This window comes from Vibrio sp. NH-UV-68 (genome assembly GCF_042940635.1).
GTDB classification, from domain to species: Bacteria; Pseudomonadota; Gammaproteobacteria; order Enterobacterales; family Vibrionaceae; genus Vibrio; species Vibrio pacinii.
In genome coordinates this window covers 57,672-173,014 of sequence record NZ_CP134975.1, presented here as the reverse complement: position 1 = coordinate 173,014, position 115,343 = coordinate 57,672, and the positions used below count along the sequence as shown (strand labels likewise).

The following is a 115,343-nucleotide window of genomic DNA, read 5'->3' as shown; positions in this document are numbered from 1 at the left end:
CGATTTCTTCGTTCCAAACTAAATCACTAATACCATCCGTAGGTTGAAAGCCTGTTGGGGCCTCTAGCAATATCTTCCTAATCTCTTCGTGTTGGATATTATTACAAGCAATGTCAAGGCGATCTAATAGTTCATCATACTCCACAATAGGTAAGAAGTTCTCTTGTGCTGTCATAATCCGACTATGAACCGTTGTATCTACTCGCTCACCGATTAATAACTCTTCATACAACTTTTCACCTGGGCGTAAACCAGAAAATTGAATCTCTATATCTCCATATGGATGCTCATCATTCTTAACTTCAAGGCCAGACAACTTAATCAGATTTTCAGCCAAGTCAGTTATACGTACTGGCTCTCCCATATCGAGAACAAATACATCACCACCCTTGCTCATAGCTCCAGCTTGAATAACTAACTGCGCGGCTTCCGGAATTGTCATAAAGTAGCGAATAATATCTTTATGAGTCACAGTAACCGGTCCCCCGTGTGCAATCTGCTTTTTAAACAAGGGAATAACAGATCCCGAAGAGCCCAAGACATTGCCGAAACGAACCATAGAAAATCTTGTACCATTATCCCTGCTATTTTCTTCTTCAGATAACGCCTGTAGGGCTAGTTCAGCCATTCTCTTAGTCGCTCCCATAACATTTGTCGGTCGCACAGCTTTATCAGTAGAAATTAGTACAAACGATTCAACACCAACGTCAATAGCAGCCTTTGCTGTATAATAAGTACCGAACACATTGTTCCGGATACCTTCGACAACATTGTATTCCACAAGAGGGACGTGCTTGAAAGCTGCCGCATGATAAACAGTGTCAACACTGAAAGTTCTCATAGCTGTTACCAGTCGATTTCTATTCTGTACAGAACCGAGTAGTGGTATGACTTTTACTAAGAGGTTTTTACCACGAGCGATCATTGACAGCTCGTGATCCACCTGATAAAGGCCAAATTCAGAAAGCTCAAATAAAACCAAAACTTCAGGCTCTTGTAAGATAATTTGTCTACAAAGTTCAGAGCCAATTGAACCACCAGCTCCAGTAACCATAACAACTTTGTTTTTGATATTTGACTCCATCAAAGACTGTTGAGACAAAACAGGATCACGTCCTAAAAGATCTTCAATCGCTACATCTTTCAATTCATCAATATTAGCTTTGCCTTCGACTATATCCTGCATATCTGGAACAGTTAACACCTCTGTGGAAAGTGGTACTAGTAATTCAAGAATTTCTTTTCGGCGAGCTCTAGAAGCACTCGGAACAGCAAGAAGAATTTGGCTAACATTATGTTTATCAATCAACTTACCAGCTTTATTAATGTCACAGACGTTCAGACCTAGAATCATTGTATTTTCAAGAGTCTTGTCTTGATCAATAAAACCAACAACTTTATGAGTTTCAGAGTTTCTCATGGCCAACGCAAGTTGACGCCCTGCAGCCCCTGCACCGTAGATTAATACACGTTTGCTTCCTTTACTGTTAGCCTGCGCCACTAGAACCCTCACAACTAGTCGAGAGCCACCACACAATAGACATAAAAACGCACCATAAATTATTGGGACTGAACGGGGAACCGGGGCATCAAAATAGAAAGCTAACACTGCAACAGATACCGCAGATATTGTAGTCCCAACACTCACGACTGCTAGTGCATGAAATGTAAGATATCTAAGAACTGCGCGATATAGACCGAGCTTTGTAAACGCAGCAATAGTTATAACTAGAGTTCCAAGAATTATATACTTTACAGCGATGCTATCAATAGCAGTAAAGGATCCTATGCGTGTCCAATAAGCAATGTAGAAAGATCCAACAATAAATACTGAGTCGACTAGTACACTAATTAGCCGTTTATAAAATCTTGACAAGTTCCATATATAGTTAAGTCTAGCCATTTTGTTCTCTAATAAAAACTAAACGCCTGAATCACACTGGCGTTGAGAAATTTGTTGTATTTACTATGCTTGAGCTTCTAAAAGAACACTTCTAATTACTTCAGCCATAACGCTTACTTCTATCTGAGTCAATGTAGGATGAACGAGGAACATAATGCTCGTATCACCTAAAATCACTGCATTCTTTAACGGTTTTCGAGGTCGAAACTCAGTACCATCAAAAGCCTTTTCATTGTAAACCTCAGAACAACTACCTTGGTAAGCAGGAACACCTTGTTCAATAATAGCTTCTATTATTCTATCTCGTGTCCATTCTGATTTCAGATGATCTGGTCGAACAAATATATAATGTTTGTACTTAGCATGTTCGATGTAGTCAGGCACTTTCACACAACGAGCGATTGGTAGATCTACTATTGCAGCCTCTATAATGGAAGCATTTTTTTGGCGTTTTGCTGTCCACTCCGACATTCGTTGTAACTGAATACGGCCAAGCGTCGCTTGCATTTCTGTCATCCGCCAGTTTGTACCAAAACATTCATGAAGCCAACGGAAACCAGGTGGGTGCTCTCGGTTGTAGATAGCATCAAAACTCTTACCATGATCTTTGTATGACCACATAAAAGACCAAAGATTTTTGTGGTTTGTAGTTACCATGCCTCCTTCACCACCAGTCGTCATGATTTTGTCTTGACAGAACGACCAAGCCCCAATATGACCAATAGTACCGACACTACGACCTTTGTATTTTGCACCATGAGCCTGCGCACAGTCTTCTACCACTTTAAAACCATGCTTATCAGATAGAGCCATAATTTCATCCATCTCAGCAGGCATTCCGGCAAGGTGCACAACAATGACCGCTTTAGTTTTCTCCGTTAACACTGCTTTAATTGTTTCGGCAGTTATATTTTGGCTATTAAGGTCAACGTCTGCAAAAATTGGTTTAGCTCCTGCGGTCACTATAGAGGATGCTGATGCTAAAAACGTCCTTGGGGTAGTAATTACTTCATCGCCTTGCCCTATTCCCAGAGCTTTTAAAGCAACGTCTAATGCCAGGGTTCCATTTCCCAAAGCTACGGCATAATCGCAACCAACCCAAGCCGCAAACTCTTTTTCAAACTGACGCCCTTCTTGGCCTGTCCAATAGTTGACTTTATTTGAAAGTAACACCTGACTAACTGCATCCGCTTCTTCTTGGGTAAAAGAAGGCCACGGTGAAAAGGGGGTATTTAACACTTTTTCAATCCTTAATTATTAAGCTGCTGAGCAGGAACTCCTGCTACGACTTGCTCATCGAGAACATCTTGTACTACAACGGCACCTGCAGCAATAACTGCATGATTACCAATTTTTATTAGTTGCTTTACGCTTGCACCGATGCCAACCCAACTCCCTACGCCTACCTGAACTCCTCCGGCTATATTAGCTCCAGGACTAATATGAACTCCCTCTTCCAATACGCAATCATGATCAATTGTGGCTGACGTGTTGATTATACAGTTGGGCCCGATAGTAGAAAATGGATTAATAACAGCCCCCGCCATGACTACGGTTCCCTCGCCAACTTGAGAATATTGGCTTACAGTCGCGGTTGGGTGAATAAATGTAGGAAAGTGAGCGCCTTTTTGAGAAAGGAGGGTCTGCTTTTCAATTCGAGTCTGATTATGACCAATAGCGACAATGACAGCATCGAAATATGAACAGCTTTCCAGTAATTGCCCTGTCGTTCCTATAACTTGCCAATGCTCTACATGAGACAGTTTAGGCCAACGGTCATCAAAGAAACAAATATCGTTATAGCCATTGAGTTCTGCAATTTCTGCAATCACTTTACCATGACCACTAGCACCCAAGATTGCACATTTACTCACTTGAATTACCTTTAAATGGTTCAATGGTCACATGGTCATCGGCTGAAATACCTTCTTTTACAAATACTTTTTTGATCGTTAAGAAAATAATTTTAATATCTAGCCAGAATGTACGATTGTCGACATACCAAACGTCTAACTTGAATTTATCGTCCCAACTGATCGCGTTGCGTCCGTTAATTTGAGCCCAGCCAGTTACACCTGGTTTCGCTTCATGGCGACGTGCTTGTATTTCATTGTAAAGGGGAAGGTATTGCATAAGAAGGGGGCGAGGCCCTACTAGGCTCATATCGCCCTTAAGAACATTCCAAAGCTCAGGCAGTTCATCTAGGCTTGAAGTACGCAGTTTTACACCAAATGATGTCATTCGTTCTGAGTCAGGAAGAGGGAGTCCATCTTTATCTACAGCATCTTTCATCGTTCTAAACTTCACCATTTCAAATGGCTTACCATTAAGCCCAGGACGTGTTTGTCGAAATAACACCGGAGAACCTAAGTTGTTCCGGATTTTCCACGCAACTAAAGCAATAGCAGGTGCCAAAACTATCAAGCCGCATAAAGATGCAAAAAAATCAAATAACCTTTTCACGTTTCACTCCACTGTCTGTCTCTGAGTCTACAACCCATGAAACCCATCTATCAGCAAGCAACTTACGGTCAAACTCTCTTTCTGCTAACAGGCGGGCGTTAACTCCCATTTCAACCAACCTCTCCCTATTATCCGCAGCATGCTCAAGTGCTTGAGCAAACTCCAACGAATTCCCTGGCTCAACCGTGTAGCCACAATTCATTTCTTGAATCATGCTCGCTAACCAACCTGGGTAGTTGTTTAGCACCGGCAAGCCCGCTGAGATATAATCAAAAAATTTATTTGGTGATGTACCAAAATAAAAAGCGGGAACATTTGCAAGTAGTTGCATACCAATGTCAGCACTTTCCATCAACCCCGCCAGCTTCTCTTTATTAACTGGCGGATGGAAAATAACATTATGTAAGTTTAATTTTTTTGCCCGTAATTCTAGCTCAGATTTTAATTTCCCTTGCCCAACTAAGACTAGCTTGATATCACTTCGCCCTCTAGTTTTGAGTTCTTGAGCAACATCAATAACCGCATCAAGACCATTCGCAACACCATGCGTACCAGTAAAAACTGCCACTAGATCACTATCAGATATGCCTTGGGGCCGCCAAGGATTCACCGCTTGACCAAAAATAGATAAATCACATCCGTTAGGCACTAGCACAATTTTAGAGGGATTTACACCACGTTTTTTTATTCCCTCAACAATACCGGGAGATAAGCCAACACAACGATGTGCACTTCGGTAAGATGCCCACTCTAAAAACGACATTAAACCAAGAATGATTGGGTTTTTAATCACCCCCATTTCTCTAGGCAGTTCAGGCCACAAGTCTCGAACTTCAAAAACAAACCGTTTCCCTCTTAACCAACGAGCGAAAATTCCAGGGATACCTGCCGTAAGCGGTGTTGTTGTGGCAAATAAAACGTCATACTTCTCTGTAAAAGTTAATCCGATGCTCTTTAATGCAAACTTAGCAAACGTCATAGTTCGTGTAATGAAACTGTCTGCATTTGAGTAAGCAAGATCAAACTCAATTATCCTAATGCCGTCGACGTAACCTTCCCGCTTACCTTTTGTAAATGAGTTAACTAAACCTGTTTCACCTCCACCATATGTACCACAAACCATAGTAACCGAATGGCCATGGTGGATCAGACGTTTGGCCATCTCATATGATCGGATTCCCGTTGAGCCCTTGGGGGTCGAAAAATGTTGATGGAAGTATAAAATATTCATTGTATGAAAATGTACTCTGTTATTATTTTGCAGTCGGAAGTAACTTCAACTTCTATGACTGGTGTATCTTCTTCTCGATAATAATGACGAGACTCTTTACCTTGAACTAGCTTAATTGATTTTGGCTCATGACTACATGTAATGCTGATTGTATGTTCTCCATTGGCAACTTGGTTTCCTACCAATTGCCAGCGACTAGGCACTAATCGCCAACGCAGTGTAGCCTTTGTATCAAAGCCAGATATTTGATCTTCAACCAGTAAGCTTGTCTCAGATAGCGTAACGGTCCGTGTATGCTGATTGGCTAAATAGTCCCTATACCCCGCTTGGCAACACATTATCTCTGGTGTCCATTGAACTGAATTTGGCTTTAACCATTCACCAAGTAAAAACCGACCAACTCGAGGCATTTGATCTCGACCATCAAACTCAATGGTATTATGGCTCCGAGCCCCACTGTAGTAATCTATATATTCCTGGCCAGCATTATAACTAAAGGTACCACCGTCTCTTAGCAAATTGACACCATTGAGCCATAAATCGATATGTAGAGCATCACATTGTGCGGGGCGAAATCTGTATTTAGGGTAAGTTACAAACGCAAAGGCCCCACTTCTATTTCGTAAACCAAAGTAGCCACCATCAGAGAAATGGAATGAGCCTTGTTTTTCTAATGATTCTGTCGGTTTCGATAAACCAAGAAACTGAAGAGCTTTATCATAACCTCCACTTCTTTGCCAAGCTGCTCTATTACAAAAAACTCTCGCAGCAAGTTGAACAGATGGACGAAAGTCACGATAACTTGAATCGGTTAATGGGAGTAACCTCGCTCCATCATTGTGGCCCAGATTTGGAGCACCACCAGAGATTTCATCCGTTAGCTGATATAGCCAATTGGTAGCGCTCTTAAGGCGACTATGTAGTAGCGAAGAAAAAGCAGGCACACTCATTTCTCGACGCCACAGCTCCGACATAGTGTAAGTATCTAACATAACCCTATGATAGTTAACAGAGTATTGGCTAAAAGAACCATCTTCTTCAATTAAGTGACGAGCGCGATTTTCTAACCATTTTCGTCCCAGCCTAACCCATTTTTCAGCTTTCTTATCACCTGAATGAACTAACCAAGTCCCTCCAATAAAGAGCGCTGCTGCTTCTGAAGTTCCATGATTATTATCTTGTGCGACTGCATAAGACATCGTAGGTGCTATTCGCTTTAGATGAGCTTTAACAAACATCAAAATTGATTCTGTAGGCTTTTCAACTTGACCAAGCAGCTTCGCCGCAAAAGCTATGTGCATTACACGAATTGAGGCTTCCTGACCACATTTCCAATTAGGGCCCATATATGGCGGATTCTTGTCAAGCCAATCACTACATGTTTGATTTAGCAATTGAACTGCACCATTTTTGCCTTTTTGATGCTCAATAGCTAAACCAATAGCCCAATCAAATCGAGATGCTTCCCAGATACCTTTGATATCCCCGACAGTAGAACCAAAATCAGATAACTGGAACCAAGGGCGAGAAAAAAACTCGTATTTCTCCTCCGTTAAAACACTTTTATCCCATTGAATTTCACCTACTTTAACAGCATTTTTCCACCCAAATGGCTGAAACAAATAATCAGTTTTACCACTTGAACTCAGCTGGTCCTCACTTTGGTTAAATAAAGGCCCCACAATTGGGGCCGCTTTAATACGTTTTACAGGATTTAAACCTGTGCGTAAGCCCACTTGGTAATATACCACGCGCGCCAAATTCAGCACACCGAGCTTAAGCACGGTCTTAACCTTGTCTTTACTTATCATTTCTGACTACGGAGCTGTTCTACAATTTCAATTGTCACTTTGGCGACTTCAAACAATTCTCCAGCTGGAATAGGGGCTTCTATACCTTTCTCTATCGATTGAAGAAATGCGGTAGAACAGTCAGCTTGTCCTTTATCTTGTTTCCACAGGTTCATTTTTGAAAAACCAGGCCAGCCAAAGGCTTTTAATTTTCGGAAGTTATCTAATTGAAGAACTCGACCAGCGGTAAAAACCTCAACTCGCTCTTTAGGAAAGCTAGCTGCACCATTTGCCAAGTAATGGATAGTACCAAAAGAGCCATCAGCAAAGCCTAGAATAATAGCCGCTTTATCCTCTGTAATCTCTACACTGTCTGTATCACCCATCCTTCTGCATTGTACTGAAGTGATTTCCGAACCCGCAAGGAAGCGCATCAAGTCAACAAAATGACATGCCTCTCCGATAATACGACCACCGCCCACACTACTATCTTGAGTCCAATGTTCGGCAGGTATTGCACCTGCGTTCATTGTCATCATAAAAGTTTTAGGCTCATTAATTGAAGAAAGAAGCTCCTTCATCTTTTGAACTTGCGGCGAAAAGCGACGATTAAAGCCAACCATTAATTTTGGAGCAGCATCAGTCGAGGTTTTCGAATAGTATGCAGCCTCGACATGAGCGAGCTCCGATAGTGAAATCGCTAGTGGCTTTTCTACAAAAACATGTTTTCCTGCATTTAAAGCTTCTGCAACAAACTTGGCGTGACTATTATGACGAGTAACGATAGCAACAGTATTGATCTCTGGATCCAAGAGCATTGACTGCGTATCTGTTGTTGTCTTTGAAAAGCCAGCTTTTTCACCATGAGTCACACCATTGATACCACCAGATGTAGCAATTGTGTGAAGCTGTGCTCCTCCTGCTTTAAATGCTGGAATAAGCATTCGTGAAGCGTAGTTTCCGGCACCAACAAACCCAACAATTGGTTTAGCAGCTTGGAAAGTTACACTAGAATCTAATTCAACAACCTTTTTATGACGAGGTTCTATTTCACTACCATAATTGAGCAAAATACCAAGCGCAGATCTATCCGAAGTTAGAAGCTCGTATGCCTTTGGTGCTTCCTCAAAATTGAAGCGATGTGAGATAAGAGGCTTAACATCTACCTGTCCTGAAGCCATCATATCCAAAATGGCTTCAAAGTTTCTTTGCTCTGTCCAACGCACAAATGCATATGGGTAATCGTTACCCTTATCTTCATAGTCTGGATCATATCGTCCAGGTCCGTAAGAGCATGATACTTGAAACATCAGCTCTTTCTCATAGAAGTCCGCTCGGTTTAACTCTAAGCCAGTAACACCAACCAGTACGATACGTCCCCGCTTCCGGCTCATTCGTGCTGCCTGTGTAACCGGGTCATTCGATTTAGTTGATGCTGTTATAATAACACCATCGACTCCTTTGCCACGGCTAAACGCCATACCAGCAGCAACAGGATCTTCGCCACGTCCAGGATTACATATTTCTGCACCAAACTGTTTTGCCAATTCTAGTTTTGAGTCATCAAAGTCTATTGCTAAAACCCGACAGCCCTGAGCTCGAAGAAGCTGCACAGTAAGCAAACCAATAAGTCCAACACCAGTTACAACAAAAGCCTCACCAAGGGTTGGCTCTGCCAACCGAATACCTTGTAAGCCAATGCTTGCAACAACAGTAAATGAAGCTTCTTCATCTGAGACATTATCTGGAATCAGTGCGCATAGATTTTTAGAAACCCTAACAACATCAGCATGAGGTCCGTTAGAAACGACTCGATCGCCCGCTTTAAAACCCACGACATTTTTTCCAACCGAGTTAACTGTGCCTACGTTGCAATAGCCTAGAGGTAAAGGCTGAGCAAGCTTCGATTGCACTGCATCAATTGTGGTCATCAAACCGTCAGTTTGGACCTTTTCTAGAACCATCTTTACCTTGTCGGGCTGCTGACATGCTTTATCTAAAAGGCTAGCCTTGCCAAAATCAACAAGCATACGCTCCGTACCTGCAGAAATTAAAGAAACTGTTGAATCGATCAACACATTCCCATTCGTAGCTATTGGAGTTGGGGCTTCCACTACATTAGAGCCTCCGTTTGCCATATCCTGTAAAATTTGTTTCACCAAATCACCTCTAAAAATTAAAATCTTGACAAAAAACTATTCGCCCATACTTGTATAAATGAGAAAGTATAATGGACTAGATTGCCCAAAAAATACGAAAATATAATGCTAGAAATTAATCTAAAAACCGCTGACACCAAATTTCAAAACATAAAAGTGCAAAGATTGGATAAGAATAATCAGCAACTCCTTTTCTATCCTTTTCGATTAAGTTCTTTACAGCTTCATACCTAAATATACCTCTCTTCTGTATGTTATTTTTGCTTAATAAATCATCGACCATATCAGACAAGTCTTTCTTTAACCAACTTCTTAGTGGTGCGCCAAATCCTGACTTTGGTCTATATATAACATTGAAAGGCAGAATACTCTCAGAAGCTTTCTTCAGAATATATTTCCCAACTTTACCTTTTTGTTTAAGGTTACTTGGAATTGTTGAAGCTACATCAATAACTCTCTGGTCAAGAAAGGGAACACGTACCTCTACGCCTGTAGCCATGCTCATTTTATCTGTATAGTTAAAGTTATGATCTACTAAAAAGTAATTTCGCTCAAGGAACAACATTTTTTCCAGAGGGTCGGAATAATCTAGCATTTTGAGTTCATCAATAATGAAGTCAAATGGCTTATCAGCCAATTCGTCGGGATTAACAAATAAATCTTTGGCGATCGATGGATCTAACCAAAAGAAATATGATAGCAAACGTTCATCACCTTCTAAATCAGCATACTGAAATGCTTTTGATACACGACGCAAGATTGGGTATTGTTTAGGTAAATTGCTAGTTACACCCTTTATTACTTTCCGAGCAACTCTTGGTAGACCTGACCAATATTTCTCTTTGGTAATAGCATAGTGTCGGCGATAACCTGAGAATATGTCATCTCCTCCAGCCCCAGAAAGAAGTACTTTTATATTTTGTTTTCTAGCTTCCTCGCAAATAAGTAACACATTGAGAGGGGCCGGGTCTGCCTGTAGTTCATCGAGATGATATACCATTTGGGGTAATAGCTTTGTAATATCGGGAGATGTTTTCAATATATTCAGCTCTGACCTTAAAAAACTAGCCACAGATTTCGCATAAGGTAGATCATCACTAAACCCGTCATTACCTCTCACTCCTTCACTTGAGTCAATTGTAAATGACTTGATCCCAGGTAGTTTCTTTGATGCTAAAGCAGTTAACAAACTAGAGTCTAACCCACCCGATAGGAATGTCCCGACCTCTACATCAGATACTAGTTGCTCGTCGACAGCTTTTTTTATCGCCTCGATAGTATTAGCTGCAAGCTGTTCTTCCGACAAAGCAACATTAGGCTTGTAAGTAGGCCAATGCCAAAAACGTTTATACTTTTCAATGATACCATTTCTAACTGTTATGTAATGAGCTGGCTTGAGCTTTTTAATACCAGAGATGATAGTTTCTTCACCTGGACTCCAAAGACAAACTAAAGTTCTAAGTAAAGCATTCTTATTAATTTCTGCCTGTCCATCTATTGCGTAGAGTAACGATTTCATCTCACTGGAGAAATAAAATTTATTATTCGTCTCTAAATAATAAAGCGGCTTTACACCATATGGGTCTCGAGCTAAAAAAAGTTGATCTTTTTCAGGCATCCAAATAGCGAAAGAGAAAATACCTGAAACAGATTTCAACCCTTCTGGACCGTGCTTTAGATATATATTTAATAAAACCTCTGCATCACCTTTAGTGTTAAATATAACCCCTTCGTCTAACAGGTTATTTCTAAGATCCTTATAATTGTATATTTCACCATTAAAAACGATACATGCAGTTTTGGATGAATTCCATAAAGGCTGATTACTCAATTCAGACAAGTCTATGATACTTAACCTAGCATGACCTAACCCGATCCCTTTAGAAAGATAAGTTCCAGTATTATCTGGGCCTCGATGTTGAATTTCATTTAGCATATTATCAAGTATATCGCCCGTTATATTACCAACGCCACCAACTATACCACACATAAATCACACCTATTTTTTAAGTTGCTTCATTCCGTTTTCTAGTGCAGTGAATAGAGAAATAATGAACAACACCAACACAAATAACACCAAAAATGTCACTAATAATATTTAAAGAGAAAAATCCCGAAAAGAGGAAGAATATCAAACTTATACAAAAGAATTGAGCTACCTTTCTTTCATCAAACAATAATCCACTCATACCTTTTCTAACAACAGATAGAATGAAAACAAAATAGCACATCCATATAAGTAAACCAATTGAACCTGTAAGGGCGAATATTAGTAAATGAGTATTATGTACATAACCTTTAGTTTCGATAAAATCAGGCCTGTAACTAAGCTCCCAGTCATAGCTGAATCCGAATCCTCGTCCAAATATATATTCTAGGTCATATGAACTAAAGCCTCGAAACATTGAAATAATTTCGTCAAACCGACCACTAGAGCCCAAGTAAATATCGTACCTATCAGAAAAAGGGTTAATGTATACTAATCTTTCTAGTCCACCAATAGTATATAGTCCTAGATAATCAATTCCAAAAAGCAACATTGCAACAAGAATAATTATTGACAATAATGTAAAGAAAAAACCCATTTTAACCTTAAAATATGCATAGTAGAAAACTAGCGATGCAATAAAAGATAATAGTATACTTCTTTTCCCTTGAGCAATAATTATAAGAAGACTGATAATAAAATAAAACCTTCTTCCTATAGTAAGAAAATAAATCGCGACATAACCAATAAAACTACCTCCATAACCCGGGTATATCACATGAAATAAACTAATCATCTTATAAAAAATGACTACTAAAACATTGGAAAATAGCCCCACAGTGAATAAGTTAATTAAGCGAGAGAATGAAACATAACTAAGTAGATTTCTTCCAAACTCAAAAAAAACATACACCGCTATAAAGTAGTATATATGCTGGAATAAAAAAACGTTAACGCCGTTAACAAAAAAACCATAATAGGAATAAAGTACTAGCAAGCACAGTAATATAAAAAAACTTACAGGGACCTGACCTTTGTCTAACCAAATAATTGCAATTGAAAACCCAGAGATTACTAGTATGACAAGATTGAATAGTATCATTAACTGGGAAAAAAAGTATTGATCAATGCCAAAGGCAGGAGTTACCAACCTAAAAAAAACTAGGACTGATGATAGAATTAAGGATAGCCCTAGAATTCTACTAACCAAGCGAAACAAATTGGTAGACATTAAATGCACTTTAGATGGGTCTAACACTTTCTTCCCCATTATTTATTCTTATTTTTTTCTATATAGTAACTGCGTAAAGATTTAGCCATCAACTTAGATTCATTAACATGCGCAATATTATTCAAGTCCCAGCTACCATCGTTCCTGAAACTGCCTTCTAATAGTTGTTGAGACAATTTTATCATTATTTCTTCATTTTCATTTTCATTTTTCATAACGGGATAATCGTTGATGTATGAAATAATGTCATCATTGCTAAAGCTAGTCGCGATATTATAGAAAGATGAACCAGTTTGATAATATGAGTTGGAGAAACAAATGGTAGGTATGCCTCGTAAATTACTCTCAAGCCCTATAGTCCCAGTAAGTACAGCAGCTGCATCCATCTTCGATAATATATAGTTGCTATGAACAGTTGTTGGGATGATAAACACAGATTTCATCGAATATAGTTTTTTATAAAACCCATTAGGCCTTTGTCCTGAAACAGAAGGGTGCTCTTTAACAAAAACGTTAAAATCACTTGATAGGTTCTTGATGATTTGGAATAGAAAGTCATTATAGTTCAATGCGTCATTATTCGTAGACCAATAATCAATCGTACATTCTGGATACATTTGTAGTGGAATAAATATATTTTTTCTGTCATCTAACCCAATTTTACTCTCCCAATCTCTGGTTCCTAGCGATAATGGCATCTCAAAAGATAGATTTTTCCTAGATACTATTTCGCTTGACCAATAGTGATAATTATATTTGTCACTTTTAATTTTCCGCAAGGTTGAAAAATAAACATACCTCGCTATGTTTGAAAAAAAACGCTTAATCAGATTAAATTTTGGGCTTTGAACACTTTTCCTGTTGAAGTAAGGTACATAGTTATCAACTAGGACGGTCGACTTAATTTTATAAACTATTTCTTTATTTGGGTCACAAACAAAATTGGCTTCTCCTAATGTGGTCAGTCTAAAGTATCCATTGACAAATGAAGGCACTATAAACAACTTCGCAACTGAAAACTTATCACAAAGTCTCGAACATATATCTAATATATAGGAATCAACTGTAACACTTAAAAACGCTTTAGGCTTATGTTTAATAAACGAGTTAGTTAGTGCAATAGTCATAGCCAATACATGCTTTCTCGCATCAAAAAAACTCAACTCTCTTAATAAGCGGCATCTTTTTATAATTTCAGTAATTTCGTCTTCACTAAAAAAATCATTCAAGTTATCCCGACAAGCATCCAGTTTAGAATAATACTCAGAACTTAAATCCATGGTATCTAAAGAGTGATGCTCACTTAAATATTTTATATCAAAGTCATCTTCGTAGAATAAATTTTCTGCGATGGTCTTAAATTGTTCATAATTCCAAGGTCGCACATAACAAAAGACACTGCTCATAATTCACCTAGCACTCTTATAAATCACAATAAAAATAGAAACTATAGAATAGCAAAGAAGTAGAAAATAACTTTTCAATAACAGTTGAAGAGGAGTTCCCTCTCCCTCTAAAAAAACAAACTGGTTTAACAAACATGAGCACAATATAAAAAAAGTCAATCCAATTAAATTATACCGCTGAGTTTTCAAGTATGTATGAAGAGAACTTACCGATATAAGGACATTAACCAACCCGCCAACTGCAATGATAACTAGACTAAACTTAAATAAGTCGCTGAATCCATAAAAATCCTCTACAAAAAGACCAATAACAATAAGTGATGCAAGAGAAATCAGAGCGTAAAATAAAAAGCATGATTTTAGTTTGTCAGCTAGCAATTTATGTAACCGTTCTGGATGAAATTTTAAGCATTTCCCAAAATCTACTATATTCACATAAGAAAACATATTTATCGCAACAAAAACTATTTGGCTAATTGAAAAAGCTAGTGAATAAGATGCGGCAGATGACTCATAGTTTTCTATTATAAATGTCCTGTCTAAATAGAATTGAAGATATAATAGTAGCGCTGATAAGTTTATTGGAATGCCTCGAGAAAAACAATCTAAGAAAGCCCTGAACTCTAAATTTAATCTACGTAATCCAGTAAAAAACTTTTCTTTAATAGAAAATATAACAGAATAAGTCAATATACTGAGAGTTATAGAAAATAAAAATACACTTCTAACATCCCAACTGCTTAGACTAACGATTACAACCATTGATATTATTGAGAATATTGGCTTAAACGCCATAGCGAGAAAATATTTCTCTTTAGACTTAAACAGTGTCTCGATAACTAGAGCACTCATTGCAATGATAGCTAATAGCGACCAATAATATTCATAGAATATAAATAAAAGCATCGCCACTAGAATTATATATATCGTGGAAAGCACTAAGAAGTTCGTGCTTTTTATTGAATTATCTCCTTCAGATACACTTATTGTTAGGTAACCACTACAGCTACCTAACAATAAAAATTGAAACAAAAATGTTGTGGACTTAATAAATTCAAATTGTACATAACTCTGCTCACTTAGTATATATGGTAAAGCTAGCGCTTCTGCGCCAACAACAGCGAAAAGCATGTACCTAAGAATGACTATTTTTAACAACTTAAGGCCATTAACTAATTATTCGTTCGACATAAAAGGCCTCAGCCTTATCTATTCCGTGACATTCTCCTCTGAGAACGGCAAGAGCCTCTACAGACTTAATACTCCTACTATGTGGAGATGCTCTAATTTCTTGGTTGTATTCACCAAGTGCTTTAATTTTCTTTTCCCAGGAATTAGATATATCAATCACTTTCTGAGGCAAAAAGACCTCCCGAGCTTTTGTCGCCCACTCAGTCGAAGATAATACTTCAAAACAATAAATTTCTTTTACACTACAACAAGCCTGCGGCCTACAAGCAGTTAAAACTGCCTGGTTAGTAACTCGATGATCTACGTTCAAGTCACCAGAGAAATGAGTGTAGACAATTGTTGGGCAAATTATATTTACTATATTCTCTATTTTCTTGCTAACTGAGAGTAAGGGAATCGTATCCATTTGATTATCTGGAAAATCAAATCTGAAAGTCATTTTAACGCCCAAGACTTCTAGTGCTCTTTCGGAGCACTTATGTCGTTCAATTGACTCTTCATTATCAGATACTCTAGAACTAACACCATCCGTCATAAAGGCTACAAATACTTCATCGCCATTATCAGCATGTTTAGCGATAGTCCCACCACATCCTAAAGCTTCATCGTCAGAGTGTGCAGCAACAACAAGAACCGTGTTTTTACTCGCCACGTTCAATGCTCTCCCATGTCGTCGCATCGCCAAATTCAACATCGACTGTGACCGATTTACCGATAAGCTCGCTAAAGTACTTTGGCGGTAAGCCGTACCCAGGGCGTACTCTACGAATGTGGTCCTGCGTAATTTTCTCACCTGCTTTCAACGATTTGACAAAATAAATCGAACGTCGAAACTTCATACTTGCTTCTTCAACTGGTTTACGCTCGTACCCTGCTTTACCAATAGCCTTCCATGCAGACTCCGTATCTAGGCACAACGTTTCTAGCTCTTCGGGCTCAAGAGAAAAGTCAGAGTCGGGACCTTTATCTTCACGACTAAGAGTTACATGTTTTTCAATAAGACTTGCCCCCATCACAATCGATGCGACAGAAACTGCTGTACCCAAAGTATGGTCAGATAACCCAACAACACAGTCAAACTCTTTAGCAATATCAGGAATGGTCGCAAGATTGGCTTGATCAACTGGTGATGGATATCCACTGATACAGTGCAGAACAACAAGTTCCTGACAGCCATTATCTCGCGCGGTGCTCACCGCCTCTGCGATCTCCTCGTAGTTTGCCATTCCGGTAGACATAATCATGGGCTTGCCAGTTTGAGCAACGCGCTTGATTAACGGCAGGTCGGTAAGCTCAAATGACGCAATCTTATAAGCAGGCGCATCGAGCGCTTCAAGTAAATCCACTGCAGTTTCATCAAATGGCGTGGAGAAAACAGTGATCCCCACTTCTCTCGCTTTATCAAACATAGCTTTATGCCACTCAAAGGGAGTATGCGCCCATTGATACAAATCGTAGAGTTTATATCCATCCCAAAGACCACCCTCTACCTGAAAGTCTGGTTTATCACAGTCGATGGTCATCGTATCAGGGGTATAAGTCTGGAGCTTAATGGCGTCTGCACCGGCACGTTTCGCCATCTCTATCGTTTCGAACGCTCTATCAATCGAACCGTTGTGGTTTGCAGATAACTCAGCAATGATATAAGGCTTATTATTTGGGCCAATAATACGCCCTTCAATTCTAATTTCTTTCATACTACTTACTCAAATCACTTTTCACGATCGTTACGCAAGCGCTCAATTGGCCGTCCTCACCAATCTCAGCTTGACTAAATTCTAAACGAAACTCACCATACTCCAAAAATGCCGTCGGATAGGTTTCTGCATCTAACATACGGATATGGTCGTACAGGTTGGCAATCTCTCCATTACTTGGTAACACACTTTGCTCCGGCGTTCGTCTTTTAAACACAGTGACTTCGCCTTCTTGCTCTTTAGGCTCCGGCTCATCAGTAGCAATTTCTCTTGCTAGATCGAGCATTAATGGTGCCATTCGGTGGAAAATATCTTGGGCGGAGCCCTCCAACGAAAGAGGAAATTTACGGTAAACAGGACCGGCATCTAACTCGCTTACCATCCTAAGTGCACTAAGCTTGGTTTCATTATATCCTCTTACAATCAAATTTTGTAGCGGACTGCCACCACGTCCATAAGGGACGTCGGCCATGTGAAAACATACACACTCCCATCGTTCAAGAATTACACTTGGTACAATCCAACTCCAATGAGGGAAGAAAATATAACGTGGGTCCAACCTCTCGAGCAGCTCTACTGTCAGCTCAGTATGATCCGAAACTAAATGCCAATTACCAGGAAGCGTATCTTTAACTTTATGGAACTGTTCAATATTCCAAGGTTTTATTGTGGCAACTAAGTAATTATTCAACGTCATATTCTGAAATCTCGAGTTTGTATTTTTTTCCACGATAGCGAAAGAATGCTGGAAAGTTGTCATTGTCAACAGTACGAAGTAGATCAAACTGTTGCTCAAGCGTTTTATCTATTGACAGTTCGCTATCGCGAGGTGTACGGCGGGCATAAAAGGATTCCACACCATGCTGTTTGATAGGAGTAATACTTTGAAAATCTTTGAGAAACTTAGTGCACAGCACTAGCGTCGCTTGTCCTTGCTTAGCTCTCCACTCTTGGTATAACTCATTCCCACTAAGTGAAAAACTGTCTTTAAGCCAGATAACTCCGCTGTCCGCAGATTCTGACGCCTCTATCAGGCAGATTGGAATATCATGCTTCCCTTCCAAGATTTGCCATGCTACTGGTGCAAAACCTTTGCCTTCTGGAAGAGCACTTTCGTGCACGACGAGGTTTAGCGCGCTTTTCTTCAGATTTTCCGGCCCCACTAATTGTGTACAACCAATAAAAAAGCTGACATCACTTTGAACCAATTGATGCTGATTGCGTGCAAAAGTAACGTCTAGTCCCATCTCTTCGCAAAACATCACCAAATGTTCTGCATAAGGAAGTATCCACGAATCATTATCGACCAGTACATTGACTGTCTTTAGGTTATCCATTGCGTTAAAACTCCTACCACGCGTTGAGTTCCAAGCCCATCACTCACTTTAAAGCAGCTTTCTACCATTTTACTGTATGTGTTCGTATCAAAAGTCTGATTTAATTGTTCTCTGATTATGTTCGATTGGGCATCAAGTTCAAAAACAGAAACAGCACCAAATTGATTGAGCTTAGATAGGATCGTTTTTTGATTGCTTGCAAAAGCGACCAATATGCTTGGAAGCCCCATTGCACAACGCTCCCAAGAAGCTGCCCCTGCGCCTCCAATACATACGTCGTGCTCTAGCATAAGCTCTGCCACGTTAGACACACCAGAAAGAAGCTCAATACGATTGTCAGACCCAATTGTCTGCTCTATCGTCTTACGGTGAGGCGCAGTAGGTCCCAACACCACAGTGATCTTCGCGATTGAAGCCTCCTCTCGGATTGCATTTAAAACATTCGCTGTAACATTGAGGTGATCTGTTCCCCCCATCATCACGAGGACTCGCCTTGCTGATTTGTCACATTCTGAATCACGCACTTCTCTAGCGAGTGCGTTGTGTAAAGCAAACTCTGGCCTTAGGAGAGCAAATTGAGTTCCCAGCATCAATTGACAATGCTTAGGAACACATGAAAGATAATCCGAATCTAAACGCATAAACGTCTGATCTAATAAATAGTCACACTCATGATTTCTATCGGCTAGATCATCAATAACAAAAATCTTTGTTGCGCTAGAGTAGGATTTAAAAACAATATGCCAGTCACGATCTATACCGTAGTGATCAACAACCACCAAGTCGGGAGCTTTCTCAAAGTATTGAGTGCTCATTGCGATGGTTTGTTCTGCATCGGTTTGTTGAGAGCCACCTAACCACTTTGAGTGCTCTAAAGCGTCTTCTTTCCCTTTATCTACTGGGAGCAAAAATACGGTAAACCCTTCACTCTCAAGATGGCTAACAATGTTTCTATCATGATCTTTACATACGAACGTAATTGTATGTCCTTTTTCTCGAAGCGCTTTTGCCAGCGTCAGACAACGCATTACATGGCCTGTGCCAATTTCTACCCCTGAATCTGCTCGAATGACAATATTCACTCAAACGCTCCCTGTGAATGCAGTACCTGATACATAGCTTCTGCTCGAATCCAATCTTCCGATGTATCTATGTCCTGTACGAAATTTATTGTTATCATTACCACGCAGTCCAACCTCCATCAACGGATAGGTTAGTGCCATTGATAAAGGAACTGGCAGAGCTTGCCAGAAAAACAACAGGGCCTTTGATTTCGGCACTTTGACCTACTCGTCCAAGCGGGACTTTTTGAGCAAGGATGTTCATAAACTGCTCACTATTTGGTCCTGGGTTGGGAAACGGCCCTGGAGAGATTGAGTTAAATCGGATACCTTCACCACCAAACTCACATGCTGCGTATTTAGTCCACTGAATAAGGGCCGCTTTGGCCGCACCATAAAAAGGAGGATTAGACACTTCCGCCGTTGGGTAAACCCTTAAATCTGGACCTACCACACCATACATGGAAGCGATGTTTATAACGGAAGCATAACCGATCTGACTCACTGAAGCTCTGAGTTTAGGCAGGGCTTTATTGATAATATGATGAGCCGCCCCGACGACGACCTGATATGCATCTATGTAAGCTTCACCTTTCGCACTTTCGATAGTGCCACCTGTGCCAAAATAGGCGTTATTAACAATAACGTTGAGGTTTCCATCAAAGCCGTCAAAGTAGCGTTCTATATCTGTTTTCGAAGCGACATCAAACACCGCCTTCTCCGATCTAAACCCAAGTGCTATAAGCTCTTGCACTAACGCTAGCGCACGCTCATCAGATCGCGAGTTCACCAAAACATGAGCGCCAGCTTCTCCCAACCCGATACACATTTCTCGCCCTAGGTAACCCGTCGCTCCAGTAACCAGTACGGTCAGATTGTTTAATGAGAAGATATCTTTGTGCATATTAATTTTTCCATAAGGCTGGATTTAAAGTCTGCTCTTCAAATCTAAAAGGGCTCTTGAGTTGATTTAGGGGAACCTCTCTCTTCGGGACAGGTAGGTTAACTGCGCGCGTATTGTCGTGTACCTGCATCTCTGTTTCGCAGCCAATGACTACACCATCAACCCAATCGAGAGAATTTACGTAGGCGATACATAGCTCACTAACAGAATCAAACTCATAATAAGCGGCTTGCTCATCTAACCACTGCACCACACTTTTGCTGTCTATTACGTGAGCTTTACTCCAAAGCTCTGGCGATTTAGATGTTAACAACCCTTGCAGTAAAGCACTCCGGACATGAACCACAAGTTCTCTTTCCGATTTCACCTTGATGATCTCTTTAATAACCGTCTCCCAGCGCCAGTCTAAAATATTGTTGGGAAGCTGTACAAAGGTTACCGCTTCATGGGTGAGTGCCATTTTAAACTCATCTGGACTTTGTACCGAGACACCAAGACCATGGACAATCCCCTGCTGTTTCAGAGAAAGTAACTTTTGGTATATCGCTCCATTGTTGGCGTTAAGGTGTGCTGCTCGATGCAGCATAAGAACATCCAGATAACTGACACCTAGAGATAAGCAGGATTTATAGACTGAGTTTTCGACCAGGTTTTCAACAAGCTCTGTACTAGCGGCAGGATCTAAGTTAGTCAGTGGGTCCAGCTTAGTGATAACTTTACAGCGCCCAGCCCAACCTTGGCTAAGCCAAGAACCGATGACTTTCTCACTGTCACCATAGACTCTTGCTGTATCGAGAAACTGAACGCCTGAACGAACAGCAGAAGCCAGCAAATTGTGCGCGACATTTCGATCAGGTTTGCCTGTGACATTGTTAATGCCATATTCCAAACCCAATTGTGCGCATCCAAGTACCATTGATTTGGTATTACTACCTACGCGCTGCTGATTACACAATACATTGCACAGGGTAACAATAGATACCTCAATAGGATTGTCGCATTGTTCAAAAACCGCAGTGACTTGCAAGTAATCGTCGAGGTTATCAACGGTGCATCGAAGCCGTGCAATTTCTTCCGACAAATAAGTCGCTTTGTAGTGCTTCTCGCCATACTTACGACGAATATATGGAGTAACATGTTCCAAATCGAACTGATCGTTGCTAGCGGCCAGAGCTTCTCTCAGATATTCCGCGCGAGTCACTTCAGCCGATAGTCCGTATGGTAAACCAGAACCCTCGCCATTGGCGCAGATGTACTCTAGTTTTCTGGACTCAAAATCAGCCACGACTTGTTGAATAAAATCAGAGTCTGGAAACACATTGTCCGCAGTTAAACGAACCACAATGGTTGAATCGGGCATATCGGCCAAAGCATCAACAAACCGTTTAAGTACGTTATCTAGCGAACCGCGGTAGCACGCAACGTCATATTGACCTAGCGTGCTCGCCAGATAGTCGTCACTATGCTCTTCAGATGTAAGCACTCGAACATCAAAAGAACAATCCCTCGCCGCTCTTTTTGCCGCTAACACTGACAGCGGAATACCCGAAATCGGCAGTAGCACTTTTCCCGGCAATCTTGAAGAATTAGTTCTAGCTTGAATGCACACCATTACATTAGAGGTCATCATTTCAATACCTTACTTAACACCTCAATCACATTATCTTGCTGCTCTTCTGTCATTCCATGGAACATAGGCAATGAGATAGCTTCGCAGTAATAGCGCTCCGACTCAGGAAAATCACCTTCTGCAAACCCCATATCTTGGTAGTAAGGTTGAGTGTGCACAGGGATGTAGTGCAGGTTAACGCCAATGCCCTGCTCACGTAGCGCATCAAACACTTGTTGACGACTCAAAGAGACCTCATCTAAGCGCAGACGAATTACGAACAGATGCAGTCCCGAGTAGGTATTAGGCAACTGGTATGGCAGCACAACAGGCAAAGCCGCTAACTTTTGGTTGTAGCGCTTAGCTAACTGATGGCGCGCTGACACAAACGCATCAAGACGCTGCATTTGGCTCACACCAAGAGCAGCTTGTAGCTCTGTCATGCGATAGTTGAAACCCAGCTCGACCTGTTGATAATACCAACCGCCGTGAGACTCACCACGCATTAAGGCAGGATCACGAGTCACACCATGACTGCGCAGCAACGCCATTTTGTCGGCCAATGCTTGTTGATTGGTCAGCGCTGCGCCACCTTCTGCTGTGGTAACAATTTTTACAGGGTGGAAGCTAAACACAGTAATATCTGAGTGTTCACCATTCCCTATCGGCTTATCTTGATATCGACCACCAATCGCATGTGATGCATCTTCAATAACTTTAAACCCGTATTCTTTGGCCAATTTGCCAATCGCCGCCATATCACATGGCTGGCCGCACAAATGCACTGGCACCACCACTTTCGGCAGCTTGCCTTCAGCTTTTGCGGCAATAAGCTTCTGTTCAAGACGATTTGGACACATATTGTAGGTGTCGGGATCAATATCGACAAAGTCGACCCTAGCCCCGCAATACAATCCGCAGTTTGCTGAAGCGACAAAAGTAATTGGCGAGGTCCACAGCCAATCATCTTGACCTAGCCCCAAAGCGAGGCAAGCGATATGCAGTGCTGATGTCGCGCTGTTGACCGCTAAGGCGTATTTTGCCCCCGTATGGTCAATGAGCGCTTGCTCAAACGCCGGGACTTGTGGCCCTTGGGTTAGAAAGTCTGAGTTCAAAACGTCAACAACACTATCAATGTCTTGTTGATTAATATCTTGCTTACCGTAAGGAATCACTACTGTTCTCACACTGTAAAGTTTGGATCAACATGCTCTTTAATTAGCTCGCGTAGACCTTCAATACTTTCCCACTCTGTGTTCGTACCTGAGTTGTATTTGAAACCAAACGGTACTTTTTCAGCTTTGTGATGATCTAGATATTCTTGATCTGTGTAAGTGAACGATACAGAAGGCAGAATTGCGTAGTACTTGCCAAGATCGATCGTGTTTAGAGAGTCTGTATCTGTGATCATTTCTTCATGTAGTTTCTCACCTGGACGAATACCAACCACTTTGGTTTCACATTCAGGAGCAATCGCCTCAGCGATATCTAAGATCTTGTATGATGGGATTTTCGGTACAAATATCTCACCACCAAGATGGTTTTCGAGAGCGTACATCACCATATTTACCCCATCTTGCAAGGAAATATTAAAACGAGTCATCTCTGCATGAGTAATCGGCAATACCCCTTCTGTACGCTTATTCAAAAAGAATGGGATCACTGAACCACGAGAACCCATTACATTACCGTAGCGTACAACACTAAAGCGGATATCTTTTGAACCCTTGATATTATTTGCTGCTGTAAATAGCTTATCTGATGCAAGTTTAGTTGCACCATAAAGGTTAATTGGCGCACAAGCTTTGTCTGTTGATAGCGCTATAACATCTTTCACACCACAAGTTAGTGCCGCGTTAATTACGTTTTCAGCGCCATCTACGTTTGTTCGGATACACTCTGTTGGGTTGTATTCTGCTGTATCAACTTGTTTAATTGCAGCGGCATGAATGATCACGTCAACGCCTTCACAAGCTTGAATCATACGGTTACGGTCACGAACATCACCAATAAAAAAACGAAGCTGTGGGTAGTCTTTTTGAGGATATTGTTGTTTTATTTCAAATTGTTTAAGTTCATCGCGAGAAAAAATAATTATTTTTTTTACTTCAGTATAGCGATTCAGTATCGTTTTGATGAATTGCTTACCGAATGAACCTGTGCCACCCGTAATTAACACGACTTGATTATTTAACATTTAAATTTCTCTAATAAGATTATCTAGTTACCAGATACCTTTTGAATCGACTAGGTACTTCAAACTAGGTTTTAGCATAACAAACTGTTTATGGTCGACAAGTAATACATGTATATCTGCTATTGCGAATGCTTCATCTACCTCTATCAAATCTACACTTGCTAGGGCTAACGAAGCTATATTTGGTTCGACAGCGACCACCCTTCCAGAATGTACTTGCGATAATTTTTTTGTAATATCTAAAGCAGGACTTTCTCGCAAGTCATCGATATCAGGCTTAAAGGCTAAACCGTAGCACGCAATTATAATATCTTTTGCAGTTTTATCAGTATTCTCTTGCAAGAAATCAGCAATAGCCATTTTAGTTTTATCTACAACCCAATCAGGCTTGCTATCATTCACTATTCGTGCAGCGTGAATAATCCGAGCATCGGTTGGCGACTTAGAAACGATGAACCATGGATCTACCGCAATGCAGTGTCCTCCTACGCCTGGCCCAGGCTGAAGAATGTTTACTCGTGGATGGCGGTTTGCAAGTGCAATCAATTCCCACACATTAATGTCTAACTTATCACAAATAACAGAAAGTTCATTGGCGAATGCAATCTGAACATCACGAGAGCTATTTTCAGTCAACTTAGCCATTTCTGCAGTTCGAGCATTCGTAACAACACATTCACCTTGAACGAACGTTTGATAGAGCTCTACTGAACGTTTTGAACACTTTGGTGTTAGACCACCTACAACACGATCATTTTCAACTAACTCACGAACAACATGGCCTGGCAACACTCGTTCTGGACAATGAGAAATATTGATATCAGCACTCTCTCCATGAGTTTTAGGGAAGGTAAGGTCTGAGCGAGCTTCAGCTAACCAATCAGCCATTTGCTCTGTTGCACCAACAGGTGAAGTCGATTCTAAAATCACTAGGTCACCCTTCTTTAAAACTGGAGCAATTGCTTTGCTCGCAGCTTTGATATAAGAAAGATCGGGTGCAGGTACTTCACCCTCTTGGCAAGGTAAAAAAGGAGTTGGAACAGCGATGAGAAACGCATCAGCCGCTTCTGGAGCTGTCACCGCTTTTAAGTAACCTTCTTTGACTGCAACATTTACGATCATATCAAGCTCTGGCTCAATGATATGAATTTTACCTTGATTGATTGTGTCTACAGCATGTTGGTTAACATCAACACCTACAACCTTTTTCTTGCGTGATGCGAACATTGCTGCTGTTGGCAGACCAATGTAGCCTAAACCTACAACTGATACTGTTTCAAAAGACATATATACTTCTCGTTAAATTAAATTACTTTGCTAGAACACCTAGAATACGTTGGCATGCTTTTCCATCCCCATAAGGGTTGTGGGCAAAACTCATCTTTTCATATTCATTATTATCTGTGAGTAAAACATGTAAGCTTGAGACGATTCTATGAATCTCAGTCCCTACAAGCTTAACTGTACCCGCCGCAACTGCCTCTGGGCGCTCTGTCGTATCACGCATGACAAGTACTGGCTTGCCTAATGACGGCGCCTCTTCTTGAATACCACCAGAATCCGTCAAAATGATGTTTGCTTTTGTCATCAGGTAGACAAAAGGTAAGTACTGCTGTGGCTCAATAAGGTGGACATTCTTTACATTCGATAAAATTCTGTTAACTGGCTCGCGTACATTCGGGTTCAAATGCATCGGGTAGACTATTTGTGCTTCTGGATGTTGTTTAGCCGTAATCGCTAAGGCCTCACAAATGCGTTCAAAGCCACCTCCAAAACTTTCGCGGCGATGACCTGTCACTAATATGATCTTTTTCGATTCATCCAAAAATGGAAAACCTGCTGCAATCTCGTTTCTAAGCGACTCATCGTGAGTGATCTTATTTTGAATTAACAGTAAGGCATCGATAACTGTATTCCCTGTTATCGAAATATCAGCTTCTGTAAAATTTTCTCTCAAAAGATTATCTTTGGACACTTGGGTGGGAGCAAAATGATACTTTGTTAATGCACCAGTTAAACGACGATTCGCTTCTTCTGGCCAAGGTGAATGGAGGTTACCAGTCCGTAACCCCGCCTCTACATGACCAACAGCAATCTGTTCATAATAAGCAGCCAAGCTTGCTGCGAATGTAGTCGCTGTGTCACCATGAACAAGTACAACATCAGGTTTGAATTCTTGTAACACGGGTTTTAGCTCGATTAGAATTCGGGCGGTCACATCATTTAAGGTTTGCCCTGGTTTCATTAGATTAAGGTCATAATCAGGGGTAATGTCGAAAAGATATAATACCTGATCAAGCATTTCACGGTGCTGAGCAGTAACACAACACTTCGCTTCAAATCGCTCATCCTCTGCTAATGCATGAACTAATGGCGCCATTTTTATCGCTTCAGGGCGCGTACCAAAAACTGTTAACACCTTCTTTTTTGACATTTCCTAGCCTCAAAACTTAATAATTTTGTAAAGTTAATGTAATTTTGTGTATTTTCATCTCAGATCATTCATCCATCTGATGACACTTCTTATTCATTTGAGACTGCCCATTTTAACTATCCCGTTGTAATTAATTATTTTTGATATTTTCCTTCAACCCGCCCCAATATACTCTATCTTGCTATTCTTGATACAACCAACACCTGCAGCATTGAACGCGCATAAGCCTATATGAAGGTCTACTCAGAGTCAGTTCGGAAAGTACGTTTAAAAGATAAAGGTTCAAACTGACAGATACTCTTGCCACTGCAGAAATCGCTATCTGACTTGTGGATAGTGGCAACTCACACCTTTATCGAGGTAAACGCTGTTCATAGCGCGATTGTTTACTGCGCTTGAAAAAACCAGCTTAAATTGCTTATAACACATAACTAAGCAATTGATTTGGCAAACATTAAATAGCAATTAAAAAATGACTTCACTGCCTAAAAATCGAACCAATAATACATTATTTTGATGCTCAAACCAATGCAATCATTAACTGCATGTACTGTACCCACTTTACCGCTGCATCATCTAAGTAATAAATTACTTTATTCTTTTTGGGGTCGTAGTGCTTTTCCACCTCTAAAGTATGTTGCTGTTGCCCAGGGCTGATGATAACGCAAAGCCATAATTCATCAAAAGCTCTTGCTTAAGGTCTGTATCCGTTATGAGATCTGGATAGTATTCAATTAACACGTTTAACAATTGCCAAACCTTCCTTCAGCTGTAGAGACATTCATTATCAACATCATCTTTTGCTCCGCAGAGACAGTTCATTATTAATACCTACTCTCCTTCTGGTTGTGTGTTTGAATCAAGCATTAACTTGTCGGCATCGCGAATAGAGCACGTTTTCTCACTAGTGACCCTCTTTATTTTATCTGAGATATTATCGGTGCAACCGTTCAGCGAGATTGTCAATAAAATCATTAGTCACCCGACTGCTACCATCTCATTGTATTTTTACCAATGAAAAGGTTGAGCTCAAATAGCTCGTAGCTCGTAGCCCGCCACTAGGATTGTGATATACTCACAGCAATAAACAGAACATGAGTAAGGTATAGGTATGATCATCGTAACTGGCGGCGCTGGCATGATTGGCAGCAACATCGTTAAAGCACTGAATGAAAAAGGCATTAACGACATTTTGGTAGTCGATAACCTTAAGAATGGCAAAAAGTTCCAAAACTTAGTTGATCTAGACATCGCAGATTACATGGACCGAGATGATTTCCTCGCCCAGGTGATGGCTGGTGACGACTTTGGCCCTATTGACGCTGTATTCCATGAAGGTGCTTGTTCTGCCACTACCGAGTGGGATGGCAAATACATGATGCTCAATAACTACGAGTATTCAAAAGAGCTGCTTCACTACTGTTTAGAACGTGAGATCCCTTTCCTATACGCATCTTCGGCGGCAACTTATGGCGAAACCGATACATTTATTGAAGAGAAAGAGTACGAAGGTGCGCTTAACGTCTATGGTTACTCGAAACAGCAGTTTGATAACTATGTGCGTCGCATTTGGCAAGATGCTGAAGATCACGGCGAGAAACTCTCTCAAGTGACTGGTTTCCGTTATTTCAATGTTTACGGCCCACGTGAACAGCACAAAGGCTCCATGGCATCAGTAGCATTCCACCTCAACAACCAGATGAACGCGGGTGAGAATCCAAAGTTGTTCGCAGGCAGCGAAACCTTTAGGCGTGACTTCGTCTACGTGGGCGATGTAGCTGCTGTTAACCTTTGGTTTATGCAAAGCGGTCAATCTGGCATTTTTAACCTTGGCACTGGTAACGCCGAGTCATTTGATGAAGTGGCTAAAGCAGTGATTCAGTTCCATGGTAAAGGACAAGTGGAAACCATTCCGTTCCCAGAGCATCTGAAAGGTGCTTACCAAGAATTTACTCAAGCCGATCTAACCAAACTGCGCGCTGCCGGCTGCGACCATAAGTTCAAAACGGTAGCAGAAGGTGTTGCAGAATATATGGCTCTAGTGAACAGATAGCGCCTATACAACCTAACCGAAAGCAATAAGGTGGTTTAATTACCGCCTTATTTTGCTCATTCTCTTCTTTAGATTTAGTAAGGTGATTCGTGACAAAGCCTGCCATTGTCCATATTTGTCTCTCCCGTGGTTGGGGGGGATTAGAAATGTACCCTATCCGTACAGGAAAAGCGTTTATTCAGCGGGGCTACAAAGTCTACGGCTTATGTACTGCTGAAACACAAGTGGCTAAAGGTATGCAAGAAGCTGGAATTGAAACCTTTGAGGTAGCGAATAAAGGGCAACTTATTTCATCCCAACTATTCAAACTCAACAAATGGTTAAAACAGCGAAATGTTGAAGTTGTTCATTGTCATAAATCTGGTGATATTCTTGTTTCTGCCTTATTAGATCTAATAACCAAAAGAAACGCCTTCTTTACCGAGCATATGGGGGTCACCCGCCCCAAAAGAGACCTTTATCACCGATGGGCGTACTCCCATATCAATCAGGTGCTGTCGATCAGTGATGAAACCTACCAACGCAACCTTAAAGCGCTTCCTGTTGCTGAAAAAAAAATCAGTCGTCTATGGCTAGGTACGGATATTCCGCCAAATCCAATAGACCATCCTGAAGATATTGCAGCGATTAAGGCTGAACTTGGCCTGCCTTCTGACAGTACCATTATCGGTAATGTTGGGCGCATCTGTTCTGGCAAGGGACAAATGGAACTGTTAGAAGCGTTCATTCTACTAAAAGACAACCACTCGAAGCTACATCTAATGCTAGTTGGAGGGTTAGATGTTTCCGAAGGTTCTGATAATGCTTTTGTTGAGCAACTGAAAAAACGCATTCACGGCTTAAACTTAAGCCAACGCGTTCACCTAGTAGGGTTTAGAAAAGACACTAACAGAATGCTAGCGGTTATGGATATCGTCTGCATGCCAAACCATAACGAGGCATTTGGCTTAACTGCGATTGAAGCCATGGCAGCAAAAAAAACTATTGTAGGCGCGAATACTGGAGCGTTACCAGAGATTCTCGCTCCCGTCGCTCTGTTGTGCGACCCGTTATCACCTGCACAAATCGCAGCAAACATAGAGCAATATTTACTGTCGCCTCCATTAGCTCAACAACATGCTGAGCTCGCCTTCCAACGAGCACTGCAAGATTTTTCAACCGATAGCCATATTGAAAAATTAGAGCGCTACTACCAAAAGACAACAAATATTATGCTTTCATCCAAAGTCTCACTAGGTATCAAGCTGAGAAACAAAGTTCGACTGTCAGGAAGCGGACATCAAATCAAAATTTCCTCTAACTCGAAAGTCCGTGGATGTCAGATATCAATTAAAGGTAATAATAACCAGCTTATTATTGAAGAGGGCGTTAACCTCCGAGATAGCCAAATAGAAATTGATGGGACTGATTGCATTCTCAATATAGGAATGGGGAGTGTGATAGGCCACAACTGCTATTTATCTGCAAGAGAAAACGGTACGCAGTTGGTAATTGGTAAAGATTGTATGCTTTCTCGCAATGTGAAAATCATGACCAGTGATGGGCACAATATCCTTTCAAATAACATCCGAGTTAACAACGCGAAAAGTATCAAGATCGGCGATCATGTTTGGCTAGCCGATAACGTCACTATTTTAAAAGGCTGCCACGTGGGAGATAAAAGCATTGTAGGAATAAACGCGACCTTAGCCAAAGATCTCGCCCCTAGCTGTATCGCAGTAGGCAATCCTGCCAAATGTGTTCAAGAGAACATCACTTGGCAAGATGAACTCACATACTAGTGATTTGCGTTGTCTGCTTGGTGGGGGCGAGTCATAATTAAGCTGCCGACAATAAGGCTAAATAAATACACCATATGGGTATGATGAAAAGGAATATCGGTCAAACTCGCCAGTAACATTAGACCTATCAGCGTTTGCATTAAAACAGCTGGAGCATGGCTTCGCTTTGGTGAAGAGCTATCCCGATTCAACGTAGTATAAACAGCACTTGCTAACCAGCTAAACCACAAGATAGCACCAATCAAGCCATACCTCGCCAAGGTATCAATATACTGATTATGTAAGTGAGGTTGTCGCGCTGCACGCTTATTTGGCAGAGCTCGAATACCGACTTCTAAACTATCGTCACCTAGCCCAAATAGCGGCGCACTCTGCCAAGCTTGAATACCATATTGCCATAAATCCAAACGAACCCCTATCGAATTGCCGTAGTTACCTTGAGCAATAATTTGAAACTCGGCAGCAGTTCGCTCAAACCGAGTATCCAGAGTGGGTTTGAAGGCCAGATAGACCCCACCAACCACTACAATGATTACCCCCATAAGTCTAACTTTAGAAAGTCGCGGAAATAGGTTAATCAATACAAAGCTAAGCATTACTGGGTAGACAATCAATACCCCTCTAACATCAGTTAAAACAAGAGCATACAATGCCAGCAGACAACCTGCTATCGACGTGGCTTTTTGCCAGCATCTTGAATAGAAGTTGACTAAATACAAAGAGGATAAAGACAAAAAAGCACAATACAGTGCATATGGAATCGGGTTTGTCGCAATCCCCACTCGGCCTACATTCATAACCAAATGTTCATATAACGCATTAAAACCACAAATATAAGCCGCAATCACAACTGTGTTAATGATCCAACGTTGTGAGAATTGTCGCCAAGGAATGACCGCGATATAGACTAAACAGGTCAGCAGAGTTCTTGGAAAACCAAAATTATCACCTCGCCATAAGTGCATGACGGTAAAGTAAAAAAAAATCAGACTGCTGACATAAAAAAACGACTGATACTCTTTGTTGTCCCAGTTAGTTTTAATGGCCTCACGATGACGTACAAGACAATAAAGAATAACAACCAATGACAGTCTAGAAATCAACGATTTGGTATCTGAAAAATTAAATATAGAGACCAATACCAAAAAAAACGGAGAGAACAACAAGGCGTTCTCCAAATGAACTAACCACTTTTTCATAAGTATTTCTTGTTCCCTTGTCGCATCTTAATTCTGCGATACAAAGAGTAAAGCTCTCGGCTAGGTTTTCGGTACCACTTGGCCTTTTTTTCTTCACCCAGTTGAATAGTGCTATCAAACTCTTGAGGATTTTCAACCACAGCAGGCGACAATATATATGAGGGCATCTCGTGTAAATAAATCGAACCCACGTAATTATCGACAGGCATGCTCCATCGTTTAGAGTGATCAACTAACTTTTTCGCTGCATCTGGAGATATGGCATAACACCTTAGCCCACCAAAGTTATCAGTCATAAAAGAGATGCGAAAGTTTTCACCTTCTTCTTTAAAACACAAAACGCCTTTATTATTTTTGGGTTCTAAACGCAAAAAACCATAATGAATGATCTTACTTTTGATAATATCTAAATAACTTGGGAAAGAGGGAAGAATCGCCGCATCGTCTTCAAAAACGATAATAGGTTCTTCAATTTCAATAGACTTCTTCCACAATAAATAATGGCTACCATAAACACCGAGTTCACCTTTTGACGGCATTCGGCCGCTAGTCAACCACAATCGTTTTGCGTAATCATAACTTTCAAATAGCGGGTGAGGCGGCTCAGCTCGACCATCAACTGCATCAAAAAACTCAAACTCAACGCCTAAGTCATCAAGCTGCTTCTTGATGTACTTTCTGCGCTCAGGACTGCGCTTTAAACTGATGACAAAAACTTTCACAACCAAAACCATTACTCACAAAACGGGCGGCTATTAGAGCATATTTTGACTTTAAAATGAAAAAAAAATGGCGCTATAGGCATCTAACTCTTCGATTAACTTAGCAGTCAACCGCCCATCTGATACATTATTATTTATCCCCCAAATGTGTTACCTTTTACTATCTAAAACATTTTTTATTTTTGGCATGAAAATCCTTATTATCGGCCCATCATGGGTAGGCGACATGGTAATGTCGCAGAGTTTATATACGACATTAAAAGCGCAGCATCCTCAAAGTGAGATTGACGTACTCGCCCCATCTTGGTGTAAACCAATTTTAGAACGCATGCCAGAAGTCAACCAAGCGATTGAGATGCCAGTAGGTCATGGTGAGTTTAACCTTTTAGGTCGCAGAGCGCTGGGTAGGGCGCTGAAAAAAAATGGTTATACACATGCCTTTGTTCTGCCTAACTCAGCAAAATCAGCGTTAATTCCTTGGTTTGCACGAATTCCTGTACGAACAGGGTGGAAAGGGGAATTTCGCTACGGGTTACTGACTGACCTTCGTCCAGACAAACGCGTTTTTCAATATATGGTTGAGCGATATGTCGCCCTAGCTTCTACCAAAGAAAATATGCGCTCAGAAGTACGCTTAGACAACTGTCCTTCCCCAAAACTGACCATTGACCATGTAGCTCTACATCGCACATGTGGGCAATTAAACCTTTCTCTCGATAAACCTGCCGTGGGATTATGCCCTGGCGCAGAATTTGGCCCAGCCAAGCGCTGGCCTGATAAATACTATGCGGATCTCGCGAAGTACCTTATCGGAAAAGGACAACAAGTTTGGCTATTTGGCTCTGACAAAGATAAAACAGTGACAAACAAAATCACAACGGCGCTCAACAAAACAGAACAGAAAAACTGCTATGACCTCGCAGGAAAAACGTCTTTAATTGAGGCAGTAGACCTACTTTCAGCTTGCCATACTGTGGTCGCAAACGATTCAGGCTTGATGCATGTATCAGCAGCAGTAGGTTGTAATATAGTGGCAATATATGGTTCTAGTTCACCAAAATATACCCCTCCTCTAACTGACAAGTTAGAAATGGTGCATACTGACATTGAATGTCGTCCATGTTTCAAGCGCGAATGCCCACTGGGCCATCAAGACTGTCTGAATAAGCTAATGCCTTCTCAAGTAATCTCTGCCGTTGATAAATTTCTAGAGTAATAATTAATGAAACACTTATGGTTTGAGCGTGGTGCTTACGCTTCTAAAAAAGCACGCCAATATATTCAACATGACTTTAAACCAGAGAACATTCAGAAAATTGCAGTGATCAGACATGCTGCTTTGGGTGACCAAGTTGTGGTTCGTCCATTCTTAGTTGAAGCTAGAAAGTTTTTTCCTAACGCAGAGATCACCTTAGTTGCTGTCTCAAACTACATGTATGGGATACCGAATGATTTAGTTGATCACGTTCATGTTATGCCTGGAAAAGAGCCAGGAAAAACAACATCTTTTAAAGAAAAAATCAGTAACATCAAACAACTTGGCGAGCAAGATATCATTTTCGACTTAGCGAGTACCAACCGCTCTCACTGGATGACAGCACTGAGTAAAGCCAAGCTAAAAATTGGTTTTCCATATAAATGGTATTTATGCGGGACTTTGTTCAACGTCGCAGTTCATCGTTCAGATTTTCAGCCTGAAGTCGAATGCATGTTAGATATGCTAAAGCTGCTTGGGCACAACCCTTCTCATCCATTGGATTTCTCTTATCCTGATCACCGAGAACTCGTTGATACAGATAAGCCTTATGTACTTTATTTCAATGGTGCATCACAGTTACGTAAAATTTTGACCAAAGAGCAGATGTTTGAAGTTCTAGAGAGAGCCATCCAAGAAAACCCTAACCAAACACATGTCTACTTAGAGGGCAAAAACGACTTTGAAAAAGGCGATTTTTGCCAAGAGCTTCTCAAGTACTCTAATTTTAGAATTCAATCATGTTTGCCTCTTGAAGAACTCGTTGAACTCACCGCAAAAGCAACATTGATGGTCGCCCCTGATACTGGTGTTAGAAATATTGCAATATCCACCCACACACCGACCGTAGGCATTTTCTATACAACAGTACCGTTTAGATACACACCTTTGTATGAGCACCACGACATTGTAATGAACGCCGATGGTTCGATACCAACAACGTCACAAATTACAGATGCCATATTTCATGCGCTAACGAGCAATTAATCTCAGCTTTGGACATTGATAAAGAGCAATGAAGAATTTATCTATTTTGGTCGCCAATCGACTAATTCGACTTATCGGCAATATTTTTAAGATGTTGTCCTATCCTTTTCATGCTGTGTTTCCAAGTAAACGCTTTATGATTCCATCGAAATCTAACGCGAAAGTAGTATCGAGTGAACAAACCAAGATTCCTAAAATAATTTGGCAAACAAACTTCTCGGCTCATAGTGCTCTGCCTGTGTATTTAAACTACTTGTTCAATCGTTTAATGTCATTAGATTACGAGTACCATTATGTCAGCACAGAAGAACGCGAAGAGTTTATTAAGGCCAATGCTTCGGAACGTGTATATAACGCATACATGCAGCTAAATGATGGGGCAGCTCAAGCTGACTTATGGAGACTGATAACCATAAATACTCATGGCGGCATTTATATGGACATTGATGCAACACTCGTTTGGCCACTGAAACGCATTCTGCCCAAGACTGAAAATGCAATGTATGTGAAGCTAAACAAAAACCAGCATTACACAAACTTCTTCTTAGCATCCGCTCCGAATAATCCTGACTACGAGCTCGCTATCAACAAAATTGTTGAAAACATTGAAAACCGAAACATAGAGAAAGGCGTTTACTTTTTAACTGGACCAATGGTCATCACAGACATTCTCGAGAACAAACAGGTTGCTTATAAAGAGAGGAAATATGTTTGTATCCAAGGAACCTTCACAAATGAGTATTTCCAGTACTTAGATAAACCGAGAAGTAAGTGGACTCACAAGAAACCAGAAGATCTACTCAAGTGATACGCGTTTTATACAACTGCATTTTGATGTTAGCCTTACCGTTTCTTTTGCCTAGCCTGTATAAGCGTAAGCCTGGTAAACCATCGGTAGATGCTCGGTGGAAGGAACACTTCGGCATCACTCCCAAGCTAAATAATCGAGATAACAAGGCTATTATTTGGATTCATGCAGTCTCAGTTGGAGAGGTTATTGCCATAACTCCTTTGATAAAGAAGCTGAGTTCACAGCAACCAGATAAGAAGCTGCTGATAACGACGACAACAGCCACCGGCGCTCAACAGGCTGCAGCCCTAAGTGATATTGCAGAGCATAGATACATGCCGCTTGATCTCTCTTTCGCTGTAAAACGTTTTTTGAAAACAATTCAGCCACAGCAGTTAATCATAGTAGAAACCGAGCTTTGGCCTAACACCCTCGTCTGCGTATCCAACGCTAATATACCGATCTCGGTTGTAAACGCTCGATTGTCAGATAAGTCGTTTCGTGGTTATAAAAAAGTGCAACCCTTATTTAACTTAATCGCCCCTTGCTTAAGTAAAGTGATCTGCCAACACGAAGACGACGCACAAAGATTTCATAAACTCGGCATCACTCTGGACCAACTCTCTGTATCTGGCTCAATTAAATACGACATTTCGATATCACCAGAGCTATGGCGTAAAGGACATGAGTTAAGACAAGAGCTTGGCACTTCTCGACCAATTTGGATTGCTGCCAGTACTCATCAAGGTGAAGATGAAAAAATACTGACTGCTCACGCTCAAGTGCTCGAATCCTTTCCTTCAGCTCTACTCATATTAGTTCCTAGACACCCAGAGCGTTTTAATGACGTAATGGCGCTATCTGGTAAAAAATTCGAGACGACTAGAAGAACAAATCACGATAGAGTGAGCGATAAAACTCAAGTTTACTTAGCCGATACAATGGGCGAAATGATGGTGTTATTAGGTAGCGCTGACGTCTGTTTTATGGGCGGAAGCTTACTTGGCGATAAGGTCGGTGGCCACAATCTATTGGAGCCGGCAGCATTAGCAAAACCCACGCTAATCGGCCCTAGTTACTTTAACTTCGCCGATATTACCAGGCAACTTAGCGAAAATAATGCCTGTCAAATAGTTGAATCTGAAGCGGTGCTTGCTCAAGCAATAATAGATTTATTCAATGATCCACAGAACATACAGACCAAAGGCAAAGCAGCTTTAGAAGTAGTAGAGCGAAACCAAGGGGCACTTGATTTTATCTTGAATGAAATAGTGCAGAGGAAGCCATGAATTTAAAGAAACTATCCAAGCTATATCACTATTTGAGATGTGTTCCGAAAACGATTTTTTTTAATTTGTACTACCTACCGATTGGACAAGCGATCAAGTTTCCGATCTTAGTAAACCATCGCACTAAATTCATTGCTCTCGGTGGTAACGTCAAGATTTCACAAACAGCCAAAACAGGAAAGATAAAGCTAGGTTTTGGACGAGTGCAAATTGCAGACAGTAAATATTCAAGGTTTATTTGGAACGTAGAAAAAAATGGGCTCGTTGAGTTTGGCAACCACATTAAGATTGGTACTGGTTCGAAGCTCCACGTTCAAGGTCATCTTTATATTGGACAAGGCAGTAACTTTACAGGGGAAACCACTATCATCTGTAATAAAGAGATTAAGTTTGGCTGTAAAGCTCTAGTATCTTGGCAAACTCTATTTATGGATTCAGACTTGCACATAATTACAGATGAACGAGATGTACAACTCAATGAAAACCAGACAATCAACTTTGGTGATAATATTTGGGTAGGCGCAAGAGCAACCGTTCTTAAGGGAGCGATGATAGGAAATAACTGTGTTGTATCAAGTGCAGCTGTTGTTACCCGTACATTCCCAGCAAACTGTGTTATAGGTGGTAACCCCGCAAAAGTCATTGCTGACTTTACTGGTAAAACATTTAAGCACTAGCAAAGACTCCTCCCTTTCGAAGGAGCCTTTCTAAATTATTTTTCAGCCAACCAGAGTTTAGCTAGCTCCCTAGCACCTTCATAGTTCAGATGATTATTATCCAGATACAATGGCGTACTACCTAACTGACTTTTACAGCCAAGATCATCACAAAGCATTGATACTATAGGAATAACTTGTACTTGCGGGTATTTTTTCGCAATGTCATCAATAATCCTATTGGATATCGATTGGCGCTTCTCCATTTCATTAAGAGGTAAGTCACAAGATTCATCTTTCATCCATTGATAAGTCTTTTTCTTAACCAAACAATTACTTGGTTTGAAAGTGTATGACGGTGCTTGTTCGAACAGTACAGGAGTAATACCGTTAGCAATTAAATGCTCCAATGTCCTCTCCAAACCTTCCGTCAACGCTCTACGACTATTTTGTATGGACTCAGTGTAATCAGACGTATCACCCAAGAATACTCGACTACCTTTTTCCCCTACAGCTCGAGTCGTTTCCGAATACATTGCCCATCTACCAGCAATAAAGACCATGTCTGGTTTTAGATCTGCCAATTTGATAGCAATCTCATTATTTCTTTTTGAACATGGCACTTCAGGAGAACCATGTTTAATAAGATCAGAGCCTAACAATGGAGGACACCCCCCCAAACCACCGTATAAAGCTGAAAAGCCCTTTTCTTTACCCAATGTATCCACAAAACTTCTAAAGTGGCCTGCGTGAGAGTCGCCCCAAATATACGCAGTAACAGGTTGAGTAGCATTACCGATTAGATATGGCTCAAAAGGATAGGCATCTTCAGCTTGTGAGCGTTGATGTTTATCTTGATCAAATGTATATGACGATATATCAAACATGGCTTGAACAGGCTCGCTGAATCGCTCTGGGTACCCTTCTTTTGAAGAAATATTTTTTGCTAGCGTCACCAAAAGAGCAATAGGTAGAATCAAATAGCACCCATACACCCAACGTTTTTTAATTTTTAAGTGTCTTAATGGATTTTCTACCAACAACCAAGACAAGAATGAAAGTACAATCGTAATCAGACCACAGATTAGAGCATCGATTGCTGTAAAGCCTGTGAAATAATAACGATAAAATGCTAATACTGGCCAATGCCATAAATATAATGAATACGATAGTCTGCCCAATAGTACAACTGGACGTATACTTAATGCGCTTGAAGTAAGAGTTGCTTTCGACTCTCCGGATAAAACGATCAACGCTGAAAAAATAACAACAAACAGAGCATTAATACCAGGAAATACATTACTTTCATCTAAAAAGAAAGATAACCAAACAATGCCAGCAATACCGACGATGCCAGAAAACTGATACAGATGTTTTGACCAAGCAAGTTGGTGTAGCCGTTTTTGATATATCACTATCGCTAACAACGCACCAACAAGAAGTTCAAATGCTCGACTTTGAATCAAGTAATAACCAGCGCTACCATTTACACGAGATAAATACTCTGAATAAGCAATTAATCCCGTTACTGCAACAGACATTACAATGCCAAATAAGCGAGGTGTTAAGTAGCGAGTGGTCAAAATAAGAACAAATGGCCATATGAAATAAAACTGCTCTTCTATCGCTAATGACCATGTATGAAGTAATGGAAGTGTTTCAGATGTAGGTGCAAAATACCCTGAGTTTTTCTCGAAATAGATGTTGGCAATAAATGAACTTGCGTATCGTAAGCTATCTGCAAAGCCGACAAGATCATTTGGAGTATATAACCAATAAGCTAAGACAAGACTTGATAGCGCGACGAGATAAAATAGAGGCAAAATCCTCTTAATTCGTTTTACATAAAACTGATTAAAAGAAAACTCTTTGGCCAATACTTGCGGATAAATCGCCGATGTAATGATATAGCCAGAGATAACAAAAAACACATCAACGCCTATGAATCCTCCAGGGACCCAACTTGCATTCATGTGAAATAAGATAACTATTAAGACGGCAACAGCCCTGAGACCATCAATATCTGCTCTATATTTAATGTTACTCATTAATTTCTACTTATTTTTCCAACCAACAGTTGTTCCCACTGTTCTTTTCCCCATTTGATATCTCGTTTGAACACTTCCTTCTCAAACGACCTTTTTAATCTATCTAAATTACTTTGCTTCCAGTCATGACCAGGTTGCTGAAAACATTTATCGAAGTCGATGACCCAGACCTTATCTTGGTTATCAATTAAAATATTATGAATGTTCAGATCAGTATGATTAATCTGAGCATCGTGCATTTTCTTAATCTCTTGACCGATTTTTTTGTATATCTCAGCAGAAAGTCGCTTTTCAACCAATATAGACACTAAATCTCGTGCATTGGGGATCTTTTCACTCAATAAATCGGCTTTATAGGTAAGGCCATTTTTTACAGCTCGAGCCGCAATCGGCCTTGGCACATTCACCCCAGCATCAATAAGTGTGTTTAAAAGCTGAAACTCTTGATAACTACGGGTATTTTCCCATTTAGAAAATTTATAGCTATCTTTCACTAGTTTGCCGAATAAACCACCTCGACGATAATGGCGTAACGCAGCTTCTATAGTGTCTGTTTGCACAAACCAAGTAATGCCACGACCTTGCGCACTGCCAATGACTTTATCATTTTTCTGCCAGAATTCAGGGTTGAATACTTGCTTTGGGTCTTCCTTAAGCAAGATTTCATCGTACCAAATGGTCTGGTTATCAAATTGCAAAGTCTTCATACTTGGCTTTCTCGTAATAAATACTGGCTGGTATTTTACATTTATTGAGCCTCTCTGCATAATCTTCGCTATTGCTTGTTAAAAGAAATCCTTATGAAACTTTTTACCTCTGCTCCAAAGTCTCTTTGTATTCTTCGCCTTTCTGCAATTGGTGACGTGTGTAACACCGTAGCGGCTGTACAAGCTATTCAGCGCCAGTGGCCGATAACAGAGATCGTATGGATTACTGGCAAACTAGAAGCTAAGCTCATCGAAGATTTGACAGGAATCAAGGTTGTCGTGTTCGACAAGAAAGACGGCTGGCAGGGTTATAAAAAGTTATGGGCAGAGCTGAAACCATTTCAATTCGATGCCCTGCTTCATATGCAGTATGCGTTTCGCGCCAGTATCGCGACCTTGGGTATCAAGGCTAAATATAAACTTGGTTTTGACGCGATTCGTAGTCAAGACTTCCAAAACTTGTTCACCAACATAAAGGTTCCATCGCCTAGTTCTATGCACGTTCTCGATGGTCTACTCGCATTTGGTCAAGTACTTGGTGTTGAAGAGATGACGCCTTTGTGGAATATCAACTACTCAGAGCAAAATGCAACGTGGGCCACGAATCAACTAGATAAAAACAAGCGTAATCTAGTTATAGTCCCCGCAGCGAGCAAAACTTATAAAAACTGGACAACCGAAGGCTATGCGCAAATCATTGATCATGCCAACAAGCTTGGCTGGAATGTCATCTTGACCGGTAGTCCTGCGCAAGTAGAGACTGACTTAGCGGGCCGTATTGAGCAACAAATAGATACACCTGTATCCAACTTAGTCGGAAAAAGCTCACTGAAAGAAATGCTAGCGCTACTGGATAAAGCCGATTTGGTCATTGCGCCAGATACTGGTCCTACTCACATGGCTAATGCCGTTAACACACCTGTGATTGGTTTATACGCACACCACAATCCAGAACGTACTGGCCCTTATCAATATCGACAATATGTTGTATCAGCTTATGAAGAAGCGATTCAGGCAGAAACTGGCAAACCATCTAGCGAGCTAAACTGGCGTGCAAGAGTAAAAGATAAGAACGCAATGCAGCGCATTCAACCAAAGCAAGTGATTGCTATGTTTGATAAAGTAGTCGCTCAACTCCAATTACACTAATTTCATCTCTCCGAGACATTTCAGAGGAACTCACGTGACGAAACCAACAATCGCCGTTGCACTCATCGTAAAAAACGAAGCCCAACACTTAAAAGCGTGCTTGGAAACTGTTCATGATTGGGTAGATGAAATCGTCGTGCTCGATTCAGGCAGCACCGACAATACCAAAGAGATTGCGAGCCAATTTACTGATAAATTCTTTGTCAATGAGACTTGGCCAGGGTTTGGACCTCAGCGTCGCTTGGCTCAAAGCTATGTTGAGTCTGATTATGTGTTATGGCTTGATGCTGATGAGCGTGTAACACCTGAGCTAAAGCAAAGTATTCTTGCAGCGGTCGCTGAAAACAAACCTAAAACTATTTATCAGACTGCGCGTTTAAGTTGGGTTTTTGGTCGCTACATTCATCACTGTGGTTGGTATCCAGATCGCGTTCTACGTCTATATCCAACGAAGCTTACTCAATACAATGATGATCTTGTCCATGAGAAGGTCGAAGTCTCAAAGCAAATGAAGGTTGAGAACTTACAAGGTGATCTGATCCACTTTACCTACAATGATATGAACCATTACTTGGTAAAATCCGCAGGTTATGCCAAAGCGTGGGCCGATCAACGCCAAGCACGTGGTAAAAAAGCCTCACTTTCACAAGGCATGGTTCATGCTCTAGGCTGTTTTTTGAAAATGTACTTACTTAAACGCGGCTTTTTGGATGGCAAACAAGGCTTTTTACTTTCCCTGCTTTCTGCTCATTCTACGTTCGTGAAGTACGCTGACCTGTGGATACGAACTGAAACCCAGTCCATGCCGGATAAGTTCTAGGAAATAAGAGTGGGACGATGGTTATCGCCCCACTCTTATTTTTATCCTAGCTTGTAGCTTGCCCATGGTTGGAGTTGCTTTAAAACAACACCAATATCGATTCGCGACATATCCTCTTGGCGAGCTTTATCATCAGCTTGAGGCGGACAAAAAGCGATATGGTTGCCTTGCGAGTTAATCGGTTGCCAACGTAGCGGTGTCGCCGAACGCTTACTTGGAAAGAAACCAACCGTAGGAACATCAATCGCCGCCGCGATATGCAGGGGCCCCGTGGATCCAGCGATAAACAGATCGGCGCAAGCGATCGAGCAAGAGGCGTCAACCAGACCATCGTTCTTATCGTAAACAGCGGCATGGCGACCTTGCTCTAACATTAACGCTTGTAGATCCGCCGTTTTTTGCTCTTCGCCAGGCCCTGCGGTTAACACCACTTCAAACTCCCCTTCTAAGCCGCACACCAACTGAGTGTATTGCTGATGAGAAAGATTGTTCGCCGATCCGCCACTGCCGGCATGGACATAGACCCAAGGCTTATCGACATCTAAGTCTAGTTGCTCTGCAAGTTTACTTTTTTGTTGTTCAAGCTCTTGAGCGCTAAACGATAAATAAGGAGCACTAGGCTCAACAATAGTGCTGCCAATATCCGTTAAAAATGCACGAATAAGATCGAGATTGTACTCAAACTCGGGCTTAGCAGACTGCGAGCGCTTTTGTTTGATGCGTTTGTTGTAAAAAATTTGCGCCAGTTTAGTCGCAGGAGCCAGTCGATAAGGAATGCGGCTTTTCCACACCACTTTGGCGTTATAAGTGGTCGAAAATAAGTTAATCGAGGCGTCAAACTGCTCGGCTTTGATCTGCGTAATCAGCTCGGCTTGTGCTTGCTTCGATCCTTTGTCTGTTGGGTCAATCAGAACACTATCAATCCAAGGACAAAGCTGTGCCAGCGCAGCCGTATAACTTGGCACCAAGGCACTAATATGACAGTCAGGCAATGACGCTTTCAACATGGCAAAGCTCGGCCACGCCAACATAAAATCGCCAATTTTATCGTTTCTGACCACCAATATCTTTTTCATCATTCCACCTAAGTCTCTCTTTTGCGTCAATGATAACGGCTTAATTGGGTAATTGTGAGCCTTTTTGTTACCATTGAAAAAGATAGAATAATTTGAGTGGTTCAACGTGAGCAAAAAACACCTTTCCCGAGTGATTTATCCGGGCACTTTTGATCCGATTACCAACGGTCACCTCGATCTTATCGAACGTGCCGCTGATATGTTTGATGAGGTGATCATCGCGGTCGCAGCCAGCCCAAGTAAAAACACCATGTTTACCCTCGACGAACGCGTTAAGTTCGCCCAGCACGTCACTCATCATCTGGATAATGTCACTTCGAAAGGCTTTTCAGGCCTGATGGTGGATTTTGCGAAGCAAGAGCAAGCCAATGTGTTGATCCGCGGTTTACGTACCACGGGCGACTTTGAGTACGAATTTGGCTTAACCAATATGTACCGCCGCTTAATGCCAGGGCTCGAGAGTGTTTTTCTCACGCCCGCGGAAGAGCACGCTTTTATCTCTTCAACTATCGTTCGTGAAGTCGCCATTCATGGTGGTGATGTGACTAATTTTGTTCCACAGGTTGTCGCCGAGGCGTTGAAAGAGAAAAAGAAAGTCTGAGTGGCGAGTGGCTATAGAAAGCCAGATTCTGAACAGCGAGGGACGAGCGAGATTCAGAATCCAACTGCCGCATCTAACTCGCGATTCTAAGTTTGGCACTGATGACAAAAAAACGTGTTCCTTTGACCAATTTTTTGCTCTTCAATCGGCTCACCGCAACATGGGCAAGGCTGTCCAGCTTTGCCGTACATTTGTAGTTCTTGCGCAAAATAGCCCGGCTTACCATCGGCTTGAGAAAAGTCTTTGAGGGTGGTTCCACCTTGTTTTATTGCGGTGGCGAGTACTTGCTTGATCTCATCTACCAATAATACCCACTCTTGACGTTTGATGCTTCCTGCCGCTCTAGTTGGGTGAATACGGGCGCTAAATAGCGATTCGTTGGCGTAGATATTACCAACCCCGACCACCACTTTATTATCCATAATAAATTGCTTCACCGCCACACGCTTACCCTGCGCCTTGGCTGCAATGTAATCAGCACTGAACGCCTCGGTCAGCGGCTCTGGGCCCATTGCACCCAGAGCGGCGTGATGGCCATCTTCAGTCCATAGCCAGGCACCGAAACGTCTTGGATCGTTATAACGCAAGACTTTGCCATTGGTCAGTTTCAAATCGACATGATCGTGCTTGGCAGGCGCAATCTCTGCATCGAGTACGCGCAGTGAACCCGACATCCCCAAATGAACAATCGCACTACCTACATCAGTTTCAATCAGTAGGTACTTAGCTCGACGACTGATATTGCGAATCACCTGCCCTTCCATTTTCTTTAAATCTTGGGGAATATCCCAACGTAACTTGGGAGTACGAAAGGTCAGCTTAGCAACGGTTTGACCGACTAAGTGAGGCGAGATCCCCATTTTGCTCACTTCCACTTCAGGTAATTCTGGCATGCTTGTTCCTAGGTGCGGCTTACAAATATTACTCTGGCATAAGATAGCGAGGTTCAACCGAAATGGCTATCCACTTATCTTGCCAATTTTTTAGTAGCCAAAACTGTGGGGTTTGATAATAAGTGACTCTTTGCGGCTCTTCCTGATCGACATACCAAACCTCGATCGTTTGCGGCTCTGTTAATTGCGCTTTTAAATTGGCAAAGTCATCCGCCGGGACTTCTGTTCCAACCAAATCTTGCCAACGCTGTGCGAGCTCTTGTTCTGGGATCGCACTAGTCACAGAGCTACGCCAGCCATCCTCGAGTTTTTCCAAGGACCAATCGCTAAAGTGCAACGCTTGTAATTCCGCCGATGGATTAAGCAGAAAGGGGTAAGTGCTTGTAACGACAGGCGTATCGTCAAGTAGATAGGTTTTGATCAGTGTCGGCAGGTTGAGAACCGCGATAAATGCAATCACGCCCAAGATAAGAATGTTGTTCCAGCGCCGACGACGTTTTGGTGAGACTCGCATACCACTTCCCTATAGCTTTGATATAACGAGTATAAATTGCAGATAATAAAAAACCCAACTATATCGCTATAGTTGGGTTTTCAATTCATGCTTCCCGGAGGAAGTTCAAAGAAGAATCAATTACTTGATTTTAGCTTCTTTGTACATAACGTGCTGGCGAACTACAGGATCAAATTTCTTGATCTCAAATTTGCCTGGCATGTTACGTTTGTTCTTATCAGTCGTGTAGAAGTGACCAGTACCTGCAGAAGATACTAGACGAATTTTCTCACGTACGCCTTTCTTTGCCATTGTCTATTTCCTCTTAAACGTTTACGCCGTTTGCACGGATATCAACAAGAACAGCATCGATGCCTTTCTTGTCGATGATACGCATACCTTTTGCAGATAGACGTAGTTTAACAAAACGTTTTTCGCTCTCTACCCAGAAACGATGAGTTTGTAGGTTCGGCAGAAAACGACGCTTAGTAGCATTGCGTGCGTGTGAACGGTTGTTACCCGTTACTGGACGCTTACCAGTTACTTGGCATACTCGTGACATGAATGTCTTCTCCAAAATCGTTTCAGCTCGATATCAACCTTGGTGGCCGAACCTCTCAGTTTCTAAATTAGAAGTTTGAGGTCTTATACCGCTATGGAAACCCATACAAGGCTATCAAAGGTCGCGCATTATACTAACTTGATTAGCATTGCTCAAGACCCGAACAGATCCTTTTTACAGGTTTTCGTGATCTTTTTTAGGCAGAGCTGATTTATGTGCTAAAAAATGTCGGGCGATTGTAGCAGAAATCAGCGAACTCACAACTAAAAATGTGATTTAAATCCAACCAAGCTCAGCGAAAGAGACAATCTCCCCATCACCAACCACAAAGTGGTCCAAGACCCGAATGTCAACCAATGCCAGTGCATCCGTTATACGACGGGTGATGCGGCGATCACTTTGACTCGGTTCTGCCACTCCTGACGGGTGATTGTGCGCCAAAATTAACGCCGCAGAATTGTGCTCTAATGCACGTTTTACCACTTCACGAGGATAGACAGAAGCGGCATCAATGGTGCCTTGGAATAAGACCTCGCCACTGATCACTCGGTGTTGGTTGTCTAAAAACAGTACATAAAACTCTTCTCTGTGTTTTTCACGCAGTAAACCCGATAGATAAAGCTTGGTCTGTTCAGGGCTCGTTAATGCGTCGCCTCGCTTAAGGGTTTCGCTCAAATAACGCTGGGTCATCTCTAACACCGCTTGCAACTGAACGTACTTGGCGACACCAAGCCCTTTGTAGGCGCAGAACTGCTCCAACTCAGAAGAGAAGAGTGCCCGCAGGGAGCCAAATTCATCGATCAGAAAGTCAGACAACGCAATCACATTCATTCCTTGTGTTCCGGTGCGCAGGAAAATAGCCAGTAATTCTGCGTCTGTGAGTGCCTGAGGCCCATGAGAAAGCAATTTCTCACGCGGCATCGAGGCTTTCGGTAATTCCATCTGTCGTCACTAACCCTGTGTGGTGAAGGTGGCTAGAGCCTAATCAAAAAAGGCGTCTAGGTGACGGTTGGTTTATTAGCTTGCGAACCACGGCGCTTGATTATGTAATCTTATAGTTACTCAATAGCGAACGATGGATAACCAGAGACGGGTAACTCGCCACTCTAAACGCAGCATGGTATCTTACGGGCAGAAATTGTAAGGAAGATCATCATGCAAACACTCGCAGGCAAAAAGATCCTTTTAGGTATTAGTGGTGGTATCGCAGCTTATAAATGTGCTGAACTTACCCGCCGTCTAATAGAGCGCGGCGCTCATGTACAAGTGGTGATGACCACCGCCGCCAAAGAATTTATCACACCACTTACTATGCAGGCCGTGTCTGGTAGACCAGTGTCTGACAGCTTACTTGATCCTGCCGCCGAAGCGTCAATGGGACACATCGAGTTGGCCAAATGGGCTGATTTGGTCCTGCTCGCCCCGGCAACGGCGGATCTTATCGCACGAGTATCGGCAGGAATGGGCAACGACCTACTCACCACCTTAGTGCTGGCTACCGACTCACCCATCGCTGTTTCTCCGGCCATGAATCAGCAAATGTATCGCAATACGGCCACGCAAGAAAATATCGCCACGCTTGAACGCCGCGGTATGCAGATCTGGGGCCCGGCAGCGGGTGAGCAAGCTTGTGGCGATGTTGGCCCTGGGCGAATGTTAGAGCCAATGCAGTTAGTTGATCTCTGCGAGCAGTTTTTCTCAGACAAACCACTGAAAGGGAAGTCTGTGGTGATCACCGCAGGCCCAACGCGAGAAGCGATTGATCCGGTGCGTTATATTTCCAATCACAGCTCTGGAAAAATGGGCTTTGCCCTTGCCAGCGCAGCCGAGCAACTCGGCGCCAAGGTTACCCTGCTCTCAGGCCCTGTTGCCCTACCAACACCAGCAGGCGTCACCCGCATTGATGTGGATAGCGCACAAAGCATGTTTGACGCGGCGATGAAAACGGCTCCTGAACACGATGTTTTTATCGGCTGCGCTGCTATCGCCGACTATCGACCAGCCAAGGTTGCCACCCAGAAAATCAAAAAAACCGATGATAACGATGAGATGACCATCACCATGGTTAAAAACCCTGACATTGTCGCGTCGGTCGCCGCTCTGGTGCAATCTCGACCTTTTACCGTTGGTTTTGCCGCTGAAACGCAAGATGTAGAGCACTACGCTCGCACTAAGCTTATCAAAAAGAATCTGGATATGATTTGTGCTAACGATGTCTCTGTCGCAGGTCAAGGCTTCAATAGCAACGACAACGCAATCACCTTATACTGGAAAGAGGGTGAGCAATCACTTACCCTTGCATCAAAACAACAAATTGCAACGCAAATCATGATGGCCATCGCGCAGCAAATAGAAGCGTAAAGCTCATTGTTGCTATTTAAAGCAACACTTCGCGATAAATAGGACAGGTCATCGGTTGTCTGGTGTTGAATTGCTTAGACTCAACACCTTTTTATTCAGAAATGGTAACAAAAGGAAAAGGTTCATGGCCGGAACAAGAAAAACCAACCGCCGAGATGAAATTTTGCAAGCTTTAGCAGAGATGCTTGAGTCTAATGAAGGCGCTTCGCGTATCACGACAGCAAAACTGGCGAAACAAGTTGGCGTATCTGAAGCCGCGCTCTATCGTCATTTCCCGAGTAAAGCACGCATGTTTGAGGGGCTTATCGAATTTATCGAAGAGTCACTCATGTCGCGCATTAATCGCATTCAAGATGAAGAAAAAGACACCCTGACCCGCATTCGCTTGGTGCTACAATTGATTTTAGCGTTTGCTGAACGCAATCCTGGTTTGAGCCGAATTTTGTCGGGCCACGCGCTGATGTTTGAAAATGAGCGTCTGCGCGAGCGCATCAACCAACTGTTCGAGCGCATTGAAACCTCACTGCGCCAGATCTTGCGCGAACGAATGCTCCGTGAAGGAAAATCTTTTCCGGTCAATGAAACGATATTAGCCGCTCAACTGCTTGGTCAAGTCGAGGGCAGCCTCAATCGTTTCGTCCGTAGCGACTTTAAATATCAACCCACTGCAAATTTTGAAGAGTATTGGGCGCTGCTCAGCGCACAAATTAAGTAATAGTTATGAGTAAAGAACAGTACAACCAAGCCCCGCCATTTTCGTTCGCGTTATTACACCCTAAATATTGGGGGGTATGGTTTGGTTTTGGTCTGCTTGCACTGATAGTGAATCTACTTCCCTATTCCGTGCTGCTGCGCCTCGGCCACACCATCGGACGGCTTGGTATGCGCTTTGGTCAATCTCGTGTCCATATTGCGCGCCGCAACCTTGAGTTGGCTTTTCCTGACATGCCACAGCAAGAAGTAGAACGTATCGTTACCGAGAATTTCAAAAATACCGGCATGGCTCTGATCGAAACTGGGATCACTTGGTTTTGGCCAACCTGGCGTTTTAAGCGCATTTTACTGGTGAAAGACGTTGAGATCTTAAAACGCCTGCGTCAAGAGGGAAAAGGGGCTTTACTGTGCTGCGTACACGCGTTAAACCTCGAGATCACCGCACGCGCCTTTGGTGTGATCGGCTTGCAAGGTTACGGCGCTTATCGCCCTCACAGTAACCCAGCGTATGAGTTTATTCAGTATCGTGGCCGAACTCGCAATGGCAATAAACTGATTTATCGTACCGACCTTAAGCAGATGATTCGTGTCTTGCGTCAGGGAGATCGCTTGTTTTACTTACCCGATCAAGACTACGGCCACAATAAATCGGTATTTGTACCTTTCTTTGCGGTCAAAGAGGCCTGCACCACGACGGGGACGAGTATTCTGGCGACAACCAGCCATTGTGCCATCGTACCGGGCTCTGGATTTAGAAACGCGGCCGGTCAGTATGAAATCATCGCCGATAAGGATATCGAGCCCGATTACCCGAAACAAGACCAAGTTGCTGCCGCAGCCTACATGAATAAATTTGTCGAAGAGATTATTATGCGAGCGCCTGAACAATGGATGTGGCTACATAAACGCTTTAAGTCACTTCCCGACCAAGCACTGACTAACTCTCGTTACCAATAATTATAGGCGTCGCTGAATGAGCAATAATCAAATAAACAGCACCGACAAACATTTACACAACCCAACGTTTGAATGGTCGTTTCTCCATCCAAAGCACTGGGGGACATGGTTAGGCATTTTCATTGCCGCGCTATTTGCCTTTATGCCATTTCGTTGGCGCGATAGCTTGGCTAGTAAACTGTCGGTGTTTGCTGTCAAAAAAAATGGTCGAGTGGTACGTCGAGCGCGCGTGAACTTGGCCTATTGTTTTCCTGAAAAATCCGCACAAGAGCGCCAGGTGATACTTGAAGAGACCTTTGCTAAGGCGGCTCAATACCTGCTCGGTTATTCAGAGTTTTTAGTTCGCTCTACCAAACATAACCAAAATCGTGGAGTCATGATCGGTGAAGAGAATATCTTGCCACTACTCGATGCTGGCGAAAACGTGATTATTCTCGCGCCACATGCCTGGGCAGTCGACTACCCCGCAGTGATGCTGGCAGCGAAGGGCTACAAAGTCACGACCATTATGAAGCCACAGCGCAACCCTATTGGCGACTGGCTGATGCACGTGCAACGTATGCAATATGGCGGGCGCATTTTCGCTCGTGAAGCGGGCGTCAAACCCTTTGTCCGTTCTATCAAAGATGGCTATCTTGGCTACTGGTTGCCAGATGAAGATTTTGGCGCTGCCAATTCGGTTTTTGTGCCTTTCTTTGGCACCGAAAAGGCGACCTTAAAAGGCTTTGGTAAAATGGCGCGTCTCTCAAAAGCGAAAGTGGTGCCGATACTACCCGCTTATAACGATAAAAGCGGTAAGTACGAAGTGCACATCTTACCGGCGCTCGAGAACTTTCCCACTGGCGACGAAGAATCAGATGCGCGTGCAATGAATCAAGCCATCGAAGATTTAGTTCGCCCTCGCCCAGAGCAATATATGTGGAATTTGCCGCTGCTTAAAACTCGTCGAGATGGTGTGAGTATTTACGATAACTCACACAAAGGTGATGGTAGCGAAGGATAGTTGCGAGTTAAAACGTTTAAGGGTTGACGCATATACGTCAACCCTTTTTTAATAGCTATCAAGAACCGCTTGAGAGACGCAGTCCGAACTTGATTCTCGGATCGTCTAGATCCCGTACTCTGCGCGGTACGCTTTAACTGCATCTAGATGCTCAGGGGCGGTGCCCTTTTCTTCAAGGAAAGTGACGAGGTCAGTCAGGCTAACGATAGAGATAATCGCACAGCCAAAATCACGTTCAACTTCTTGGATCGCCGAAAGCTCTCCTTTGCCCTTCTCTTGGCGGTCAATCGCGACTAAAACGCCAGCGAGATCGGCACCATTCGCCTTGATGATTTCCATCGATTCACGAATCGCTGTGCCGGCAGTGATCACATCATCGACAAGCATAATACGACCTTCGAGTGCACTACCAACCAAGTTGCCACCTTCACCGTGATCCTTCGCTTCTTTGCGATTAAAACAGTAAGGCGTATCAATGTCGTGGTGATCCGCTAACGCAACCGCTGTAGTAGTCGCAATCGGAATGCCCTTATACGCAGGACCAAATAACACATCAAAATCGATCGCAGAGTCGGCCAGAGCGGCGGCATAAAAACGACCTAAACGCGCTAGGTCACGGCCTGTATTGAAAAGACCAGCGTTAAAGAAATAAGGGCTTTTACGGCCAGACTTCAAAGTAAACTCACCAAACTTCAAAACTTCTTTTTCTAAGGCAAACTCAATAAATTCACGCTGGTATGCTTTCATTACTTTCTCTCTTGATAATAGTTACTAGAGGCTAGTACCTAGCTCTTAGAATTTGACCTCTAGGCGATCGAAACCAGATCCTTGCATCATTACAAGAGATTCTGAATCACGCTCGTACCTCGCTGTTCAGAATGACGATATGTTGTTCGTCATTCCAGAAGTGAGAAACGAACTATCTGGAATCTGGTTTACAACCGCTCCTAGAGATCAGCTCCCAAGGGCCGTGGTCTAGTTTCTAGAAAATGACTTCTAGGAACTTAAAAAAATAGCCTCCAATTGGAAGCTATTAGATAACACTTAATTTGCTAACGCCGCCTTCTGCGCGGAAACAATATCGGTAATGCCTTTCTTCGCCACCGCAAGAAGGTCCATTAGCTCATCATGAGTAAACGGTTCACCCTCGGCAGTGCCTTGAATTTCAATCATGCGACCATCTTCGGTCATTACCACATTCATGTCTGTGTCAGCGGCTGAATCTTCGACGTACTCAAGATCACATAAAATATCTTGGCCTAAGATACCCACAGAAACCGCCGCAACGTGGCCCTTCATAGGGTTCGCTTTAAGCTTGCCTTTCTCGACTAAGTGTTGGAAGGCATCAGCCATGGCAACGCTCGCACCAGAAATAGACGCGGTACGCGTACCGCCATCGGCTTGAATAACATCACAGTCTACCGTGACCATAATCTCACCGAGCGCCTCTAAATCAACGACAGCACGAAGGCTACGCGCGATAAGACGTTGGATTTCCATAGTGCGGCCACCCTGCTTACCGTTTGCTGCTTCACGACGCATACGCGAATGAGTAGAGCGCGGGAGCATGCCGTATTCTGCGGTCACCCAGCCTTTGCCTTGGCCTTTCAACCAACGTGGTACGTTTTCTTCGACGGTCGCATTGCAAAGCACTTTGGTATTGCCGAACTCCACCAGTACAGAGCCTTCTGCATATGCAGTGTAGTTACGAGTAATTTTAATTGGGCGAATCTGATCCGCCTCGCGGTCATTTGGACGCATGGGCATCTACCTTATTTGCAGGGGGAGACGTTTTGATTGGGGCGAGATTATAGCGAAGTTTAGTCGGCAAAGCTATCGATTGGCGATTTGTGCTACTATTGGCAGGCGTTATTTTCAAAGATAATTAAACAGGAAAATTCGATGATCTACAGTATGACAGCCTATGCACGTAAAGAAGTCAAAGGCGACTGGGGCAGCGCCGTATGGGAAATTCGTAGTGTTAACCAACGCTACCTTGAAACCTACTTTCGCCTGCCAGAACAATTTCGCGGCCTAGAGCCAATGCTGCGTGAGCGCTTTCGTAAACGCCTCGCCCGTGGCAAAGTCGAATGTGCACTGCGTTTTGAAGCCAACCCTGCCGCTAAAGGCGAACTAACCATCAACGAAACGCTCGCCAACCAAGTGATTAAAGCCGCTGAACAAGTGATGCACATGACGGGTGAGCTGAGCCGCATCAATCCATTCCAAGTAATGAACTGGCCTGGCGTGATGGAAGCGCAAGAGCAAGATATGGATAGCGTCAATCAAGATCTGCTTGCGGCGTTTGATGAGGCAATTGGTGAGTTCATTGAAGCGCGTGGCCGCGAAGGTGACAACATGAAGGCATTGATTGAGCAACGTTTAGATGCCATTGATGCTGAAGTGACAAAAGTACGCGCACGCATGCCAGAAATCATTGAATGGCAGCGAGAGCGTCTATTCTCGAAATTTGAAGACGCCAAAATTGAACTCGACTCGTCTCGTGTCGAGCAAGAGCTGATCCTACTGGCGCAAAAATCAGATGTCGCCGAAGAGCTTGATCGCCTCGACTCTCACGTTAAAGAAGCGCACAACATCTTGAAAAAAGGTGGAGCATGTGGCCGTCGTCTCGACTTTATGATGCAAGAGTTTAACCGTGAATCAAATACTCTAGCCTCAAAATCGATCAGCACTGACATCACCGCATCCGGTGTAGAGCTCAAAGTACTTATCGAGCAGATGCGCGAGCAGATCCAAAATATTGAATAACAGTTATAACTGTAGCTAGCCGCATTGAAATAACTTAAATACAATGACTTAGAAAGACAACCTTTCCATCATCGTATTCTTTAATGCGCTATTAACCACCACCAAGTGGTGGTTAATGTGGTGGGTGTGATAGACTTACTACAAAGGTAAGTGGTGGGTAAAGCAATATCCACCAAGATCATGCTCTATTAGAGGTGGGTTATGGCTAAGTTGTCAGTTAAAAAAGTAGAAGCACTCATTAAGGCTGGTGGCGAGAAAACACAGCGCCATGCTGATGGTGAGGGCTTATACCTTGTGGTTCCAGCGTCCGGCACCGCAAGTTGGATGTTACGTTTTACCTCCAATAAAAAGCGCCGTGAAATGACGCTTGGTAAGGTTAAAGATCTCTCCTTATCAAATGCCCGCCTCGAAGCCGCAACTAAAATGAAGCAAGTCCGTGAAGGCTTTGATCCCCTCTTACAACGCAAGCGTGCCGAACAAGAAAGCATTAAAACCGTTAATGACTTATTTGAAGATTGGTACCCAACCTTAGTTAAACGCCTCAAGCACCCGAATATCCCCAAACGTGTTTACACCAAAGATATCGCCCCACACATCGGTGACATCCCTCTCGATAGAATCACTGCCCGTGATATTCGCACTGCAATCACAGCGATTAATGATTCCGGCCGCCCGACCATCGCCAATGACGCACTAGGACACTGTAAGCAGCTTTTTAACCACGGAATGAAGTTGGACCTTCTGCAAGGTAACCCAGCCTCTGTGTAACCCTCCCTGTTTTAGTGGCACTCTAAATTAGAGTTTTTCCTACTTTCATGCCTTGCTAAATACTCCCAAGGAGTCAGATCATCGAGTGAATCATGAGGGCGTTCATCGTTGTATTCCTTCATCCATTTTTCTGTCAGGTCTCGGACTTCGCTCAAGGTTTTGAACACGTACATGTTGAGTATTTCTGTCCGATAAGTTCGGTTAAATCGCTCTATATAGGAGTTCTCCGTTGGTTTGCCTGGGCGAATAAATTCCAGTTCAACTGCGTTTTCTTCAGCCCATTCAGCCAGAGTGGTCGAGATAAATTCAGGGCCATTATCCATGCGCAGCTTACTGGGGTACCCTCGCCAGGCAATAATGCGTTCTAGCACCCTTATAATGCGTGGTGCAGGCAGATTGAGATCTACTTCAATCGCTAGCACCTCACGGTTGAAATCGTCCACGACATTGAACGTACGAAAGCGTCTGCCGCAGAGCAATGCGTCACTCATGAAATCGATAGACCAGCAACTGTTGATCGACTCTGGGCATACCAGTGGCGCTGGATTTCGTTTAGGTAGGCGCTTTTTGCCCTTGCGCCGTAGGTTTAGCTTGAGCGAACAGTACACTCGATGGACTCGTTTATGATTCCATCGGTGTCCCCAGCGCCTAAGTACTTTAAATAATTTGCTAAAACCGTATGCAGGGTACCGCTCTACTGCCTCTTGCAATTTAGCGATAACCTCATCATCTCGATGAGGCTCTGGTCGGTAGCGATAGACTGAGTCGCTAATGCCAACTACGCGGCAGGCCATTCGCAAACTGACCTGATAGTGTTTGCGAGCGTAATCGACGAGCTCGCGTTTAACCGCTGGCCTTACAGCTTTTTTTCCAGGATATCTTTAACGATACGGTGCTCGAGGCTGAGGTCTGCAAACATTTGCTTGAGCCTCCGATTCTCATCCTCGAGCTCTTTGAGCCGTTTAACATCTGACGCTTCCATACCACCATACTTGGACTTCCAGTTGTAGTATGTCGCATCAGAGATGCCATATTCACGACAGACTTCGTTAACCTTTCGTCCTGCTTCGACTTCCTTCAGGATCTTTACGATTTGCGTTTCTGTGTAGCGTGATTTTTTCATCATGCGTTCTCCGTTTGTTTCAGTGTAAACGGAAAAACTCTAATAGCTAATGACCAGTTTTTTGGGGAGGGTTACACCCTCACATGGGCGCGGACACACTTAACAGAGCGATTACTAAATTATTTGGTCATGAAGCAGGTAAGAAGAAACAACCGCCTAACTTGATGGGCAACATGCCGCACTTTACGGTACATGACCTGCGCCGTACTTGTCGTACGCTACTGGCAAAACAAGGTACTCCCGGCCATGTGGCCGAGAGATGTTTGAATCACAAGTTAAAAGGTGTTGAAGGTATTTATGATCAGTATGATTACTTGGAAGAGCGGAGGGAAGCTCTAGAATATTTATCTCAATTATTCGAGCTAATTATTTAAATTCTTCTTAATTATCATATGTCCGCTATACTCAAAATAAGAGTTCCCAAAACCTCTCCTAATAAAGGAGGGACAGCATTCCCTACTTGTGTATATCTAGGACATTCTTGGGTTCTTCGGTGTCCACCAGTTGTATACTTTCCTTGAAACTTAAAATCATCAGGAAAAGATTGTATTCTGGCATTTTCACGAACTGTTAATATCCTAGGCTCAGAATAGTGTAGCAAATCATCTGGTAACGTAGTCAACGTTCTAGAAGGTTGTGTTGGGTCTAGGACACTTATAACTTGTTTTTTCATTCCTATAGCTTCTTTTTGCTCATCCGTCAGACCTAAACCAGGGCGACATATCTGTTGTATATATTTAAATTTTTCAACAGTGGTACTTCGATGCCTAGCGATTCTCAATCCATTTGGCTTAACACCATTAAGCCCTTTTCTCATAGCCTTCTGGTATGTTGTCGGCCTTTCAGGAGCAACATAATCTAACATTTTAAAGCCGGTAACTTTATTCCCAGAATGATGTACAATATTTGCGCCTGTATGTTCCAAATCACTTATAGCAGCTTTGACACTGACAGGTTTGCTAATTGGTAACTTTTTCTTCTTTAGAAAATCATATCTCAATGACTCAAGAATCTCAAAAGGATTCACATCACTTTTCAGGATGTCATTTCTAATACCAATCATAATAAAACGAGTACGCTTTTGAGGCACACCGTAATTTTCACTATGCACGTAATCAGTAAACACCGTATAACCAAGATTTTCTAACTTAGACTTTACGACCATTGAATATGGCTGCTTTGCTGCGATACCATTTGAATCTTTAAATTTTGCGTTAAAACCGCGGACATTCTCAAGCACTAAATATTTGGGGCTGACAATTTCAACCATTTTTATGTATTGCTCAGATAATTGATTTCTTGGATCAGATGCGTTCCTTCGACCGGCTAGAGAGAATCCTTGACAAGGTGGCCCTCCAGCAATTAAATCAACATTTCCCTTTAACGTCTTAAGTGAGTCACCATGGTCTTCAAGTAGAGTTTGAATTGTAGTAGCCCTCTTAGGCAACCATTCTGGCCAATTGAAGTGATTATATTTATCGCCATCAATCAAGTTATGCCTAAAAGTCTCAAATGCCATAGGGTCCTTTTCAACCGCAAAGAGGCCTTTCCAGCCTGCGTTACCAAGCCCTAAAGAGAATCCTCCGCAACCTGAAAACAAGTCAATATACGTCCCTACTAAATCATTTTTTTTCACTTTAGCTACCACGTTCAAAAACTAAATACTGTATAAATACACAGTCATTATACAGCATTTTTAACATTATTTCCAGGTATTAAAGCATGAACAACAGTACTCAATCTAACTTGTAAAAAGGTGTTTCTTCTACAAATTCACCATTCCAATCTAACGTTTTACAAAGAGAATGGAAGGGTTCCAAGCCAGATATGCTTTTAACTGTACCGTCGGAAGCAGATGGAAGCCCTATTCTATTAAGATCTTTAGCCGTAATCCCCGGAACTTGATGAATAAACCAACTCTGCATTGGCTTTAGGTAGTCCTCTCTTTGTGTCTTAAAGTGCTCAAAAAACTGTGAGGCAAGGATTACTCCAACACCAAAAGCTCGACCTTGTAACAAAAGTTTTGACAACACAGGGAATTCGTAAGGTAAAATATTATGTGCTTCATCTACTAATAAATAAGAATCAATGAAGCGAGTCTGCGTCTCCTTACCCAAGAAAGGCTTTTTATCGACTCTAAGCATATAATCGCAATATAGATTAAGGAAAATAACGATAACCATTTTTTTCAATTTATCATCACTAAGTTCTTTTAAATCTATAGCTACAACCCCATCAAAAAACTGATCAAAGGATACAATTTTGGCTGGGTCGTCTTCGAATATCTCATAGTCAACTAGATCGCTCATAATTCCAGATACGGAGTCAGGTTTACCATCTACTAATATTTCATAATGCTCAAAAACATCATAAATAGTAGGGTCTCTATTCTCGTTTTCACTTGTTTTTTTATAAGCAGCTTTAATTGCTTCTTTTAAGTTCCTATCTTGTACTGGTGCATTAACATTGAAAATTTTCTTCAAAATGTCTCTAAAAGATCCGATCTTATCTAGCTTTACTCTATTCGAATCGTCCCCGTCTGTTGCAAACAAATTTATCGGCAACTTATAAGGTGAAACAACTTTAACTTTTGCTTTTTCAATAAAACTACAGTTTTCATCAGCTAAATCACTAAAATCTCTTTTATAATCAAGAATCAACACTTTAGGCGCTTTGCCACGATTGCTCTCAGGGTCTTTAACCATCTGATATACAATAGATTTAAGTAACTGCGTTTTTCCTGTACCAAGGTCCCCTACGACTCCAACATTTATGTTATTCAAGGCTGTATTACCAGGGTGAAAGTAAACATCTTTACGCCCGATCAGATCCGTACTTTCTCCAACTTTAAACTTCAAACCTTCATGCTCGTTCATAGAAGAGCTTTCCAGCTCCTTTGGCTTTGTGGTCGATTCGTTTTCAACAGCCTTCTTTGATGGTGCCCCAAATTTAGTCTCAGTAGTTAGAACACCTGGCTCTTTTTCCTCGAAATAAGAGGCGTTAGAATCAAGGCTAGGCTTGATTGTATTATCTTTCAATGGCACTTTAGTTGAGGCTAATAGCCCCCAAGCACCTACTTGTTCCATTATTAGGTCTACTGTTGAAATTTGCTTGCCAGTCAATAACGAGGCAGCAAGTTCATACCCTAAGATTGTAGTATCTTTAAAATCCCCATCACCAGAACAAACAACTCTGCTTCTTGAAGTATTTTCTATAGTAATAAGTCTTCCTTGAGGTTCTATTTCTACCTCAAGTTCACCAGACATAAGCTTAGCTATACTTTGTTGATGATAATCGACCCAGAATTTATTAGATTGAGCGGCATGAGTTTCACCATAAACACGGAAACCATAATCCAACCAGCTTGCAAGCAAATCACGGTATGCAATGCCCCACAGTTCTGCTTCTTCTACTTTTGACTTTAAATTTATAAGAAAATCTGAAAATGACTTTGCTTGTAACAATGCTTCTGAACGTTGCTTATCAGTCATTTCTCCTGAGCGAGCCTTAACTTCGATGGGAGTAATTTTGAGTTTATAAGGTTCTAGTAAGCCATCTCCAGCATCTACAGCGAACCCAATACTCATAACTAATAAGTCAGGACGCTCTCGATTCTCACTTCCTAATGCATTTCGTAACTCATCGAATCGAGGTTGAAAAACATCTGCTGGAATGATTAAGTTAACCGTACTATTAACTATTGAAGGGATTAGGCCATTTCCATTATCTTGAAGTTGAAAATCGGATTGCAGTAAACGAGAGGCAACGAGCATTCCAACTTCGCCCAGGCTAGCTGAGCCACCACTTGTCAGGCGTTTGAGTGTTGGAATACCACGACGTGAAATCTCACCTAAAAGAACTACTACTTGAGCATCACTTACTGCTTTATCGCCTAAAAGTTTACTCAAAACAGTTTTCATGGCCGTCACCATCGTTGGAGACTGTTTTGCCACTAAATAAAAACCACTTGACTGTCCAGAACCAGGAGCATATCGGGGTAATTCAAAGTCCCAAAGGAATGCATCTTCATCTGGACTGTGAAAACAACTTGCATCGACTGCTGATGAAGAAATAGCACTGTATCGGGTATTTTCTAACGATGCATTCAAGGTTTGTAAGTTTGGAGCAAAGCCTAAGCTATCAACTCCTAGATCTCTAACAAAAGAAGATTCAAGAATGTCGAGCGCTTCACACAATCCACCCTGTAACCTATTTTCTTTATGCTCAAGAACAAACCGGCCCGCTCTAGACATTGATAAATACTGGCGATGATTCGATGCATTTTTCTTAATGCTAAGCCTCGATAAACAGCTTGGATCGACAGCTGAACGAACCTCATCTTTGCGAAATTCCTGATCCATAGTTTGCAGATGGTCCACAATGGAAAGATCACGAGAAAAGCTCATCGCCTTCTTCTGCCCTGTATACCATCGTACGCTGGTATCAGAGCGCTCTGTCAATGATGCAAGTATTGCAGGTTCTGGCTGTTCCTCAGTGGGTCGTCTATCTATGATCTGTATTGTAAGACCACCAGCAGGAGACCACTCATCGACTTCTGAACCCAAGTTTTCCAAGCACCATTCATCAATACCTTCATTACATGAACTATAGCCAGAAGAGTCACTATGCAAAGAAACTTTAAGGCGAGATTTTGCTGGATATAATTGACGAATTTCATCAAATGAACGCTTCACTTGCTGCTTATTAAAGCCATTAATCATGCCTTCCAGCATAAGCCCTAATTCAGAGCCAAAGACACCAATATCATTACCTCTCTCAACCTCAGAAATCGCACTAATTCGCCATAATACTGACCAGTACTCTGAAGAGCTCTTAACCGAGGCATAACCGACTGGATTAAATTGACCATTAACATCTCGACAATTTAACGCTAAACAATCAGGAAAACTAGAAGGGTCAATAATACCCGCAACAGGTGACGGAACTCCTTTCTGAAGGGCTTCATGAAGTAAATATTGAGCATTGCACTGCCATGCTAGTTTTACTGGATGCATAGGAGACAGAATCAGTGCTACCGGTTTGGCTTCCAAATATTGATCATTAGACTGAGCTCGATGAACTGTAATAAGATCAGACCAGCAAGCCAGCGAATCTGGACTTTTTAGCCAATTAACATATTCATTAATATATTGCTCGACAAGTGTTCGAACACTTGGTGTCTGCACCATCTGACCAAGACTGAGCGCTTCTATAGTGCAAGCCTTTTCATGGCATAGGTGTTGTAATAGCTCCCTGACTTTATTTCTAGCAATAAGGAAACTATCAGGTGGGCTTAGCTCATTTATCTTAGGTCGCGGGTCAACTGTTAATTCGAGGGTAGACAGTCGAGGGTAATCTCTCCAAGTTGGGGGATGCCATGCCTCTTTGAAACCAGGACCTATAAGTAAAGGGTAAAACGACTCCTCTTCATCCAAAATCCAAGATTCTAGGTGAGTCAACATGCTCGGCCTGACATCAACCTTGGCAATACTTGAAGATCTAGCACAATTATTCCGTACTAGTTTATCAAATTCACTAGTAGCGCCTTTGGCAGCAAATTCATTGGGATTAACAACTATCTGATACTTAAGTGGTTCGTCTAAATCGTCTGTACTAATCTCAAACTCAATATTGCACGCTTCATCAGCTTCAATGACAGCCATTGCATACCCAGATAGGTCATCTGATTGAGTTATGGGCCAAGTCTGACTGTTCGTATCATCGTCATCACTTTCAATTACTTTACCGGTAATACTCTTCGGCATAGATATTGATTGTCTCAGATAAAACTCGACAGTGTGAGTACCTTCTCCGTTGGTCGTTAGTTCACAGTCATAGCGTGTCTTTGCCGATGCTCCGCGGCCAACTTTCTTCTTCTTAAACGGGCTCAATTTCTGAGCTGACAAACTATTCACAACTACTAAAGGCGTATACGATTCTAATGAAATTACTTTAATTAATACAGGCTTTGCCAGTTTCTGGCTTTCGAATATATACCTAACATATTGTTCATGCTCATCAGGTACAGATGTATCTTCCCATTCTAGACTGTTGTCATTCGTTATAAACGAATCGACTGGATCTAATTTTTTCCGCCCCGAAGCCCGCGATACTACAATTTCCTCTCCTTTAAGTATGTCATCGATTTCAAGTTGAAATTTTGGTATCGATTGGACTACGGCTAACTGGCTATTTAAGTTCCTACGAAAAACTTCGTTTAAACAGCTCAGCTTAAGTGTACCGGTTTCCTGAGATTCCCCATGGTTGAGCAACTCCAACCAAACCTGCTGAGTAAGTACTTTCCACCAATCTTGATTACTCTCTCTTTGAGCTTTGGCATAATTCCCCAACGGTCGAGTGATAAACTCCTGAGGTGTTCTAAAGATAGACACTACCGTTTGCTTAAATGAATCTAGAGCTTCTTTTATGTCTTGCGACTCGGTTTCACTTTTCAATTGGTCAACGCCAGAGTTGAATCCATTTTCTTGGAAAAAACTAGCTAAATCGGAATTGATACTAGGGTTAGGAACTTCCCCACTATCTAAAAAAGGAAGACCTAAGGCATGACACATATCTTGGGGATTGTTTGCTGTACAGCCGGTATCGTACAGGCTCCGTAATAGCTCCCAGGGCTCCTCTATATCATCACTCTGAGCTGCTTGCTCGAAAGCTTCAGCTAAAGCAGCCCAAGTCAGAGCTAACTCTGTTTCCTCTATCTGCTCAAAACGTTGCATTACAGCTTTGAATGTATTTTGAACAAAGTATTCTTCTCTCCACGTAGAGAAGCTCACATGGTTCACTTTCTCCAAACCTATTTTGTCGACTGTTGTTCCATTTGATAATAGTGGGGGATCATTAATAGCGGCAAGAGCCAGATAAGAAGCGTAAGACGTCCTAATTTTCACAACATGATTACTTGAACATCGAGTACTATCTGAATGAGATGGATCTTCCACCCCTTCTTGTACTAAAAGAACTGGTACTGACTTAACTTGTCCATTTCGTTCAATGTTCACTCGAGGCCCTAAAGCCTCAAACTGATCAAATACTTCATTAAGCATACTTGCTGGCACGGCAGCAAAAACTACGCGTAGATCATCATTTTCTGAAGCGATAAATTGGCTTGCTAGTTTCAAAATTTCTGAGACTAAATAATCAATGAAATTATGTGGCATTTTACTTTCCTTTTAGTCCAAGCTCGGTCAATGGGCTGACAATAACCATACCGCCTTCGGCATCTGGACTATCTACGGCAATGGACATATCTCTTAATTTCTTATTTAGAATTTCACCGGTTCCAAGTGCTAATTCGGCATTAATTCCGTACCTTGCCAACTGCTCACATAAATGCTGAACAGTGCAAGGGCCGACAGCTCTACTAGCAGCACAATGAACCATTAGTAAAATAGATAAAGGACCCAATCCAACAACCCAAGGAGCACTAGCATAATTGCCCCTTTTTTCAATATAATAACCCTGATCATAACTTTCCAAACCGGGTTCAGATGTAATACGCTGACGCGCTATATGTTCCAAAAACTCTAAAACATTTTTCGATGTCCCTTTTTTACAGTCAGCGATCTTACTGTCTCTTTCCATCATCAAAGAGAAGCTAGAGAGATACTTATCAAAATCAAACTTTTCTCTTGCTGATGCTAGGTACACCAGAGTCTCGTTAATTTTGGCGGGAGAAGCCAAGCTAATCCGAGACATATCAAAGTTGGCATTTTCTAACATGTACAATATTAAATTCAATGCTCCTCTCCCTTCGATGTAACGCCTAGCACCTTCCTTTATAGGCTTTGTAGCTAACTGCCCCACACTCCAAAACTCTTGCCCTTTAGAAATCGTTTCAGCAACCTCTACCTCACTGAGAATGGTCCCCTTTAGCAACGTTTGTTCAATTATTTCTCTGCAAATATCATTGCCATGGCACAACCAGTTTACATGAGCGCTACTACCTACTCGACATAAAGACTCAAGCATACTGATCCACTGGCGACGAGTGAGTCCTTGCTTTAAATTAAGAACAAACTCTAAGTCTTCTACAAAACGTTTTGCAGGAGAATCCAAATTAAAGTTTTTTACAAAAGTACTTTCAGAGTACGGGAATACTGAAGGCTTTTGCCAAGCGTCACAAATTGAGTCAACTCTCCAAGCTTCAAACTCTGATTGAATCATTTGAGCCCAAATATCATCTTCTTCTACTGTTACGCTTAGCTTTTCATACAACTTGTGCCAAATAGCCAGAGCAACAGCGTAGTCTCCGGTACCTAGCGCTAACATACTTGCAATAAGCTTACCTGGATTCCAAGGTTTCCCAGTCAAACGTGCAGACATGTAATACAAGGTTGCATCAGGGACAAGTGGAGTGACTTGGTTCCCTCGTTTGCTAGATTGCCCAGATAATTTAGGAGTCGCGATAGCCCTGTTGACAACCTTCCCCCATAATTGCGCTTCAAAGCCTACTGGACTTTTTGTATTCGAAGGTAGCTTTTCTTTTTCCAACTGTTTTTTAAACGGTGTTCCTAAATTCCAAACATGTTCACTAACGCCTGAATGATCGTAAAAACCTACGTTGCGGTAGAGAGAAGCTAACAAAATTTCGCCTGTGGCAACTTCTGGCGCAGGTGTTATATTAAGGAAGCTTTCTTTATAAATAGTGTGATTGCTACCCCAGGGGCTATCTAAATAATCATCTAAACTTTTCATTTAATTTCTTCCCCTGAACCTAATCTTACTTCCAACTTTTAATGGGTATGTCTCTTTACCAATAGTAAGATCAATATTTCCATCAACAAAATCCTTATCTCTAGCAACCTGACCGGCAGTAACTGATTTTACTTCATCGATCAATGCAAATACTTCTTGTGGAAGGGAGGCCGCATCAAGCCCATCCTCAATTTCGCTCAAAGCCTTATAGAGCGCAAATGTAACTGGTACATGCCGTTTATGAATTTTTATATAAGGAGAACGATGAGCTGGTCTAGAATCATTACCTCTAAACATTTGCATCGAGGTCTTCACATTGCGAACACGCAGTGATACATCCCTGTCTCTACGTGCTACAGGTTGACCAAATGTGGTTGACAAAGGGATCTTGAAAAAGCGCGTGTCTTCATTAACTAGCTGCTCAACGAGATCTTCTACATCGTCATAATTATCATCACTCAAATGTAATTTTGCAAAACTAGTAAACAGCAGTGCATCCTTAGATACACCATATCGAAGCCCTAAGCTTCGCTTTGCTATACGCGCAGCAAATTGACGAACACTCCCTTGTAACATTCGCGCTTGATTTGAAAATTTAGTTGGGTGGTGCTGTTCAGATAGCGCCTCGTCGGCTGTAGCTAGTTGTATTAATAACTTCCTCTCAATATTTGTTACTCGGCTTGAAACTAACTCTAAGCCTTCATTTACAGAGAGACTAAAATGCTCTTCGAGCAGATCCACACTAACTTCTTCCCCTGTACTTTTTTGAACAAAAAGTACAGCATCACCATCTGCCAATGCTGGATCCATATAACTGGAAAAATCACCAGAAAGGAGCTCACTTATAGCACTATGCTCTTTTTCAGCAAGAGACTTTAGAGTTTTAAAATGAAACTTAGCCAAATAGATAGGAGCTTCTCCAAGAGAGCCTTTAGTTTTAGAATTATTAAATATTGCCTTTTGTGCTTTGTTATGTTCCCCAGTCGTTAAGCGCGGCCAGTTTGTAAATAAACGATGGTGGTATAATCTGTTCATTAACATATAACGGGCTTTAACCCCTGGCAGAGTATAAGGACCTTTCTGTTCGTTCCGGAGCATTTCGGCTGTCCAGTCACAAGGAGAGTAATCCTTACCATCCACAACAAGCGAACTTGTTTCTCCGATAAATAGGTATGAAACTAGGGAGTATAGATCTCGAAACGTCCAACGCTTTCCTGAAGCTAATTCGTAGTGGTACAGGAATTGAACTATATTATCCTGTGCTTTTTTTTTCTCTAGCAATATCTTATTCTGGCAAAATGGACAGTCTGACTTGTTCTCACAAGGCTGATTCCAATTTTCATCAGCTAGTGTTTTTTCAAGCATTTGATGAAAAACTGTGTTTTTGACATTACCATCCAAAGGAGCGACTAAAGACTCTACATCCATAGGCCATAATGCCAAGCGAGTCTTCCCAAGAGGCCAACACTCCAAAGCATCAACGCCTCCACTTGCAGCGGCGACTATGTCATTTAAGAAATTAGCTAATTCAGTATCTCCTTTACGGATAGCTAATGCTGATGTATTAGCTAAAATACCTCGATTGACGCAACCCAGAAATATTCCTTTGTACTCCCCACGGTAAATTTCAGAGAGCTCTTCAAGTAAGAGTGATTCAGCCGATTCATCAGGTCGAGATGGTTCTTTTTCAGTAGCGTCTTGAACCAACCTTATTTCTGGAAAGAATCTGCAATCCTCGGTAACTAACTCATCAAAAGACGCAACTGCTCTCCGAGGAGGCAGCTCATCTTTGGCGCAAAGGTATTGAGTTTCAAACTGAGCAATAATCTGGCCCTCTGCACCTAACTGACGGTCAAACTCAGTAACGGCACCTTCTACAGCATCGGTCTTCCCGTTACCAGGGCCACCCACGAGCAAAACAGCAAATGGAGTATTAGGTTTCCCGGATAATAACGATTCAACCCAGTTAGACAACTTTCTAACTAAAGGGGTCGTCAGTTGTTTATCCAAGGGCCTTCCTGAAGCTTCTTGAAAGGGCTGTCTATATCCACCTTTCTTACCTCCTGACCAGTTTACAAGAGCTAAAGGATACCGTTCAAAATCCATATTTAGTTGCCACCTTAATAAAAATTCATGCTCGATAGTAACCTAAACTAAAGTTAAAAACTTATTTGAAAATCAAATATATTGAAATTTACAACCGAAACAGCCCCTTAATAAATTCCTTTTTAATCAATAACTTAAAAGTGCAACGCAAGAATTACATCCAGAGAAGAGACATATAAAGCATCACTGATAATTAGCATTCCAACATTGAAGGCAATCAACTTATTACACGCTATATGTCTGTGTTTAAGGAGGTCTCGTACCATTGTCATTTATTAGGGATTTATCGTTGACCTCGACATTAACTGCGACGCAGCTCAGCCTCTAACGAGTGAACCCAAGCATTGCTTGTGAACGATTGCGTAAATCACCACACTCCAACTTTTTTCAACCACACATTACCTTCCTGAAGCCAGCCAATCGCAGGCTTCCATTTATGCACTTTTCTTAAAATCAAACTAAGCAGGAGGCACTTATGCCATTTGTTTTTATTGCTGGCTTTATCGTTGGCGCAGGCTTGTACCACATCAACAAGGAGGCGAATGGTGAATCCCCACCAACCTACTAAGACCTTAATCGAATTGTTCATCTATGGCGTAGTGAGTGTGTAGTGGTCAACTAAAATTGGCCACGGTTTTAGAGTTTTCCCAATATAATCGTTCTGATTCATTGGGAGTTAGACCACCGTTATACTGATGTGGTCTGAGTTGGCAGTAGTATCCGATAATGTAACGGGTAATCTCTTGTTGAGCCTCAGCGAAGCTACGATAACCCACAGTTGGCACCCATTCAGTCTTCAGACTTCTAAAGAAACGCTCCATCGGCGCATTATCCCAACAATTTCCTCGGCGAGATAAACTCTGTTTTATTTGAAAACGCCACAGCAATTGACGGTATTTACGGCTAGTATAATGACTGCCTTGATCGCTATGGAACATAACACCTTTAGGCTTACCACGTGACTCATAAGCTATCGAAAGAGCTTTGCCTGTTAGTTTAGAATCAGGTGATAGAGACATCGACCAGCCAATCACTTTTCGGGCAAAAAGATCGATAACAACGGCTAAATACATCCACCGATTACCTGTCCAAATATACGTCACATCACCAGCCCAGACCTCATTTGGGGCGGTAACCGCAAACTGACGACCTAAGTGATTTGGAACGTCAATATGTTCTTGTGAAGCTTTTCGGTAACGATGTTTTGGCACTTGGCAACTCACTAAACCAAGCGTTCTCATAAGTTTTGTTGCTCGGTATCGGCTCAGCTTTACACCCTGATTTGTGACTATATCTGCAATGGTTCTAGCTCCCGCAGAGCCATTGCTTGCAGCGTGAGCCTCACTGACCAAGCTGCGCAACTTTACTGTTTCAGCGTTAATTACCGTTGGGCGTTTAAGCCAATAGTGATAACTACTTCGATGAACATTGAAGACTTCGCATAATGTTTTTACGCTGTAGCTCTGCTTGAGTTTCTTGATTATCAAGAATTGTTCAGTGAGTCCGACATCAACAGAGCCGTGGCTTTTTTTAATATTTCATTATGCTCTTCAAGGCGAGCCAACTTCTTTTTTAATTCCCGAATTTCTATTTGCTCAGGGGTCATCGGTGAAGCTTTCGGTGTTTTTCCTTGGCGCTCTTCTCTAAGCTGGCGAACCCACTTATCCATCGTGGACTTGCCCACATTCATGGCTTGGGCTGCTTCAGTCACTGAGTAATTTTGGTCTAGGACTAACTGAGCTGCTTCTAACTTAAATTCAGCGCTAAATAGTCGTCTTGTACGTTTTGTCATAGTGTCACCTGTTAACTTATGAGGTGATGATATCACCTCTAACTAAGTGACCAAATTCACTATGCCACTACAGTGGTTACAACTGGGCTAAACGACAAGATAAACAGCAACCATAATCTAAAGCAGCCCTGCGTGATTGGGCTGCTTATATGGGGAAGGATGAATAGCCACCGACTTGATAGACACCTTTTAGTTAGACAAAATGACTAATAGAGAGGTGCTTATGAGCAGCAAGAGATATCCAGAAGAATTTAAAATTGAAGCAATCAAACAAGTGACTGAAAAAGGTCATAGCGTGTCTGATGTTGCAGCGCGACTAGGAACAACAAGCCATAGTTTGTATGCGTGGGTTAAACGCTACGGTCCCAACTCCTCACAATACCAAGCTCAATCTGATGAAAGTGCTGAAATTCGTCGACTTAAAAAGGAATTGCAGCGAGTAACAGAAGAGCGAGACATACTAAAAAAAGCCGCGGTGTACTTCGCAAGCCAGTCCGACTGAGGTATGCCTTTATTAAAGCGAATCAGACAATCTGGTCTGTTCGACGCATGTGTAAAGTCTTTGGAATTCACCCAAGTGGTTATTATTCTTGGCTAAAAAATCCAGATAGTAGACAAGAAAAGCGGCGAAAATACCTTCTCGGACTGATAAAGCAGTTTTGGCTGGAGTCAGGCTGTGTGTATGGTTATCGAAAAATCTACAGTGACCTACGAGATGAAGGGGAAATCTGTGGAATTAACCAAGTTCATCGTCTAATGAAGCGAGAAGGTATTCAGTCGCAAAGAGGTTATCGAAAGCCACGTCCCAAAGGTGGTGTCGAAAACATCATTGTTTCTAACAAGCTCGCCCGAGAGTTCAACCCGCACAAGCCCAATCAATCGTGGGTAACTGATATTACATACATCAAAACGCACGAAGGTTGGCTGTATCTGGCGGTAGTTGTAGACCTGTTCTCTCGGCGGGTAATTGGTTGGTCAATGAAAAGTAGAATAACCAAAGAGCTTGTCCTTGATGCTTTGCTGATGGCTATTTGGCGTCGTTCACCAGTAGAAAAAGTACTCATTCACTCAGATCAAGGAAGCCAGTATACCAGCCATGACTGGGACAGGTTTTTGAAACAGCATGGTCTTGAATCAAGTATGAGTCGCCGTGGTAACTGTCATGACAATGCGGTTGCCGAGAGTTTTTTCCAGTTACTCAAAAGAGAAAGAATTAAGCGGAAGATCTACACCACGAGAGAGGAAGCTCGTATGGACATCTTCGAATATATTGAGATGTTCTACAACATTAAACGCCGACATGGTTCCAATAATCAGTTGTCGCCAGTAGAGTATGAAAAGCAATATGAAATCAAGTTAAAGAGTGTCTACTAATTTGGTGGCTATTCAAAAAAACTATTCCTGATTAACATCAACAAAGCTTGGCACCAAAAGAAACATAGAGACAATATGATAGGTAAGAAAGCGTGTAGCTTTGTTCTTCACAATGATGTCAAAAGCCAGCTTGATGAGCTAGCAAGCGCTCGTCGCATGAAAAAGAATGAGTATGTAGAGAGTTTGATTAAAGACGCCTATAAAAAACTAACGTCCCCCTCTAGTGGTGGTGAAAATGGCGACTAAAATGGTGGCCAATAATATAAAAACACATGATACCAAATTTAATTTATTGATTTTAAATCAATTATTTTCAAGTTCGATATTCAGATCCAGAACATCGAATAATCATCGATTTCTATTGTACAAAGCCCAGCGTTTGCTGGGCTTTGTTTTATTTAACTCATCTTACTTAACGTTCGATTCATGCCATACGGCCAGTAACACGAACGATGTGGCTCTGGTATCTGACCATAAAAAATGGCCTTGCGCGACGCAAAGCCATTCGTATTTAGCCCGCTAGTTACTAAAGCAGAATCAAGTAACTCATAAATAGACCACACAGAACATAAATAACAGGGTGGACTTGTTTACGCTTGCCCGCCACGACCATAGAGAAAGCGTAACTAATAAAGCCCATTGCCATGCCGTTTGCAGGCGAGAAACTCAATACCGTGAACATAATGGTAAAGAAGGCCGCAATGCGAGACTCTTTTTGTTCCCACTGAATCTGCCCCAAACGACCAATCATGTAGATACCGACCACAACCATGGCGGGTGCCACCATCGCAGCAGAAAAAATTGAGAAGAGCGGGTATAGAAACAGAGACACAAGGAATAAGCCAGCAACCACAACCGCCGCCAAACCTGTTTTCGCACCTTGAGACGAGGCAATACCTGACTCTGAAAACGCCGTAATTGACGTGGTTCCCAACACAGAACCAATCACAGTGCCTCCCGCATCCGCCACTAGCGCAGAGCGAGCATTTGGCACTTTACCGTCTTTATCGATGATCCCCGCGTCACGGCCAACACCGATGATAGTGCTCAAACCATCAAAGAAATCGACAATCAGAAAGATAATGACAATAAACAGCAGATCGAACATCTTCTCTGCCGTCAGGCCCGAGAAGTTAAATACGGCGCCGAAACTGCTTTCCATACTTGGCGGCGCAGTAATAAATTGCTCTGGCATCGGCGCATTGTTGGTTCCCATCACCACATCAGCCAAAACCGTCAGAGCAATCGCTGAAATAAAAGAGATAAAGGTCGCCAACTTGATATCGCGAATCATACAGCCAAGCGCAATGAAGATACTCAGGTAAGCAATGATGACTTTCGGCTCAGAGATATCGCCCATACTCACCAAGATGATCGGATTGGAAACAATAATTCCCGCATTCTTTAGCCCCAAGAAGGCAATGAATAGACCGAGAGAGACAGTAATGGCCAGCTTAAGATCTTCCGGAATCGACTCAATCATCGATTTACGAATATTGGTCATCGATAGAATCAGATACAGCACGCCAGAAAGGAAAATACCGAATAATGCTTCGTGCCACACTAAGGCGACAGAGCCACTCAACAACATCCCTTTAAAGAAGCCGTTCATGCTCATACCCGGTGCAAGCATCACTGGATAATTACCCCAAATCCCCATAATCAGAGTAGCTGCCGCTGCCGCTAAAGCCGTGGCAGTAAAAACCGCGCCTTTGTCCATCCCTGGTATGCCACCCAAAATCGCTGGGTTAACCGCAAGGATATAGCTCATAGCTAAGAAGGTAATAAAGCCAGCATACAGCTCTGTGCCAATGGTGGTTTTACGCTCAGAAATTTTAAAAATGGACTCTAGGATGCCAGGGTTATTCTGGGCTTTTACAGCGGTATCGAGACTCACAATCAAACCTTAACGATTAAATAAACAGGAACGGAGTCAAATGCTGATAGAGAACGAAACAGACGCTAACCACTAACAAAACTGTAGTCACCAAGATAGGCTCGGTGGTAGAGACGTTCAGTCCAATTTACTAAACATATACAGCATTTAAACGTTTGCGCGGCATTGTACGAATCTCTCATCAAAACTCAACGCTTTTCTGGCTTAAAAGAGAACAAAAGCAAACGTTTGCCTTTTGATCGATGAATTCAATCCGTCTGAGATTACTGGTGGTTTGCGTCTCCTTACTCACACTCACCCCTGCTATAGTTGTTCTAGAGCGCCTATTTATGCTACTCTTCGCGTCCATTTTTCTGACCTAAATTTGACCAACTCGGTGAAAAATCTCGGTCAGTGCTATCTTTATAATGGTCAGCAGATCTCTGTTAGCCATCACCAAACCAAATGTGAGAATGTCCCTATGGGTAAAGGCACTCTGTATATCGTATCGGCACCAAGCGGTGCGGGAAAATCGAGTCTGATTTCAGCCATGCTAGAAACCAACCCTACCTATGCAATGAAAGTATCGGTTTCGCATACCACTCGTGGCATGCGCCCTGGTGAGCAAGATGGCATTCACTACCACTTTGTGCAAAAAGATCTCTTTGAAGAGCTGATTGAAAAAGGCGAATTCCTTGAGTACGCCGAAGTGTTCGGCAACTACTACGGCACGTCGCGCGTTTGGATTGAAAGCAACTTAGAAAAAGGCATTGATGTCTTTCTGGATATTGACTGGCAAGGTGCCCGTCAAATTCGTCAGCAAATGCCGCAAGCAAAAAGCTTATTTATTCTGCCACCGTCAAACGGTGAGTTAGAACGCCGTCTTAACGCTCGTGGTCAAGACAGTGAAGCCGTTATTGCCAAGCGCATGGCAGAAGCGAAAGCGGAAATCTCACACTATCGCGAGTACGACTACGTCATCATTAATGATGACTTCGACAACGCACTGATGGACTTTAAGGCCATCATCCGCGCTGAAAGATTAAAGCAAGACAAACAAGCTGATAAATATAAAGGCATGCTTGACGCGCTTTTAGCGGAATAATCCCCTTAAAGAGAAAGAGTTCCTAGACACTAGGAACTCACACCCTGTATAATTTCTCGTCATTCAAGATTTTAGTAAACTAATTTGGAGTTCTCATGGCACGCGTAACTGTTCAAGACGCTGTTGAAAAAGTTGGTAACCGTTTCGACCTAGTTCTCATTGCGGCACGCCGCGCTCGTCAAATGCAAACCGGCGGTAAAGATTCACTAGTGCCAGAAGAGAATGATAAGCAAACGGTCATCGCTCTTCGCGAGATCGAAGAAGGTCTTATCACTAAAGACATCCTTGACGCACGTGCGCGTCAAGAGCAGCAAGAACAAGAAGCCGCTGAATTAGCCGCCGTAAGCAGCATCGCTCACAGCCGTTAATCAGATCTTCACGTCAACAACTATCTTCCGGATCTAAAGTTTGTATCTATTCGATAGCCTCAAAGACGTTGCCCAAGAATACCTAACAGAGCCTCAAATTGAGGCTCTGCGTCAATCTTATGTGGTAGCGAAAGATGCTCATGAAGGGCAGACCCGTTCAAGCGGCGAACCTTATATCATCCACCCTGTGGCTGTGGCTCGTATCTTGGCGGAAATGCGCCTTGATATCGAAACTCTGCAAGCGGCTCTACTCCACGATGTAATCGAAGATACTGAAGTTACAAAAGAGGAGTTAGAAGCGCAATTTGGCAATACCGTTGCTGAATTGGTCGATGGCGTGTCTAAACTTGATAAACTCAAGTTTCGCGATCGCAAAGAAGCCCAGGCAGAAAACTTCCGTAAGATGGTGCTTGCCATGGTGCAAGACATCCGCGTTATCCTGATCAAGCTCGCTGACCGCACCCACAACATGCGTACTCTTGGCGCACTGCGTCCAGACAAGAAACGCCGTATTGCGCGCGAAACGTTAGAGATTTACTCGCCACTTGCCCACCGTCTCGGTATCCACAACATCAAGACCGAACTCGAAGAGCTTGGGTTTGAAGCGCTCTATCCGAATCGCTATCGGGTACTTAAAGAGGTCGTGCGATCCGCTCGTGGCAATCGCAAAGAGATGATCCAGCGCATCCATACTGAAATCGAAGGTCGCCTCGAAGAGGTCGGCTTGAAAGCGCGTGTGGTCGGTCGTGAGAAAAACCTGTTCTCCATCTACAACAAGATGAAAACCAAAGAGCAGCGTTTCCACACCATTATGGATATCTACGCGTTCCGAGTTGTCGTGCAAGATGCCGATACCTGCTATCGCGTTCTTGGCCAAGTACACAGCTTGTATAAACCACGCCCAGGACGGATGAAAGACTACATCGCCGTACCGAAAGCCAATGGCTATCAATCGCTGCATACTTCGATGATAGGCCCTCACGGCGTACCTGTTGAAGTGCAAATCCGTACTGAAGATATGGATCAGATGGCCGACAAAGGGGTCGCCGCTCACTGGTCTTATAAAGGTAACGGAGATCGCACAGGCACAACCGCGCAAGTTAAAGCGCAGCGTTGGATGCAAAGCCTGCTTGAGCTACAACAAAGCGCAGGTAACTCATTTGAATTTATTGAAAACGTAAAATCTGACCTGTTCCCAGATGAGATTTACGTCTTTACGCCCAAAGGTCGCATTGTTGAACTCCCTGTTGGCGCGACCGCCGTTGACTTTGCTTATGCGGTGCATACCGATGTCGGCAACACCTGTGTTGGTGCCCGTGTCGATCGCAATCCGTACCCTCTGAGTAAATCACTCAAAAATGGTCAAACCATCGAGATCATTAGTGCACCTGGGGCTCGCCCTAACGCAGCTTGGCTCAACTACGTGGTGACCTCACGCGCGCGCACTAAAATACGTCAAGTTCTCAAGACGATGCGCCGCGAAGAGTCAATTACGCTAGGTCGCCGTCTTCTCAACCATGCGCTCGGTGAACTGTCACTGTCAGACATCAGTGAAGAGAACGTCAACCATGTCTTGGCCGATCTTAAAGTCGCTAGCGTCGATGATTTGCTGGCGGCAATAGGCTTAGGTGAATTAATGAGTATCGTCATCGCCCGCCGCTTACTGGGCAATGCTGATGAGCTCACTGAATCGATCAGTGTCAATGCCGACGGTTCGCCGAAGAAAAAACTGCCTATTCGTGGTGCAGAAGGCATTTTGCTTACCTTTGCTAACTGCTGTCATCCGATTCCTGACGATCACATTATCGCTCACGTTTCACCCGGCCGTGGTCTGGTGGTTCACCGTGAAACGTGTCCAAACGTACGCGGTTACCAAAAAGAACCCGATAAGTACATGGCCGTTGAATGGTCAGACGATTACGACAAAGAGTTTATTACCGAAGTCACTATTGATGTGCAAAACCGTCAAGGTGCGCTTGCTGAACTGACCAATGTTATCTCCAACACAGGCTCTAACATCCATGGTCTTTCAACCGAAGAGCGCGATGGCCGTTTGTACACCGTCACTGTGCTGCTCACAACCAAAGATCGTGTTCATCTTGCAGGCATCATGCGTAAAATCAAAGCCATGCCACAGACGTTAAAAGTTCGTCGCCGCAAGAACTAACTCGTTGTTCAAACCGTAATAAAATGTCCTTGCCGCCACTGCTGCAAGGACATTTTTGACTTAATGCCTCAATTACTGGCGCTACGAACCTCACACTATCACTATGAACTTAGAACGCTACCAACGAATCCAACAAGTATTAAAGGCGCGTCAAGCCGATCTCACTCTGTGCCTTGAAGACGTGCATAAGCCCAACAATGTCTCTGCTGTGATTCGCTCTGCCGATGCCACAGGTATTCATAAGATTCACGCCGTGTGGCCCAATGAAATGCGCACCCTCAGCCATACTTCTGCGGGGGCGCGTAACTGGGTTGATGTTGAAACTCATGACGATATCGACACCGCGATTGCGGAGCTTAAAGCGCAAGGCATGCAAGTGCTGGTAACGAATCTTTCTGATAGCGCGGTCGATTTTCGCCAAGTCGATTACACCAAACCGACAGCGATCATTCTCGGCAACGAAAAAGCGGGCGCGTCAGCCAAAGCCAAACAACTTGCCGATCAAGACATCATGATTCCTATGCTCGGCATGGTTCAGTCACTCAATGTCTCCGTCGCCAGCGCCGTCATTTTGTACGAAGCGCAGCGTCAACGTGAAGCGGCGGGTATGTACGACAATGACATTAGCTCGGTTCCACAACAGACTATTCACCGCCTGCTGTTTGAACGTGGTCATCCGGTATTGGCCAAAGTGGCAAAGCGTAAAGGTTTGCCGTACCCAACGTTAGATGAGCAGGGCCAAATTGTCGCTGACGATCAATGGTGGGCCGAGATGCAGAAGAAGTAACGACATTTTTCCTGTACAAAAACACAGCTCGGTGGTTAACTATTGTTAATGATTGAATGACTTACCGAGCCCTGTTATGTCGCAACTGCTATCTGCAATTCCTCTCACGTCCCTTACGGGGGTAGGCGCGAAAGTCGCCGAGAAACTTGCAAAAGTCGGCTTAAACTCGGTTCAAGACCTGCTTTTTCATCTGCCACTGCGCTACGAAGACCGAACTCGCCTCTATCCGATCGTCAAATTACATGCGGGTTTATGGGCTGCGGTGCAAGGCAAAGTAATGAGCGTCGATACTGTATTTGGCAAACGCAAAATGCTCGCGGTCAAAATCAGCGATGGTAACGGCACCATTACTTTACGTTTTTTCAATTTTACTGCCGCGATAAAAAATAACTTTGTCGAGGGTAAAACCGTCCATGCTTATGGCGAGATTAAACGCGGTGGCTACGGACTCGAAATTGTCCATCCCGACTACAAATTCCACACTGCCCATCAACAACCCGATGTCGAGCAAACCCTGACGCCCGTCTATCCAACCACTGAGGGCTTGCGTCAAATTACCTTGCGTAACCTCACCGACCAAGCATTAGAGTTACTCGATAAAGCCGCCGTACAAGAGCTGTTACCCAGTGGCCTTTACGATAGTCAAATCACCCTCGCCCACGCGTTGCATACCATTCATCGGCCACCTCCAAGTATCGATTTAGAGCAATTTGACAACGGCCAACACCCAGCGCAGATTCGCTTAATCATGGAAGAGTTGTTGGCGCAAAACTTATCGATGCTCTCGGTGCGCAGTAAAGGCCAGCAAGATGCGGCATTACCTCTGGCAGAGCGTAATACGCTGAAACAGCAACTGCTGGCCGGCTTGCCGTTTTCGCCCACCAATGCTCAGACGCGAGTGGTACAAGAGATCGAACAAGACTTGGCCAAACCGCACCCGATGATGCGTTTAGTGCAAGGCGATGTTGGCTCGGGTAAAACCTTAGTCGCGGCGCTCGCCGCTCTGCGCGCGCTTGAGCACGGCTATCAAGTCGCCCTGATGGCTCCAACCGAACTGCTTGCAGAGCAGCATGCCGTGAATTTTTCGACCTGGCTTGAACCGATGGGCATCAAGGTAGGCTGGCTTGCCGGAAAACTAAAAGGTAAGGCCAAAGAGGCGCAGTTAGCAGACATCGCGAGTGGTGAAGCGAAAATGGTGGTCGGCACCCATGCATTGTTCCAAGAGCACGTTGCGTTTCATCATCTCGCCTTAGTGATCATTGATGAGCAACACCGCTTTGGTGTTCATCAACGTCTTGAGTTACGCGAGAAAGGCCAAAAGCAGGGCGCATATCCACACCAATTAATCATGACAGCCACGCCGATCCCACGCACGCTGGCAATGACGGCTTATGCCGATCTTGAAACATCAGTCATTGATGAACTACCTCCGGGCCGGACACCGATTCAAACGGTCGCCATCCCTGATACCAAGCGTGATGATATTGTCGAAAGGGTGCGCCATGCGTGTTTAACCGAAGGCAAGCAAGCTTACTGGGTGTGTACTTTGATTGATGAGTCTGAAGTCCTTGAAGCACAAGCGGCTGCGGATACCGCCGAAGCGCTACAACGCACGCTACCGGATGTTAAAATCGGCCTAGTCCACGGTCGGATGAAGCCCGCAGAAAAACAAGCCGTGATGCAAGACTTCAAAGACAACAAACTGCACTTGTTGGTTGCCACCACGGTGATTGAAGTGGGCGTTGATGTGCCTAACTCGAGCCTGATGATCATCGAAAACCCCGAGCGCCTAGGCCTAGCTCAACTGCACCAGTTGCGGGGCCGAGTCGGGCGAGGCAGCGTTGCCAGTCATTGTGTGCTGCTGTACCACTCTCCTCTGTCAAAGACAGCGCAAAAACGACTTGGCGTGCTCCGAGAAAGTAATGATGGTTTCGTGATTGCTCAGCGCGACCTAGAGATTCGCGGCCCTGGCGAATTGCTCGGGACGAAACAGACTGGCATGGCGGATTTTAAGATTGCCGATTTAGTGCGCGATCAACGCTTAATTCCGGAAGTTCAGCGGATAGCTCGCCATATTCATGACAACTATCCGGATAATGCTGTCGCGATTATTGATAGATGGCTTGGCGATAGGGATGCCTATTCGAAAGCGTAGGTCGTCAATCAGATTCTGAATCACGCTCGTTCCTCGCGGTTCAGAATGACGACAGTAAAAACATCGTCATTCCGGAATCGAGCAACGAGATATTCGGAATCTAAAGTGGATAAACATTAATCCTTCACTTTCAGGATCTGATCCCAAGGTAAGTTTTCGTCACCCAAAACAATGAAATTAGGATTTTCTAACGTATCGCGCTCGTTATAGGACAAAGGATCAAGGTGAGTGCTTAGGATGCGCCCTCCCGCCTCTTCGACAATGCATTGTGTCGCAGCGGTATCCCATTCGCCGGTTGGACCAAGGCGAAGATAGCAGTCGACAGCACCTTCGGCGACCAAACACGCTTTCAATGCGGCAGAACCGAGCGGCACTAAATCGTAGTTCCATCCACTACTCATACGGCGAGTGATACGGTTAATGTCTTGGCGACGACTGATGGCCATCGCGATGGGGCTTGATTGCCCTGTATGTTGGTGGGTTTTAATCCGCACGTTTTGGTCTAGGTCTGGAATCTTCCATGCACCTTTACCATGATAAGCGTAATACGTTACGCCGGAAACCGGACCATAGACAACGCCCATGACTGGTTGATTGTTTTCGATCAGTGCAATCACCGTGGCAAAATCACCACTACGAGCAATAAATTCTTGGGTGCCATCCAGTGGGTCAACTAACCAGTAGCGATCCCAGCTCGCTCGCTGAGTAAGGCTGATATCTGCCGCTTCTTCTGATAACACTGGAATGTCTGGTGTCAATTCTGAGAGCTTTTCAACAATCAATTTATGCGCAGCAATATCGGCGCTCGTCACGGGTGTTTCATCACTTTTGGTGTACGCTTGGTACTCCTTTTTCTCGTAAATTTCGAGAATTAACTGCCCTGCCGAGCGGGCAATTTCAATCACGGCAGGTAAGTGATGAGAGAGATCTTTTGTTATTGGCATAGATAATCCTTAATGCTCTGCGGCGATGACCTCTGTCGTCATAATTAGGCTTGTAAGATACGCAAGGCAAGTAGCAGCGCCGTAATCGACCGCGCTTCACAAAAATCGAGGTGCGTCAGTAACTCTTCTGCCTGATCCAATGGCCAGCGCACCACATCCAAAGGCTCAGGTTCATCCCCTTCTAATTGCTCTGAGTATAGATCTTCTGCAATAAATAGGGTCATTTGGCTTGAGAAATAAGACGGTGCCAGCACCACTTGCTTTAATGGTGTCAGCTTATTCGCGCCATAGCCTATTTCTTCTTTCAGCTCGCGTACTGCGGCTTGCTCGGCATTTTCGCCAGGGTCAATCAACCCCTTGGGAAAGCCCAACTCATAGCGCTCCGTACCCGCCGCGTATTCCCTCACTAGCAAGAGATCGCCTTGCGCTGTGATTGGCACCATCATGACCGCATTACGACCACTCGGTTTCATTCGCTCATAAGTGCGCCGCTCACCGTTACTAAAGCGTAAGTCGAGCGCTTCAATTGCGAATAATCGAGATTGTGCGACGGTTTGTTTCGCCATAATCTCTGGTGGAGTCATTTTGGCCACAAGCTTGATCCTTTACACGAAGAGAATGCTATTAATATAGGAGAAAATAGCCGGGTTTGAAATCAAAAAAAAGGGTTCGCCTTGTGGCCAACCCTATGTATTTCATTCGGTTAATACGAATTTAGTAGTAAGAATGCTCACCGCGATCATGCTCAGTTGCATCTCGTACCGCCGACAACTCACCTTCAAATTGCTGCAGTAACTCTTTTTCGATGCCTTCTTTCAGTGTGACATCAACCATTGAACAACCATTACAACCGCCACCAAATGCGACGATCGCGATGCCATCATCAGTGATTTCAACCAAACTAACGTGACCACCGTGACCAGCAAGCTGAGGGTTTACTTGAGTTTGAATAGCGTATTCAACACGTTCAACCAGTGGTGCATCGTCAGACACTTTACGCATTTTTGCATTCGGTGCTTTCAGGGTGAGTTGAGAGCCCATTTTGTCAGTGACAAAATCAATTTCAGCGTCTTCTAGGAAAGGTAAGCTGAGTTCATCAACATAAGCAGTAAGGTGGTCGAAACTGAGTTCGGTATCCGTAGCTTCGACGGCTTCTGGTGGGCAGTAAGACACACCACACTCTGCGTTTTGGGTGCCTGGATTTACAACGAACACACGAATATTAGTGCCTTCTGGCTGCTGACTCAGTAGGTTAGCAAAATGTTTTTGGGCAGTTTCAGTAATAATAATTGTATTTGTATTTGACACGACGAATACCTGAGTAATTTTGTAGGCTATTAGTTGTCCATTCTACTCCTGAAAATTGAGAGATCTAGCCCTATTCATCAAATTCGGCTAACTCGCAGGTTCAGGAGTACGACAAATACAATAAATATCAACGCTTTTTACCCCGGCATCAAGCAGTAATTTGCACAAATGCTGCACGGTACTTCCTGTGGTTAAAACATCATCAACAATCGCTACCCGCTTCACATTTGGCAATGATTTCAATGCGAAAGCGTTGTGGATGTTGTTCATCCGTTGGTGTTTGTCTAACCCTTGCTGCTGAGCAGTTGCACGAGTACGGCGAAACACGCCTTGCTGGGGCACAGCAAGTTGTTTGGCTAACGACTGCGCAAGCAACTCACTTTGATTAAATCCTCGCTGTAAATAACGCCGCCAATGCAAGGGCACAAAGGTGATCAAATCGGCAGGTTGGTCGATACGTGGTGCCAATAGCATCGCAAGCTTACGGGCGTGCCAGAATTGCCGTTCGTACTTGAGTAAATGCACGTAAGAAGAGAGTGGCGCTTGGTAATCACCAACACAATACAACTTATGCCAGTATGGTGGCTGCTTTAAACACTGTCCGCACTCAACTTGCTCAGCCACCGTCATTAAGCCGCAACGTTGGCAACGCGGCACTGGTGAAAAATAGTGTTGACACGTAGCGCAAACCCCTAGTTGCTGCTCGTCGGCCGCCAAGAGTAATTGACACACCTCACACTGCATCGGCAACAGGTCCGCGATGTATTTGTTGATTGTTTGCGCTAACATAGTTTCACTTTGGCCAGTTGGAACAACGATTATGGCGCCAAAGCAGCATGATGAAGGATGAAAAAAGTGCAGCAAAATGAGAGCAACTCACCTCCGCTTTATTGGCAAACCTGCGGTCGCGGTCAAGACGTAGTGCTGGTTCACGGCTGGGGAATGAATGGCGCGGTATGGCATAACACGGTAGAAGCGCTCAGCCAACACTACTGTGTTCACGTGGTCGATTTACCTGGTTTTGGCCACAGCCATCAAGCCAGCTTTGAACGCATGGACGATCTTGCCGAGCAAGTCCTTAAGCATGCGCCAGAGAATGCAATTTGGCTCGGTTGGTCACTCGGAGGCCTGCTCGCCACTCACATTGCCCTTCACCACCCACTGCGAGTCTGTAAGCTTGTCACTGTGGCTAGCTCGCCGAAGTTTGCCGCGCAAAAACCATGGCGAGGCATCCAGCCACAAGTCTTAAGTGCTTTTACCGAGCAACTGGTCGATGATTTCCAATTGACCATCGAGCGCTTTATGGCGCTGCAAGCCATGGGCAGCCCTTCGGCGCGTAAAGATGTTAAGCAGCTCAAACATGCGGTACTTTCCAGACCAGCGCCCAATCCAACGTCGCTACTGGCCGGATTGAATCTGTTGGCAGAGATCGACTATCGCCACCAGCTTGTTCAGTTAACCATGCCGATGCTGCGTTTATACGGTCGCCTTGATGGCTTAGTACCCGTCAAAGTCGCCAGTGATGTTGATACTCTGACTCCAGATAGTGAAAGCGTTGTGTTTGCGGCGTCATCTCACGCCCCCTTTATGACCGAATTTGAATCGTTCTGTGAACAAGTGAAGCGATTTATCGATAACTCGTCGCCATTGTGCAATAAGCGATAATGGGTAACAAACTGTAAAATGTGCTAAATGTTTCAGATGGTTGGTCGATAAATAAACTAACCGAAAGAGTGACCACTCTGCCGGTTGGGCGTGAGGAGACTAAACGATGCTCGTATCACCTACGAACGTAAGTGTTCCACTCATCGCCCCATCGGTTAATGTGCAAACGGAGCAAGCCGCCAGGGACAATAAAGTCCGTGAGCCAATTGCCCCAACGCTTGCATTGACCAAGAGTAACGCAGAACGAAAAGTGACTGCAGATGAAAAACGGCGCAAACAATCATCATGGGATCCCTCAGAGCACCCAAGCTATGAGACCGATCAAAGTGGTGACGCGATCTCCGTTTCTCAGGAAGAGCCTCAAGAGACACTCGATAGGCTATTTCAATTGTTGTCACTCGATAGTTATAGCGAACATCAAGGTAAAGGCTACGCCATGCGTTTTCGCTTGCCGAGACGCATAATCGATGCGGCGATAACAGAAGGAACCATGGAGAAAAGACGCACTGTGATTAAATTTCATTACGGTGATGCCGTTGCACCCAACACTCCTTCTGATGTCATTGCGGTGTTGTAGTCCTCATCGAGTTTATCATTGATGAGGTAATGCCCAAAAAAATCCCCGTTAGTATCACTACTCACGGGGATTTACTTTTGTTTTGATAAGTTTAACGCTTATCAGTCTTAGCGCTTGGCCTTTGCAAACGCCTGGGCGAAGGCGCCGCCCATAGCACTGTCTTGCGGCTCTTCGCGGCGGCGTTGTCCGCCTTGAGCTTGACGCGGCTGACTGCGCGGCGCACTCGAACGCTGAGCGCGGTTATCTTGTCCGGGTTCATCATTAAGGCGCATCGACAAACCAATGCGCTTACGTTGGACATCAATTTCCATCACTTTGACTTTAACAATATCACCAGCCTTGACCACTTCGCGCGGATCAGAGACATAACGGTCAGTGAGCGCAGAGATATGCACTAAGCCATCTTGGTGCACGCCAATGTCAACAAAGGCGCCAAAGTTCGCCACATTCGACACCACACCTTCAAGAATCATTCCCGGCTCTAGATCTGAGACCGAATTGACGCCATCAGCGAACGTGGCGGTCTTAAACTCAGGACGTGGGTCACGGCCTGGTTTATCCAACTCCTTGATAATATCGCTCACCGTCGGCACACCGAAGTTCTCATCGGTGTAATCGATAGCATGCAAACCACGCAAGAAAGTGGTATCACCAATCAAGGCTTGAATCGGTTTTTGATTCTTGGCCGCGATCGCTTTTACTACTGGATAGGCTTCTGGGTGCACGGAAGAGGCATCAAGCGGGTTTTTACCATCCATAATGCGTAAGAATCCAGCACACTGCTCAAACGCTTTTGGCCCAAGCCGCGCGACTTTCTTCAGCGTAGTACGGCTTTCAAAACGGCCATTGGCATCACGATAGTCAACGACATTCTGCGCAATCGTGCTTGATAAGCCAGCCACACGCATCAGCAATGCGGGTGAGGCAGTGTTGACATCGACACCGACCGCGTTAACACAATCTTCAACCACCGCATCGAGACGTTTGGCGAGCATTGACTGGCTCACATCGTGCTGATATTGGCCGACACCAATCGACTTAGGGTCGATTTTCACTAGCTCAGCCAGAGGGTCTTGCAGTCGGCGCGCAATCGACACGGCGCCGCGTAAAGAGACATCCAGATTCGGAAACTCGTTGGCCGCCAGTTCAGACGCTGAATAGACCGACGCCCCAGCCTCGCTCACCATGATTTTTTGCACTTTTAGGTTGCCACGCTGAATAACATCCGCGACAAAACTATCGGTTTCGCGTGAAGCGGTGCCATTACCAATCGCAATCAAGTCAACATTGTGCTGACGCACCAGTGCATCGACCACTTGCGCTGACTTATCGTACTGCTTTTGCGGTGGGTGCGGATAAATCGTTTCGGTCGCGAGCACTTTACCCGTTGAGTCAACCACCGCAATTTTTGAACCAGTGCGCAACCCAGGATCAAGACCCAGCGTTGCACGCGGACCCGCTGGCGCGGCCATCAACAAATCTTTTAGGTTGGTGGCAAACACGTCGATCGCTTCAATCTCAGCGCGCTCTTTCATCGCCGCCATCAGCTCGGTTTCCATGTGCATCGACACCTTGATGCGCCACGCCCAACTGATCACTTGCTTGCGCCAACCATCAGCCGGGGCACTGCTCAAAGAGACGCCGTAGTGATCGCTAATGATACTTTCGCAATGCGACTGACGTACACCCTCTTCTTGGCTTGGGTCAGCATTCATCGCTAACGTTAAGAAGCCTTCATTGCGGCCTCGCAGCATGGCTAAAGCGCGGTGCGATGGCACTTTGCTTAATGCTTCGTTATGCTCGAAATAATCTTTGAATTTCTCGCCTTGTTGTTCTTTCCCCGCCACCACTCGCGATACAAGCTCGGCGTGACGATTTAGATAGGACCGAATTTTTTCTAGCAAGTTAGCATCTTCAGCAATGCGCTCCATGAGGATAGATCGAGCACCATCTAAGGCGGCCTTGCTGTCGACAATGCCCTTGTCGCTATTAATATACTGCTTCGCTTCGATTTCCGGGTCAGTCTGAGGGTGATTCCACAAGGTATCGGCCAAAGGCTCTAGCCCGGCTTCAATGGCAATCTGGCCTTTCGTTCGGCGTTTAGGTTTGTAGGGTAAATACAGATCTTCAAGTCGAGTTTTACTGTCAGCTTGATGGATTTCAGCTTCAAGCTCCGAGCTCAATTTACCTTGGTCTCGAATCGATTTAAGGATGGTTTGGCGGCGATCATCAAGCTCTCGCAAGTAAGATAAGCGGCTATCTAAATTACGCAGCTGTGTATCGTCTAGGCCTCCTGTCACCTCTTTACGGTAACGGGCAATAAACGGAACGGTATTACCATCATCAATCAGGTTGACTGCGGCGGTGACTTGCTCAGGGCGAACATTGAGTTCCTGAGCAATCAATTTACAGATAGCTTGGCTCATCCGTTGAATCTCTTTTTTGAATTAAACATTTAATTGCGGCTATTGGTTATATTGGGGTCTTGAGACAAAAAGCCAACATTTTTAGCCCTCACTAGCAAGCTTGCACCATTGTTTGGCCAATAGATTGGCAATTGTGTGATTATTGTGTCAAAACTAGAGATAGACAAGAACCTAAAATCTAAGCAAATAACTAATGTAGTATAACTACTTCACTCGCTGATGCGTCTATGGAACCGCTATGAAAAAACTGTTACTGGCTCTCTCTCTGCTGTCTTATTCTGTCCTCTCTGGCTTGGCATTCGCCGACAGCAACTTACAAAACACGACCATTAATGCAACAACGTATGCGCCCATTTACGCCCTCGACGATAAACCCGTACTGGGCCGAGTGGAAAATGTTTACCTCAATAGCATCGAACCACTGCAACACATTCCCTTTGCAGGAAAAATTGATACCGGTGCCGATACAACGTCAATTCATGCCAGCAATATTCATGTCACCAGTAGCCATCCAGAATTCAAAGACTTGCAAGATAATGCATTAATGCAAGCCTTGATCGATACCCCGGAAATTGATGATGTCGCCTATGATGACTGGAATGCTGAGCTTTTTGCCCCTTATCAAGTCACCGTCAGCTTTGAGCTAGAAAACCCTTACAACAATGAGATGGTTAGTGTTAATTCACCGTTGACTCGTGTTGGGGTGATCCGCAGCCGCACCAGTAAAAAGCCCATCGTACGCCCAACAGTGACGTTGCCAATGACCATTGCCGACACCACGGTGATGACAGAGGTGAACTTAACCGATCGTAGTCAATTTTCTGCCCCGATGTTAATTGGCAAAACCTTCTTAAAAGACAATGCTTGGGTTTTTGCTGGTTACGACTACCTACAACAACAAAAGCAAGCCCAATTAATCGGCAGAAAAGAGCAGGTCAACATTGGCGGCATCAGCCAAAACATCTCCTACTCTATGAGCAATAACTACACTTCGCTGCACGCAACCAATATCAAGGTCGATAACAAAACACAACAAGTCAGCTTTGAGATCAGCGACTCTAACGGCAATACGACTGCATTGACTCGACCACTAGAAAGAATGATTAAAGTCGCTGGCCAGCAGCGCCCAATGGTGTATGTCCCGGTCACCATATACAACCAAAAACGCCACTACTGGCTAGTATATTTGAGCGATCGTAGTCAGTTTCACAGTCAAATTCGCCTTGGCCAAGAGACGCTCAACCAACACTTTATGATCGATCCTAGCGCCACAGGCTTACTCTCTACCTCAGGTAAAACCTTTGACTCAAAATCGAAAGCACTGCAAGTCTCGGGACAAGAAACTCTTAGCTTAGACGGCATCACGCTCAACGCCGAGCCATCGCTGGTAGTAAAAACACCGCTATTAAAAGTACCGAGTTTTGAAATCTATCAAGATCGCGGTAAAGATTGGGTCACCTATTATCTCTCTACCGCTGATGGCGATGCCAAACAGTTCTCAAAGCCGATCAACAAAAAGCTCAAAGTGGGTGACTCTATCCGCCCAGTGGTTTTTGGCACCTTTATTCTTCACGGTCAAGAGATTGAACTTGCCTACGCGATTGATGTGCTTGATGAGAATGAAGACAATGAATACTTCGTCATTGGTCAGAAGATGTCGAATCAAGGGGTGTTGATTAACACTCGCAGCGATAACTTACTCGACGGCTACCCTCTATTTAAAGCCGGTCATATTGAAGTGGCGCAAATCGATCAGCTTAGCTTCCCGGTCAAACTCGATACCGGTGCTGACATTAGCTCTATCAATGCACAAAATATTCGACGCTTCAAACAAGCGGGACAGCAAATGGTCAGCTTTGATTATCAAAATGACTTAGGTATGGAGCAGAGCTTCACCCTACCGGTGGTGGATAACATGACAGTGACTGCCAAAGCAGGTGAGAAAGCCACCGTAAGACCGGTGGTAGAAATGTTCGTTAAACTCGGCACACTAGAGAAAAAGGTTCGGGTCAACTTACAAGATCGCAGCCGATTCCATTACAGTATGATTTTAGGTAAGAACTTCTTGAAATATGGCGCGGTAGTATCAAGTGATGAAGACTATATTCTGACCCAAAAACCCGCTTCAGAGCAATAATCTTCTTCAGAACAATAACCTTCTTCAGAGCCATCACTCTCTTCTAGCACAATCACACAACATCCCGCCTTGAGCGGGATGTTTGATTATGGTGGTTAATCCGCGTGATAACGGATGCTATTCACAAACCACTCTTTTTCACCTTGTGGTGTTTTGACGACAAATTCATCGTCGACCTGTTTTTTTAATAGCGCGCGGGCCATTGGTGAGTCTATCGAGATATACCCTTTAGCATCACCGTAAATCTCGTCAGGACCGACAATACGAAACGCCTTCACTTCGCCCGCTTCGTTTTCGATCTCGACCCAGGCACCAAAGAAAACTTTGCCTTCTTGCTGCGCCGAGTAATCGACGACTTTAACTTGCTCTAAGCGTTTGCGTAAATAGCGCACCCGACGGTCGATCTCACGGAGACGCTTCTTGTTATATTGATAATCTGCGTTTTCACTTCGATCGCCAAGACTCGCCGCCCAAGTCACTTTTTTGGTCACTTCAGGGCGCTCTTCTTTCCAGAGAAAGTCGAGCTCTTTTTTAAGTCGATCAAAGCCTTCGCGTGTTATTAGGTTCGTTTTCATAATTCTGACGAGTTTAAATTGCAGTTCCGACATACATTAGCTAAAAAAGAAATAAACGTTAACAATTCTTTGCGCCAATTGCGCCCGAACAGTGTTACATTTTACACTGTGCAATTGGATCTGGTATCCGAGTCTCGCGCAAGCTGATTGAATAGGTGGACCTACTACATGCAAGAAAATCACAAGATATTAGTTGTCGATGATGACGCACGACTTCGTGCTCTATTGGAACGTTACTTATCGGAACAAGGCTTCCAAGTTCGTAGCGTTGCGAACAGCGAACAAATGGACCGTCTACTCACGCGCGAAACTTTCCATTTAATGGTGCTCGATCTGATGCTGCCTGGTGAAGATGGCTTGTCTATATGCCGCCGCCTGCGCAACGCCAATAACACCTTACCGATTTTAATGCTCACCGCTAAAGGCGACGAGGTCGACCGCATTGTCGGCCTTGAAGTAGGCGCAGACGATTACCTGCCGAAGCCATTTAATCCACGCGAACTGCTCGCGCGCATCAAAGCGGTACTGCGTCGTCAAACGATTGAGCTACCTGGCGCGCCTAGTAGTGAAGAGTCGACGGTTGAATTTGGCGACTTCCGTTTAAATCTCGGAACGCGTGAGATGTTCCGCGGCGACGAAGCTATGCCACTGACATCGGGTGAGTTTGCCGTACTCAAAGCGTTAGTGACCAATGCCCGTGAACCGATGTCGCGTGATAAGCTGATGAATATGGCACGTGGGCGTGAATACTCGGCGATGGAGCGCTCGATTGATGTTCAGATCTCTCGTTTACGCCGTATGCTTGAGGTCGATCCAAGCAAACCTCGTTACATTCAAACCGTTTGGGGACTAGGTTATGTGTTTGTCCCTGATGGCAGAGAAGCCTAACTCAGCAACCCATTCCCCAGTGCGAGCCTACAGCTCGCACTGTTGGTTTTTATCCGTCCTTTTTTAAGGTAGGTGTTATGCGTATTCGCAGCTCATTTACTCAATCAATTTTTATCTTTCTCACACTCCTGATCGCCAGCCAGGTCTACTCTTACTATGCGGTCTTTAACTACGCTTTAATGCCCAGTTTGCAGCAGTTCAACAAGATTCTAGGCCACGAAATCAACTTGATGCTTGATGACTCCGCCAGCCTCGGCGATCAACTTGACATGGACGCTCCATTACGCCAGCGGGTACTCGAACAACTTGGGGTGACTATTCATGCTCAAGACAGCGCCATTGCAGATGAATATCATCATGCCGTGACGATCGATCTAATGAGTGAAGAGATGACCAACGAGCTAGGCTCGCCCACCGATGTACGCATGATGTTGGGTGAACAGAGCTACATTTTGTGGATGAAAATCGACTCTTTGCCGGGCTCTTTGTTACGAATTCCACTGTCTGAGTTGCAAGAAGAGGACTTTACGCCACTGTTTCGTAATAGTCTCATCATGGCGATGTTGATTGTCGCGGGTGGTTGGTTGTTTATTCGCTTGCAAAATCGCCCCTTGATGGCTCTAGAAAAAGCAGCAAAAGGTGTTGGCCGCGGAGAGATCCCCGCGCCGCTGCCAGAAAAAGGCGCCTCTGAGATCCGCTCAGTCACCCGAGCCTTCAACCAGATGTCTAAGGGCATACAAGCCCTAGAAGAAGACCGGGCACTGCTGATGGCAGGTATCAGTCACGATCTACGCACGCCACTGACGCGGATTCGCTTAGCGACCGAAATGATGTCACCGGAAGAGAGTTATCTCGCCGAAAGTATTATTAGCGATACCGAAGAATGTAACGAGATCATCAGTCAGTTTATGGACTACCTCAAGCCAGTCAACCGCCAGTCATTTGTACACGTTGACCTGAACGAGATTGCCAATGAGGTTGCTTCATCCGAGGGTGGCTATGAAGTTCAGATTGAAACCAAACTCCACCAGCAACTTAAAGACACACTGGGCAGTCCGATTGCGATCAAACGTGCGGTAAGCAATTTAGTGGTGAACGCGATTCGCTACGGCAACGGTTGGATACGAGTAAGCACCGGCATGACGGCAGACAACAAATTAGTTTGGGTGTGTGTTGAAGACAATGGACCAGGTATAGAGCAGAGCCAGATAAGCAAATTGTTTGAACCTTTCACGCGCGGAGACACTGCGCGAGGCAGTGAAGGCACCGGATTGGGCCTAGCGATAGTCAAACGTATTCTTAGTCAACACAATGGTTCAGTGATTGTGAACAACCGCAGTGGCGGCGGGCTAAAAGTACAAATCAGTTTCCCTGCGAGCAAATAGTTTTCATGCAAAAAATGGGGTCCCTACAACACCGATTCCTACAGCAAGCATTCCTGCCCAATAATAAAATCAGGGCCGCATCATGCGGCCCTGAGTGAACAAACTTAAGCGGGAAAACTAAAGACGCCCTTGATAGCGAAACTGATATTTACCCTCAGCGTCGGCTTGCTCGGGCAACCATTTAAGTTGCTGTTGCAAACTGTCTGGGAACTCAGCCAATGGCTTGAACCACGCCGACGTTGAATAGCTGCTGTCTGGATTCAGACTGGCAACAAAACCACTCTCGACGGCATCACTGCGCTGCTCACCTTGGGCATCAATTTGGTTTTGCTGACAGGTAAAGTTGGCTACCACAGGACCAAGGGCAATCTCTGCCATTGGCACCACCACCTTGTCAGTATTCCAGACTAGGCTCCCCTCAGCACTGTCACAATAAGGCTCACCATAGCGATAGTCACGCACACTCAACTCGACTTGCCCTGTTAATTCAACGGGCACAGGCAGAGTCGGTGCAAACTGCATCACCTGCTCGACGGGCAATGACGCGATAAAGTTTTGCGCGTAGGCGCCCTGAATAGAGACACCGACCACACCTCGCCCAAGCACGCCGAGATCACTATCGCGACCAAAACGAACTTGCGCTTCTAATTTACCAGTCAGTAACTTAATCACATTCAGCTGCCAGTTCAGTGAGCCGTAATTGCGCTTTTGCCAGTTCACTTGATGCACCGAGCCTTGCCATAGCGTACCTTGAGCGCCAGTTAACGTCAGTGGCGCGGGCAGAGGCGCATACATAACAATAAACTGCGCGGGTAAATGAACCATGGCACTAACCACTAACACACCTACTAGCAGCAGTGTCGACAACAGGATTTTTCTCACCACACTACCCTCGACTCAATTGCAGACGGTTGATTTCAACCATGCCATCACGTTCGGCTTTGTCGATATCGAGGAAAACCACACCAATTCCGTGCGTCTCCTGCAAAAAAGACAGCCAGCTAATAAACTGATTAAACGGCATCGGCGAGATCCACACTTGGAACTCTTCACCGCGCGGCTGAACCCGAATCAACTCAACGTTAAATTGACCCACACTTGAGGAAATCGCCTGATTGATCGGCAGGCTTGAGACACTCTTGCCGCCTTGGCCGCGAAATTGGTTGATGTCATCCGCTTTCTCTTTAACCCAGGAGAGCAACTGCTTTTCGCTTTGGATGCGCATTTGCGCATTGGCGGCGCGTTCACTGACAGGTTGAACAATCCCCCAATATAAGCCACCGAGCACCAACACGAGTACACACACCACCACGGAGCGCTGTTCACGAACCGAAATGCTCATCCACCAATTCTGTAAGGAACTTATTACTTGCTTCATCTTCGTTGCCTCACAATGGTTTTAAAACAAACGAACCGATCACCGCCTCGCCTGAGCGATTAAGTTGACCTTGCTCGACAGTAAATTGTTCAGATAACAACTGCGCCGCGCGCTCAAAGGTTTGAAAATCTTTGCTTTGCGCTTGTATTCGAATTTCGCCACGCCCACTGTCATATTTAAAACTAGTGAGATTTAGTGCCGGCACTTTGGCAAGCTGTGACGTCATCTCAATCATCGACTCAAGTAGTGCACTTTGCGCGCCACCCTCGGATAGACGTGACGCTTCGCGTTCCATTTCGCGCTTCAAATAGCTCACGGTAGGAATTTTTACTTTGCCCGGCAATGATTGACGGAAAATGCGTTCGCTCTCAGTGCGATAGGCATTCGCCTGCGCTTCATACGTTTGGATTTTCAGTACGTTATTCACCACCACCACAGCCAGTAACAACACCGCCGCCACTGCCACTTTTTGCCACACTTTCCAGTAGCGACTTAACGATGACTTCGGTTTAAATTGCCCCGTCAGCAGATTGAGTTTACTCGTCACCGCTTGCTCAGCCAGTAACTCCATCACCAGCACAGGTTCGGCCAACTGCCACTGTTGCAGTTGGTCTGACGGCAAAGAGGGTAAAGCAGAGTAGGCGGTGACTGGTAAAGGCTCATCATCTTGCTTAACCCAATCTGACTCAGTAACCAGTGCCAACCAATCCGCGGTGATGCTCATACCTAGATAAGGCGATTTCTTTAACAACCAGTTGCCATCTAACTCAACCGCAGCAATACCCTCGACATTAGGCAACGCCAACACATCCGGCATCACTTTGTAGATCTGGCAGCCAATATCCCTTAAGCGCATTAACACGCTTTCAAACCATTCACTATCAACCGCACAAACCTGTGCACGGCCTTGTGCTTGGTGAAAAATGGTAAAATGGAGCTGATCCACATCCTGAGCCAGTTCATCTTCTAGCACATAAGGTAGCATGGTTTCGAGCTGACGATTGGCGCCTGACGGAATCGCGACATCTGCCAACACTAAGCTGTCCGCAGCTAATAGCAACAACGTGCGGCGCTGCTCAGCATACGTCGCTAATTGCACTAACTCATGCTGACTGGTTAACTCACCACTGGCGATCACTGCCTTTTGCACTTGTGACCAAACTAGCCATTGCACCGCTTGATCTAAGTTGTTACTCAGTCGAACGATCAGAAACTCGTTCACCGATACCTCCGAAGCGGCGGCGAATCACCGTCGCAGTTTCTTTATTGTTACTGTAAAGCAAACTACGGAGTCGAATACGTGATTCGCCCACCAACAGTTGTGCATCAAGTTCAAAGTAGCTGCTTGTCACCGACAAGTAGCCTTTAATATTATCGCGAGCATCAGGTGGAACCGAACTCAGCGCACTTTCATTTAAAAAATCATCAATCGACGCCCAACCATCAAAAGGGCGATCCTTAAGTAATTGCTTAGCCGCATCAACGCCTAGCGTGGGATAAAAAAGAGCCGCGAGCAAAGCGCCATGTTCAACATCAATCGTATTGACGTTGAGGCGCAGATCCGACATCGGTAGCGCGCAGATCATCGGCGCGACTTTCTCCATCACCTCTCCAGAGACTTGCTGCACCGCTCTGAGCTCTGAGCTATCAGCAAGTAGCACATTGGCACTCAGATAAGCTGGCGACATTGACTCATACAAGCTGTCTTCCGCACCGGCGGCTGAGTCGACGTTAGTATTGCTATCCACATATTCCCACAGCGATTGAGCAATGGTCTCAGCTTGGTAGTTTTCAACCTCTAACTCTTCGAGTAAGTGCTGAAAAGTATCAACCAAATAAGGCGTTGTTCCAGAGCCAGCTTGCACGCTTTGCCCAGCGAGCGCATTGAGGTTAAAGCATGCCTGTTTGTCGACTAAACGCCCAGTTAACGTGCCGTAGTCAAGCGGATACGTTTGCTCCTCTAATGCCCACGGCTGAGACAAGTTAATCGTATCTGAGTCTTGAAAGCTCTGCTCAAGGCCGAATTTAACCAAAGCTTCAGCGCCAATACTGTACCAATACGCTTGTTGGTAATTGATCTGATTGGTTGCACGGCGAAACTGGCCAAATAAGCGGTCAGTCATGCTCGCGGCGATACTGACCATCACCGTCAACAACAACAGCACAACAATCAGTGCGACACCACGTTGCTTTTTAGCTGGCATCATTGCGCTCCTCAGTGGCATCAATACTACCGCCCCCCGTAAGGTAGAGACGTTCAATCTCACCATAATCGCTCAGCGTCATCTTGACCGCGACCGCTTGAGGTAGCGCCAGCTTGGTCTGCCACTCATTTTTCCACTCCTTGCCATCAAAAAAGCGCAGTTCAAACGACTCAACGTCGTCAAGCAGTGGCATGACAATACCCTCTTGCCCCGCGGGCGTATCGGCATAGCGCCAAAACAGACGTTCTAACGTGTTATCTTTAATCCGATAACCGACCTTGCTCACCTCACCACGCGGAAACTGCTGCTGAGGATTGTGCCAACCCAAGCGAACAAACATCACGCCTTTAGCATCGGAGTCGAGCAAATAGTCTTTCCACTCGAGCAGTAAAGGGGCAGGCTCTTCACCATTGGTGCGCGATTGGCGCAGCGCCATCTGGCGAAAGTCACTATCCATAAACACCAAAGTTCTCTGCAAAGACTTAAGGCGAGCACTACGTTCAAGGGAAATTTCGTTGCTACGCTGAACCTGGTTCAATACTTGGTAGGCACCAACACTCAAACTGGCAAAAATCGCAATCGATAACAGCACTTCGATTAAGGTGAAACCCTGCTGACGAGCCGACCTGTTTCGCCGCACTTTACTTGGTGACATAATTTCTAACCGTGACCACAGGTGATCCCTTAGCAGTGGTTGCAACGCTAACGTCAAACGCTTGCAACATATCACCAGCAGTATTGACAGGTTCAACGTTCCAAAACCACTCACGACTCGCCAACTGTTCTTGCCCTTTTTGTTTACTCGGTTTTTGCCCAGTTAACATGACTTTGGCCATCTGATTGTCTGCTACCATCGCCGCAAAAGTTTTCTCTTCAAGATAGTTAAGTGTATTAAGGTGCTGGCTGACCGTACGAATCGTTGCAATTGCCGCAGTAGCAAATATGGCTAACGCAACTAATACTTCGAGCAGCGTAAAACCGTTGTTAGTTCGCCTCATCGCTTTCTCCCGGTGCCAGTAACACTATCTGACTATTCTCTTTGGCGACAATTCGCCAACTATCTTGTTCGCTATCGCCTTGTAGAGGGTAAATCGCAAGCGAAAATGGCGTTAGTTCACCACTCGACATGATCAGGATCTGCGGCGGGGGCAAACGCTTATCGGCTTCCTCATCAGCAAACATCTGTTCATCAAACAAACTGCCCGGTTTAAACAATCGCTGTTTGTCATTCCACACATCGCCACCGAGATCGAGCTGCAACGCTAAGTTATCAGGCAGTTCAGACTGGGCGCTAATTTTTGTGTCTTGTAGCGCTTGCCACCCCTGTGCTTGCAAAGTCATATAGCGTAACTGCGATGTTTTATCGTTGACGTGCAAGCCAAAATCTTTACCACTTAAAATTGCTTCTTCATTAAGTAATTGAAGACGATGGTAAAGCGATTGCGCTTGCTGCTTCGCGCCATCCTCGGCATCCTGTGGCAAAGTAGAGATAACCGCCACCGCTGCCAAAGACATCACGACCAACACCAACAGTATCTCTAGTAGGGTAAACCCTGAGTGATGACGCATTGTTTGCTACTCAATTATTGGAAATCTTGAATATTCCAGTTACCGATATCGGTATTCGCACCTTCTCCACCTTCTTGAGCGTCAGCGCCAAGAGTGAAGATATCAACGTTACCGTTATCGCCAGGACTCAAGAACTGATAGTCGTTACCCCATGGGTCAGTCGGTAGACGTTTGATGTAACCACCGCTACGGTAGTTGCGTGGCTCAGGGCTTGATGGTTTAGTCACCAATGCCTCAAGGCCCTGATCCGTTGATGGATAAACGCTGTTATCGAGCTTGTACATGTCGAGCGCATTTTCTAGCGCCACAATATCAGCAATCGCTTTTTGTTGGTCGGCTTTCTCTTTATTGCCCAGAAGGTTAGGTACAACCACACTGGCCAAAATACCTAAGATAACCACAACAACCATCACTTCTAACAGTGTAAAGCCTTGCTGCTTACTGCGTTTAAATTTCATTGTTCTCTCCGAAAGTTTACTTCAATCTATATTTTCAATAGATACATCTTAATCAGCTCTTATCCGCTCATTAAATTATTCATTTCCAACATCGGCATCAATATCGCCATAACGATAAACAGTACCAGGCTGGCCATTAGTGCGATCAGCATTGGGGTAAAAATACCTAGCGCAATATTGACCGTCGATTCAAAGTTTTGTTCTTGGTTATCGGCTGAGCGCGTCAACATACTCTCCAGTTCGCCACTTTGCTCACCACTGGCAATCATGTGCAACATCATCGGAGGGAATAACCGGGTCTGAGCCAGTGCTTTGCGCAAACTGGTGCCCTCTCGGACATTATCTGCGGCCAACAAAACTTGCTGCTTGACGTAACGGTTCGACATTACATCGACCGCAACACGCATCCCTTCCAAAATCGGAATCGCACTGGAAGTACAAATCGACAAAGTGCGTGCAAATCGAGCCGTATTCAAACCGCGAGAGATTTTACCCAGCAACGGCACATTCAGTATTTTCCGATCCCAAGCAAGCCTAAAATTCGGCTTTTTCAGCGCCAGTTTAAGGCAATAAAACAGCACCACCACCACCACTACAATGACCATGCCCCACTCTTGCACAAAGTCGCTGGCGGACAGCAACATTTTTGTCGACGTCGGTAGCTCTTGACCCATCTGAAGAATGGGTTCGATAATCTTAGGCACCACGGAAGAGAGCAGCAGAGCCACCACACCCACAGCAAAAACCACCAATACGACAGGGTAGATCATCGCTTGCAGTAGCTTAGCGTGCATTTTCTGCCTATTTTCCACATAATCAGCCAGACGCGCTAACACGGTATCTAGGTGACCCGATTTTTCGCCCGCGGCGACCATAGAACAGTAAAGTTCATCAAAAATATGCGGATACTGCCCCAAACTTTCGACCAGTGGATAACCTTCTGTCACTTTGGATCGCACCGTTGCCATCATTGAGCGAATTCGCGGTTTTTCTGCCTGCTCAGAGACAGCTTTTAAACACTCTTCAAGCGGCATACCTGATTGAACTAAGGTCGAAAGTTGGCGAGTGATCAAAGCGAGCTCGACCGTTTTAATACCACGCTTAAAACCGACAGAAGCAGAAGAATTGGCCGTTTTTACTTTACCCTCCATCACCTCAATCGGAATCAAGCCTTGCTCTTTAAGACGAGCACGTACCTGACGCGCGTTATCGCCCTCAATCACCCCTTTTTTGGTTTTGCCTTTGGCATCTAACGCCCGATATTCAAATGCCGCCATTATGCTTCCTTGGTCACTCGCATCACTTCTTCGAGTGAGGTAATTCCCGCTAACACTTTATCTAGCCCATCTTGGCGAATGCTCGGAGTTTTCTCGCGAATACTTTTCTCAATCGCCTGTTCGCCCGCTTCACTGTGAATCAAGGTTTGCACCGCATCATCGACCAGTAACAGTTCATGAATACCCGTCCGGCCGCGATAGCCTTTAAAATTACACTTTTCACAGCCACACGGACGATAAAGCGTCAGTTCTTGCTGGTTAGTCACATCAAACAGTCTTTTAGTTTCATCATCAGCTTGATACGGCGTTTTACAATCAGAGCATAAGGTTCTAACCAAGCGCTGAGCCAGCACACCCAATAACGACGATGAAATCAAGAAAGGTTCGATGCCCATATCACGCAAACGCGTAATCGCACCCACTGCGGTGTTAGTGTGCAGAGTCGACATCACTAAGTGTCCGGTCAATGAGGCTTGTACGGCAATTTGTGCGGTTTCTAGATCACGAATCTCACCCACCATCACCACATCTGGATCTTGACGCAAAATGGCACGCAAACCTCGAGCAAAGGTCATCTCGACTTTGGGGTTGACTTGCGTCTGACCAATGCCATCGATATCAAATTCAATCGGGTCTTCAACCGTAAGAATGTTACGCTCATTACTGTTGATTTCCGTTAAACCAGCATAGAGCGTGGTCGACTTACCGGACCCCGTAGGACCCGTCACCAGAATAATACCGTGCGGGCGTTGAATGATGTTGCGAAAAGCGGCTTGGTTATTTGGCGTCATACCCAAACTGTGCAGATCCAAACGGGTCGCATTCTTGTCGAGTAAGCGCATCACCACTCGCTCACCATGAGAAGAAGGCATAGTCGACACACGCACATCAACCGCTCGGCCACCAATACGCAGCGAAATACGACCGTCTTGAGGGACGCGTTTTTCGGCAATATCTAATTTGGCCATGACCTTAACCCGCGAGACTAGCAAGGGGGCCAATTTACGACTTGGTGCGAGGACATCACGCAGCACGCCATCGACCCGGAAGCGAATAGAGAGGCTTTTTTCAAAGGTCTCAATGTGAATATCTGACGCTCCCTCCTTGATCGCTTCACCGAGCATGGCATTAATCAGTTTAATGATTGGCGCATCGTCCTCTGACTCGAGCAAGTCTTCGTCTTGTGGTAACTCTTCGGCTAATGAGAAAAAGTCATCACTGTCAGCACCAATGTCTTCCATCAACTGACGCGCCTCAGATGAGTCACGTTGGTAGGCTTGAGTTAGCTTACGCTCAAAAGCCTCGGTATTCATAGCTTGCAAGCGAAACGGCTGCGCACACACCCGTTTGACTTCTAGCAGCGCTTGCATCGACATCGGCTCAATATAGTAGAGCACCAGATCGCCATCAATTTGCTCTAATACCAACTTAAAGCGGTTGGCAAAACTAAACGGCAGGCGCTTCACATTCGGTATTACCGCTAAATCCATTACTGTGTTTCCATCTGATCAAGAAACGCTTGTATTTCAGCGGAGTGACTAATGTCATCGCCAAACTCAGGCAACACAGGAATATTAGAGTCATCCATCAACTTAAGGCCTTTATCCGCTTTATATAATTGTTCGGCACGGATAAAGTTGTACTTGCGCTGAGTAATACCATCCGCCGTCATGCCATCACGAATAATGGTTGGTTTGATGAATACCATCAGGTTTTTCTTTTCAACTTGAGTGCTGGTCGATTTAAACAGGTGCCCAAGATAAGGGATATCACCCAAAAGCGGCACTTTTGATTCACTCTCAAGCGCGCGTTCATCAATCAAACCACCAAGGACTATCATCTGACCATCTTCAACCATCACTGATGTATTAAGCTGACGTTTAGCAAAACGCACATCAACGGCGCCATTGGCCCCAAGGACATTCGAGACTTCTTGCTCGATGTTTAGCTGAACCGAGTTACCTTCATTGATTTGCGGCATCACTTTGAGCTTAATACCGACTTCTTTACGCTCGACGGTTTGGAATGGATTATCGTTATTCGAACTAGCACTTGACCCGGTTAATACCGGCACTTCCTCACCGACAATAAATGACGCTTCGCCATTATCCATCACGGTAATGCTCGGAGATGACAAAATGTTCGAGTTAGAGTCGGTCGATACCGCGCTAATTAACGCCGTCCAGTCGCCCATCACGACACTTAACGCCGCGCCATTGACCCCTGACAGTGCAGATGCAAGTGTGCTGTAGTCACCTTTTTCTGAGGTCGTTTCGTTACGTAAGAAATTATTATCAGAGTCGTAAACAGCTTTGGTTGTGGTGGTATCTTCGGCTTCTTCCAAACCGACCATCACTTGGCCAATTGGCGCGCCAGAGTTACCGTATTGAATCATAGAGCCGCTTTCTAGTGATCCCCACTGCACGCCGAGGTTGATACCATCACCTTCGGCCATTTCGACGATCAACGCTTCAATCAACACCTGAGCACGTCGAATATCCAATTGGGCAATCACATCTTGCAGCGCAATCATAATATCTGGCGGAGCAGCCAGGACCAAGGCGTTCGTTTCTGGATGAGCGGCGATCATGACGTCATTGCGCTGAGAGCTTGAAGAAGCTTTTGAGCCTGAGGACTTCTCGACTTGCAAGTTGTCAGACACCCCTTTAAGCACATCGACCAAGTCTTCTGCATTGGCGTACTTAAGGTAAACCACACGGTTATTACCTTTCGATGCCATTTCTACATCAAGCTGTTGGATCAAGCGACGTAGACGCTGACGTACTTGTGGATCGCCAGAAAGCAAAATTGAGTTAGTTCGATCATCGGCGACCAGTTGAGGCTGTAAAAAGGCCGGCGTGTTTTTAGCGTCATTGGTTTTATTTAACGCCTCAACAATACGCACCATTTCAGCGGCGGAGGCATTATTTAGCTCGACCACCTCAATTTCTTTATCGCCTGCTTGGTCTACTCGCTTAATGATGTCGGCTAAGCGATTAACCACGGCGGCGCGGCCGGTAATAAGGATAATATTAGCCGGGTCATAGTGAACCACGTTACCAGCACCGGCATTGTCATTGAGTTGACGTAGTAGAGGAGAAAGCTCACGCACCGACACGTTACGCACCGCGACCACACGAGTCACGACTTCATCGCCGTTGATGTTGCCATCGCCAACCACAGGAACCGCTGATGTTTTGGCGTCTTTGGACTTAATCACCTTTAACACGCCATTGTCCATTTCCACCACGGCGAAACCATAGACTTCGAGTACGTTGAGAAAGAAACTGTAGTATTGCTCTTCACTCAACATGTCATAGCTGCGTACATCGACTTTGCCACGTACCGAGGGGTCAACGATCACGGTCTTTTCTAAATTTCGGCCAACAATGTTAATAAACTCTTGAATGTCGGTGCCTTTAAAACTAGCACTGTATTCATTTGCCATCACCGTTATTGGTGAGGTCAGCAAGCTTGCCGTTAAAAGCCATGCGCTTTTCTTAAGCCAATGGTTCACTTCTTAACTCCTAGGATCCAACTGCCTTTTAAAACAGTTGTCTTATAATTCAATATATATTTCGTGTGGTTGACCATCACGCTCAACCGTCAATGTCAATTCCGTCAGCTCAGATAAGCTCTGGAAAATCTCCCCCATTACGTCGGGATTGGTCAAATCTAACCCGTTTATCGACACCGCAATATCTCCCGACACCAAACCCACCGATTCAAACAGCGCTTGGTCTTTTCCTGGTGTAAGGCGATAACCGACGACCGTTTCATCCTGCTTGATTTGCGACATACGCACATACTGGAAGATTTGTTTCGGGTCTTGACGAATTTCTTCTTGAATCTGCTCCAATGAATCCGTCGATACTTGACCGCGGGTTATTTGTTGGGTCACAGGCGCTGTTTGCGTTGGCGTACTGTACTTAAGTCCTTCTAGCATAATGGTTTCATTGCGCCCCGAGTTATCAATAATGACTCGATCCGCTTGCACTTGTATCAGTTTAGCTCTCGTGCCTTCTATCACTTCATTTAAGCCATAGGTCGCTTGTTGACCTCGGTTAGCAATCACCGCTAAGTTTTTACTCGCTTCAGTACTGGTGACTATGCCAACTAATACCACGTTAAGGCGGCTTTTTGGCGCATCTTGCACCTTGGGTTGCTTGATAACCGGAACCGAGTTCTGATATTGACCAAAAATATTGCTGTCAAGCAGTTGAGAAATATCAAGCCGCGATGACTGACCGCCAACTAACGTCACTTTTGCAGGCTGCCATGACGAAATTACTGGTTGACTCCACGGTTGCCAAATCATCTGACCTGCAATCCATGCACACATCGCCAATAAGAGCAGCATGACGGCATAGCTCACTCGCTGTTGAACTCCCACATCCTTGAACGCTTCACCAAACCGGTATAGTGCATTGACGCTACGTTGTTTCACTCACAGTCCTTATTGATTGATTTCTCTACAAGATCTTCGTTTTTCATCGTTAAAAGCTTGCTACTTTTGTCCGTATAAAATGGAAAGCAAAGATTGTAGCAAACCATGAAACAACCTATACATTAAACAGCTACACGTCACTTTAACAGAGCATAATTTTTATTATTTCGCTTGAAAAATGCCACACACGTCACCATTGTTACACCAACTAAGCACAATCAGCACCAATACCTTAGAGGGAAAATCATCATGGGCTCCCAAACTGAAGCAGTGAGACTCGACAAATGGCTGTGGGCCGCCCGTTTTTACAGAACCCGATCCATTGCTCGAAATATGGTCGATGGCGGAAAAGTTCATTATAATGGCCAACGCAGTAAACCGAGTAAGGTGGTCGAATTGGGTGCTCAGATCACTCTAAGACAAGGCAATGAAGAGAAAACTGTCGTAATTGAAAAGATCTCAGATCAGCGACGCGGGGCACCAGAAGCCCAAGCATTATACTCAGAAACAGCCGACAGCGTGAGTAAACGAGAAGAAAACGCGATACGCCGTAAACTTCATGCGCACAACCCAAGCCCAGAGCGTCGCCCTGACAAAAAACAGCGTCGCGATATCTTGAAATTTAAGCATCAATAAAGCTGGAAAATTAACGAGGACCCGCCACATGGCAAGCAATGTTTTGAACCGCTACTTATTTGAAGACCTTTCAGTTCGTGGTGAGTTGGTACAACTGGATCAAGCTTACCAACGTATGATTTCTAGCAAGGAATACCCAGCGCCGCTAAAAAAGCTGCTTGGTGAGCTATTAGTTTCAACCACACTTCTGACTGCAACACTTAAGTTTGAAGGTTCAATTACCATGCAACTGCAAGGTGATGGTCCGGTGTCATTGGTCGTAATTAACGGTGATAACGACCAGAAGGTACGCGGTGTTGCTCGTTACGAAGGCGATATCGCCGATGACGCGACCATTCATGACATGATGGGTAAAGGTTACTTGGTCATCACCATCGATCCGAAGAAAGGCGAACGCTACCAAGGTATCGTAGGCTTAGAAGGCGATAGCTTATCAGAAATTCTCGAAGGCTACTTCGCCAACTCTGAACAGCTTAAAACTCGCTTGTGGCTGCGTAGCGGTGAGCACGATGGTCAAGCACATGCGGCGGGGATGCTGATTCAGGTCATGCCTGATGGTACTGGGACGCCCGAAGATTTCGAGCATCTAGAGCAGTTGACCAATACAGTAAAAGATGAAGAACTTTTTGGTCTTGAAGCCACTGAGTTGCTTTACCGCCTTTATAACCAAGAGCAAGTTCGCCTATTTGATCCCCAACCCGTTGAGTTCCATTGTGGTTGTTCACGTGAGCGCAGTGGCGCTGCGATCATCACCATCGATCGCTCTGAGGTAGATGACATCTTAGCCGAGGTGGGTTCAATCTCTTTACATTGTGATTACTGCGGTACGGATTATTCGTTCAACAAAACCGAAGTCTTGCAACTGTTTGATGACGCTGATTCTGAACATAAAAAGCTGCATTAATTTTTACGGCACACCAAGCCCGTAATTTACCAATCAAAAGGCCCGCACATGCGGGCCTTTTTGTGACCAACCCCGCGATAAACCTCACTTTTCTCGTAATAAACTAACCTGTTAATTTTAATCGATTATTAATAACTTTGCTCTAGCGCAAAGCTTTGCGCGCACGATAAACTAACTGCACCAATATGTGATGTGTCGCTTAAACCCCTGTGAAAATTACGGATAAATTTTGAGCTATATCCCTGTTTTCTTCAAAGCCCATTGCTAGCATGGTGAGCAGATAAAATTAAAAAAATTATTACAAAATCCCTACAAAATATTCCTACAAGGAGCACCTATGACCGTTATGGAACATACAAAGGCTGCAACAATTGATCTTACCCAACATGGACTTCATGACGTAAAAGAGGTTCTACGCAACCCAAGCTACGAAGTGTTGTTCGAAGAAGAGACTCGCGCGGATCTCGAAGGCTATGAAAAAGGTGTCGTCACCGAGCTAGGCGCAGTCGCTGTTGATACTGGAATCTTTACCGGCCGCTCACCAAAAGATAAATACATTGTTAAAGATGCCACCACTGAAGAACACATGTGGTGGACTTCAGATACGGTAAAAAATGATAACAAACCGATCACTCAAGCCGTGTGGAACGATCTGAAAGAGTTGGTAACCAACCAACTTTCAGGCAAACGCGTGTTTGTTATCGATGGTTACTGTGGTGCGAACCCAGATACACGCTTGAGCATTCGTGTCATTACTGAGGTGGCATGGCAAGCGCACTTCGTTAAAAACATGTTTATCCGTCCAAGTGAAGAAGAGCTCGCGACATTCGAACCAGATTTCGTGGTGATGAACGGTGCGAAATGTACCAACCAGAAGTGGAAAGAGCATGGTCTGAACTCTGAAAACTTCACGGTGTTCAACCTCACTGAACGCACCCAACTGATCGGCGGTACTTGGTACGGCGGCGAGATGAAGAAAGGTATGTTCGCGATGATGAACTACTTCTTGCCACTTAAAGGCATCGCGTCTATGCACTGTAGTGCCAATATGGGCAAAGAGGGTGATGTGGCGGTTTTCTTCGGTCTCTCTGGCACTGGTAAAACCACACTATCCACTGACCCTAAACGCGCTCTTATCGGCGATGACGAGCACGGTTGGGACGATGATGGTGTGTTCAACTTTGAAGGTGGCTGTTACGCAAAAACCATCAAACTGTCGAAAGAAGCAGAACCAGACATCTACAACGCGATTCGTCGTGATGCGCTACTAGAGAACGTAACCGTACGTTCTGACGGCTCTATCGACTTCGACGATGGTTCGAAAACCGAGAATACCCGCGTTTCTTACCCAATCGAGCATATCGAAAATATCGTTAAGCCTGTGTCAAAAGGTGGCCACGCCAACAAGGTAATCTTCCTTTCTGCTGATGCCTTCGGCGTTTTACCTCCGGTTTCCAAACTTACGCCCGAGCAAACTAAGTACCACTTCTTGTCAGGCTTTACCGCTAAACTGGCAGGTACTGAACGTGGTATCACAGAGCCAACACCAACCTTCTCAGCATGTTTTGGTGCCGCTTTCCTAACACTTCACCCAACTAAGTACGCTGAAGTATTGGTGAAACGAATGGAGCAAGCGGGTGCTCAAGCTTACTTGGTTAATACTGGTTGGAATGGCAGCGGCAAACGTATCTCTATCCAAGATACGCGTGCGATCATTGATGCGATTCTTGATGGTTCTATCGAACACGCTGAAACCAAGCACATCCCTATTTTTAACTTGGAAGTTCCTGTTGCGCTTCACGATGTCGACCCATCGATTCTTGACCCTCGTGACACGTACGTTGATCCACTGCAGTGGGAAAGCAAAGCCAAAGATCTTGCGGGACGCTTTATCAACAACTTTGAAAAGTACACCGATAATGATGAAGGCAAAGCCTTGATCAGTGCAGGACCTCAGCTAGATTAGTGATATCTGCACCATTTGTTTAGCTAAGCCCCTCTTGTGAGGGGCTTTTTGTTGCTTGAAAGGCAAAAGTATTCCAAGCTAGTAACGTGGTTCGGTTCGTTCAGGGAGTGAAGGTGAAAAAAGCACTGTGGTGGCTGGTTATCTTGGTCGTGTCGGCCGTTGTTTTGTCGTTAGCTTCATTGTACGGCCTAATGCAAAGTCGTTATGCCACCCAAATCGTAACGACTGCGGTCAATCAATTGACGGCCTACACCATCACAACCACACAAGCTCACTACACTCCACCATTGCAGTTAACGTTAGCAAACGTCGAGCTGAGCGAAGGTGACCACAACCTGCAAATTCCTAAACTCACACTTTGGTTAAGCCAAATGCCCTGGCAACAGGGAAAACTCTCGTTCGATTCAATCCTAGTTGAGGGGGCAACTCTTGACCTAGAACAGCTCGGCAACCCGCTATTCAAATCAATTAAGCTCCATCAATTGGCATTGCAATACGTCGATATTAGTGCACCTAAATGGTCCGCCCGTGGCGTCAATGTGCAAATCGAGCAACCGCACTGGGTCAACGACACTCAGTCGATTCCTTTCGCTGACATTCAGCTGTCTGCCGATCAATTTTATATGCAAGGTGAAGCGCTCAACAACCTGCTGGTCGATATGCGCTATCAAGCGCAGCAAAGTACCTTATTTGGCGCCTCATTTAACTGGCGTGGCGGCGAATTTTCTGGCCAAGCGGAGCAATATAGCGAAGGATGGTCTTTGGTCAATGTCACTATCGACAAACTGATGCTCCCCCCGTCAACATCGCTGGAGAAGCTACTGACAACCTTAGGCAACCTATCGCTACCGATTCATCATATCAACAGTCTAGACATACTTAACGGCTCGTTTAGCTACCATCAGTGGCGCTTTGAGAACCTCAACGCTTCGTTAGAAAACATTTCACCCACTCAAGCAGTGTGGCAACAATCTTCAGGCTACGCGTCATTTGACGCTGACAGCATAGGCAATAAGCGCTTTGTGCTACTCTCGCCACGCGCCAAGCTCGGTCTTGCGCAGCGCACCCTGTCGATTGACGAATTCGATGCTGATTTCAAACAGGGCAGAGTTCAGCTGCAAGGAGCAGTCTCCGAACATAACATTGCGTTACAACAGCTCAAAATTGACGGCGTCAAGTGGCTAGAAGAGACCCAACCGTTACTCGCCGATATCCGCGCTCTTATGACGCCGATAAATAGCCTGACGATAGACGAACTCGACATTGCTAACAGCCAGATGATTCAAGTTGAGAGTAAACCTTTTTGGCAGGTGTCAGGTCTGGGTATTGAGGGCCGTGAACTGCGTTTAATTAAACAGGGAAGACTCGGGCTTTGGCAGGGGGATCTGATGATAAGTGTCAGTGCTGCCAACATCGACCGTTTAATCACCACTCAAGCTAAAATGAACGCCAGTGCCAACCAAGGCAAGTTAGTGATACAACGCGCATTCATTCCTCTTGAACAAGGCTATATCGAAGCCAGTGGTCAATTGGATAGAACACAACCTAGCGTGCCTTGGCAGCTGACTTTGCATGCCGACGGCCTACCGCTTAAGCACTATTTCAGCCAACAAGCGTTACCGTTTGAGCTGTCAGGACTGGCGGAACTCGACGCGCAGTTATCAGGACTTTCTGGTGACTACTCAATGTTAGCGCACAGTGTCTCTGGGCGCATGTCAGCGAGCTTACGTCAGGCTGAGATCATCGCCAATAGCGCCGATGGCGAACAGCAATTCCAGCAGGGTTTTGATATGGACAATATCCAACTTAACGCCGATCGAGGGAGAGTCACCATCACAGGTGGCAATAACCAAACTCAATTAGCGGGGCAGGTTGATCTGACCAAGCCCCAATATGCTAGTTTGTTGATGCAAAGTCAGCAGCGCTGCCTTGAACTTTGGTCAGATGTTATCAGTAAAACCAATGTGATTAACGTCACCTGCGGTGATACTAGCAAGGCAGTGCCGCAGAACGCCGATTAAGACTTAGCATCGCTGTCAATCACCGCTTTGTAATCTGGGATTAACATGTAGGTACCGATGAACTCGACCGCCGGTAAATCGCCGCTGTGTATGGTGACATGAATCACGATACGCGCTTTACGTCCCGCGGCTAAACGGTCTAAATCGCCACTAATGCCATCAAGAGAAGTCGACGCTACCGGGGTTGATGTCACTGGATGTCGATAACGAATTCGACTATCCGCTAAGACAATATCGCCAGTTAAATTGCGCTCTTTCATCAACAGCCAAGTCATGCCCCACCCCGTTAAGGTCGCCAATGTAAAAGCCGATCCGGCAAACAGAGTATTATGGGGATTGAGGTTGGGATTGAGTTGCGCACAGCACTCAAATTGATAACCTGTGTATTGGTTGATCTTAATGCCCATCTTGTCACTGATCGGGATTTGATTCTCCCAGCGCTCTTGTAGCTCGGTGCACCATTCAGGTTTACGCAATACGTTTGCCATCGGATCAAGCTGTTTGACCATTTGTTGGTGACGCATCGGCCCGCGTCCGTCGTCTAATTCACCACGACGCTCGAAACCGTTTTTCTCGTAAAATGAAATTGCATCTTCACGAGCATTACACACCAGACGTTTGGCGCCTTCTTGGCGCGCCAGAGACTCTAGAGCCACCAGCACCAAAGACCCCATCCCCTTGCTACGACGGTTGTTTTTTACCGCCATAAAACGGATCTGACCTTCACTATCAGAGGTAATATACAAGCGACCTATCGCGATTGGTCGCCCGCGGCCATCAACGATCATACGATGATGGCTCATCGGGTCATACTCATCACGCTCAGATCCAATCGGCATTTGCCAAGGCTCCCTCAGCATCTGCCAACGGAAGTGATAATATTTATTGAGTTGATTGTCTGTTTTCGGCGTGATCAGCTTAAACATAAAAGTCCTTTTTTAATTTTTGGCATGATACTTAACGTCAAATCCATTGCCTTTCATCATACCTGCAACCAGAAAGTCACCGGGCCATCATTGACCAACGACACATTCATATCAGCCGCGAAACGACCACGTTCGGTCGGTAACACCTGCGCGCACTGGTCTGCAAAATAGTCATATAACCGTTCAGCATCCGCCGGGTGTGCACCGCGAGAAAAGCCAGCGCGAGTACCTTTTTTGGTATCGGCCGGTAATGTAAACTGCGAAACCACCAGCACTTTGCCCTCGACCTGTTTTACGTTGAGGTTCATTTTATCTTGTTCATCGCCAAATACGCGATAAGTGGTCACGCGCTCCATTAAGCGTTTGGCTTTCGCCTCGTCATCGTCTTTTTCAACACCGAGTAGCACTAGTAAACCTTGCTCGATTTGTCCGACCACTTCACCCTCTACGTGGACGGCCGCTTCACTCACTCTCTGAATCAGTGCTATCACTGCGTTTTCCTTTTGCCAATAATCGATTAATGATTGAGGGTGAGTTTACCATTTCTGGCATCTCGCTCCAGCGCTCTCTTTCACCGAGCGTGGCGGTCACTTCCGCCCCTATCAACACAATAAGCCAGCATAAATAGACCCAAACAAACAAGATTGGAATCGCCGCTAAAGCGCCATAGATCAACTGGTAAGATGGAAATTGAGTGATGTAGACCGCAAAGCCTTTCTTGCTTGCTTCGAACAGCAGCGCCGCCACAATAGCACCTAATGCAGCATGAGAAAAACGCACCTTCTTATTTGGCACCAATAGATAGAGCCCGACAAAAGCAAAGAATGACAGCCAAAATGGCAACCAGCGTAACAGTTGATTATAGACACCTGAAATCGCTTCGTTATCGATAATGTTGAGTGAAGTGACATACGACGTTGCTGCAATGCTGGCACCGACTAGAATCGGCCCTAAAGTCAGCACCATCCAATACATCGAAAATGAGAACACCGCTCGGCGCTTTTTATCTACTCGCCAAATATAGTTGAGATTCTTGTCGATATTGGAGATCAGCATTAATGCTGCAACAAACAAAAAGCCGCCCCCGACCGCACTCATTTTGCCCGTATTACCGACAAATTCGAGCAGTGCCTTTTGAACCACATCGCCAGCCGCAGGGACAAAATGGGTAATGACAAAGTTTTGCAACGCGTCACCTGCGTTATCAAAGACTTCAAACGACGACAACACCGACAACAATACCGTCAGCATAGGAACAATGGACAACAAAGTAATGTAAGCCAGATAACCGGCATTAACATTCACTCTGTCATATTTCATTCGTGTGAAAAGATAACGGGTAAACAACACCACTTGCGTGATCAAGGGTTCGATTTTCAACTTGTAACTCCCTAACAACTCAGTCATCCTAACAATCTAATTCTAAAGGAAAGGATCCCATCATGCCGCACTTACTGGCTATTGTATTGTCGATTTTCACCTTAACGGGGTGCCAGTCTGCCTATTACTCTGCAATGGAACAAGTAGGCTATCACAAACGTGACATCATGGTGGATCGCGTTGAAGACGCCAAACAGTCACAACAGGACGCGCAACAAGAGTTTTCCAGTGCACTTGAGGCGCTGTCAGCTTTGACCAACTTTGACGGTGGTGAACTGGAAACCGTTTACAACCAGATCAATGAAAAATACCAAGACAGCGAGAACGCAGCGCAAGATGTACGAGACCGAATTGCAGCCATTGAAGATGTCTCTGGCGCGCTGTTCACTGAGTGGCAAGACGAACTTGAACTCTACACCAGCAGCAAACTGCGCCGCTCTAGTGAACAGAAACTGCGCGAAACCAAAACGTCTTACACGACCATGCTCAATGCCATGAAGCGCGCGGAAAACAAAATGACGCCAGTATTGAACACGCTGCGCGATAATACCCTATATTTGAAGCATAACCTTAATGCCAGCGCGATAGGCTCACTGCAGGGCGAATTTTCAAGCCTAGAACAAGACATTCAGTATGCAATTAAACAAATGAACGCAGCCATTGCAGAGTCCGATAAATTTTTGCAAAAACTGAGTCAAAAATAAGGCATTAAAAAAGGGTGAGAAGTTAACTTCTCACCCTTTTTATTATTGGCAATTGCCCGTCGCTAATTAAGCTTTCGCAGGACGGCTTGCACGTTTACGTTCGTTCTCGCTCAAGAATCGCTTACGGATACGAATGCTTTCTGGAGTCACTTCTACTAGCTCATCATCATCAATGAACTCTAGTGCTTGCTCAAGTGTGTACTTGATAGCAGGAGTCAGAACCTGAGCTTCATCGGTCCCAGAGGCACGAACGTTGGTTAGCTGCTTACCTTTAAGACAGTTAACCGTTAAGTCGTTTGAGCGGTTATGGATACCAACAACCTGACCTTCATAGACTTCATCCGCGTGCTCTGCAAACAGACGACCGCGCTCTTGTAGGTTAAACAAGGCGTAAGTCAGTGCTTTACCTGTTGCGTTTGAAATCAATACGCCGTTGTTACGTTGACCGATATTACCGCCTTTGTGTGGGCCGTAGTGATCAAACGTATGGTAAAGAAGACCTGAACCTGAAGTCAGTGTCATGAACTCAGTTTGGAAACCAATCAGACCACGTGAAGGCATCATGAAGTCCATACGTACACGACCTTTACCGTCAGGTGCCATGTCAGTCAGCTCACCTTTACGTAAGCCGATGTTTTCCATGATACCGCCTTGGTGCTCTTCAAGAACATCGATCGTTACCGTTTCAAACGGTTCCATCTTCTGACCGTTTTCTTCTTTGATGATAACTTCAGGGCGAGACACTGCTAGCTCGAAGCCTTCACGACGCATGTTCTCGATCAGGATAGACAGGTGAAGTTCACCACGACCTGATACGCGGAAACGGTCTGGGTTATCGGTTTCTTCAACGCGCAGCGCTACGTTGTGTACCAATTCTTTCTCTAGACGCTCAAGAATGTTACGTGACGTAACGAACTTACCTTCTTTACCGGCGAACGGTGAAGTGTTGACCTGGAAAGTCATGGTTACGGTTGGTTCATCCACAGACAGAGGCGTCATTGCTTCAATGTGGTTTTGGTCACAGATAGTGTCTGAAATTTTCAGCTCGCCAAGACCTGTAATGGCGACAATATCACCGGCGTTAGCTTGCTCAACTTCATGACGGTCAAGACCTAGGTAACCAAGAACCGTACCGACTTTGCCGTTACGCTTCTTACCATCAGCACTAACAACGGTAACTTGTTGGTTTGATTTCACGCTACCACGAGTTACACGTGCAACACCGATAACACCAACGTAAGAGCTGTAGTCTAGCTGAGAAATTTGCATCTGCAGTGGACCTTCGCGGTCAACGTTTGGCGCTTCAACGGTATCAACAACGGCTTGGAACAGCGGTTCCATGTTTTCGCCCGTTTGATCTTCTTCAAGCGTTGCCCAACCGTTAAGTGCTGATGCGTAAACGACTTTAAAGTCTAGCTGTTCGTCAGTAGCACCTAGGTTGTCGAATAGGTCAAACACTTGGTCCATAACCCAATCAGGACGAGCACCTGGGCGGTCGATCTTGTTGATTACAACGATTGGTTTAAGACCGTGCGCAAACGCTTTCTGTGTTACAAAACGAGTTTGCGGCATTGGGCCGTCAACGGCATCAACGATAAGTAGTACAGAGTCAACCATCGACATGATACGTTCAACTTCACCACCGAAGTCCGCGTGTCCAGGAGTGTCGACGATGTTGATACGGTAATCATTCCAGTTGATCGCGGTATTCTTAGCAAGAATAGTAATGCCACGCTCTTTTTCGATGTCGTTTGAGTCCATGACTCGCTCTTCAGCTTCGCCGCGAGACTCTAAAGTACCTGATTGTTGTAGTAGTTTATCAACCAGTGTAGTTTTACCGTGGTCAACGTGCGCGATGATCGCGATATTTCTTAATTTATCAATCTGTGGAGTAGCCATGGATTTGATTCACTCGATATAAGCAGCTCGCCGAAAATTTCAGCAAACCTATTTGATTAAAAAAACGGCCATAATGTACCAGATTCTAGCGAAAAACCCAGAAATATGTGATCTGATTCGCTCAATATTAGCAGATATTTTTTGATTGAAGACAATAGTAAGCCAGGTGTACGCAAATCCCCATTGACATAAGCGTTAAATCTGGGCTGAATGGCTGATGATTTTGTTTATCTTGGTGCAATATACCACCATCGCACCAAATGAGTGCAAAATAAGATCATTTTGGTGCAATAGTCTGCACCATCTTGTTACCAAGCCCGCTAATTTATTGAAATTAATGGATTAATTTTTTTGGCATGGTTTTAGCTTTAATAAAATTAGCATCGATTAATAAGTTTGAAATGAAATTAATCAATGCTGGGTTTATTGCAAATCACGCTAAATACCGATTTAACAACACTGGAGGTTATCCAACATGTCAGTAGAAAACGTTCTATCGCTGATCCAAGAAAACGAAGTTAAGTTTGTTGACCTACGCTTTACTGATACTAAAGGTAAAGAGCAGCATATCTCTATACCTTCTCACCAAGTTGACGCAGACTTCTTCGAAGAAGGTAAGATGTTCGATGGTTCTTCTGTTGCTGGCTGGAAAGGCATCAACGAATCAGACATGGTAATGATGCCAGACGCATCATCAGCTGTTCTTGACCCGTTCACAGAAGATGCAACACTAAACGTACGTTGTGACATTCTTGAGCCTGCCACTATGCAAGGCTATGATCGTGACCCACGCTCTATCGCTAAACGTTCTGAAGAATACCTACGCTCTACTGGTATCGCAGACACAGTTCTAGTTGGCCCTGAGCCAGAATTCTTCCTATTTGACGACGTTAAGTTCTCAAACGATATGTCTGGTTCTTTCTTCAAGATTGATGACGTAGAAGCAGCTTGGAACACAGGTTCTGACATCGAAGGCGGTAACAAAGGTCACCGTCCTGGCGTGAAAGGCGGTTACTTCCCAGTAGCTCCTGTAGATTCATCTCAAGACATCCGTTCAGCAATGTGTCTAGTAATGGAAGAGATGGGCCTAGTTGTTGAAGCTCACCACCACGAAGTAGCAACTGCGGGTCAAAACGAAATCGCAACTCGTTTCAACACGCTAACAGCAAAAGCTGATGAAACTCAAATCTACAAGTACGTGGTACACAACGTTGCTCACGCGTTTGGTAAAACAGCGACATTCATGCCTAAGCCTCTTGTAGGTGATAACGGCAGCGGCATGCACGTTCACCAATCTCTAGCAAAAGACGGTGTAAACCTGTTTGCTGGTGACAAGTACGGCGGCCTATCTGAACTGGCACTTTACTACATCGGCGGTGTAATCAAGCACGCTCGCGCAATCAACGCATTTGCTAACCCATCAACTAACTCGTACAAGCGTCTTGTACCTGGCTTCGAAGCACCGGTAATGCTTGCTTACTCAGCACGTAACCGCTCAGCTTCTATCCGTATCCCAGTAGTACCAAGCCCGAAAGCACGTCGTATCGAGCTACGTTTTGGTGACCCAGCAGCTAACCCATACCTATGCTACTCAGCAATGCTTATGGCTGGCCTTGACGGTATCAAGAACAAGATCCACCCAGGCGAAGCGATGGATAAAGATCTATACGACCTTCCTGCAGAAGAAGCAGCTGAAATCCCAACAGTTGCAGAATCACTGCAACAAGCTCTAGCTGCGCTTAACGAAGACCGTGAATTCCTGACCGCTGGTGGCGTATTCTCTGACGACTTTATCGATTCTTACATCGCTCTGAAATCTGACGATGTACAACGCGTGAACATGGCAACTCACCCGCTAGAGTTCGAACTATACTACTCGGTATAATCGATACTCCTACGCAGTCCACAACTGTGTTGCATAAATTTAAGGCTCGCCTCTCAGGCGAGCCTTTTGTATTTTAGAGTACATAGAACTGGCGTTAATATAGGAGCTTAAAGGCGAAGATTGGAGATAACCAATGCGCAATCTGTTTATTTTACTACTCTGCCTTAGCCTCTTTCCCGCTCAGATTTTAGCTAAGACAATCTACCATTGGACCGATGAACAAGGGGTCGAACATTTTAGCGACCAGCCGACACCACGCAGCCAACGTAGCATCCATCTTCCTGATCCCCCACAGGTGTCGACGCAAGCTTTACCCAATCCACTGCGCCCTTCACCTATCGCATCACAACACGAATCTAGCAAATTAACCATCACGATTAAGGCGCCGACTCAAGAACAAGCTATCCGCAGCAACTCTGGTCAACTTAGTATAATGGTTGCGTTAAACCGAGCCCTTAAACTTGATGAAAAGCTGCAACTTATGATGAATAATCAACCAATTAATCAACCTCAAACCGCTTCCCACTGGCACTTGAACAATGTTTCTCGTGGAACCCATAAATTAGAGATACAAGCGTTTCAACACGGCAAGCTTATTGCATTATCACAACCTATTACGGTGCATTTATTGCGAGTAACTGCCAGTACGGTGAAATAAACAGCTCAGACTACGCTCTGCGACTATTTCACTTCAGTTATCTGATTCAATGCGCCATACTTGAGTTTTTTCACGCACCATTTTGGTGCGTTGCACAATTCAGGTTCAAGGAAAGGGTAAAGCAGTGGATAGCGAACTCAACGACATTATTTTAAATCACCAAGTCACCGCGATTTTAATCATGAACGAAGCGCTGCAAGTTCGTTATGCTAATCCCTCTGCCGAGCAATTGTTCTCGCAAAGTGCCAAGCGCATCATTGACCACCCACTCTCTCACCTTATTCAGCATGCTTCGATGGATTTAGCGCTTTTGTCTCAGCCGCTTCAGAGTGGTCAAAGCATTACAGATAGTGATGTGACGTTTGTGGTCGATGGCAAACCTTTAATGCTTGAAGTGACAGTCAGCCCTATCTCTTGGAATAAAGAGCTAATGCTACTGATCGAAATGCGCAAGATAGGCCAACAGCGTCGGCTGTCGCAAGAACTCAACCAATATGCTCAGCAGCAAGCGGCGAAACTGCTAGTGCGAGGCTTGGCTCATGAAATCAAGAACCCGCTAGGCGGACTGCGGGGCGCTGCGCAACTGCTCGAAAGAGCCTTACCTGACGCCAGCTTAGCCGAGTACACTCAAATCATTATTGAACAAGCTGATCGCCTACGCGCCTTGGTTGACCGCTTACTTGGCCCACAAAAACCGGGCAAAAAAAAGCCAGCCAACTTACACCTCATCTTAGAAAAAATACGCCAACTGGTAGATCTCGAAGCCAACCAAAGCGTGCAGATCGAGCGAGACTACGATCCGAGCTTACCAGACATTGTGATGGACGCCGATCAAATAGAGCAAGCACTGCTCAACATTGTCAGCAACGCAGGGCAAATACTCAAAAACCAAGACGACAGCCAAATTACAATTCGCACCAGAACGGTGCACCAGGCCAATATTCATGGCCAACGCTGCAAACTCGCAGCGCGCATTGAGATTATCGATAACGGCCCGGGCATTCCCACCGACCTACAAGACACCCTGTTCTACCCTATGGTCAGTGGCCGAGAGGGCGGAACCGGACTAGGACTATCAATTGCGCAAAACCTTATCGACCAACACCAAGGCAAAATAGACGTAGAAAGCTGGCCTGGTCGAACAACATTTACTATTTATTTGCCGATTCAAAGTTAGTGGCATTGCTGTAAGGAAAGCAGACTATGAGTAAAGGATACGTTTGGGTCGTCGATGACGACAGCTCCATCCGTTGGGTTATGGAAAAAACCTTGTCATCGGCCAACATAAAATGTGAAACCTTCGCCGAT

General features: G+C 44.3%; 99 protein-coding genes, 3 pseudogenes and 1 riboswitch (2 of these 103 cut by a window edge). Of the genes and pseudogenes, 39 read left to right on the top strand and 63 right to left on the bottom strand.

Features of this window, described 5'->3' with window-relative positions:
- The 22 genes from ViNHUV68_RS00785 to wecB all read right to left on the bottom strand — a co-directional run.
- Positions 1-1,903 carry the 5' portion of a polysaccharide biosynthesis protein gene (locus tag ViNHUV68_RS00785; protein WP_391088896.1) on the bottom strand. The gene continues 8 nt to the left of window position 1, outside the view, so only the first 1,903 of its 1,911 coding nucleotides appear in the window; it begins with the start codon at positions 1,901-1,903; the stop codon falls past the left edge of the window.
- Between the two features lie 63 nt (positions 1,904-1,966).
- Complete coding sequence (locus tag ViNHUV68_RS00780; protein WP_391088894.1) at positions 1,967-3,142, bottom strand: aminotransferase class I/II-fold pyridoxal phosphate-dependent enzyme; 1,176 nt, start codon at positions 3,140-3,142, stop codon at positions 1,967-1,969.
- Between the two features lie 11 nt (positions 3,143-3,153).
- The gene (locus ViNHUV68_RS00775; protein WP_391088892.1) at positions 3,154-3,777 is read right to left on the bottom strand and encodes a NeuD/PglB/VioB family sugar acetyltransferase; all 624 of its coding nucleotides are present in this window, start codon (positions 3,775-3,777) and stop codon (positions 3,154-3,156) included.
- On the bottom strand, positions 3,770-4,366 hold the full coding sequence (locus ViNHUV68_RS00770) for a sugar transferase (protein WP_391088890.1): 597 nt from the start codon (positions 4,364-4,366) through the stop codon (positions 3,770-3,772). Before ViNHUV68_RS00770 ends, ViNHUV68_RS00775 begins: the two co-directional genes overlap by 8 nt.
- Positions 4,350-5,528 carry a glycosyltransferase gene (locus ViNHUV68_RS00765; protein ID WP_391088889.1) on the bottom strand — a complete coding sequence of 393 codons (1,179 nt, stop codon included), beginning with the start codon at positions 5,526-5,528 and terminating at the stop codon, positions 4,350-4,352. The genes ViNHUV68_RS00770 and ViNHUV68_RS00765 overlap by 17 nt, the downstream gene beginning before the upstream one ends.
- Positions 5,529-5,593: 65 nt before the next feature.
- Positions 5,594-7,408 carry a heparinase II/III family protein gene (locus ViNHUV68_RS00760; protein WP_391088887.1) on the bottom strand — a complete coding sequence of 605 codons (1,815 nt, stop codon included), beginning with the start codon at positions 7,406-7,408 and terminating at the stop codon, positions 5,594-5,596.
- Positions 7,405-9,546, bottom strand: a complete 2,142-nt coding sequence (locus ViNHUV68_RS00755) for a zinc-binding dehydrogenase (RefSeq protein ID WP_391088885.1) — start codon at positions 9,544-9,546, stop codon at positions 7,405-7,407. The genes ViNHUV68_RS00760 and ViNHUV68_RS00755 overlap by 4 nt, the downstream gene beginning before the upstream one ends.
- 115 nt (positions 9,547-9,661) lie before the next feature.
- On the bottom strand, positions 9,662-11,536 hold the full coding sequence (gene asnB / locus ViNHUV68_RS00750; RefSeq protein WP_391088883.1) for an asparagine synthase (glutamine-hydrolyzing): 1,875 nt from the start codon (positions 11,534-11,536) through the stop codon (positions 9,662-9,664).
- Positions 11,537-11,552: 16 nt separating this feature from the next.
- The gene (locus ViNHUV68_RS00745) at positions 11,553-12,803 is read right to left on the bottom strand and encodes a hypothetical protein (RefSeq protein WP_391088881.1); all 1,251 of its coding nucleotides are present in this window, start codon (positions 12,801-12,803) and stop codon (positions 11,553-11,555) included.
- A complete protein-coding gene (locus tag ViNHUV68_RS00740; RefSeq protein ID WP_391088879.1) occupies positions 12,803-14,170 on the bottom strand; it encodes a hypothetical protein in 1,368 nt (455 codons plus the stop codon). Before ViNHUV68_RS00740 ends, ViNHUV68_RS00745 begins: the two co-directional genes overlap by 1 nt.
- A gap of 3 nt (positions 14,171-14,173) precedes the next feature.
- Positions 14,174-15,328, bottom strand: coding sequence for a hypothetical protein (locus ViNHUV68_RS00735; protein WP_391088878.1), 1,155 nt, complete (start codon positions 15,326-15,328; stop codon positions 14,174-14,176).
- 10 nt (positions 15,329-15,338) lie between these two features.
- Positions 15,339-16,013, bottom strand: coding sequence for a PIG-L family deacetylase (locus tag ViNHUV68_RS00730; protein WP_391088876.1), 675 nt, complete (start codon positions 16,011-16,013; stop codon positions 15,339-15,341).
- On the bottom strand, positions 16,003-17,058 hold the full coding sequence (gene pseI, locus ViNHUV68_RS00725) for a pseudaminic acid synthase (protein ID WP_391088874.1): 1,056 nt from the start codon (positions 17,056-17,058) through the stop codon (positions 16,003-16,005). The genes ViNHUV68_RS00730 and pseI overlap by 11 nt, the downstream gene beginning before the upstream one ends.
- Position 17,059: 1 nt before the next feature.
- Positions 17,060-17,755 carry a hypothetical protein gene (locus ViNHUV68_RS00720; protein WP_391088873.1) on the bottom strand — a complete coding sequence of 232 codons (696 nt, stop codon included), beginning with the start codon at positions 17,753-17,755 and terminating at the stop codon, positions 17,060-17,062.
- Positions 17,742-18,395 carry a hypothetical protein gene (locus tag ViNHUV68_RS00715; RefSeq protein ID WP_391088871.1) on the bottom strand — a complete coding sequence of 218 codons (654 nt, stop codon included), beginning with the start codon at positions 18,393-18,395 and terminating at the stop codon, positions 17,742-17,744. The genes ViNHUV68_RS00720 and ViNHUV68_RS00715 overlap by 14 nt, the downstream gene beginning before the upstream one ends.
- Positions 18,383-19,477, bottom strand: a complete 1,095-nt coding sequence (gene pseG, locus ViNHUV68_RS00710; RefSeq protein ID WP_391088869.1) for a UDP-2,4-diacetamido-2,4,6-trideoxy-beta-L-altropyranose hydrolase — start codon at positions 19,475-19,477, stop codon at positions 18,383-18,385. The genes ViNHUV68_RS00715 and pseG overlap by 13 nt, the downstream gene beginning before the upstream one ends.
- A gap of 97 nt (positions 19,478-19,574) precedes the next feature.
- Positions 19,575-20,360, bottom strand: coding sequence for an SDR family oxidoreductase (locus ViNHUV68_RS00705; protein ID WP_391088867.1), 786 nt, complete (start codon positions 20,358-20,360; stop codon positions 19,575-19,577).
- Between the two features lies 1 nt (position 20,361).
- On the bottom strand, positions 20,362-21,990 hold the full coding sequence (locus ViNHUV68_RS00700) for an aldo/keto reductase (RefSeq protein WP_391088865.1): 1,629 nt from the start codon (positions 21,988-21,990) through the stop codon (positions 20,362-20,364).
- Positions 21,987-23,156 carry a UDP-4-amino-4,6-dideoxy-N-acetyl-beta-L-altrosamine transaminase gene (pseC, locus tag ViNHUV68_RS00695; protein ID WP_391088864.1) on the bottom strand — a complete coding sequence of 390 codons (1,170 nt, stop codon included), beginning with the start codon at positions 23,154-23,156 and terminating at the stop codon, positions 21,987-21,989. Before pseC ends, ViNHUV68_RS00700 begins: the two co-directional genes overlap by 4 nt.
- On the bottom strand, positions 23,153-24,166 hold the full coding sequence (gene pseB, locus ViNHUV68_RS00690) for a UDP-N-acetylglucosamine 4,6-dehydratase (inverting) (RefSeq protein WP_391088862.1): 1,014 nt from the start codon (positions 24,164-24,166) through the stop codon (positions 23,153-23,155). The genes pseC and pseB overlap by 4 nt, the downstream gene beginning before the upstream one ends.
- Positions 24,167-24,193: 27 nt before the next feature.
- The gene (wecC, locus tag ViNHUV68_RS00685; RefSeq protein WP_391088860.1) at positions 24,194-25,453 is read right to left on the bottom strand and encodes a UDP-N-acetyl-D-mannosamine dehydrogenase; all 1,260 of its coding nucleotides are present in this window, start codon (positions 25,451-25,453) and stop codon (positions 24,194-24,196) included.
- A 22-nt stretch (positions 25,454-25,475) separates the two neighbouring features.
- Positions 25,476-26,600 (bottom strand): non-hydrolyzing UDP-N-acetylglucosamine 2-epimerase, encoded by a 1,125-nt coding sequence (gene wecB, locus ViNHUV68_RS00680; protein ID WP_391088858.1) that lies wholly within the window; start codon positions 26,598-26,600, stop codon positions 25,476-25,478.
- A 1,111-nt stretch (positions 26,601-27,711) separates the two neighbouring features.
- Here wecB and rfaD point away from each other — a divergent pair.
- From rfaD to ViNHUV68_RS00665, 3 genes and pseudogenes are all read left to right on the top strand, one after another.
- Positions 27,712-28,653: an ADP-glyceromanno-heptose 6-epimerase gene (rfaD, locus tag ViNHUV68_RS00675; RefSeq protein WP_391088856.1), complete on the top strand. Its 942-nt coding sequence runs from the start codon at positions 27,712-27,714 to the stop codon at positions 28,651-28,653.
- 146 nt (positions 28,654-28,799) lie between these two features.
- Positions 28,800-29,774 (top strand): annotated as a pseudogene (locus ViNHUV68_RS00670) (glycosyltransferase family 4 protein); the annotation flags it as partial.
- A 90-nt stretch (positions 29,775-29,864) separates the two neighbouring features.
- Positions 29,865-30,434, top strand: coding sequence for an acyltransferase (locus tag ViNHUV68_RS00665; protein ID WP_391090229.1), 570 nt, complete (start codon positions 29,865-29,867; stop codon positions 30,432-30,434).
- On the opposite strand, the gene ViNHUV68_RS00660 is transcribed toward ViNHUV68_RS00665, so the two are convergent.
- Together ViNHUV68_RS00660 and ViNHUV68_RS00655 are read right to left on the bottom strand one after the other, a co-directional pair.
- Positions 30,431-31,633 (bottom strand): O-antigen ligase family protein, encoded by a 1,203-nt coding sequence (locus tag ViNHUV68_RS00660; RefSeq protein WP_391088855.1) that lies wholly within the window; start codon positions 31,631-31,633, stop codon positions 30,431-30,433. The genes ViNHUV68_RS00665 and ViNHUV68_RS00660 overlap by 4 nt on opposite strands.
- On the bottom strand, positions 31,630-32,355 hold the full coding sequence (locus ViNHUV68_RS00655; protein WP_391088853.1) for a glycosyltransferase family 25 protein: 726 nt from the start codon (positions 32,353-32,355) through the stop codon (positions 31,630-31,632). Before ViNHUV68_RS00655 ends, ViNHUV68_RS00660 begins: the two co-directional genes overlap by 4 nt.
- Positions 32,356-32,542: 187 nt before the next feature.
- Between ViNHUV68_RS00655 and waaF the strand changes: the two genes are divergently transcribed.
- From waaF to ViNHUV68_RS00630, 5 genes are read left to right on the top strand one after another with little or no spacing between them, the layout of a single operon-like run.
- Entirely contained in the window at positions 32,543-33,571 is a 1,029-nt protein-coding gene (gene waaF / locus ViNHUV68_RS00650) for a lipopolysaccharide heptosyltransferase II (protein ID WP_391088851.1), read from the top strand.
- A gap of 6 nt (positions 33,572-33,577) precedes the next feature.
- Positions 33,578-34,597, top strand: a complete 1,020-nt coding sequence (locus ViNHUV68_RS00645) for a glycosyltransferase family 9 protein (RefSeq protein ID WP_391088849.1) — start codon at positions 33,578-33,580, stop codon at positions 34,595-34,597.
- Positions 34,598-34,625: 28 nt separating this feature from the next.
- Complete coding sequence (locus ViNHUV68_RS00640; protein ID WP_391088847.1) at positions 34,626-35,405, top strand: glycosyltransferase; 780 nt, start codon at positions 34,626-34,628, stop codon at positions 35,403-35,405.
- Positions 35,406-35,431: 26 nt separating this feature from the next.
- Positions 35,432-36,676, top strand: a complete 1,245-nt coding sequence (waaA, locus tag ViNHUV68_RS00635) for a lipid IV(A) 3-deoxy-D-manno-octulosonic acid transferase (protein ID WP_391090227.1) — start codon at positions 35,432-35,434, stop codon at positions 36,674-36,676.
- Positions 36,673-37,353 carry an acyltransferase gene (locus ViNHUV68_RS00630; protein WP_391088846.1) on the top strand — a complete coding sequence of 227 codons (681 nt, stop codon included), beginning with the start codon at positions 36,673-36,675 and terminating at the stop codon, positions 37,351-37,353. Before waaA ends, ViNHUV68_RS00630 begins: the two co-directional genes overlap by 4 nt.
- 35 nt (positions 37,354-37,388) lie before the next feature.
- Here the strand turns inward: ViNHUV68_RS00630 and ViNHUV68_RS00625 are convergent, their stop codons facing one another.
- Both ViNHUV68_RS00625 and ViNHUV68_RS00620 read right to left on the bottom strand, forming a co-directional pair.
- Positions 37,389-39,380 carry an SGNH hydrolase domain-containing protein gene (locus ViNHUV68_RS00625; RefSeq protein WP_391088844.1) on the bottom strand — a complete coding sequence of 664 codons (1,992 nt, stop codon included), beginning with the start codon at positions 39,378-39,380 and terminating at the stop codon, positions 37,389-37,391.
- Entirely contained in the window at positions 39,380-40,087 is a 708-nt protein-coding gene (locus tag ViNHUV68_RS00620) for a 3-deoxy-D-manno-octulosonic acid kinase (protein ID WP_391088842.1), read from the bottom strand. Before ViNHUV68_RS00620 ends, ViNHUV68_RS00625 begins: the two co-directional genes overlap by 1 nt.
- A gap of 93 nt (positions 40,088-40,180) precedes the next feature.
- On the opposite strand from ViNHUV68_RS00620, the gene ViNHUV68_RS00615 reads away from it, so the two are divergent.
- Both ViNHUV68_RS00615 and ViNHUV68_RS00610 read left to right on the top strand, forming a co-directional pair.
- The gene (locus ViNHUV68_RS00615; protein ID WP_391088840.1) at positions 40,181-41,236 is read left to right on the top strand and encodes a glycosyltransferase family 9 protein; all 1,056 of its coding nucleotides are present in this window, start codon (positions 40,181-40,183) and stop codon (positions 41,234-41,236) included.
- 34 nt (positions 41,237-41,270) lie between these two features.
- Entirely contained in the window at positions 41,271-42,056 is a 786-nt protein-coding gene (locus ViNHUV68_RS00610; protein ID WP_391088838.1) for a glycosyltransferase, read from the top strand.
- 41 nt (positions 42,057-42,097) lie between these two features.
- Here the strand turns inward: ViNHUV68_RS00610 and ViNHUV68_RS00605 are convergent, their stop codons facing one another.
- Positions 42,098-43,132 (bottom strand): glycosyltransferase family 9 protein, encoded by a 1,035-nt coding sequence (locus ViNHUV68_RS00605; protein WP_391090225.1) that lies wholly within the window; start codon positions 43,130-43,132, stop codon positions 42,098-42,100.
- A 106-nt stretch (positions 43,133-43,238) separates the two neighbouring features.
- On the opposite strand from ViNHUV68_RS00605, the gene coaD reads away from it, so the two are divergent.
- On the top strand, positions 43,239-43,733 hold the full coding sequence (gene coaD, locus ViNHUV68_RS00600; protein WP_391088836.1) for a pantetheine-phosphate adenylyltransferase: 495 nt from the start codon (positions 43,239-43,241) through the stop codon (positions 43,731-43,733).
- An 86-nt stretch (positions 43,734-43,819) separates the two neighbouring features.
- Here coaD and mutM read toward each other — a convergent pair whose 3' ends face one another.
- From mutM to radC, 5 genes are all read right to left on the bottom strand, one after another.
- Positions 43,820-44,626: a bifunctional DNA-formamidopyrimidine glycosylase/DNA-(apurinic or apyrimidinic site) lyase gene (mutM, locus tag ViNHUV68_RS00595; protein ID WP_391088834.1), complete on the bottom strand. Its 807-nt coding sequence runs from the start codon at positions 44,624-44,626 to the stop codon at positions 43,820-43,822.
- A gap of 28 nt (positions 44,627-44,654) precedes the next feature.
- On the bottom strand, positions 44,655-45,140 hold the full coding sequence (locus tag ViNHUV68_RS00590; RefSeq protein WP_038175405.1) for a hypothetical protein: 486 nt from the start codon (positions 45,138-45,140) through the stop codon (positions 44,655-44,657).
- 120 nt (positions 45,141-45,260) lie between these two features.
- Positions 45,261-45,431 carry a 50S ribosomal protein L33 gene (gene rpmG, locus ViNHUV68_RS00585; protein ID WP_004410866.1) on the bottom strand — a complete coding sequence of 57 codons (171 nt, stop codon included), beginning with the start codon at positions 45,429-45,431 and terminating at the stop codon, positions 45,261-45,263.
- Positions 45,432-45,444: 13 nt separating this feature from the next.
- Positions 45,445-45,681, bottom strand: coding sequence for a 50S ribosomal protein L28 (gene rpmB, locus ViNHUV68_RS00580; protein WP_004743834.1), 237 nt, complete (start codon positions 45,679-45,681; stop codon positions 45,445-45,447).
- 276 nt (positions 45,682-45,957) lie between these two features.
- Complete coding sequence (gene radC / locus ViNHUV68_RS00575; RefSeq protein WP_391088831.1) at positions 45,958-46,623, bottom strand: DNA repair protein RadC; 666 nt, start codon at positions 46,621-46,623, stop codon at positions 45,958-45,960.
- A 213-nt stretch (positions 46,624-46,836) separates the two neighbouring features.
- On the opposite strand from radC, the gene coaBC reads away from it, so the two are divergent.
- The 4 genes from coaBC (at position 46,837) to lpxM (ending at position 50,716) form a co-directional block, all read left to right on the top strand.
- On the top strand, positions 46,837-48,042 hold the full coding sequence (gene coaBC / locus ViNHUV68_RS00570) for a bifunctional phosphopantothenoylcysteine decarboxylase/phosphopantothenate--cysteine ligase CoaBC (protein WP_038175408.1): 1,206 nt from the start codon (positions 46,837-46,839) through the stop codon (positions 48,040-48,042).
- Between the two features lie 124 nt (positions 48,043-48,166).
- The gene (gene slmA, locus ViNHUV68_RS00565; RefSeq protein WP_038175409.1) at positions 48,167-48,757 is read left to right on the top strand and encodes a nucleoid occlusion factor SlmA; all 591 of its coding nucleotides are present in this window, start codon (positions 48,167-48,169) and stop codon (positions 48,755-48,757) included.
- Between the two features lie 5 nt (positions 48,758-48,762).
- The gene (locus ViNHUV68_RS00560) at positions 48,763-49,713 is read left to right on the top strand and encodes a Kdo(2)-lipid IV(A) acyltransferase (RefSeq protein ID WP_038175410.1); all 951 of its coding nucleotides are present in this window, start codon (positions 48,763-48,765) and stop codon (positions 49,711-49,713) included.
- A 16-nt stretch (positions 49,714-49,729) separates the two neighbouring features.
- Complete coding sequence (lpxM, locus tag ViNHUV68_RS00555) at positions 49,730-50,716, top strand: lauroyl-Kdo(2)-lipid IV(A) myristoyltransferase (protein ID WP_038175411.1); 987 nt, start codon at positions 49,730-49,732, stop codon at positions 50,714-50,716.
- Positions 50,717-50,821: 105 nt separating this feature from the next.
- On the opposite strand, the gene pyrE is transcribed toward lpxM, so the two are convergent.
- Together pyrE and rph are read right to left on the bottom strand one after the other, a co-directional pair.
- Positions 50,822-51,463 carry an orotate phosphoribosyltransferase gene (gene pyrE / locus ViNHUV68_RS00550; protein ID WP_038175412.1) on the bottom strand — a complete coding sequence of 214 codons (642 nt, stop codon included), beginning with the start codon at positions 51,461-51,463 and terminating at the stop codon, positions 50,822-50,824.
- A gap of 297 nt (positions 51,464-51,760) precedes the next feature.
- On the bottom strand, positions 51,761-52,477 hold the full coding sequence (rph, locus tag ViNHUV68_RS00545; protein WP_391088828.1) for a ribonuclease PH: 717 nt from the start codon (positions 52,475-52,477) through the stop codon (positions 51,761-51,763).
- Between the two features lie 141 nt (positions 52,478-52,618).
- On the opposite strand from rph, the gene ViNHUV68_RS00540 reads away from it, so the two are divergent.
- Entirely contained in the window at positions 52,619-53,485 is an 867-nt protein-coding gene (locus tag ViNHUV68_RS00540; RefSeq protein ID WP_391088826.1) for a YicC/YloC family endoribonuclease, read from the top strand.
- A 201-nt stretch (positions 53,486-53,686) separates the two neighbouring features.
- Positions 53,687-54,247 (top strand): annotated as a pseudogene (locus tag ViNHUV68_RS00535) (tyrosine-type recombinase/integrase); the annotation flags it as partial.
- 17 nt (positions 54,248-54,264) lie between these two features.
- Here the strand turns inward: ViNHUV68_RS00535 and ViNHUV68_RS00530 are convergent.
- Positions 54,265-55,376 (bottom strand): IS3 family transposase gene (locus ViNHUV68_RS00530; protein ID WP_391090223.1). Its coding sequence is split into 2 segments (ribosomal slippage): positions 54,265-55,124 and positions 55,124-55,376, totalling 1,113 coding nucleotides; the frame shifts between segments, so codons are not numbered across the junction.
- 77 nt (positions 55,377-55,453) lie between these two features.
- Here ViNHUV68_RS00530 and ViNHUV68_RS00525 point away from each other — a divergent pair.
- Positions 55,454-55,750: pseudogene (locus tag ViNHUV68_RS00525) on the top strand (integrase); the annotation flags it as partial.
- 14 nt (positions 55,751-55,764) lie between these two features.
- Here ViNHUV68_RS00525 and ViNHUV68_RS00520 read toward each other — a convergent pair.
- The 5 genes from ViNHUV68_RS00520 to ViNHUV68_RS00500 all read right to left on the bottom strand — a co-directional run bounded on the left by ViNHUV68_RS00520 (position 55,765) and on the right by ViNHUV68_RS00500 (position 67,986).
- Positions 55,765-57,012, bottom strand: a complete 1,248-nt coding sequence (locus ViNHUV68_RS00520; RefSeq protein WP_391088824.1) for a DNA (cytosine-5-)-methyltransferase — start codon at positions 57,010-57,012, stop codon at positions 55,765-55,767.
- Positions 57,013-57,112: 100 nt separating this feature from the next.
- Positions 57,113-62,551, bottom strand: coding sequence for an ATP-binding protein (locus ViNHUV68_RS00515; RefSeq protein WP_391088822.1), 5,439 nt, complete (start codon positions 62,549-62,551; stop codon positions 57,113-57,115).
- Between the two features lies 1 nt (position 62,552).
- Entirely contained in the window at positions 62,553-64,088 is a 1,536-nt protein-coding gene (locus ViNHUV68_RS00510; RefSeq protein ID WP_391088820.1) for a hypothetical protein, read from the bottom strand.
- Positions 64,089-66,194 (bottom strand): hypothetical protein, encoded by a 2,106-nt coding sequence (locus ViNHUV68_RS00505; protein ID WP_391088818.1) that lies wholly within the window; start codon positions 66,192-66,194, stop codon positions 64,089-64,091. It abuts the gene before it with no gap.
- 614 nt (positions 66,195-66,808) lie between these two features.
- Positions 66,809-67,986 (bottom strand): IS3 family transposase gene (locus ViNHUV68_RS00500; protein ID WP_391087173.1). Its coding sequence is split into 2 segments (ribosomal slippage): positions 66,809-67,728 and positions 67,728-67,986, totalling 1,179 coding nucleotides; the frame shifts between segments, so codons are not numbered across the junction.
- A gap of 223 nt (positions 67,987-68,209) precedes the next feature.
- Here ViNHUV68_RS00500 and ViNHUV68_RS00495 point away from each other — a divergent pair.
- Both ViNHUV68_RS00495 and ViNHUV68_RS00490 read left to right on the top strand, forming a co-directional pair.
- Positions 68,210-69,360 (top strand): IS3 family transposase gene (locus tag ViNHUV68_RS00495; protein WP_391088816.1). Its coding sequence is split into 2 segments (ribosomal slippage): positions 68,210-68,447 and positions 68,447-69,360, totalling 1,152 coding nucleotides; the frame shifts between segments, so codons are not numbered across the junction.
- Positions 69,361-69,435: 75 nt separating this feature from the next.
- A complete protein-coding gene (locus tag ViNHUV68_RS00490; protein ID WP_391088815.1) occupies positions 69,436-69,606 on the top strand; it encodes a hypothetical protein in 171 nt (56 codons plus the stop codon).
- Positions 69,607-69,886: 280 nt separating this feature from the next.
- Here the strand turns inward: ViNHUV68_RS00490 and ViNHUV68_RS00485 are convergent, their stop codons facing one another.
- Positions 69,887-71,257 (bottom strand): solute carrier family 23 protein, encoded by a 1,371-nt coding sequence (locus ViNHUV68_RS00485; protein ID WP_391088813.1) that lies wholly within the window; start codon positions 71,255-71,257, stop codon positions 69,887-69,889.
- Positions 71,258-71,321: 64 nt separating this feature from the next.
- A riboswitch (purine riboswitch) is annotated at positions 71,322-71,421 on the bottom strand.
- 296 nt (positions 71,422-71,717) lie between these two features.
- On the opposite strand from ViNHUV68_RS00485, the gene gmk reads away from it, so the two are divergent.
- The 5 genes from gmk to recG all read left to right on the top strand — a co-directional run bounded on the left by gmk (position 71,718) and on the right by recG (position 77,818).
- Positions 71,718-72,341 (top strand): guanylate kinase, encoded by a 624-nt coding sequence (gene gmk / locus ViNHUV68_RS00480; protein ID WP_391090221.1) that lies wholly within the window; start codon positions 71,718-71,720, stop codon positions 72,339-72,341.
- A gap of 95 nt (positions 72,342-72,436) precedes the next feature.
- The gene (gene rpoZ, locus ViNHUV68_RS00475; protein ID WP_038175418.1) at positions 72,437-72,709 is read left to right on the top strand and encodes a DNA-directed RNA polymerase subunit omega; all 273 of its coding nucleotides are present in this window, start codon (positions 72,437-72,439) and stop codon (positions 72,707-72,709) included.
- 40 nt (positions 72,710-72,749) lie between these two features.
- Entirely contained in the window at positions 72,750-74,876 is a 2,127-nt protein-coding gene (spoT, locus tag ViNHUV68_RS00470; protein WP_038175419.1) for a bifunctional GTP diphosphokinase/guanosine-3',5'-bis pyrophosphate 3'-pyrophosphohydrolase, read from the top strand.
- Between the two features lie 103 nt (positions 74,877-74,979).
- Positions 74,980-75,663 carry a tRNA (guanosine(18)-2'-O)-methyltransferase TrmH gene (gene trmH / locus ViNHUV68_RS00465; RefSeq protein ID WP_391088811.1) on the top strand — a complete coding sequence of 228 codons (684 nt, stop codon included), beginning with the start codon at positions 74,980-74,982 and terminating at the stop codon, positions 75,661-75,663.
- 76 nt (positions 75,664-75,739) lie between these two features.
- Complete coding sequence (gene recG / locus ViNHUV68_RS00460; RefSeq protein ID WP_391088809.1) at positions 75,740-77,818, top strand: ATP-dependent DNA helicase RecG; 2,079 nt, start codon at positions 75,740-75,742, stop codon at positions 77,816-77,818.
- 116 nt (positions 77,819-77,934) lie between these two features.
- On the opposite strand, the gene cysQ is transcribed toward recG, so the two are convergent.
- From cysQ to ViNHUV68_RS00440, 4 genes are all read right to left on the bottom strand, one after another.
- A complete protein-coding gene (gene cysQ, locus ViNHUV68_RS00455) occupies positions 77,935-78,762 on the bottom strand; it encodes a 3'(2'),5'-bisphosphate nucleotidase CysQ (RefSeq protein ID WP_038175423.1) in 828 nt (275 codons plus the stop codon).
- Between the two features lie 44 nt (positions 78,763-78,806).
- Entirely contained in the window at positions 78,807-79,355 is a 549-nt protein-coding gene (gene nudE / locus ViNHUV68_RS00450; protein ID WP_038175424.1) for an ADP compounds hydrolase NudE, read from the bottom strand.
- A 121-nt stretch (positions 79,356-79,476) separates the two neighbouring features.
- Positions 79,477-80,070 carry a Fe-S biogenesis protein NfuA gene (nfuA, locus tag ViNHUV68_RS00445; RefSeq protein WP_051686530.1) on the bottom strand — a complete coding sequence of 198 codons (594 nt, stop codon included), beginning with the start codon at positions 80,068-80,070 and terminating at the stop codon, positions 79,477-79,479.
- Positions 80,071-80,157: 87 nt separating this feature from the next.
- Positions 80,158-80,859, bottom strand: coding sequence for a ComF family protein (locus tag ViNHUV68_RS00440; protein ID WP_038175426.1), 702 nt, complete (start codon positions 80,857-80,859; stop codon positions 80,158-80,160).
- 57 nt (positions 80,860-80,916) lie between these two features.
- On the opposite strand from ViNHUV68_RS00440, the gene bioH reads away from it, so the two are divergent.
- A complete protein-coding gene (gene bioH / locus ViNHUV68_RS00435) occupies positions 80,917-81,735 on the top strand; it encodes a pimeloyl-ACP methyl ester esterase BioH (RefSeq protein ID WP_038175427.1) in 819 nt (272 codons plus the stop codon).
- A 106-nt stretch (positions 81,736-81,841) separates the two neighbouring features.
- On the top strand, positions 81,842-82,312 hold the full coding sequence (locus tag ViNHUV68_RS00430; protein ID WP_391088806.1) for an ATP-dependent Lon protease: 471 nt from the start codon (positions 81,842-81,844) through the stop codon (positions 82,310-82,312).
- A 107-nt stretch (positions 82,313-82,419) separates the two neighbouring features.
- On the opposite strand, the gene ViNHUV68_RS00425 is transcribed toward ViNHUV68_RS00430, so the two are convergent.
- Positions 82,420-84,738: a Tex-like N-terminal domain-containing protein gene (locus ViNHUV68_RS00425; protein ID WP_391088804.1), complete on the bottom strand. Its 2,319-nt coding sequence runs from the start codon at positions 84,736-84,738 to the stop codon at positions 82,420-82,422.
- Between the two features lie 238 nt (positions 84,739-84,976).
- Here ViNHUV68_RS00425 and ViNHUV68_RS00420 point away from each other — a divergent pair, with 238 nt between their 5' ends.
- On the top strand, positions 84,977-86,875 hold the full coding sequence (locus tag ViNHUV68_RS00420; RefSeq protein ID WP_391088802.1) for a RimK/LysX family protein: 1,899 nt from the start codon (positions 84,977-84,979) through the stop codon (positions 86,873-86,875).
- 95 nt (positions 86,876-86,970) lie between these two features.
- On the opposite strand, the gene greB is transcribed toward ViNHUV68_RS00420, so the two are convergent.
- Positions 86,971-87,450 (bottom strand): transcription elongation factor GreB, encoded by a 480-nt coding sequence (greB, locus tag ViNHUV68_RS00415; protein WP_391088800.1) that lies wholly within the window; start codon positions 87,448-87,450, stop codon positions 86,971-86,973.
- 168 nt (positions 87,451-87,618) lie between these two features.
- On the opposite strand from greB, the gene ompR reads away from it, so the two are divergent.
- Both ompR and envZ read left to right on the top strand, forming a co-directional pair.
- Positions 87,619-88,338: a two-component system response regulator OmpR gene (gene ompR / locus ViNHUV68_RS00410; RefSeq protein ID WP_038175432.1), complete on the top strand. Its 720-nt coding sequence runs from the start codon at positions 87,619-87,621 to the stop codon at positions 88,336-88,338.
- A gap of 77 nt (positions 88,339-88,415) precedes the next feature.
- Complete coding sequence (gene envZ, locus ViNHUV68_RS00405) at positions 88,416-89,723, top strand: two-component system sensor histidine kinase EnvZ (RefSeq protein WP_391088798.1); 1,308 nt, start codon at positions 88,416-88,418, stop codon at positions 89,721-89,723.
- Between the two features lie 117 nt (positions 89,724-89,840).
- On the opposite strand, the gene ViNHUV68_RS00400 is transcribed toward envZ, so the two are convergent.
- The 12 genes from ViNHUV68_RS00400 to gspC are packed head-to-tail and all read right to left on the bottom strand — an operon-like array spanning position 89,841 to position 101,056.
- Positions 89,841-90,605, bottom strand: a complete 765-nt coding sequence (locus ViNHUV68_RS00400; RefSeq protein ID WP_038175467.1) for a type II secretion system protein N — start codon at positions 90,603-90,605, stop codon at positions 89,841-89,843.
- Between the two features lie 4 nt (positions 90,606-90,609).
- Positions 90,610-91,101 (bottom strand): type II secretion system protein M, encoded by a 492-nt coding sequence (locus ViNHUV68_RS00395; protein ID WP_038175435.1) that lies wholly within the window; start codon positions 91,099-91,101, stop codon positions 90,610-90,612.
- Positions 91,102-91,111: 10 nt separating this feature from the next.
- Positions 91,112-92,323 (bottom strand): type II secretion system protein GspL, encoded by a 1,212-nt coding sequence (gene gspL / locus ViNHUV68_RS00390; RefSeq protein WP_391088795.1) that lies wholly within the window; start codon positions 92,321-92,323, stop codon positions 91,112-91,114.
- On the bottom strand, positions 92,292-93,308 hold the full coding sequence (gene gspK / locus ViNHUV68_RS00385; protein ID WP_391088793.1) for a type II secretion system minor pseudopilin GspK: 1,017 nt from the start codon (positions 93,306-93,308) through the stop codon (positions 92,292-92,294). Before gspK ends, gspL begins: the two co-directional genes overlap by 32 nt.
- Positions 93,295-93,960, bottom strand: a complete 666-nt coding sequence (gspJ, locus tag ViNHUV68_RS00380) for a type II secretion system minor pseudopilin GspJ (protein ID WP_391088791.1) — start codon at positions 93,958-93,960, stop codon at positions 93,295-93,297. Before gspJ ends, gspK begins: the two co-directional genes overlap by 14 nt.
- Positions 93,947-94,303, bottom strand: coding sequence for a type II secretion system minor pseudopilin GspI (gene gspI, locus ViNHUV68_RS00375; protein WP_391088789.1), 357 nt, complete (start codon positions 94,301-94,303; stop codon positions 93,947-93,949). The genes gspJ and gspI overlap by 14 nt, the downstream gene beginning before the upstream one ends.
- Positions 94,290-94,874, bottom strand: a complete 585-nt coding sequence (gspH, locus tag ViNHUV68_RS00370; protein ID WP_391088787.1) for a type II secretion system minor pseudopilin GspH — start codon at positions 94,872-94,874, stop codon at positions 94,290-94,292. The genes gspI and gspH overlap by 14 nt, the downstream gene beginning before the upstream one ends.
- 14 nt (positions 94,875-94,888) lie before the next feature.
- A complete protein-coding gene (gspG, locus tag ViNHUV68_RS00365) occupies positions 94,889-95,332 on the bottom strand; it encodes a type II secretion system major pseudopilin GspG (RefSeq protein WP_038175439.1) in 444 nt (147 codons plus the stop codon).
- Between the two features lie 59 nt (positions 95,333-95,391).
- Positions 95,392-96,609, bottom strand: a complete 1,218-nt coding sequence (gene gspF / locus ViNHUV68_RS00360; protein WP_391088785.1) for a type II secretion system inner membrane protein GspF — start codon at positions 96,607-96,609, stop codon at positions 95,392-95,394.
- The gene (gspE, locus tag ViNHUV68_RS00355; protein ID WP_038175441.1) at positions 96,609-98,099 is read right to left on the bottom strand and encodes a type II secretion system ATPase GspE; all 1,491 of its coding nucleotides are present in this window, start codon (positions 98,097-98,099) and stop codon (positions 96,609-96,611) included. Before gspE ends, gspF begins: the two co-directional genes overlap by 1 nt.
- Complete coding sequence (gene gspD / locus ViNHUV68_RS00350; RefSeq protein ID WP_391088783.1) at positions 98,099-100,126, bottom strand: type II secretion system secretin GspD; 2,028 nt, start codon at positions 100,124-100,126, stop codon at positions 98,099-98,101. The genes gspE and gspD overlap by 1 nt, the downstream gene beginning before the upstream one ends.
- Before the next feature lie 42 nt (positions 100,127-100,168).
- On the bottom strand, positions 100,169-101,056 hold the full coding sequence (gspC, locus tag ViNHUV68_RS00345) for a type II secretion system protein GspC (RefSeq protein WP_391088782.1): 888 nt from the start codon (positions 101,054-101,056) through the stop codon (positions 100,169-100,171).
- 249 nt (positions 101,057-101,305) lie between these two features.
- Between gspC and hslR the strand changes: the two genes are divergently transcribed.
- From hslR to ViNHUV68_RS00325, 4 genes are all read left to right on the top strand, one after another.
- Positions 101,306-101,692, top strand: a complete 387-nt coding sequence (gene hslR / locus ViNHUV68_RS00340) for a ribosome-associated heat shock protein Hsp15 (protein ID WP_391088780.1) — start codon at positions 101,306-101,308, stop codon at positions 101,690-101,692.
- A 28-nt stretch (positions 101,693-101,720) separates the two neighbouring features.
- The gene (hslO, locus tag ViNHUV68_RS00335; RefSeq protein WP_391088778.1) at positions 101,721-102,596 is read left to right on the top strand and encodes an Hsp33 family molecular chaperone HslO; all 876 of its coding nucleotides are present in this window, start codon (positions 101,721-101,723) and stop codon (positions 102,594-102,596) included.
- A gap of 337 nt (positions 102,597-102,933) precedes the next feature.
- Positions 102,934-104,562 carry a phosphoenolpyruvate carboxykinase (ATP) gene (pckA, locus tag ViNHUV68_RS00330; RefSeq protein ID WP_038175447.1) on the top strand — a complete coding sequence of 543 codons (1,629 nt, stop codon included), beginning with the start codon at positions 102,934-102,936 and terminating at the stop codon, positions 104,560-104,562.
- A gap of 113 nt (positions 104,563-104,675) precedes the next feature.
- Entirely contained in the window at positions 104,676-106,583 is a 1,908-nt protein-coding gene (locus tag ViNHUV68_RS00325; RefSeq protein ID WP_391088775.1) for an AsmA family protein, read from the top strand.
- Here ViNHUV68_RS00325 and ViNHUV68_RS00320 read toward each other — a convergent pair.
- Genes ViNHUV68_RS00320 through ViNHUV68_RS00310 form a run of 3 tightly spaced genes read right to left on the bottom strand, consistent with a single transcriptional unit; the run spans position 106,580 to position 108,916 of the window.
- Positions 106,580-107,509: a bifunctional GNAT family N-acetyltransferase/hotdog fold thioesterase gene (locus ViNHUV68_RS00320; RefSeq protein WP_038175450.1), complete on the bottom strand. Its 930-nt coding sequence runs from the start codon at positions 107,507-107,509 to the stop codon at positions 106,580-106,582. The genes ViNHUV68_RS00325 and ViNHUV68_RS00320 overlap by 4 nt on opposite strands.
- Positions 107,510-107,565: 56 nt before the next feature.
- Positions 107,566-108,000 carry a D-aminoacyl-tRNA deacylase gene (gene dtd, locus ViNHUV68_RS00315; protein ID WP_391088773.1) on the bottom strand — a complete coding sequence of 145 codons (435 nt, stop codon included), beginning with the start codon at positions 107,998-108,000 and terminating at the stop codon, positions 107,566-107,568.
- Positions 107,972-108,916 carry a virulence factor BrkB family protein gene (locus tag ViNHUV68_RS00310; RefSeq protein WP_391088772.1) on the bottom strand — a complete coding sequence of 315 codons (945 nt, stop codon included), beginning with the start codon at positions 108,914-108,916 and terminating at the stop codon, positions 107,972-107,974. Before ViNHUV68_RS00310 ends, dtd begins: the two co-directional genes overlap by 29 nt.
- Before the next feature lie 35 nt (positions 108,917-108,951).
- Here ViNHUV68_RS00310 and ViNHUV68_RS00305 point away from each other — a divergent pair, with 35 nt between their 5' ends.
- Positions 108,952-109,593 (top strand): DUF2959 family protein, encoded by a 642-nt coding sequence (locus tag ViNHUV68_RS00305; protein WP_391088770.1) that lies wholly within the window; start codon positions 108,952-108,954, stop codon positions 109,591-109,593.
- A 66-nt stretch (positions 109,594-109,659) separates the two neighbouring features.
- On the opposite strand, the gene typA is transcribed toward ViNHUV68_RS00305, so the two are convergent.
- A complete protein-coding gene (typA, locus tag ViNHUV68_RS00300) occupies positions 109,660-111,492 on the bottom strand; it encodes a translational GTPase TypA (protein ID WP_038175453.1) in 1,833 nt (610 codons plus the stop codon).
- Between the two features lie 475 nt (positions 111,493-111,967).
- Here typA and glnA point away from each other — a divergent pair, with 475 nt between their 5' ends.
- From glnA to glnG, 4 genes are all read left to right on the top strand, one after another.
- Positions 111,968-113,377, top strand: coding sequence for a glutamate--ammonia ligase (glnA, locus tag ViNHUV68_RS00295; RefSeq protein ID WP_038175454.1), 1,410 nt, complete (start codon positions 111,968-111,970; stop codon positions 113,375-113,377).
- Between the two features lie 133 nt (positions 113,378-113,510).
- On the top strand, positions 113,511-114,035 hold the full coding sequence (locus tag ViNHUV68_RS00290; RefSeq protein WP_391088767.1) for a DUF4124 domain-containing protein: 525 nt from the start codon (positions 113,511-113,513) through the stop codon (positions 114,033-114,035).
- Positions 114,036-114,216: 181 nt separating this feature from the next.
- On the top strand, positions 114,217-115,212 hold the full coding sequence (glnL, locus tag ViNHUV68_RS00285; protein WP_391090219.1) for a nitrogen regulation protein NR(II): 996 nt from the start codon (positions 114,217-114,219) through the stop codon (positions 115,210-115,212).
- 26 nt (positions 115,213-115,238) lie between these two features.
- Positions 115,239-115,343, top strand: partial view of a nitrogen regulation protein NR(I) gene (glnG, locus tag ViNHUV68_RS00280; RefSeq protein ID WP_038175458.1) — the beginning only. It continues 1,299 nt past the right edge of the window; 105 of the gene's 1,404 nt are visible here — the first part of the coding sequence; the start codon lies at positions 115,239-115,241; its stop codon lies off the right edge, out of view.

Excerpts from the sequence above, each read along its gene's own strand:
- ViNHUV68_RS00765 (WP_391088889.1), bottom strand. The coding sequence starts at position 5,528 with ATGGCCAAACGTCTGATCCACCATGGCCATTCGGTTACTATGGTTTGT.
- ViNHUV68_RS00760 (WP_391088887.1), bottom strand. The coding sequence starts at position 7,408 with ATGATAAGTAAAGACAAGGTTAAGACCGTGCTTAAGCTCGGTGTGCTG.
- asnB (WP_391088883.1), bottom strand. The coding sequence starts at position 11,536 with ATGTGTGGTATAGTTGGTGGCGTTGGTAATATAACGGGCGATATACTT.
- ViNHUV68_RS00745 (WP_391088881.1), bottom strand. The coding sequence starts at position 12,803 with ATGGGGAAGAAAGTGTTAGACCCATCTAAAGTGCATTTAATGTCTACC.
- ViNHUV68_RS00740 (WP_391088879.1), bottom strand. The coding sequence starts at position 14,170 with ATGAGCAGTGTCTTTTGTTATGTGCGACCTTGGAATTATGAACAATTT.
- pseI (WP_391088874.1), bottom strand. The coding sequence starts at position 17,058 with ATGAAAGAAATTAGAATTGAAGGGCGTATTATTGGCCCAAATAATAAG.
- ViNHUV68_RS00720 (WP_391088873.1), bottom strand. The coding sequence starts at position 17,755 with ATGACGTTGAATAATTACTTAGTTGCCACAATAAAACCTTGGAATATT.
- ViNHUV68_RS00715 (WP_391088871.1), bottom strand. The coding sequence starts at position 18,395 with ATGGATAACCTAAAGACAGTCAATGTACTGGTCGATAATGATTCGTGG.
- ViNHUV68_RS00705 (WP_391088867.1), bottom strand. The coding sequence starts at position 20,360 with ATGCACAAAGATATCTTCTCATTAAACAATCTGACCGTACTGGTTACT.
- ViNHUV68_RS00700 (WP_391088865.1), bottom strand. The coding sequence starts at position 21,990 with ATGATGACCTCTAATGTAATGGTGTGCATTCAAGCTAGAACTAATTCT.
- pseB (WP_391088862.1), bottom strand. The coding sequence starts at position 24,166 with ATGTTAAATAATCAAGTCGTGTTAATTACGGGTGGCACAGGTTCATTC.
- wecC (WP_391088860.1), bottom strand. The coding sequence starts at position 25,453 with ATGTCTTTTGAAACAGTATCAGTTGTAGGTTTAGGCTACATTGGTCTG.
- wecB (WP_391088858.1), bottom strand. The coding sequence starts at position 26,600 with ATGTCAAAAAAGAAGGTGTTAACAGTTTTTGGTACGCGCCCTGAAGCG.
- rfaD (WP_391088856.1), top strand. The coding sequence starts at position 27,712 with ATGATCATCGTAACTGGCGGCGCTGGCATGATTGGCAGCAACATCGTT.
- ViNHUV68_RS00665 (WP_391090229.1), top strand. The coding sequence starts at position 29,865 with ATGCTTTCATCCAAAGTCTCACTAGGTATCAAGCTGAGAAACAAAGTT.
- ViNHUV68_RS00660 (WP_391088855.1), bottom strand. The coding sequence starts at position 31,633 with ATGAAAAAGTGGTTAGTTCATTTGGAGAACGCCTTGTTGTTCTCTCCG.
- waaF (WP_391088851.1), top strand. The coding sequence starts at position 32,543 with ATGAAAATCCTTATTATCGGCCCATCATGGGTAGGCGACATGGTAATG.
- ViNHUV68_RS00645 (WP_391088849.1), top strand. The coding sequence starts at position 33,578 with ATGAAACACTTATGGTTTGAGCGTGGTGCTTACGCTTCTAAAAAAGCA.
- ViNHUV68_RS00640 (WP_391088847.1), top strand. The coding sequence starts at position 34,626 with ATGAAGAATTTATCTATTTTGGTCGCCAATCGACTAATTCGACTTATC.
- waaA (WP_391090227.1), top strand. The coding sequence starts at position 35,432 with ATGTTAGCCTTACCGTTTCTTTTGCCTAGCCTGTATAAGCGTAAGCCT.
- ViNHUV68_RS00630 (WP_391088846.1), top strand. The coding sequence starts at position 36,673 with ATGAATTTAAAGAAACTATCCAAGCTATATCACTATTTGAGATGTGTT.
- ViNHUV68_RS00625 (WP_391088844.1), bottom strand. The coding sequence starts at position 39,380 with ATGAGTAACATTAAATATAGAGCAGATATTGATGGTCTCAGGGCTGTT.
- ViNHUV68_RS00620 (WP_391088842.1), bottom strand. The coding sequence starts at position 40,087 with ATGAAGACTTTGCAATTTGATAACCAGACCATTTGGTACGATGAAATC.
- ViNHUV68_RS00615 (WP_391088840.1), top strand. The coding sequence starts at position 40,181 with ATGAAACTTTTTACCTCTGCTCCAAAGTCTCTTTGTATTCTTCGCCTT.
- ViNHUV68_RS00605 (WP_391090225.1), bottom strand. The coding sequence starts at position 43,132 with ATGAAAAAGATATTGGTGGTCAGAAACGATAAAATTGGCGATTTTATG.
- mutM (WP_391088834.1), bottom strand. The coding sequence starts at position 44,626 with ATGCCAGAATTACCTGAAGTGGAAGTGAGCAAAATGGGGATCTCGCCT.
- ViNHUV68_RS00590 (WP_038175405.1), bottom strand. The coding sequence starts at position 45,140 with ATGCGAGTCTCACCAAAACGTCGTCGGCGCTGGAACAACATTCTTATC.
- rpmG (WP_004410866.1), bottom strand. The coding sequence starts at position 45,431 with ATGGCAAAGAAAGGCGTACGTGAGAAAATTCGTCTAGTATCTTCTGCA.
- rpmB (WP_004743834.1), bottom strand. The coding sequence starts at position 45,681 with ATGTCACGAGTATGCCAAGTAACTGGTAAGCGTCCAGTAACGGGTAAC.
- radC (WP_391088831.1), bottom strand. The coding sequence starts at position 46,623 with ATGGAATTACCGAAAGCCTCGATGCCGCGTGAGAAATTGCTTTCTCAT.
- coaBC (WP_038175408.1), top strand. The coding sequence starts at position 46,837 with ATGCAAACACTCGCAGGCAAAAAGATCCTTTTAGGTATTAGTGGTGGT.
- slmA (WP_038175409.1), top strand. The coding sequence starts at position 48,167 with ATGGCCGGAACAAGAAAAACCAACCGCCGAGATGAAATTTTGCAAGCT.
- ViNHUV68_RS00560 (WP_038175410.1), top strand. The coding sequence starts at position 48,763 with ATGAGTAAAGAACAGTACAACCAAGCCCCGCCATTTTCGTTCGCGTTA.
- lpxM (WP_038175411.1), top strand. The coding sequence starts at position 49,730 with ATGAGCAATAATCAAATAAACAGCACCGACAAACATTTACACAACCCA.
- pyrE (WP_038175412.1), bottom strand. The coding sequence starts at position 51,463 with ATGAAAGCATACCAGCGTGAATTTATTGAGTTTGCCTTAGAAAAAGAA.
- rph (WP_391088828.1), bottom strand. The coding sequence starts at position 52,477 with ATGCGTCCAAATGACCGCGAGGCGGATCAGATTCGCCCAATTAAAATT.
- ViNHUV68_RS00540 (WP_391088826.1), top strand. The coding sequence starts at position 52,619 with ATGATCTACAGTATGACAGCCTATGCACGTAAAGAAGTCAAAGGCGAC.
- ViNHUV68_RS00515 (WP_391088822.1), bottom strand. The coding sequence starts at position 62,551 with ATGCCACATAATTTCATTGATTATTTAGTCTCAGAAATTTTGAAACTA.
- ViNHUV68_RS00510 (WP_391088820.1), bottom strand. The coding sequence starts at position 64,088 with ATGAAAAGTTTAGATGATTATTTAGATAGCCCCTGGGGTAGCAATCAC.
- ViNHUV68_RS00505 (WP_391088818.1), bottom strand. The coding sequence starts at position 66,194 with ATGGATTTTGAACGGTATCCTTTAGCTCTTGTAAACTGGTCAGGAGGT.
- ViNHUV68_RS00490 (WP_391088815.1), top strand. The coding sequence starts at position 69,436 with ATGATAGGTAAGAAAGCGTGTAGCTTTGTTCTTCACAATGATGTCAAA.
- gmk (WP_391090221.1), top strand. The coding sequence starts at position 71,718 with ATGGGTAAAGGCACTCTGTATATCGTATCGGCACCAAGCGGTGCGGGA.
- rpoZ (WP_038175418.1), top strand. The coding sequence starts at position 72,437 with ATGGCACGCGTAACTGTTCAAGACGCTGTTGAAAAAGTTGGTAACCGT.
- trmH (WP_391088811.1), top strand. The coding sequence starts at position 74,980 with ATGAACTTAGAACGCTACCAACGAATCCAACAAGTATTAAAGGCGCGT.
- recG (WP_391088809.1), top strand. The coding sequence starts at position 75,740 with ATGTCGCAACTGCTATCTGCAATTCCTCTCACGTCCCTTACGGGGGTA.
- cysQ (WP_038175423.1), bottom strand. The coding sequence starts at position 78,762 with ATGCCAATAACAAAAGATCTCTCTCATCACTTACCTGCCGTGATTGAA.
- ViNHUV68_RS00440 (WP_038175426.1), bottom strand. The coding sequence starts at position 80,859 with ATGTTAGCGCAAACAATCAACAAATACATCGCGGACCTGTTGCCGATG.
- bioH (WP_038175427.1), top strand. The coding sequence starts at position 80,917 with ATGAAAAAAGTGCAGCAAAATGAGAGCAACTCACCTCCGCTTTATTGG.
- ViNHUV68_RS00430 (WP_391088806.1), top strand. The coding sequence starts at position 81,842 with ATGCTCGTATCACCTACGAACGTAAGTGTTCCACTCATCGCCCCATCG.
- ViNHUV68_RS00425 (WP_391088804.1), bottom strand. The coding sequence starts at position 84,738 with ATGAGCCAAGCTATCTGTAAATTGATTGCTCAGGAACTCAATGTTCGC.
- ViNHUV68_RS00420 (WP_391088802.1), top strand. The coding sequence starts at position 84,977 with ATGAAAAAACTGTTACTGGCTCTCTCTCTGCTGTCTTATTCTGTCCTC.
- greB (WP_391088800.1), bottom strand. The coding sequence starts at position 87,450 with ATGAAAACGAACCTAATAACACGCGAAGGCTTTGATCGACTTAAAAAA.
- ompR (WP_038175432.1), top strand. The coding sequence starts at position 87,619 with ATGCAAGAAAATCACAAGATATTAGTTGTCGATGATGACGCACGACTT.
- envZ (WP_391088798.1), top strand. The coding sequence starts at position 88,416 with ATGCGTATTCGCAGCTCATTTACTCAATCAATTTTTATCTTTCTCACA.
- ViNHUV68_RS00395 (WP_038175435.1), bottom strand. The coding sequence starts at position 91,101 with ATGAAGCAAGTAATAAGTTCCTTACAGAATTGGTGGATGAGCATTTCG.
- gspK (WP_391088793.1), bottom strand. The coding sequence starts at position 93,308 with ATGATGCCAGCTAAAAAGCAACGTGGTGTCGCACTGATTGTTGTGCTG.
- gspJ (WP_391088791.1), bottom strand. The coding sequence starts at position 93,960 with ATGTCACCAAGTAAAGTGCGGCGAAACAGGTCGGCTCGTCAGCAGGGT.
- gspI (WP_391088789.1), bottom strand. The coding sequence starts at position 94,303 with ATGAGGCGAACTAACAACGGTTTTACGCTGCTCGAAGTATTAGTTGCG.
- gspH (WP_391088787.1), bottom strand. The coding sequence starts at position 94,874 with ATGCGTCATCACTCAGGGTTTACCCTACTAGAGATACTGTTGGTGTTG.
- gspG (WP_038175439.1), bottom strand. The coding sequence starts at position 95,332 with ATGAAATTTAAACGCAGTAAGCAGCAAGGCTTTACACTGTTAGAAGTG.
- gspF (WP_391088785.1), bottom strand. The coding sequence starts at position 96,609 with ATGGCGGCATTTGAATATCGGGCGTTAGATGCCAAAGGCAAAACCAAA.
- gspE (WP_038175441.1), bottom strand. The coding sequence starts at position 98,099 with ATGGATTTAGCGGTAATACCGAATGTGAAGCGCCTGCCGTTTAGTTTT.
- hslR (WP_391088780.1), top strand. The coding sequence starts at position 101,306 with ATGGGCTCCCAAACTGAAGCAGTGAGACTCGACAAATGGCTGTGGGCC.
- hslO (WP_391088778.1), top strand. The coding sequence starts at position 101,721 with ATGGCAAGCAATGTTTTGAACCGCTACTTATTTGAAGACCTTTCAGTT.
- pckA (WP_038175447.1), top strand. The coding sequence starts at position 102,934 with ATGACCGTTATGGAACATACAAAGGCTGCAACAATTGATCTTACCCAA.
- ViNHUV68_RS00320 (WP_038175450.1), bottom strand. The coding sequence starts at position 107,509 with ATGTTTAAGCTGATCACGCCGAAAACAGACAATCAACTCAATAAATAT.
- ViNHUV68_RS00310 (WP_391088772.1), bottom strand. The coding sequence starts at position 108,916 with ATGACTGAGTTGTTAGGGAGTTACAAGTTGAAAATCGAACCCTTGATC.
- ViNHUV68_RS00305 (WP_391088770.1), top strand. The coding sequence starts at position 108,952 with ATGCCGCACTTACTGGCTATTGTATTGTCGATTTTCACCTTAACGGGG.
- typA (WP_038175453.1), bottom strand. The coding sequence starts at position 111,492 with ATGGCTACTCCACAGATTGATAAATTAAGAAATATCGCGATCATCGCG.
- glnA (WP_038175454.1), top strand. The coding sequence starts at position 111,968 with ATGTCAGTAGAAAACGTTCTATCGCTGATCCAAGAAAACGAAGTTAAG.
- ViNHUV68_RS00290 (WP_391088767.1), top strand. The coding sequence starts at position 113,511 with ATGCGCAATCTGTTTATTTTACTACTCTGCCTTAGCCTCTTTCCCGCT.
- glnL (WP_391090219.1), top strand. The coding sequence starts at position 114,217 with ATGAACGAAGCGCTGCAAGTTCGTTATGCTAATCCCTCTGCCGAGCAA.